The sequence below is a fragment of the Pokkaliibacter sp. CJK22405 genome (assembly GCF_046614695.1).
In the GTDB taxonomy this organism is placed as follows: domain Bacteria; phylum Pseudomonadota; class Gammaproteobacteria; order Pseudomonadales; family Balneatricaceae; genus Pokkaliibacter.
In genome coordinates this window covers 1-115,343 of sequence record NZ_JBKKHQ010000015.1, presented here as the reverse complement: position 1 = coordinate 115,343, position 115,343 = coordinate 1, and the positions used below count along the sequence as shown (strand labels likewise).

The window sequence follows — 115,343 nt, the reverse complement described above, 5'->3', positions numbered from 1 at the left end:
TTGAGACCTGCTTCCAAAACTTCAGTCTTAATGACCTTATTGCCTTCAATATTCAGAACACTGATGGCTGGACGTTCTTTGACCTGAACTAGCAGGACCTTGCCCTGACGGCTGACTTCAACATCCTGATAGTTACCTGAGGCAAACAGACGACGAATAGCCTGTGCGACATCACTGTCATCAATGGTATCGCCAACCTCCACGCCCATGGTGGAGAAAACAGTACCAGGGGACAGGCGTTGCAGGCCTTCCAGCTTGATATCAGACACTTTGAAAGTTGCTGCCTGAACGGAGGCAGCCAGCAAAGACATACTTAGACAGGCTGCAAAGGCCATCTTGTTAACTATACGCTTCATACTGTCCCTGGGATCTTTGCAAACTAAATGTGCGCCATATTACAAACGCATCAAATCATTGTACAGCGCAAGAATCATGAGCCCTCCAAGCAGGACCATGCCTATACGCAATGACATCATCTGAAGTGACTCAGAGACAGGTTTGCCTTTGACCATTTCGACGAGGAAAAACACCAAATGCCCACCATCAAGCATAGGCACTGGCAGGAGATTGAGCACGCCCAGGCTAATACTGAGATAGGCCAAAAAAGAAACAAAACTCTCAACACCTAACGAAGCAGATGTTCCAGCCACTTTGGCAATAGTAATTGGTCCGCCAAGACTCTCAACCGACATAAGTCCGGAAAGCAGCTTACCTACAGAGTCAACCATCAACCTAACCATGGAAGCAGTTTTATCCACAGCATGCTGAAGAGCATCGATAGGTCCGTACTGTATTTCCCGAACCATATCGGCTGGCCATGAAGGAGCCTTTGCCCCTGCCCCGATATAACCGATAACACCACCCTGGCCGTCATCATGACGATCAGGAGTCATCGTCAGCACTCGTTGCTGCCCTTCATTCTCAACAGCAACTTCCAGCGCCTTCTCAGGGTTGGCTCGGATAACCTCTACCCATTGACTCCAGCTAGACACAGCCTTACCGTCGACAGTCAGAACATTATCACCACTTTTCATGCCTGCACGCTCAGCTGCACCACCTGCCACAATCTTGCCAATAACAGGGTTCCACGCCGGCTGCCAAGGCTGCAGCCCAAGACCACCGATCAGATCGGGCTCACCCTTATCGCTCTGCCAACGTTTAACCGGTAGAGCGTATTGGTGAGTAGCACCATCACTTTTCACCGCAAGATCAATATTACCGGTTCGTCCGATCGCTGAAGCCAGACGGGTGTTTACATCTTCCCAGTTATGAACAGGATGCCCATCAACCTGCACAACCTCACCCCCCGGGGGAACATCAGCCATCGCAGCTGGCGACTGAGCTGAAATTTGACCGATAACGGGCGCGATGCCCTGAACACCCCAGACGAAAAGCCCCCAATAGGCAACAACAGCAAAAAGGATGTTGATAAGGGGCCCAGCAGCGACGATTGCAAAACGCTGAAGCACAGGTTTGCGGTTAAAAGCCTGCTCCAGCTCATAATCCTGAACCTCACCTTCGCGCTCATCCAACATTCGGACATAGCCACCCAGGGGAATAGCGGCTAAACAGAACTCAGTTCCGTGCTTATCATGCCAAGTGAAAAAGGGTTTACCGAAGCCAACAGAAAAGCGGAGCACTTTAACACCACAAAGTCGCGCCACATAAAAGTGACCGAACTCGTGTATCGTGACTAAAATGCCCAATGTCACAATCAGAGCAATCAGATTAACCATAGACTGCAACTTCTCGCTGGATTATGGATACAGAGGTAGCGAGGCAATTTCTCGACACTCGCTTAGCCTGCTTGCAGATAGCCGGTGATGATACGCCAAAAGCTAAAAATCAGACGGCAAAAGAAACCACTAGTAACGCAAAAAATGGCAGGGCAGCACAGAGACTATCAATACGATCCAACACACCACCATGTCCGGGCAATAGCTTACCGCTATCTTTGATACCGACGGTCCGCTTGCACATGCTCTCAAGCAAATCACCTTGTACAGAAACAACTGCGGTCAACATACTAATGACCCATAAACCCAGCCAGTTGACTTCTAACCAGCCAGAGAACACAGCCACAACACTGAGCAGAGTTACTACAACAAAAGCACCATAAACACCCTCTCGGGTTTTGCCAGGACTCACTTTTGGCGCCAGCTTCGTTTTACCAAAACGTTTTCCAGCAAAATAGGCGCCAGTGTCGCATCCCCAAACAACCAAAAGTAAGTAAATCAACCAGCTTGGGTAGCTCTCGACCAGAGATAACTGCAAAAGCGCCACCCAAAGCGGAACTATCGTCACCCACCCCATGGCAAGCATCCGCTTACCACCATACCAGGGTTTAAGTTCTGGAAACTGCGCTGTCCAGACAAAGCTCACCAGCCAAAATACAGCCGCCACAACCAGCACTAACATCTGAATGACTGAAGGCAAGAACCCGACAACAACACCACTAAAAACCAAAGTTGCAACGTAAGCAGTTCGCTTTCCAAGCCCCTTGAGTTCCGCGAACTGCCCCCACTCCCACGCAGCAGCTCCCAGGATAATCAGACAGAACGCCTCATAGGCAAATCCGGTCAACCCAAAGAGACCATAAATAACAACAGGGATAAGAATCAGTGCAGTCAGAATCCTGGTCTTAAGCACCCTTCATGGCCTCCACCTGCTCATTAGTATGACCAAAGCGGCGCTTACGGCGAGAAAACTCCTCAATCGCTGCCATCATGGATGCGTCCTGAAAATCAGGCCAGAGCTCATCAGAAAAAACAAACTCGGTATAAGCCATCTGCCATAGCAGGAAATTACTAATACGTTTTTCGCCGCCAGTACGAATACACAAATCCGGTGCAGGCAGATGCCCCAGTGATATATGGCTTTCGATCAGATCTTCAGAGATATCATCAACACTCAAATCACCTGCAGCAACCTGAGCAGCGATACTTCTCATTGCCTGAGCAATATCCCACTGACCACCGTAATTAGCCGCCACCGCCAATACCAGCCCGGTATTATCGGCAGTTAAAGCCTCTGCCTGGTCAATTAATTGATTAAGTTTGTCACCAAGACGGGAACGCTCGCCGATAATTTTCAGACGAACATTATTGTCATTTAGGCGCTTAACTTCGCGCTCAAGCACATAAACAAAAAGAGACATAAGCGCATTAACCTCATCAAGAGGTCTACGCCAATTTTCACTACTGAATGCAAAGAGAGTGAGGACCTCAACACCCTGACGAGCGCAGGTATCCACCACCTTGCGAACTGATTTAACGCCTGCCTTATGTCCTGCCACACCCGGCAAAAAGCGTTTTTTTGCCCACCGGTTATTACCATCCATGATGATTGCAACATGGCGTGGAACTTTATGAAGAGTGACTTCCTTAGACATACATCCGGTTTTCCAGTACCTGCAGCGAGCAGAAAAATTGAGGGCCGACAATGTCGGCCCTGGCAGTCCGCTTGATTTAGATTTCCATCAAGTCTTTTTCTTTATGTTCAAGATGCTTATCAACATCTGCGACATATTTATCCGTCAGTTTCTGAACCTGCTCTTCACCACGACGCTGATCATCTTCTGAAATCTCTTTATCTTTTAGAAGATCCTTGATCATCCCATTCGCATCACGACGAACATTACGAATCGCTACACGCGCATTTTCCGCCTCTTGGCGTGCCTGCTTGATGTAGGTTTTACGTGTTTCCTCGGTCAGGGGCGGCATCGGCAGACGAATAACATCACCTGCGGTATTGGGGTTTAAACCAAGATCAGACTTGAGAATAGCCTTCTCAATCTCCGGGGTCATTTTCTTTTCCCAGGGAGAGATTAACAGCGTTCGCGCATCTTCCACTACGATGTTAGCCACCTGACTAAGGGGAGATGGAACACCGTAGTAATCGACACGCACTGAATCAAGGATAGCAGGCGTAGCACGACCTGTTCGGATCTTGTTAAACTGGCTCTCGAGTGACTCGATAGCCTTCACCATCCGGTGATCAGCATCTTTTTTGATATCTTCAATCATTGGTAGTCTCCTGATCTCCCTCAAGACGCGATGATGAGCGTCCCCTCAGGACCGCCTGTAACAATGCTAGCCAAAGCACCAGGCTTGTTCATATTGAAAACTCGGACAGGCATAGAGTGATCGCGCGTCAGACAAATAGCTGTCAGATCCATCACTCCTAACTGACGCTCAAGCACTTCATCGTAGCTCAGAACATCATATTTTGTCGCACTGGGATCCTTAACTGGATCAGCAGTATAAACACCATCAACTTTGGTAGCCTTCAGCACAACGTCAGCTTCAATTTCAATGCCGCGCAGACAAGCAGCAGAGTCAGTGGTGAAGAAAGGATTACCGGTACCTGCAGCAAAAATGACTACATCACCCTGCTTTAACGCTCTAATAGCAGCGCGTCGATCATAATGATCAACCACACCGCTCATAGGGATCGCCGACATTACCCGCGTAGAGATATTGGAACGCTCAAGGGCATCACGCAGAGCCAGAGCATTCATGACAGTAGCCAGCATTCCCATGTGGTCACCAGTAACGCGATCCATCCCTGCCGCATCAAGAGCTGCGCCACGGAACAGATTACCACCACCAACCACAAGACCTACCTGGACACCGATTCCAATCAGCTGACCAATTTCCAAGGCCATCCGATTCAGCACCTTGGGATCAATACCAAAACTTTCATCACCCATCAGGGCTTCACCTGACAGCTTTAGCAAAACGCGTTTGTATTTGGCTTGATTCTTTTCGGTCGCCATCGATATGTGCTCCAGATAGTAATTGGAAACCTATTACCCACAGACAAAACCGCCGACCTTAAGTCGGCGGTTTGCATCACGAGTCGAGATTAGCCTTTCAGCTGTTCTGCAACTTCCTGAGCGAAGTCTTTCTTCTCAACTTCGATACCATCACCCACTTCAAAGCGGATAAAGGATACAACTTCAGCACCAGCCTGCTTAGCCATGTCACCCACAGTCACTTCAGGGTTTTTGACGAAAGGCTGGTTGATCAGGCTGCTTTCAGCCAGGAATTTCTGAATACGACCCTGAACCATCTTCTCGATAATTTCAGCAGGCTTACCGGATTCCTGAGCCTGAGCAGAGAAAATTTCTTTCTCTTTCTCAATCAGTTCCTGAGGCATGTCTGCAGGCTTAACAACCTGAGGGTTAGAAGCTGCAACGTGCATCGCAACATCTTTAGCAACTTCTGCATTTCCACCTTTCAGGGAAACCAGTACAGCAATACGGTTGTTGCTGTGAACGTATGCACCTACAACATCGCCTTCCAGAACGGCAGCGCGACGTACGGAAATGTTCTCACCGATTTTCTGAACCAGAGCAGAACGCTTGTTTTCCAGATCGCCATCCATCAGCGCAGCAATATCAGTTTGCTTGCCAGCGAAAACGGCATCCAGAACTTCGCCAGCGAATGCAGCGAAATTATCGTCACGAGCAACGAAGTCAGTTTCAGAGTTAACTTCAACAACGACTGCGTAGCTGTTGTCATCTGCCTGTTTAACAGCAACAACACCGTCAGCAGCAGTACGGCCGGACTTCTTGGCGGCTTTCAGAGCGCTGGACTTACGCAGGTTGTCGATAGCAACATCGATGTCACCATTAGCTTCAACCAGTGCGTTTTTGCACTCCATCATGCCCAGACCAGTGCGCTCACGCAGGTCCTTAACCATTGAAGCAGAAATAGCTGCCATGTCGGATATCCTCTTAAATTTGATCTCAATCGGGTACTGACTTTCAAAAAAGGGGAGCGTCGCTCCCCCTTTCGGTCTACCAGTAAAAGCTAAGCCTTACTGTGCAGCCGCTTCAGCGCCTTCGTTGACTTCAACGAACTCGCCTTTGTTGCCATCTGCATTCGCTTCAGCAGCTTCAACAATGCTATCAGCCATAGATTTCGCGTAGATTTCAATGGCACGCAGAGCATCGTCGTTACCCGGAATAACGTAATCGATACCGGCAGGGTTGCTGTTGGTATCTACAACACCGATAACAGGGATACCCAGTTTGTTGGCTTCCTGGATGGCATTGCGCTCGTGCTCAACGTCGATAACGAACAGTGCGTCAGGCAGACCACCCATGTCTTTGATACCGCCGATAGACAGTTCCAGCTTTTCCATTTCACGAGTGCGCATCAGCACTTCTTTCTTGGTCAGCTTGTCAAAGGTACCGTCCTGGCTCTGCTGTTCCAGTTCACGGAAACGGCGAATGGACTGACGGATAGTCTTATAGTTGGTGAGCATACCGCCCAACCAACGATGGTTTACATAAGGCATACCGGCGCGAGTAGCTTCCTGCTTAATAACTTCTGCAGCTGCACGCTTGGTACCAACAAAAAGAACCTTGTTCTTCTTGGAGGCCATTTTGCCAACAACATCCAGAGCTTCATTCAGCATCGGCAGAGTGTGCTCGAGGTTGATGATATGGATCTTGTTGCGAGCACCGTAGATGTACTGACCCATTTTTGGGTTCCAGTAACGAGTTTGGTGACCGAAGTGTACGCCTGCTTTAAGCAGGTCACGCATGGTAACTTTTGCCATGATATTTCCTTTTAGAAATAGGGTTAGGCCTCCATGTACCCCAGAATCCGACCTCCATTGAAGGCACCCTCGGACACTGTGTCGGCACATGTGTGTGCTTTAGGTTAAGTTTGCGCTCCCTCATTCTGACAAAAGCCCTGAGACTCAGCCAAAACTTGGGGCGGCAGTTTTATACCACATTTCTGCCTTCAGCAAAAGTTAAGAGGCAATTTTTCCGTTCGGTGGAATCCGTGTACAATGCGGCGCTGTCCATGAATTTGCGCTACCCGCCCATGCAAGGCAGGCAGACACGCCAGGAGCTAACATCCCGCCATGACCGTAATCATCAAGACACCCGAAGAAATTGAAAAAATGCGCATTGCCTGCCGCCTGGCAGCAGACGTTCTGGAAATGATTGAACCGCATGTACAACCGGGTGTGACTACGGATCAGCTGAATGAAATCTGCCACAACTATATTGTGAATGAGCAGAAGGCAGTTCCTGCGCCACTGAACTATCACGGTTTCCCCAAATCCATCTGCACCTCCGTGAATCACGTTGTTTGTCATGGCATTCCGAACGGAAAGGCACTAAAACAAGGCGACATCATCAATATCGACATCACCGTCATTAAAGATGGATACCACGGTGATACCAGCGCAATGTTCCATGTTGGAACCCCGCTGCCCCATGCCCAACGCCTGGTCGATGTCACACGCGAATGCATGTTCCAGGGGATTAATCTGGTTAAACCAGGCATTACTCTTGGTGATATCGGACATGTTATTCAGGTTCACGCAGAGCAGAATCACTACTCTGTGGTTCGTGAGTATTGCGGCCACGGTATTGGCGCCGAATTTCATGAAGAACCCCAGATTCTCCACTACGGAAAGCCTGGCACAGGCATAACCATTGAAGCAGGAATGATTTTCACAATCGAACCCATGATCAATGCAGGCAAGCGACACGTTAAAGTGCTTAAAAAAGATGGCTGGACGGTAGAAACAGTTGATCGTCGCCTCTCGGCCCAATGGGAGCACACGATTCTTGTGACTGAAACAGGCGTTGAAATTCTGACACTGCGCAGTAACGAAGTTCCTTTATAAGGGCGTTCCGCAATAACAGGCACCAAGATAAACTGAGACGACGCCCCTGAGGATTCTTTCATGGCCCTCCCTGTTGATAACTATGCTGCTGATGCGGAACTGTTCGACCCCGTCGCGTTTACCGAGCGACTGAATACGACAAAACCGATACCAGCATTTAAACAGGCGCTCGAACAGGCAAAATCCGTACTGGATGGCCGCTTTAAAGCCAAGAGCAACATTCGATCGTTGATTAATGGCCGAGCCTGGTTCATGGACCAGCTACTTCAGTGTGCATGGGCCTTCCATGGACTTCCTGAGGATGATGATCTGAGTCTACTGGCAGTCGGCGGCTATGGACGGGGAGAGCTTCACCCCTATTCCGATATTGACCTGCTTATCCTGTTCGATAATGACTTTGAGCTGAAAGCCCACGAAGACAAACTCAGTTGTTTCCTCACTTTTCTCTGGGATATCAAACTAGCCGTCGGCAGCAGTGTCCGTAGCATTAATGATTGCTACGCTCTGGCCAAAGATGATTTGACCATCGCCACCAATCTGCTCGAAGCCCGAACTATCATCGGCCCTGAACGTCTGAAAATTGACATGCAGGAGCTTGTCACGTCAGAAGATGCCTGGTCTTCACGCGCCTTTTTTAAAGCCAAACGCGCAGAGCAGCAGGCACGCTACGAGAAAACACAGCAGACTGGCTACAACCTCGAGCCAAATATCAAGAATTCACCAGGCGGCCTTCGCGACATCCAGACCATTGCCTGGGTAGTGAAGCGTCACTTTGGCGCAGAGTCTCTGAGTGAGCTTGTTACCCACGGTTTTCTTACGCCAAAAGAGCTGGAGGCCATTAACGAAGGCATGGAGTACCTCTGGACGGTCCGCTATGCCCTGCATATGTTTACCGGTCGTGAAGAAGATCGCCTGCTGTTTGATTATCAGCAGACCCTGGCCACTTTCTTTGGCTACGAGAATACGCAGGACGTCATCGCCATTGAGCAGTTCATGTGGAAGTACTATCGCATTGCTGGCTATATCGCTGAGCTGAACGACCTGCTGCTGCAGTATTTCGAAGAAGCCATTCTTGCCGAGAATGAGCCGGAGGAAATCATTGCGGTGAATAGCCGCTTCCAGATTCGCAACCGCCATCTGGAAGTCACCCATGACCTGGTCTTTGATTACTACCCCTTCGCAATGATGGAGCTGTTCGTTCTGCGTGCACAGCACCCTCAGGCAGATGGCGTGCGTGCCTCAACCATCCGCTTGCTGCGTCAGTTCCGACACCGCATCAATGACAAATTCCGTGCAGATATTCGCAACACCAGCCTTTTTATGGAGTTGCTGCGAAGCCCTGAGGGTGTATCAACAGAATTAAACCGGATGCGTCGCTACGATATTCTGGGACGCTACATTCCCGCGTTTAATGACATTATCGGACGCATGCAGCACGACCTTTTCCACGTTTACACCGTGGATGCTCATACCATGAAGGTCCTACTGATGATGCGCCAGTTTCGTCACGATGAAGTGGCTGAGCGCTTCCCTATTGTCTCAAGCCTGATTCATAAGCTGCCTAAGGCAGAACTGCTATACCTTGCCGGCTTGTTTCACGATATTGGTAAAGGCCGCGGCGGCGATCACTCTGAGCTTGGCGCACAGGATATGCTTTCCTTCTGTCGTCGCCACCAGCTACCCAAGTGGGATACCGCACTGGTTGTCTGGCTGGTGAAGAATCATCTGCTGATGTCCATGACCGCGCAGCGCAAAGACATTTCCGACCCGGAGGTTGTCAAAGCCTTTGCCCAAGAGGTTAAAAACCCGATCTATCTTGATTACCTCTTTGTGTTGACTGTGGCGGATATCAATGCCACCAACCCTTCGCTTTGGAACTCGTGGCGTGCGGCATTACTGCGCCAGTTGTATAGCGATACCAAGCAGATGCTGCGCCGCGGCCTGGAAGAGCCGATCAATATTTCAGAGCTGGTTGAAGACATCCAGAAAGATGCCCTGAATGGACTGCAAGGCGACGATTTACCTGAAAGAGATGTACAGCGACTCTGGCGACAGCTCCCCAACGATTACTTCATTCGCGAAAGCGTTCGGGACATCATCTGGCACACCGAAGGAATTCTGAGGAACCAGTCTCCCCATGAACCTTTAGTGCTGGTTCGCGAAACCACCAGCCGGGCTCATGAAGGCGGCACCCAGGTGTTTATCTACACCCTTGACCAGGATGACTTGTTCGCCGCCATGACGGCCGCTCTCTCCCAGCTCAACCTTAATATCCATGATGCGCGAATCATCACATCTTCCGACGGCTACAGTCTCGATACCTTTGTGGTACTCAATGAAGATAATCAGCCACTCGGCAATGACCCTGAGCGGACCGCGCAGATTCAGTCCACACTAAAGGAAGTCCTCTCTGCGCCGGATCAGTTCCCGGAAATAGTTCACCGCCGCGTTCCACGCCAGTATAAGCACTTCACACTACCGACCAAGGTACACATCAGTGATGACCTGAATAACGGACGCACGATTCTGGAAGTTATTTCTCCAGACAGACCAGGGCTGCTTGCAACGTTAGGGCGCATTTTTTACGACTTTGATGTGTTCGTACAAACCGCAAAAATCGCCAGTATGGGCGAACGAGTAGAAGACGTTTTCTTTATTACCACTCAGGAAGGCACACCTTTGGTCGACCCAACCCTGCGTGAAGGGCTTCGCGCTGCGATCTGTCAACAATTAGACGAACTGGCACACAACTGATGAATACCAACCCATTACTTCAAAAGCTCAATCCTTATCCCTTTGAGCGGTTGGCCGTTCTCAAGGCCGCAGTGCAAGCGCCTAACGATAAAGCGCCGATTGCTTTCTCCATCGGAGAACCCAAGCATCCTGCGCCCAAGATGGCAGAAGAAGCGATGGTAGAAGCCATGCATGGCTTGTCAATTTATCCAACGACCAAAGGTTCGGATGAACTGCGCACCGCGATTGCCCGCTGGCTGGATAACCGCTTTAAGCTTGCCTCCTCTCCTGTTAACCCGGCAACACAAGTGCTGCCTGTTAACGGCACGCGTGAAGCTATTTTTGCTTTTGTACAAATGGCTGTAGATGCCAGCAAGAAGAACCCTCTCGTTGTTAGCCCCAATCCTTTTTATCAAATCTATGAAGGCGCAGCCTATCTAGCCGGAGCTGCCCCACACTTCCTTAACTGCACAGCAGAAAATGGTTTCAAGCCAGACTACAAGTCGGTGCCAGCCGAAGTATGGAAAGACTGCCAGGTACTGTTCCTATGCACACCTGGCAATCCCACTGGCGCAGTAATGTCCCTTGAGGATTTCCGCGAAGTGCTTGAGCTTGCCGACCAGCATGACTTCATTGTTGCCTCTGATGAGTGCTACTCCGAACTCTATTTTGATGAGAGCACTCCACCCATGGGACTTCTTCAAGCAGCAGCCGAGCTTGGGCGAAGTAGCTATGAACGCTGCGTGGTATTTCACAGCCTTTCCAAACGCTCTAATTTGCCAGGGCTTCGCTCAGGCTTCATTGCAGGCGATGCCAACCTGATGAAGGACTTCCTGCGCTATCGCACCTATCACGGCTGCGCTATGTCAACACAGGTTCAGGCTGCCAGTATCGCGGTATGGAATGACGAGCAGCATGTGGTAGACAACCGTGCGCTGTACAGAGCCAAGTTTGATGCCGTGCTGGAAATTCTGAGCCCGGTCATGAGCGTCAGCCTACCAGAAGGTGGCTTCTATCTTTGGCCACAAGTGCCCGGTGGAGATGATGAGCGCTTTGCACAAGAGCTCTTTGCCAAGGAACACGTCACGGTTCTACCTGGTCGCTACCTTTCACGCGAAGTCGATGGAGTGCTTCCCGGCGCAGGCCATGTTCGCATGGCTGTGGTCGCCACACTGGAAGAGTGCATTGAAGGCGCACAACGCTTACGTCGATTCGTTGAGCAATACACCCCTTAAGAACGGTGACTGACATGACCACGCTCTACGGTATTAAAAACTGCGACACCGTAAAAAAAGCGCGCCAGTGGCTGGACTCTGAAAGCGTTACCTACCAGTTTCATGATTATCGCCAGGATGGCCTCAACGAAGAGCAGCTAAGCGCCTGGTGCGAGCAGCTGGGTTGGGAAACGTTACTGAACAAACGCAGTACGACTTGGCGACAAATTGATGATGCAGAAAAAGCAGATCTTGATGGCGATAAGGCCATTAAGCTCATGCTGGCAACACCCAGCCTGATCAAGCGCCCTCTGCTGATTTCAGGCGACAAAGCTCTGGTTGGCTTCAATGCCAATAGCTATCAGGATTTTTTTAATGAATGAGGCTTTGCCCTCACTCATCTGACGATTACGACACGCTAGCGATAAAAGCGATTACAGGAGAATGATTATGAGCACATCCCCCCTAGCCCTCGGCCTGGGCGTTGGCAGCCAATCTCAGGCAGGTAACTGGCTGGAGGTGTTCTACCCTTATCCCAAAGCCAATCCTTCTGCAGAGCTGATCAGCGCATTTCGCCAGTTTGCAGGATACGAAGGCGGCAATCAGGTCATTGAGTTGAATGTTGACCAGATCCCAGCGTTGGCCGCTGCGCTTAGCCAGCAGGGTGAAGAACAGATGGCTGAACTTCTGGCCATCAGTCAACATGGCTCAAGCCCGCTGCTGCTGACCATTCTTGAAAACGATGAAGCACCGGCTTCACTGGCGGAGGTTTACCTCAAGCTGCAATTGCTTTCTCATCGCCTTGCCAAGCCTCATAGCCTGAATCTGACCGGCATGTTCGGTCTGCTGCCTAACGTTGCCTGGACTAATGAAGGCCCGGTAGCACTGGATGAGCTGAATGACCGCCGCCTTAAAGCCCGCATCCGCGGAGACTGGCTAACTGTTATCTCCGTTGATAAATTCCCACGCATGGCCGACTACGTGGTCCCTGCCGGTGTTCGTATTGGCGATGCCGACCGTGTCCGTTTAGGTGCTCACCTGGGTGAAGGCACCACCGTCATGCACGAAGGCTTTGTTAACTTTAACGCAGGCACGCTCGGCACAAGCATGGTCGAAGGCCGCATCTCTGCTGGCGTTGTTGTAGGCTCAGGTTCCGATCTGGGTGGCGGCTGCTCTACCATGGGCACACTGTCCGGTGGCAACAATGTAGTCATCTCCGTGGGCGAAAACTGCCTGCTGGGAGCCAATGCAGGCCTTGGCATCCCGCTGGGTGACCGATGCACACTGGAAGCTGGTTTGTACCTGACCGGCGGTTCCAAAGTCTCTCTGCTTGATGACTCTGGTAATGAAGTAAAAGTTGTGAAGGCAGGAGAACTGGCTGGCCAGCCAGACTTGTTGTTCCGTCGCAACTCTCAGACCGGCCGTATCGAGTGCAAGACCAACAAGACGGCAATTGAGCTTAACGAAGCGCTGCACGCACATAACTGATCCAACTTAAGGATCGAACAAGGGCGGTCACAGACCGCCCTTTTTTGTTTACACTACGCCTCAACTATTCCACTCTTCAGCCTGATCGAGCACAACATCACATGACCGCCTTATCGCCGACACTCGAACTCGCCTGCGACCTGATCTCCCGTCCCTCGGTGACGCCTGAGGATAATGGCTGTCAGGAAGCCATGATTGCCCGGCTGGAACGCATTGGCTTTAGCATTGAACGCCTGCGCTTCGAGGACACCGATAACTTCTGGGCACGCCGTGGCGATAATGGTCCGGTTTTCTGCTTCGCCGGTCATACCGATGTCGTCCCCTCAGGCCCGCTAGAAAAGTGGGACTCTCCCCCCTTCGAGCCAACCTTCCGCGAAGGCAAGCTCTATGGTCGTGGCGCAGCCGATATGAAAGGCAGCCTGGCAGCCATGGTGACAGCATGCGAGCGCTTTGTAGAACATCATCCGGATCACCACGGATCCATTGCTTTCCTGATTACCAGCGATGAAGAAGGTCCATTTATTAACGGCACAACACGGGTGATTGACACTCTGGAAGCCCGTAATGAAAAAATCACCTGGTGCATCGTGGGCGAACCTTCAAGCACCACCCAGACCGGTGATGTGATCAAAAATGGCCGTCGCGGATCACTGAGTGGCCATTTGGTGGTTCAGGGCGTACAGGGCCATGTTGCCTACCCTCATCTGGTGAAAAACCCGATTCATTTGGCGGCTCCGGCACTGGCTGAGTTATCAGCAACTCAGTGGGATGAAGGGAATGACTTTTTCCCTCCAACCAGTTTTCAAATTTCCAATATTCATGCAGGCACTGGCGCCACCAACGTTGTTCCGGGCGATGTAGATATTCAGTTCAACTTCCGTTTCTCCACTGAATCGACTGATCAGAGCCTTAAAGAACGTGTTTTAGCCATTCTGGATAAACACGGTCTGGACTATGAGCTGAACTGGACATTGAGCGGCCATCCGTTTCTGACGGATAAAGGCGCGTTAGTTGAAGCTGCCGTTGAAAGCATCCGCGCCATCACTGGTATTGAAACCGAGCTATCGACTTCAGGCGGAACATCTGACGGTCGCTTTATTGCACCAACAGGCGCTCAGGTACTTGAGCTTGGTCCTGTGAACGCCACAATCCACAAGATCAACGAATGCGTGCGAGCAGAGGATCTGGATATTCTCTCATCACTGTACGAGAACATTCTGGCCCGACTACTGGTTGATGCGACGTAAATCTTTCGACTGGGTCCGCCGCTGGAGCTATTACACTCAGGCTTATGTCGGGGCTCTCCTCGGCGGTTCCATGCTTTTTTTTGCAGGTCTTGGCGGCAAGATCCTGCTTCACTGGTTTGTAATTCCTGATAACTGGCTTGGACCGGCGTCAGCAATCTGCTGGATAATGGCAGGCACAGGCGCGTTGGTGGCGCTGACAGGTTATCTTATGATTCTGCTTATTTGGCTCGTTCGCTTTTTGGATTCCTGACATGCTTCGACATCCCGATATTGAAATTTACGTAAGAAGTACCGCAGTGGAAGACATCGTCAGCTGGCTTGCCCAGGCAATGAATGTCACCACACCAGAGATTCGGAAGAAAGGTAGTAGCTGGCACTGCACCGTTGCAGATGTGCCTGTGATGCTGGTTGAGCAAGCCGCAGGCAAAAACTTCACCAGCGTCTGGCTAGACTCGGATCAGACACCATGGGCCACAGACCTGGAATGCGCTAAAGCTGCCTACGAAGGACTTCAACGTGAGATCCGCTGCATAAGAAGCGGCTGGAGTGAAGAGCAAGACCCGGATGAATGGTGGTCGGTAGGCAGAGACGGGATTCAAGAAATTTTGTGGACAGACTGATTATCCCCAAAAACCGTTGACAGCTTTGTGGATAAGTCTGAATTAAACTGACCAAAGGCCGCCTCATGCGGCCTCCAGCCCGTTGCTCAGGATTCAGACACCCTTATCAATCACCCGCTGGTAGCTGACCCAGCCACACATAACCGGCAAGAAATGCTCCTTTCTGAAAACGCTTGACCCCAAGGTCGGATTCATCCACGGGAAAACGCTCAAGGTGCTCTCGGATCTGAGCCTGACTGATCAAACCCACTTCCACACCTGAGATAAGCTGAATCGCCGCTTCCATTTTAAAGGTACTGCCTTCCCCGGCGTATTTACCTTTATGAGGACGGGAAATAATGGCAACCTGGTCCACCTTATAGTCCTCAAACAGTTTTGCCAGGGCAAACTGAAAGCGTCGGGTTTCTTCCGTCGATTGCACATCCTTGAGGGCAACACGATTAGCCCTGCATGGCAGCCAATGAAACAGCCCACGATCTCTTTCCAGCAAAGCGATGACCGCTTCATTGCCTTTTAACTCAATACCACAAACGCGCATACCAACCTCTTTGACAATTGCTGGCGACAGTCTAACTGACTTAAGGCTGCCTCACCTAAAAAAGACTGCACTCGGTAAGCACACAAACTACCTTGAGCAGGCCTAATCCGCTAGGCTAGTGCCTTTTCTCAATCAGGGCGAAAAGGTGCATTATCAACTAACTCTTCAGGTACGAGATTACGAGTGCGATATGCAGGGCATTGTAAATAATGCGGTTTATCAGAACTACATGGAGCATTGCCGCCATGAGTTCATAAAATCCATCGACCTCGACTTTGCCAGACTAACCCAGGAAGGTATTCACGTTGTCGTCACTCGTGCAGAACTGGATTACCTGATGCCTCTCAAGAGTGGCGATGAATGCACTATTGTTCTGCGTGTCTCGCGCATGGGACGTGTCCGGGTGATTTTTGAGCAGGAAATTCTCAATCCTGAAGGCCGAACCATGGTCAAAGGACGTTTTACCTGTGCCGCCATGACGGCCAATGGTCGCCCTTGCCGTGACATGAGCTTCCTGCAGCCTTTACTGGATCTTTGTGAAGAGCCTCAGAATCACTGAACCTCATAAATTACAGATATAAAAAAACCGCGCTTAGCGCGGTTTTTTTAGGGCGGCTAGAAGCTCATGGAATCATGTTCCATCCCAGCACTCCCACCTCTTCCCGGTGTCCACTTACGCCGTAACTCACGTGGACTCATGTCCATCCATGCACGAGTAAAGCGGCTGAGTCCATTCTGACTCTGGAAGCCCAGCTGGCTCGACACCTTGATGAGCGGGATATCAGGATTAGTGAAAAGCACACGTGCGCGGTGGCGACGGACATTTTCCAGTAAATCCTGAAATAACAGCTCTTCTTCAGAAAGTTTACGCTGCAATGAACGCGGGCTCATAAAAAGCTGAGCAGCAACATATTCCAAAGTGACCTTTTTTTGGCCCAAGCCTTTCGCAATGATCAGCTTAACTTTCTGCCCCAGAGAAACCGGAGAGGAGTCGGAAATAAATCGACGCAGCTCTTCCCCTTGCCCTTCAATGTAGGAATAAAGCGGCTTGTTAGCTTCGGCAGCATCAAAGCGCAAGGCAATTTTGTAGCCTTCAGAAACCATCGTGGCATCGAAGAAGGCCTCGTAACGTGACTTCATCGCTGTGTTGTAATGAACCAGTTCCACCGGCTTGATCGGAGATGCGGTGACAAAACGGCTCAATGTCAGCAGTGTCGAGAGATTCGCATCGACCAGTCCAATGGAAATATTCTCAAAGTCCTGATTCGGCACAAGGGACACTTCGACCTTGCCATTACGCTCCTCAATGACCACTTCACCCAGATTACAGATCCGGTGATAGTTATCACTGTAGGACTGAAGCGCCTTACGCAAACTGTTCTGCGCCAACACTTCCAGCGAGAGACTGTTAAAGCTCATTGGATGAAGATGGAGACCCACATTAAGGCCAAAGTCAGGATGAGTCTTCTCTACTTCCTTACACATCATACGGAGCTTTTCAGCATCCATGACGGCAGTAGGATGACTCAAATCCTCTTCCTTTAAGCCAAAACGCGCAAAGAGCTCACCGGCATTTAAACCCAAGCTCACCAGCGTTCGGTAAACGCAGGCGACCCAGGCGGAATTCACATATTCACGCATAGTCTATTTGCCCACCTGTATCTCTTGAACCAGAACCTGATACACCTTCCTGGGATTCTGTTCCAGAGTAACAAATTTAGCTGCTCATCCCTGAGTAAGCATCCTCACTAACCAAAACCATCACGCTCTAAGTAGCAGAGTTATTCTGATACTTATTTAATACCAGCAGGAGTGCGGTGATCCAAGCACTCGCCTTAAAAATCACCCTCTGGCTTTATAGACCTTAAATCGAGAGTTTTCACTGACAACATGCACCTTTCTGAAAGACTCCGCAAGCCAGCTTTCATAGGGCAGGAAGCCATTTGCGACCAAAGTCAGATCCCCATCGAAGTGTAAATGCTTTCTCGCAGCCTTAATCAACTCAGCCGCGGGTCGGAAATCCAGCTTTAACCCGGTATGAAAAGGCGGATTGCTTAGAATCACATCATACTTACCTTCTGCTTCACTCCAGGCATTGCTGGCAAAAACACGAGCCACAACACCATTTGCTTCGCAAGTAAGGCGACTACTCTCCAAAGCCAGCGCATTAACATCGAGCATTTCCACCGTAAGACCGGGCTTACGACTGGCAACAACGGCTCCAATGACACCGGCGCCACAACCAAAATCCAGACAACGACCAGACTCCGGCAGCGATACGATTTCAAGCAGCATTTTAGTGGCTTCATCAAGTTCAGCATGGCTGAACACCCCCGGATAACTCAGTACTTTGTAGCGCTCTTGCTGTACTTCGATATCCAGTGTTGATAGCCACTTCGCGGCATCAAAAGTCATAATCGCGTCAGCTGTCTCTATTCTGTATAGAGTACAGCGGCGGGCATTGTCCAGTTTAATCACCTTCTGGCCGCATAGTTCTTCTGCTATGGTCTGAGCACTTTTGACACCACCCTGATGCTCGCCTGCAATAAGAATAACCCCTTTAGGACCAAGGATACTGGCCACCGCTGCCAGCAGCATGCGCCCTAGCTCTTTCGACTTGGGCCAATACAGCAGCGCACTAGAAACGCCAGGCTCTGCTTTCGGGAAAGCAGCAAAATAGGAGTTCAGGCCGGCAGCTTCAAACAGCCCATGCACCCGAAAGTCCTGAGTGAAAAACGTGGCTGAAGTTTTATAGTCCTGCCAGCCCGCCAGCTCGGGAGGGTTAACAACCAGAAGTGGTTGGTCACCCAAAAGTGACTCATTTCTCCACAGCATCTGGTTGACCGGCATCCAGCTATTACTTGCCGACATGTAAACTCCTTAATGACTAAATTCTGATCTCAGACGAGACTTCGACACATCTGAATCTCAGCATCGTACTGAATGGCGATACATGAGCGCACTACCTTTTAGCTGAACCCGGGTAAACAGTAGAAAAATCAGTATTGTCGCCGTTTGCGCGACACCCGCCGAGAGCCTGTCTGTTTTTGGCGACACATCTGCAGGCCACGGAAAATCAGGAGATCTGTTTAAAGCCTTCACCCTCAGCAAACCACTCGTCGCAAATTTGCGACGCTTTTCAGTGATTTGCGGACATTAAACCTGATCAACCGACAAAGCAACAGAAGAATACGCGCAAAAAAAACATTCAAACCATTGTTTTATAAGGACTTTTAAAAAGCTGGCACGCACTTTGATATATCTACTGTGACGCAACCGCAAACGCGGCGCCAGACAGAAGGTTTCACCCCAAACCGACTGCCACAGCCACCCCGGAACCTTCCGTCTGGCAGCGTCCATTTGAAAAGGAATTTACCCTTAGGGGTCCCAGGGAATGTGAGTGCCTTGCGCCACACGGCAATCACTACGGGAATCAGAGATGAAAGTGAAAGAGATTATTTTAACTGCAGGTTTTCTGGTGACAGGAATGGTCGCCACTGAAAACGCATGGAGTGCAGCAGATATTCTCAGGGATCTTTTCACTCATCTTGATAGCAATCATGACCATTTGTTATCCCGGCAAGAGGCAAAAGCATTGCCAGCCGTTGAAAAAATGTTTGATGCGCTGGATCAGGATAGAAATAAGAAAATTTCCATGGAGGAATTTATCTCCCTGAACCATCTTGCAAATAAATGGCAAACCGAAGTCTGCAGGACGCAGCAGCGTGCAGCGCAAAGTGACTGCCAACAAAAACGGGAATGGATTACCGCCCGCAATAATTAAGCTCATGAGGCTTAAAGAATTGAGTTTGGGTGATTATGGATGATTGCCCTGTCTGTCCCCCCGGCAGACAACGACAGGATGTCAAAAGTGCGCGACAGGAGGCTCTTTCTCCCCGGAGGAGTCCTCCGCTCCAGCAGGTTGCGGGGGTTGGTGTATAGATGCAACCAGACAACGACAAGGAGTCACTGTCTGGCAAGGAAGACGCATGCGCCCAACCCTTCGCAACCTCGTTCTAACAAGGAAAGTAATCCTCAGGGACGAACTCAATGTGGATGAGTTCACTTTTTATTCAGGAACAGGTGGAATACACCACCTTGCCAGGGCGAGGGAGCATAAATGAGCCGATTAACCTTTGCATTACCATTGCTTCTAGTTTCAGGCAGCGTACTTGCCGGCGAAGCATTTTATCAGGTCGATGCCGACCAGAACGGTATCATCTCGGTTCAGGAAGCCCAGGTGAGCGAGTCACTTAGTCTCCAGTTCGCTCAGTTGGACACCGATAAAGACGGTGTACTCAGCTCGGAAGAATTCGCCAGCTTTCAGGGCTAGATCGTCACCCCTTGCCTTCTTGCACACAGCCCGCTTCAGGGCTGTTGTGTTTCCTGCCTCAGGCATTACCCTAGACAATCCTTTTTGATTCTCCGCGACCTCTCTGCATGGAACGCCTGAATGCCGCCTGATAACACTCAACCTCGCGATAACTGGCGTCCCCGAACGCTTCTCCAGATGGTTTTTCTGGGCTTCTTTGTGGTGATGGCGCCTTTGCTCTTCCTGATTTACCAAACCACGCTTGCTCTCGATCACGTATCAACACAGATGCAGGCATACAGCCAGAGCGCACTTCAGGTAACCCAACGCGGCCAACAACTGGTCTCTCTCTCTGTTGAGCTTGAAAGGACTGCGCGCCAGTATCAGGTGGTAAAAACGGATGAACTACTCAGCATTTTTACCCAGCAACGACAGCGCTTTATAAAACAGCTACAGATTCAGCGAGAATCTGTCCATGAGCTGGCACCACTGTTTGACCAGCTAATGATCAGCCTTGATCAGCTTCCCCCTTTACTGATGCTGGACACTCCTGCCACCACGCCCGAACTCAACGCCTTACTTGATCGTATCAATGATCAGGCCGAAGCCATGCGTGCAGGTGCAGACACGGCGATTAACCAGCAGCTGGATGCGCTGAATCACTTCAATGAAGATGAGCGAAATCGCCTCCTGATCAGTGCAACAGTGTTGATGGGGACAAGCTTGCTACTGATGGTTCTGGCGAGTTTAGTGATTACCCGCCCTGTTCGTCGCCTCGAAAAAATGATCACCCTCTTGGGACAGGGCAAACAACTGTCCTCCAAGCCTATCGGAGGCCCTGCCGAGTTATCGCGCCTGGCAGGCAAGCTCCATTGGCTGGACAGCCAGCTCAGCACGCTGGATCAACAGAAAAAGCAGTTTCTTCGTCATATGTCACATGAGCTGAAAACGCCGCTTGCTTCCATGCGCGAGGGAACCGATTTACTGGCAGAAGGCGTATTAGGCCCTCTCAATGATAATCAACAGGAGGTGGTTGGGCTGATGCAAAGTAACAGCCAGCAATTGCAACAGCTTATCGAGCAGCTGCTGGACTACAACATGCTTCACCAAAGCCTGCCAACCTCAATGTCTAGCGTGGCGATACCCAAACTTTTTGACGACTTACTGGCTCGCTACCAACTGACCATGAACCAAAAGGTCATTCATTGCGAGCAGGTTGCTGGCCCGGAAAGCTGGAACGCCGATGAGCACAAACTGCGCCGCTGTCTGGATAACCTGATCTCTAATGCCGTTCACTATGGCAAGGACGATGGCAAGCTTCTTATCGAATGGAGCGAGAAACGCAACCACCTGATAATCGATATCGCCAACACCGGGCAGCCCATTAGCGATACTGACAAAGCCCGTATCTTCGAGCCTTTCTATCAAGGACAGGCACGACGTCATGGGCCATTGAAAGGCTCTGGCATCGGCCTGAGTGTTGCCCGTGACTGCATTGAGGCCCAAGGGGGCAGCTTGACCCTGCAGACCAAAAACGGGTTTGATGTATGCTTTCGTGTAGAGCTTCCTCATACGAGCGACTCTGCGGCAGTTAGCGCCTATGTGGCGCACCAACAGGATGCCTGAGCTCCATGAACTCGCTTTTATACCGTCTGTCGTTTGTCACTCTCGCTCTCTCACTGGCTGGCTGTGGCGCCCTGCAAAGCAAGATGACCAAGCCCGGCACTGGCGCCAGCGCCGCCGTCTGTTCCGAACACAATCTGACTCCCGGCTCCGACGCCTGCGATGCTTACGAGCTTCAGAACATGGTGAAGCTTCAGCGCCAGGTTGATCCTATGAATTACGTTAAAAAAGAGCGTTGGATCAAACAGCAAGGCAAGTCAGGCTGGCCTGACCCGGTGCTGAAAGTATTGGCTTATACCTCAAGCGATGCCACGTTAGAGCAGCGTCGCCGGGTCAATGACCTAATGAAGCAACTACCCTCTGACTTGCGTGGCAATGACCGAGACTTACTGGTGATTCTGCAGGAGTCCAACCAGCAGCAACTCGGGCTGATAAAACTGATTCAGGACGCCCACTCCAGTACCAAAGATCAGGAAGCCAAGATCGCCGAGCTGCAAGGAAAAATTGATGCCCTGACCGCCATTGAGCAGCAATTGGCACCCGCAGAAGATATTGCCCCCGCAAAACCCTGAGAACCTTAGTAAGTTATGACTCAAAGCCGTACTGTTCTTCTGGTTGACGATGATCCCAGCTTGTTGACGCTGCTGACCATGCGCCTCACCGCTAATGGATATGAAGTGGTCTCCACAGAAAATCCCTCCAAGGCATTGGGGTTAATTAATCAGCACCAACCCCACGCTGTGATCTCTGACTTGCGCATGGACGAGATGGATGGCCTGACCCTGTTTGGCCACATCCAGTCCCAGCACCCTGCCCTGCCGGTGATTCTGCTCACCGCCCACGGTTCTATTCCTGAGGCAGTTGCCGCTACCCAGCAGGGTGTCTTCAGCTTTCTTACCAAACCCATCGACAAGGATGCCCTGTTGGCGACTTTGAAAGATGCCTGCAGCCATTACACAGGGGCACAGTCAGGTGAGAGCTGGCGAGAGGCGATCATTACTCAAAGCCCGTTAATGGAAGGCGTTCTGGATCAGGCGCGGCGAGTGGCAGAAGCTGAAGTCAGTGTTTTAATCAGTGGAGCCAGTGGAACAGGTAAGGAGCTGCTGGCACAGGCGCTTCACCTGGCCAGCCCGCGACGGGATAAACCCTTTATTGCCATTAACTGTGGCGCGCTCCCTGAACAACTCCTGGAATCTGAACTGTTCGGCCATGTCAAAGGGGCTTTTACTGGTGCGATTACCCAACATGAAGGCCTGTTCAAAGCGGCTCACGGGGGCACACTGTTTCTGGATGAAATTGGTGATATGCCTTACGCCCTGCAGGTCAAGCTGTTGCGAGCATTACAAGAGCGCCAGATTCGACCACTAGGCAGTACCAAGGCGATAGATATTGATGTTCGTATCGTTTCAGCGACTCATCGTGACCTGCAAGCGGCTATTGATGATAAAGAGTTCAGGGAAGATTTGTTCTATCGGCTGAACGTCGTCAACCTGCGCCTCCCTACTCTTAAAGAGCGCGCGGAAGATATTCCCTTACTGGCCAAGTTCTTACTGACTCGCGCCGCAACCGGCACCCGTAATTATGTTAAGGGCTTTTCCACACAGGCGATGGCGATGTTAAGTGCAGCCTCTTGGCCGGGAAATGTGCGCCAACTGGTGAACGTCGTCGAGCAATGTGTGGCGCTGACCAGCACTCCCATCATCACTGAAGGCTTGGTGGCTCAGGCACTCACCTCTCAGACAGAGGCTTTCCCCTCCTTTATAGAGGCTCGCTCTCAGTTTGAGCGAAACTATCTGATTAAAGTACTTAAGCTGACAGAGGGCTCTGCAAGTCAGGCAGCGAAGTTAGCCGGCCGTAACCGAACCGATTTCTACAAACTACTTTCCAAGCATGAGCTTGAACCTGCTGACTTCAAACCGGGCGGCAAAGAACATACCTCAGCAGACTGAACATGTTCAGGCAAGCAGCCTGCAAAAACGAAACGAGCCGCAAAAGCGGCTCGACGATCAGTCAGTTAAAGAGGACGCAACAGAGATCCAGTGTTAGAACCTCAGCTACCCTCATCTGAGGGATAGCGTGTCTCTTTCAGACTGTCTTTGATTTTCTTGAGATGACCATGGAAATCGGTGCCGCGACGCAAAATCACACCGGTAGAAAGCACATCCAGCATGGCCAGATGAACGATTCGCGAGCTCATCGGCATATAGATATCCGTATTTTCATCCGGTGAAACAGGCAAGGACAGCGTACATTCCTTCGCCAGCGGTGAGGAAGGTGTGGTGATACCCAATACAGTGGCACCGCTCTCACGGGCAATCTGAGCCACTTCTACCAGCTCACGGGTTCGGCCAGTATAAGAAATGATCACAATAGTGTCGCCGCGCTGCGCCGCCGAAGACACCATACGCATCATCAACACATCATCGTAGGCGGCAACAGGAATGTTAAAACGAAAGAACTTGTGCTGGGCATCAAAAGCCACCGGGCCAGAAGCCCCGAGGCCAAAGAAAATAATTTGCTTGGCCTGAATCAGAAAATCGACGGCACGGTTGATCAGTGTCGGATCAAGACGCTGACGGGTATGCTCAAGCGCCTGGGCGGTCGCCGCAAAGATTTTATGTACATATTCTTCAGGGCCATCTTCAGCTTCTACATTCTGCCCCACATAGGGGGTTCCGCTGGCCAGACTTTGCGCCAGCTGCAGCTTGAAGTCAGGAAAGCCGCGGGCACTAAAACTGCGGCAGAAGCGGTTAACTGTTGGCTCACTCACACCGGCACTTTGAGCCAGCGCTGCAATACTGGCGCGAGTCGCAGTCTGAGGATCTTTCAGGATCACCTCAGCCACTTTACGCTCGGAGCGATTCAGCGTATCCAATCGGGCACGGATTGCTTCGAGCAAATTGGAAAAACCGTTACTTTGCATGGTGTAAAAGTACCTGAGCCTTGAAGTCACACCACAAGGACGTTACGTGCCTCATGCGCGATCAAACTGTATAGAGATGCCCGATGCGTCGGACAGGAAGAAATACTACTGCAACCTGTCAAACAAGTGCGCAGATAAAAACATTTTTTTATGCCGACTTACCAACTCAGGCATAAAAAGTATCAGCATAATACTGGTTCAGTATCAGTATGACCACATGACTGGAGCCTAAGGTCTGGTTTTCCCTCATTAATTTAGTAAGATTACTAACTTATGGGACATGCTCAGGCTTGGGATACGATTAAAAGCCCAACATACGCTAAAAATTACTACTTGGTGCCTTATGTCAGTGAATAGTCAACACGCCTGTAACCTGGCGCTTTTTGGTGCGCTGGGGGATTTATCCCGTCGCAAATTGCTAAAAGCCCTCTACTTTCTTGATGATGCCGGACTGATTCATGATGACACCCGCATCATTGGTATCGCCCGACAGGAGATGGACGACGCTGGTTTTATCGACGTCGCCAAAGAAAACCTGGAACGCTTCATTAAAGCCAAAGAACTGAAAAAGAACGTTCTGGAGCGATTCCTCAAACGTCTGTCCTACGTCACGATCGACATGACGGAAATCAGCGGCTATGAAAAGCTGGCTGAAAAACTCAAGGGCGACGATAAACCCATGATCGCCTATATGGCGACCCCCCCCAGCGTGTTTGGGGATATCTGTTCCAACCTCGACAAAGTCGGACTGAACAAGTCGCCCAACCGCGTTGTTCTTGAAAAGCCTCTGGGTAAAGACCTTGCTTCCTCACAGGAAATCAATGATGTCGTTGCGGCCCACTTCGGAGAAGAACAGACCTACCGTATCGACCACTACCTTGGCAAAGAAACTGTTCAGAACCTGATAGCGCTTCGTTTTGCCAATAACCTTTTTGGCTCCCAATGGAATCAGAACCACATCGATCACGTGCAGATTACGGTTGCAGAAGAAGTCGGTGTTGAAGGTCGCTGGAGCTACTATGACAAGTCCGGCCAGATGCGAGACATGGTGCAAAACCACCTGCTACAGCTGCTCTGCCTGCTGGCGATGGACCCACCCTTTGATCTCTCTGCCGATGCGATTCGTGATGAGAAGCTGAAAGTCCTTCGCGCCCTGAAGCCTATCACCACCGAGACGATCAACACTCACGCCGTGCGCGGCCAATATGTTGCGGGTAATCACCAAGGCAAGCCGGTTCCGGGTTATCTGGAAGAGGACGGCGCTAACCTTGAGTCCCACACCGAAACCTTTGTGGCCATCAAAGCTGAAATCAGTAACTGGCGCTGGGCCGGTGTTCCCTTCTACCTGCGCACAGGCAAGCGCCTTCCAAGCAAGGTGTCAGAGATCATCGTGCAGTTCAAACAGCAGCCGCACTATATCTTCGCTCCTGACCAGCGCAATCTGGCAGCCAACAAGCTGGTTCTGCGCCTGCAGCCAGACGAAGGCATCAGTCTGCAAATTGCGACCAAGGATCAGGGTCTGGACAAAGGCATGCGTCTTCGCAGCGGACCACTGGATATCAACTTCTCTGAAGCCTTCAAACAAGACCGTACTCCGGATGCTTACGAGCGTTTGCTGCTTGAAGTCATGATGGGAAATCAGTCCCTGTTTGTACGTCGTGACGAGGTCGAGTACGCATGGCGCTGGGTCGATCAGATCATCGATGCCTGGGATCAGTCCAATGAACCACCCAAGAAATACCAGGCCGGTAGCTGGGGCCCTGTGTCCTCGATTGCCCTAATCAGCCGAGATGGAAGAAGCTGGAATGAAGATAGCTGAGCATTTTAACGGGCGCTTTAACGCCTTTGATAACGCCGACGCCCTGGCCAGTGCACTCAGCAGCCGCATTGCCACTGACTTGGGTAAAAGCGAAAAGCCCACGCTGGCAGTATCCGGCGGGCGCACCCCAACGCTGTTCTTCCAGAAGCTCTCTAACATTGAGCTGAACTGGAGCCAGACAAGCGTGACGCTGATTGATGAGCGCTGGGTACCTGAGTCTCATAAAGACAGTAATGGTGCACTGGTAAAGGCCAACCTTCTGCAAAGCAATGCCGCGGCGGCACGCTTTGTACCGATGTTCCGCGAAGGTGAGCAGAGCGAAGCACTGGCCGAGATTCGCGCCGATGTGGCTGCTTTTCCTGCGGCACTGGATGCGGGCGTACTGGGCATGGGTAACGATGGACATACCGCGTCCCTCTTCCCCGAAGCCAGCACGCTGCCAGAAGCGATGGATCTGAATCAGACCGAGCGCTGCCTGTTTGTGCAGCCGCCAGAGGCGCCTCATCTGCGCCTGACGCTGAGCCGTGCCTATATTCAAAGCGCCAACGCGCTGTACCTGCATATCCAGGGCGAGGACAAGCTCGCCACTCTGGAACGTGCACTTTCTGACAATGATGTAATGGCAATGCCAATTCGGGCATTCCTGGATCTTCCCCAGCTGGAAATCTTCTGGTGCCCCTAAGCGGCCATTATTGAAGTATCACTACAGGAACCAATGACTATGACGTCTTCCAGTATCAGCCAGAAAATTGACGCCCTGTGCGCCAGTAATCCCATTGTCCCGGTAATCGTGGTCAACAAGGCAGAGGAGATCCTGCCGCTGGCTCGCGCGCTGAAAGAAGGCGGCATCACTGTGCTGGAAATCACCCTGCGCTCTGATGCAGCCATTGAAGCTATCGCGCTGGCTCGTAAAGAGCTGGAAGGCGTTACCGTTGGTGCAGGCACCGTAATTAATGCACAGCAACTGGATGCCGTAATGGAAGCTGGCGCCGAGTTCGTCGTCACTCCTGGTGCTTCAGTGAAGCTGCTAAAAGACGCCAAGGCGCGCAATACCGTTTTGCTGCCCGGCATTGCCAGTGTCTCAGAGATTATTAACGGGTTGGATGAAGGCTACGATCGCTTCAAGTTCTTCCCTGCCGAAGCGGCGGGCGGACTGCCCTTTATAAAATCTCTGCAAGGGCCGTTCTCACAAGTTCGCTTCTGCCCTACCGGCGGAATCGGCCTTAAGAACTATCAGGAATACCTGAAACAACCCAACATTATGGCAGTGGGCGGCAGCTGGGTTGTACCAACTGATGCCGTTGAATCGGGTGACTGGGCACGCATTACTCAAATCACTCGTGAAACCATGCAGACATTGAAAGGCTGAAGACTTTTTCGTGCTTATGAAATACAAAAAGGTGGCCTATGCCACCTTTTTTGTTGTTACAGAGATACCCTGACCAAGGATAAAACATGTCCAGCAAAGTTTATTGCGTCGCTCAGTTCCAGCCAAAGGAAGGTAAGCAGGAAGAGCTTTTTGCCATTCTTCAGGCCCTTGAGCCCAACACACTGCGCGAAGATGGCTGCATTAGCTATCGCGTTACCCGACAGGTAGAAAGCCCCTTTGCCAACGGCGAAAGCTTTCCTATCGTTTTTCATGAAGTCTGGGCAAATACCGCCGCGTTTGAAGCACATTGCCAGCGCAAGGAAATTGTCAGCTTCTTTGAAAACCAGTGCGTGGCGGATGATGGTCTGGTTGCCAAGAATAACGTTTGCGTCTACTCCGATGAGCCAGCCAACTTTGATGCACCTATTTTGAAGTAAGATCCGGAAAGGCTATTGAAGCCGCCGGATGCGGCGCCAGACTGACTGTAGTCTGCGCCGCCTGACTGCATTCACAAAAGCACTTTCAACTCAGGCCGCGATAGCGATCCTTACGATGGTTCATCGCCAGAATCAGGTTAAGAATAACGGCGCCCACAATCGACAGGCCGACCTGAGTCAACGGCACGACAGTTAACGATGCCAGAACAATGCAGCAGTCAACGCCCATCTGAAACTTGCCGGCTCGCAAGCCGGTTTTATCCTGCAGATAGAGCGCAAGAATATTCACCCCTCCTAAGCTCGCACCATGGCGGAACAGCATCAGGAAGCCTGCTCCCATCACCGCACTCCCCACAATCGCTGAGTACAAAGGACTAAGCGCCTCGAAGTGAACCCATTGAGGCGTCACTGTCGAGAAAGCAGACACCAGCGCCACAGCCACAAAGGTTTTAAGCGTAAAGCGCCAACCCATGCGGCGAATGGCCAGATAGTAAAAAGGAAGATTCAGCACAAAGAACCAAAAGCCAAAGCCCATACCGACGCTGTAATGAAAGAGAAAACCCAGACCAGCCGTGCCACCTGTAAGCAGCTGACTGTGGCTATAAAAAGTCACTCCGAGAGCGACAAATAGGGTTCCCAGTACGATTGCCAGCACATCTTCGAGCACTGAATGCTGAAGAGAATTTGATTCAGACATAACCACCTCGAATTTCATTGCTCACAATTCTATTGCTGAACAATTTTATTGCAACATGGTCACCAATTTAAAAAACAGCTCTCAACCGCATCTGCACACAAGAAAGGACCTTTCTCTGAACAAGGAAATATTGAGTGATTATTCAAAGGAAGAGACGTGAGACGACTAATGCCGAAACCAAGAGCAGCCGGATAAAGCACCGGCTGCTCTTTTCAATAATTACTGTTCTTCTGCAGACGGCTCTGCATCCGCTGCCTGAATGGCCGCACGCAGTTGCTGCGTCAGCTCTACCGGGAAGTGAATATTACCCTCTTCCCACACAATACAGACCCCAACATCAGGATGAATCATCCCGAGCAGGTCGCCGCCAAATACCTTGATCGCAGAAAGCTGATTATTACCCGCAAAGACATCGCCCAGGCGATCCATCGAGTCACCCACTACCACCATCGGCTGATCATGCATTTCAATAATGTAGAACTGGAAATCCTCGGTCGTCACTTCCTGTTTTGCATCATCCATCTCGACCAGTACAAAAAACTCGTATCCCAAAAATGGCGCAAAAAGTGATTCTACCGTGCTTTGTCCGGCCTTAACTTGTGCAATCAGGGCTGAGAATGATTCCGACATGGAGCAATAACACCTTTTAATCCGGGCTCACTAAATCTTGCGAGCGGCTAATCGATAACACTGTATCGAAGCCTATCATGAGCAGGGACTGACTTCATGAGCCACTTTTTTCAACCTTTCACGACAGCTAGGGAAAAACCTTAAAAAACGGCGGTTTTGATGGAACGATTCAGCAACTTTCCCCACACACCCTCTATTGGTACCCCTGTGGCTTTTGTAATGACAATAGACCTCGCAACAGCAGTCTAATAGCGACTGCGACTATGGTCTGAATATTGCAATTGCCTGCAGCATTCCTCCTGCTTTTCAGCGATAATATGCCGGTTTTTTGCCCACCGCTTGGGCCTACTGGCTGATTCGATGCGCCTGATGGCGCCTGTGCGTCATGAAAGGCTCTGGGTTTACTGACGTGTTTGGTAAACCAACGCTGCACCGGGAAGAGCATTCAATTCGGCCAAGAGTAAGCCCAATGTCAAGTTATGACTCTGTAAAAAGCTTTTTAAATGGAATCGTTCATCGCGCTGATCACCACGCCCATGATGTGGAGCGCGCCGATGTTCCGCAGACTCAGACAGGCAGAATGCAGGATGACCGGGTTAATGTAACACCGGAAAATGGCGCCAACCTTCAGGCGTTGGGTCATGATGATGACATGCCCCACATCCCAGGCGAGTTTCCCCGTGCACCTCAGCAAGCCCATGTACGCATTCCGCGAGCGGGCGAACTGGCAGAACAGGGCTTTGAAGACATCCCACTGCATGACAGTCCCCAGCACAAAAACCCTGCAGGCGCGGTCCCTGGTGATGGCTATCGCGTATCGGGCGCCAATAGCCAGCGCAGCGGTGTCTCTGGCAACCAGCCCACCAATGAGTCTCAAGCGCTGGTAAAGAAGCAGCCCTTCTTTAAGCGTACTGACATTGCAGCCGCCGTAGGCCAGTTTCAAAGCCGTGAGTTTCTTGAAAACGAACGTCGTGCGGTTCACTTACCCGCATTCAGCAAGAGCGTGAAAGAGCTTCACGACAAGATTAACAATATTAAGACTGACGCCAACTTCCCTGCCAGCAAGAAGAAAGAGCTACTAAAGCTTACTGAAGCGCTGGAGAAAAAGATCCACCGTGTCCAAACCGACCGCACCGCCAGCTACAGAACAGCAGCGGCGATTGCCTTTGGTGTTGCCAACGTCGGCTTAGCACTGATAACCCTGCTGACGTCCGCTGAACATAAGAACAACCAGTATCTGTCGATGCTGATTGCTGGCTACTCAAAAACCATGTTCATGATGGCAGGCCTGGTCATGGGTCAGACGCCGGATATTCGCTCTTTCGGTGAGCAAATTCGCGAGCGTCACGTACCCTACCTGCCACCTAACCTCCCTTATACTGCCAGCGCCTATAACGAGAAGGTGAAGCAGTTTGAACATGATAAGGAGTGGGGTTTCCACGGTATCGCCGCAGCCTTCACGCTGGCAATCTTTGTGATGTCTTCTGCACCGCACCTTTTCACAGGGCCGATGCACAAGCTGAACAATAAGCTGACTGACTTTATGGCCAGCAAATCCACTGGCGATGACGAAGCACAGCTGGAAACCTGGACTGATCAAACCTCTGAAGATGTTCAGGCCATGCTCGATAACATCGATGGCCATCTGAATGACTTTGGTGATCGTCGTAATGACTTCACCAACAAGGGTAAGCAGGTCAGCGATGGCCTGAACGTTCAGCTGAACGAAATTGATGAGGCTGCTCACAACCTTGAGCACGCGGTCAAAACCCAGATCAATGGCGGCGAAGAAACCGCTATCGCCAAGCAGCCCAACAAGGATCTGGCCATCAAAATGGTCTTTACCTGTATAGCAGGCGCACTGTGTCTGGGCTCCGCGGCCACCTATTATGATGAACCTGCCGGTCTCATTGACCTTGGCATGGATGCAGGCCTGGTCATTTATGAAATGTCCAAAACCGCGCGCAACCCCAATGAGAACGCACAGCAGTCGGCAGCAAAATTTGCCAGTTACTCAGGCCTTTCCCCCTTCCTGTTGCCCCATGGCATCATCAACAAGATGACCCATTTCACCGACTCAAAAGTCGGCCTGGCACTGGGTATCGTGGCACTCACCGCCTGTAACCTGACCTTGCCACGCCCTGGCGGGGAGATGCTGGCGAATGGCATTCTGCGCTTATTGAATGTTTTGAAAGGCGCCAAGGCCGAGCCTGATCTGGAGAGTCTGGCCGGCAACAGCAGCACCTCCAGCCTGACAAGTAATGGCTCCTACGGCCCACTGGGTGCAGGCATCAACGCCGGCCCTGACATTCCTGATGATGAGCGGGTCGTCGAGCTGACGGATGAAGAAGCCTTTATGCTGGAGAATCATCCGGAGCTGGCCAACATGAACCCTGCGGATCGCTTCCAGGAAGTTACCGACGATGAAGAAGCGGCCCTTGTTGCTGAGAACAACCGCCGTCCAGGACAGATGGAGATGATCGAAGAGGAATCTGAGCCTGCTACCTCTGCCCCTCAGACGCCACTTTCTGAGACTGCTCCTCCTATCTCGAAAGAACTGCAAGATACCAAGTCGGTGGGTGATGATGCTTCCGTCACCACGATTGATGACACTCCGATGTCAGAGACCGCCAGCACCACCGGTGAAGATGAAATCGCCAGCACTGGCTCTGAGTATCATCTGGAAGATGTGCTGCGTAACTATCAAAATCTGCCAGAGGAACTCACGGGGCTTAACTCCGATGCGCCGCTCACGCCCTCACGCGAAGAAGCCGCCTCTTTTGCTGGCAACAGTCAGCCTTCCACGCCCGGCGAAGCTCCTAACCTTTCCGGCCGTGCAGCCGCTCACCTGAGCAACTTCCAGAATCTGGTGAACTTTAACCAGTCACAGCAGATTCGCAGCCAGCTGGAGATGATGGAAGACCAGGCGCCCGACCCTGTACATTTTGATGACAGCATCGAAACGATTCAGGTGAGCGGCAACGATGACAGCACCGCCAGCAATCAGCTGCGCGCGCCCAAGCATCCTGATAACCGTCATTTGATGCAGGGTCATCGACAACACCTGCATGCCGCTCAGGACCGCGAAGCCTACGACACCATGCGCAAGCTGCAGTCGGAAGGCACTCCGAGCGAGCAGGCACCCAGCGAATCCGAATACAGCCAGATCTCTGAAGAGGTGGCCAGTAATGTTTCTGAGTCCGTCTACGGTGATGACGTAACCGAGATTGATGGCCTGTCAGAAGATAACTACACCCCGGGTGTCGCTTACTCCTTACCTGACGATCACCGTTTTGATGACGACGAAACGATTCAGGATCTGAATAGCCGTTTTGAAGAGATGGGTGGACAACTGTTCAGAACAGACTCCAACGTGAGCCATGATCCAGCGGATGAAAACTTCGATCTGGAAAGTCTGATGGCCGAGTCCTTTGAAGGCGATAGCGTTGATGCCGACTTTAGCCACTTCTCACCGCAGAATACGCCGCGTGCGACACCCGCAAATTCTGTCGCGGGCACGCCTACCGATGAGCTCACCGCTTTCAATCTGACCACAGACCCTGCCGACCTGGGCACGTCAATTGATGATGTCTTTGAAGGCTTTGACAGCATCGGCTCCAACCTTGATCTGTCACTTGACCCATCCATCAGCGCTGGTGCCACCACCCGTCAGGCAGCTCCGGTGACAACGGTTCAGGCGTCCTCGAGCTCCTCGGCGACCCCACAGATTGCCCCGGTACAAGTCAGCACGACCAGTGATGATGACGATGATGTTCTAGCCCTGTGGCTAAATGCTGATACCGCACTTAACTCACAATCAGGCAATAACCGCGGACAAGGAGAAAACTCGTGAGCAAAGTGACACCCCGCGAGTTTGACGCGCTGATGAATGAACTCTGGACTCGTCTTGGCATTAAGTCCTTTGACAAGAAGTCAGCGTCTTACCGCCTCGAGTTTGATGATGAAGATCCAATTTATCTGGTCAGCCGTGATCAGGGTTGGGTCGATATGATTGCGGCTGCCGGCACTCTCAGCAAAGACAGCAAAGCTCTGAGCGTCATGGATCTGCTGGTGTTACAACGTCAGCAAGCCGCCGGCCTTCAGTTCGTCATCGGTTTTGAAAAGGACAATGAGAAGCTCTCAGTGCGAACCAGCTTCCGGCTGATGGACTTTAAAGCAGACGATGTCGTGGAGCTGATCCAAAAGCTGCGCGGTTTTGTGGTTAAAGTGAAGGAAGTCGCCGAGAAAGGGCCGCAAGCAACTCGCCCGGGAAACGGCATGCCGGGGCTTAACAGCTTCCGGGGATTGCAAAACCTCTGATTCGGCAGCAAGGTTAACAGCAGACATTTTCACAAGGCCTCTTTTCGAGGCCTTGTTAGTTTCAGGCTCTTTTTTGGAGACGTGTCACCATGCTTGAGTTACGCCCCGTGTGCGAGCATTGCGCCAAAACCTTGCCACCAGACAGCCTTGAAGCGCGTATCTGCTCCTTTGAATGCACTTTTTGCAGCCAATGCGCTGAGCATCTGCTGGCCAATGTCTGCCCCAACTGCGGCGGCGGCTTTACCCCTCGCCCCATCAGGCCGCAGGTTGATCGCGTTGGTGGCAATTCCCTTGATCAGTACCCGGCAACCACAGAAGTGAAGCATCGGCCTGTTAACCTGAGTGCACATCAGCAACGTGTTGCGAAACTTGGGAATATTCCACCCCACCGCCGCTAGCACGAGAGGATTCGTAACCGTGCAGAACGAAACAACGTGAGCGAATACAGGGCACTTTCAGACCCGCTTGTCCGGGAAACCCCACTCCCAGACACGTCAGTACTGAGCGCCTAAGCGGAAAGCAGTCACTAAACCAGGAATGACTAAAGATGGCACGAAAATCGCTTATCTTCGGATAAGAACCTGTGTTCTGAATAGCTACAAGCCAGTATTCTGTTGTTTCAACTCGACCGGATACTGGCTTTTTTTATTTCACAGCCAAGCCTTCGGTGATGGATTTATTGCCAGAGGCTGCCGCAGCAACTACACCTGAATAAAGGCGACCCAGGCAGCTACAAGCACTATTCAGTCCTTCAACTTGCTTTGCGCTTAACCAGATTCAGCTTCCAGCGACGCTATCGCCGATGACGAGGAGCCAGCCATGAAGTGGGTGACAATCGCACAATTCCTGTATCCCTATGAGGCCTACATCGCCAGGGCTCGACTGGAGGAAGCAGGCATTCCAACCTTTCTGGCCGATGAACACACCATCAGCACTCACTGGATCTACTCTCAGGCCATGGGTGGCATTCGCTTGCAAGTCTCGCCTGAACATGAAAACAGCGCGCGACAGCTCCTGGAAGATGCCGCTCCCGTCACCGCGCTGGATAACGTCTTTAGTCAGCATGCCTGCCCTCATTGCGGAAGTGGTGAATGTCACCCGGCATTCAGGCTGTCAGTGCTGGCTGAAATGAGTTATTTGCTAATTAGCTGGCCACAGCCCTCACCCATTAGCGGGCTCGAATGCGGTGACTGCGGATTTTTCTGGGAAGAGTCGGAAGCCGCTGAAAACAGCTAAGCGCCGCGGATCAGACATCCATCAAAAAGAGAGATTAACAGATAGCCTAAAGAGCGAAACCTAATGCGCCTTAAGGCTTGGCAGTGCAGGTATCAACATCTATTAGCGTCGAGCGGCCGGTTTCGCCGAGGTGAAAGCGCAACGTCCCGGATTCTTCTCCTGCCTCGACACTTTGAATGTCGCTTAAGTCTGGTGTACAGGGACGTTTAGAGTCAGGAACCACAATACACACGGGTCCCAGCCAACTGCCGGAGCTTTGCTTGTTGTACAGGAAGATCTCATAGCCACCAACATGCTTCTGAGTCGACTGAACATCAGGGGTACATACACGACCTGGAGAGGCGGATGAAGGCAAGCCATATCCCGAAGGCGCAGCAGCAAACACCTGACCACCCGAAACCATCAGCACAGAGGCAGCGGCGCTTATCATCACGCGCAGCAATGTTTGGCGGTAAGTTGGTTGGCGAGATGAAACGACAGAACGAGACTTCAACAACATTGGATTACCCTTTACTACGTCTTGCAGGACGTGCCCACGCGTCACATGCTCTGCCTGGTTATTGAGTCACCGAAAGCCGTATACGGTTCCGTCACTGGTACTCAGGCAATTTCATGCTGACGCTGGGTCTCCAGCTCTTCCTGAACCCAGTCGACAAACTGCTGAATCAGCTTGATACGTCGCTTACGTTCAGGGATCAGTAGATGGTAACCGAACTCACTGGTCGCCTTCTGCGCCGTGAGACGACAAAGAATCCCCGAATTAACCAATTCGTCGGTCAAATAGCGCCAACCGATAGCGACCCCCTGCCCGGCAATCGCTGCCTGGATCAGCAGAGTGTAATTATCAAAGCTGAGAGTGGCATCCTTCAGAGGCTGACGAACCCCCAGGCGCGGCAGCAGGGTTTGCCAGGTAAACCAGTCGGCATTAATCCCTGGCTGGAGGTGTAAAAGTGGCAACTGCCGAAGCTCCTCCGGTGTTCTTTGCACCCCTTCATTAAGAAATCTGGGGCTACTGACCGGATAGACTTCTTCTTTAAACAGGCAGGCTCCATCGGCGTTCTTGCTGCGACCATCGCCGAACACGATGGCAACATCCACATCCGGACGAATCGCCACGCGATTACGCTCCGACGTGATCAGGTTGACATCAGTCTCAGGATAGCGCTGCTGAAAGCGCATCATTCTTGGCATAAGCCAATAAGCGGCGAAGGCAAAGTCAGTGGCGATATTCAACACCTCATGCTGACCCATTCGCCGAACCGCCTCAAGCCCTTCAGCGAGATAGCCAAAACCCTGTGTCGTAGACTCAAAGAGCTGTCGCCCGGCTTCTGTCAGCAAAATCCCCCGGTACACCCGGTCAAAGAGCCGCACTTCCAGCTCCTGCTCAAGCCTTCGGATCTGCTGACTGACCGCTGGCTGGGTCATGCCCAACTCGGTCGCACAGCTGGTAAAGCTGCCCAGACGCGCTGAACTTTCAAAGACACGCAATAGCTCAACCGAGCTGATGGGTATCGAATTACCCCGCTGTTCGCTCATACCGGGAATCCCATGCTGCCAGACCTCATCCATAAGCTGTGCTTATCTTAGTTATAGATCTCAGCCAGTTTACGCGACCGGCCAGAAAGTGAAAGGATGAAAAAAGAGCGAACCATTCACTCCACAGGTACAGGAAGCAACACCTTATGGAAACACCGAATATTCTTTTCATCATGGCCGACCAGATGGCTGCGCCCATTCTCCCCCTGTACAGTGACTCTGTTGTAAAAACGCCCAATCTTTCAGCACTGGCTGAGCAAAGCGTGATTTTCGACTCCGCTTACTGCAACAGCCCACTCTGCGCACCATCGCGCTTTACCCTGATGTCAGGCCTGCTGCCTTCAAAAATTCGAGGCTTTGATAATGCCGCCGAGTTTCCGGCAGACACTCCAACCTTTGCACATTACCTGCGCTCCGCGGGCTATAAGACGGCCTTATCCGGCAAGATGCATTTCTGCGGACCTGATCAGCTTCACGGTTTTGAAGAACGTTTGACCAGTGATATTTACCCCGCCGACTTTGGCTGGGCGGTTGACTGGGATCACGCCGATGATCGCCCCACCTGGTATCACAATATGTCCTCCGTGACTCAGGCCGGTCCCTCCGTACGCACCAACCAGCTCGACTTTGATGAAGAAACCGTCTTCAAAGCGCGCCAATACCTGTACGACCATGCACGCAGTAATGACAAACGTCCGTTCTGCCTGACCGTATCCATGACCCATCCCCATGACCCCTATACCATCACCAAGGAGTTCTGGGATCTGTACGAAGATGTGGATATTCCACTGCCTGAGAATATTCCTGCACAGGACAGCCTGGACCCACAGTCCCAGCGCCTGCTGAAGGTCTATGACCTGTGGAATAACCCAATGAAGGAAGAAGATATCCGCCGTGCCCGGCGCGCCTACTTTGGCTCGATCAGCTATGTGGACAGCAAAATTGGCGAGCTTTTGAAAACCCTGAAAGACTGCGAGCTGGATGACAACACCATTATCGTCTTCTCCGGTGATCACGGTGACATGCTCGGCGAGAAAGGCATGTGGTACAAAATGAGCTGGTTCGAGATGTCCTCTCGCGTACCAATGCTGGTAAAAATGCCAGGCGCCAAGCCTGGCCGCGTCAGTAGCAGCGTTTCCACGATGGATTTACTGCCCACGTTCGCTGAAATGGCGGGGGTTCCATTGGCCCAGGGCCTGCCGATGGATGGTCGCAGCCTGATGCCGCATCTGAGCGGTGTGGGTGGGCACGATGAAGTCTTTGGCGAATACATGGGCGAAGGCACCACCAGTCCGATGATGATGATTCGCCGTGGCCCACTGAAATTTATCTACTCCGAGCAGGATCCCTGCATGCTGTTTGACCTGTCAGTGGATCCGAAAGAAAGCAACAACGTGGTGAATCATCCGGATTACCAACAAGCCGCGACCGAGCTGCTTGAGGAAGCCCGCAAGAAATGGGACATTCCTGCGATCACGGAAGATGTATTGCAGAGCCAGCGCCGCCGCCGTTTTGTGGCTGCCGCCAATGCCAAAGGCAAGATCACCTCCTGGGATCACCAACCCATGGTCGATGCCTCCGAGCAATACATGCGTAATCACATCGACCTGGATGATCTGGAGAAGCGTGCTCGCTTCCCGCAGGTCTGAGACAGGTTATAACGCTTTACCGAGCCGCCCTCGGGCGGTTCACCCAAGGAAAGGCACCGCCCGCAGGCAGTCGCCAAGACCAGAGAACTTGTGCAGGACGAACCATAAGGAAGCGTAGATGACTCTGAAACTCACCGCCCTTTCACGGGCTTTGATTCTCACCCAGGCAGTTGTGCTTGGCGGCCTAAGTCTCAATGCCCAGGCAGCGGACTGCGATAGCGTCAATCTCGCCGACCCTGGTTGGAGTGACAGCAACGTCACAACCACCACAACCAAACTACTGCTGGATTCTCTGGGCTACGACGCCAAGGTCACCATGCTGTCGGTACCGGTGAGCTACGAGAGTCTGGCCAATGGCCAGATGGATGCCTTCCTGGGTAACTGGATGCCTGCGCAGCAGAAATTCCACGACAAGTACGTTGCCAGCGGCAAAGTCGAAGAGCTGAGCAAAAACCTGCACGGCACCGAGTTCACTCTGGCCGTCCCCAAGTACGTTTACGATGGTGGCGTCAAAACCTTTGACGATCTGGCCAAGCACAAGGATGAGTTCGGCGAAAAGCTTTACGGCATTGAGCCGGGCGCGCCTGCCAACCAGTCGCTGCAAACCATGATCGACAATAACGAATACGGTCTGGGTGGCTGGTCACTGGTGGAGTCCGGTGAACAGGCCATGCTGTCTGAAGTGAAGCGTGCAGTGCAGCGCAAGAAAGCGATTGTGTTCCTGGGCTGGACTCCCCACCCGATGAACGTCAATTTTGACCTGGCCTACCTGAGCGGTGGTGATAAGTACTTCGGCTCAACCGGTGATGTTTTCACCCTGACCCGCAAAGGCCTGAAAGAAAGCTGCCCGAACGTCACCCAGCTGCTGAGCAACATGGCCTTTACCCTGAAAATGGAAAATACCGTGATGACTCAGGTGCTGGAGCAAAATGCTGACGTGAATGATGCAGTGAAAGCCTGGATCAAGGCGAACCCGGATTCACTGGATACCTGGCTGAAAGGCGTGACCACCAAAGATGGCGCAAGCGGCGAAGAGGCCGTGAAGAAAGCGTTGCTGTAACCCCTGCCTTCACTACAAGTTTTACAGTTCCACCCCACCCTGCGTGCTCCGGCCGCAGGGTTTTTCTTTATCAACCTCACGGATGATGAGTCAGACAGCAACACCATTCAGTGTCTGCACTATCCCCAAAAAGATTCCGGCGCCCACAGGAATCAACGCATCCGGGAAGTCGTAGTCGGGGTTGTGCAACTGCGGACAATGCTCGCCCGAGCCGAGGGCAAACATCGCACCGTCTTTGGCCCATTCAGTGAAGATGCCAAAGTCTTCTGACCAGCGAAAACCGACTTCGGGTTGCTCGACCTCAATCCCCTGAGACTCACAGGACTGCACCACCAATTCGGCACCTTTCTCTGAGTTAACACTGGCCCGGAAAACATCCTGCCATTCAATTTCGACGGCCAGTCCGTGCTGCTCAGCCTGAGCACCCGCCATGGCCATGGCTTCTGCCACCAGATAATCCATCGCTTCGTTGGTTTCGGTGCGAAGGGTTGCCATCACCACCGCCTCTCCGGGCGAGGTGCCAAAGGCGATTTCCCCCAGATTGGCATGAATCAACGTGACCAGATTAAAGCCGGACAAACTCTTGGGTAAGCCTTCCAGCCCCTGAATCAGGGAGGCCATCGCCTGCGCCGGGGAGCGTCCGTTTTCGGGGTGCGCCGCATGGGAGGTCTTGCCCTGCAGGCGGATGATCATGCCGCGTGAGGCGCAGTTAAAGCTGCCTGCTTTGACCTTCACTTTGCCAAGAGGCATCCCCGGCACGTTATGAAGCGCAAAGGCATAGTCCGGCTGGTAAGGATGCAAACGCGGGTCCTGCACCATAGCCACAGCGCCGGCACCGGTTTCCTCCGCGCTTTGAAAAACCAACACCACCCGCCCTTTGGCTGGCCGATGTTGTGAAAGATGGTTACCCAGCGCCATGACCATGGTCATATGGCCATCATGACCGCACAGGTGAGCAACGCCCGGAATCGTGGACGCATGAGGGTGCTGCGGCAGTTCAAGAATCGGCAAGGCATCCAGTTCACAACGAATCAGCGTGGTCGGACCGGCCTCTTTGCCGGCAAAGACCGCCAGCATGCTGGTGCCCTCCACCTCTCCTATACCGCCCAACCCCGTCAGGAACTCATCGGGCTGCCAGCGCTGAATCACACTTGCCAGCGCCTGCGCCGTACGATGCTCCTCACCTGAAAGCTCCGGAAACTGATGCAGTGTCTGACGAAAACATGCCCAGTAGGCATCATCAAGGGAATAAGGAGAGGCAGCGTTCTGAAGCAGGGAAACATCCGACATGACAGGTTCACCAGACAAATAACAGAGAATGCGGGAATGGACCCATGCTAGGAGCTTGAGGGTAGGATTGCCAGCCTCGTCAAACAGGTTCCAGCCCTGCGCGCCAGAGACAGAAAAGCCGGCATAGCTCGCAGGTAGAGTTAGCCGGCTTGTTAATGATGCCTCTGCTTATACGGTGATGGGGTGCAGATACACCAGGCTCAACACCAATGCCATCAGCATCGACAGCAACGTTGAGCCCATAATAATGGCCGCAACTTCATCCCTCGGGCCACCATACTGGCTGGCGAGAATATAGGTAATCACCGCCACCGGCATGGCAGATTGCAACACCAGCGTATGCGCCACCAGAGGGTCCAGCCCCAGCAGCTGCGCAACCAACAAGGCCACACCGGTTCCCAGCAGCACCCGGGCCAGCGACATACCGCCGATCAGTTTGAGATTAGCCATATTGCGAAGATCAATGGTCGCCAGTGAGCGACCCAGAAGCAGCAGCATGATGGGCAGCGTCATACCGGAAAGCAGATCCAGCGTGCGGGTGATCGCCACCGGGGTCGGGATTCCAAGAGCGATCCACAGGCCACCCAATACCAGCGCAATAATGGAGGGGTTGAGCAGAATTTTCTTCGGTGAGAACGCACCGGACATCACCCACACCCCTAGCGTGAAATGGCTGATCTGCACCACGGTTGAAATCACCACTGCATGGATCAGCGCCTTATCACCCAACAGCGCTACGACCAGCGGAATCCCCAGATTGCCGGTATTGGGGTTCACTAACAGGGAGAGATACCAACGAATCTCAATGCCCAGCAGTTTCATGACACCTGCCGCTACCGTGGCGCTGATGACCAGCACCAGCACAATCGCCGCGACGGTGTGGCTCATGGCCATGATGCCCGAGTCCATTTTCACCAGCGCATGGAGAATCAGACAAGGCAGGCCAATCCTGGTCACCAGTTCAGGCAAAGCGGGATTATTGAGCAGCGTTGTCTTGCGGGCGAGCCAGGCCCCCAACCCGGCGCAGATCAGCACCGGCACGATGGCCTGAATAAAGGGTAAAAGCATTTGCCGCTTCCTTGACCAACTGGACAGATTTTCGCCGACTGCCATAATGGCAGGCCGACACCTTATCTCACGACACCGCACGGGTATCTGCTTATGACACTAGTTGCCGTCGATTATCAGGCTGACGACGCACCGCAACGTTTTGTGGAGTCGCTTCGTGCGACCGGGTTTGGCGTGCTGCGCAACCACCCGCTGGATCAGTCTCGCGTTGAGTCTGTTTATCGCCACTGGCAGGCTTTTTTTGATAGCGCGGCCAAAGAAGACTGGCTCTATAACAAGGGCACTCAGGATGGCTTTTTCCCATCCCGCGTATCTGAAACCGCCAAGGGCTTCAGCCTTAAAGACATCAAGGAATACTTCCACTACTACCCTTGGGGCCAGTGTCCTGACGAGCTAAAAGCCGAGCTTCAGGCCTATTACGATGACGCCACGGCGCTCGCGGCAGAACTGCTCAGCTGGGTACAGGAGTATTCTCCTTCTGAAGTCAGTGCGCTCTATCGAGAACCTTTGAGCCACATGATTCAGGATAGCAACCAAACCCTGCTGCGCGTATTACATTACCCGCCGTTACAAGGTAATGAAGCCCCCGGCGCGATTCGTGCGGCAGCTCATGAAGACATCAACCTGCTGACCATTCTGCCTGCCGCCAACGAGCCGGGCCTTCAGGTCAAGGCCAAAACCGGCGAGTGGATGGATGTTCCCAGCGACTTCGGCAACCTGATCGTCAATATCGGCGACATGCTACAGGAAGCCTCCGGCGGATATTTCCCCTCCACCAGCCATCGTGTCATTAACCCTGAGGGGGCGGACATGAGCAAATCCCGCATCTCTCTGCCATTGTTTCTGCACCCTCGCCCGGATGTGGTGCTGTCGGATCGCCACACTGCGGGCAGCTATCTTCAGGAACGCCTGCGCGAGCTTGGCGTTATCTGAGCCCGGGTCGCTGAAAGTTGGGTCATCGTACTGGCTGCCGACATCCGGTAGTCAGTATTGATTGGCAAAGCGTTAATTTAAACGCGTGATTGAATACTTGTCAGCCCCCGCCTGAAAAAAGTCTCTCCCTGCACTTTCGCCAATCCTCCTGCGTGCGCATTGTTATACCGTGTCATGCAAATTCGCTCTGTATTCTTCGCCGCTCGTGTCAGTATTCCTGAAGATACTGGCTGCGCTACCTCTGCCTCACTCTGGTTTCACTATCGTGTTATCAGCAGGCACTCCGGGCCAATGAGCCATGGTAGCGCTACCACTCTGTACCCAACTTTTGCCTGCCACTTGAAGGATCAGATCAACAGGATGAATCACGCTCAACGGCGCCTTTCTCAGCTATCTGGCACTCTGCTCATCGCTTCACCGCGAATGACCTGGCGTACAGGCAGAATAAAACTCTCAGGCCTGACCTTGCTCGGCTTGCTGCTCGCAGGCTGTGCCGCCGGGCCGGATTTTAAAAAGCCGGATGCTCCCGACATCAGCAACCTCAGCCGCGCGCCTTACACGGACACGGTCAGTGCAGACCACGGCAAAGATGCGGTGGCGGCAAGCGCCGCGCAAAAGCTTGATCCGGCCACTTTCCTCTCCAGTACCTGGTGGACCTCTTTTGACTCCGCCGAGCTTGACCAGTTGGTGCGTGAAGCCCTGACCGCCAACCCGGATCTTGCGGCCACCCGCGCCACCCTGACCCAGGCCAGTGAGAATGTACTGGCCGCACGCGGCGCACTCTTTCCGATTGTGAGTGCTGGTCTCGATGCCCAGCGTCAACAAACCAGTGGCAGCGATGCCCGCATCTACAACACCGTCGGCGCCTCGGTGGATGTGAGCTACAACCTGGATATTGCCGGTGGCAACCGCCGTGCGCTGGAAGCTTTGCAGGCCAGTGCCGAAGCTCAGCGTTTTGAGCTGGAAGCGGCGTACCAGAGCCTCGCGGGCAATGTCGTTAACAGCGCGATTACCGCGGCGGCCTACCGAGAGCAAATCAAAGCCACCGAAGACATTCTTACTCTGCAGCAATCCTTGCTGGAAATTCTCGAAACCCAGTTTGAGTTTGGCAGCATCTCGCAGGCGGAAGTTGAATCCCAGCGTGCCTCCATTGCCGCGACACGAGCCAGCTTGCCGCCGATTCAGAAGTCACTAGCACTGACTCATAACCAACTGGCAATCTACCTCGGGCGCTTCCCCTCTGAGCTCAGTAACACCGGCTTTAGTCTGGATAACCTCAAGCTCCCGCAAGCGCTGCCTATCAGCGTTCCTGCAGATATCGTCCGCCAGCGTCCGGATATTCGCTCCGCCGAAGCAACGCTGCATCAGGCCGCCGCACAAGTGGGTGTCGCCGCCGCAGATGAGCTACCGCAACTGACGCTGACCGGCAGCTATGGTCGTGACGGCAACAGCTTTGCTGACCTTTTTAACCCCGGCACCGTGGTGTGGAATCTGGCTTCCAGCCTGACCCAGCGCATCTTCAGCGGCGGCATCTACCGCCACCAGACCAAAGCGGCTGAAGCAGCCTTCGAGGCAGCAGGTGCCAATTATCGAAGCGTGGTACTCAGTGCCTTTCAGGATGTCGCTGACACCCTGGACGCCCTCAACTTTGATGCCCAGACCCTCAAAGCCCGTGTAGCTGCGGAACAGGCTGCAGACCGCAGCGTGACGATTGCCGAGGAGCAGTACCGTGCCGGTGGCGCTTCTTATTCCACATTGCTGGAAGCACAAAAGACCCTGCTAAGTGCACGAGTTAACCGCGTCGAGGCACAGGCGGCACGCCTTGCTGATACCGTGGCGCTCTACCAGGCATTGGGCGGCGGTTGGTGGAACCGCGAAGGAGCGACGGAGGATCAGCCTTCGACGCCTGACGCAGATCAGCCAGCCGACACCGATACCACTCCAACACCCTGAACCAATAATCATCGGCGCCGGAGGCCTTGATGCCAGCGCCAGTGAATCGCCAGCCGAAGATAACGGCTGAGCCATCCTGACTGACCGTGATGATGAACTGAGACGATGAAAAAACTACTGCTATGGATTGTGATTCTGCTTGTCGGGCTGGGCCTTTATTACGGTTATCAGCAGCAGTCGAAGGCACCGGCCGGTGCGGCCAAAAAATCAGCGGCACCGGTCAGGGTTGGCGTGGTTTCCCGTCAGGACATGCCGCTGGAGTACTCAACCTTCAGCCATGTTCAGGCGTCACAGAGCGTCGATATTCTTCCCCGTGTTGATGGCCAGATCAGTGCAATCAACGTCAAGGACGGTCAGTCGGTCAGGAAAGACCAGGTACTGTTCGAGCTGGATGACCGCGCGCTCAAGGCCGAACTGGCACAGGCTAAAGCCTCTCTGGCGGGCAATCAGGCGTCACTTAAAGGCGCCCGTCTGACACTGGAACGGCAACAGGCCATGTATGCCCGCAAGGCATCCAGCCAGCAGAATCTGGAAGATGCGCGCACTGCGGTGCTGAGCTACGAAGCTGCGGTGGCGGCAGACCAGGCGGCGCTGTCACTGGCGCAGACGCAACTTTCCTACACTCAGGTCAAGGCGCCCTTCGATGGTGTGCTGGGTAATATCAGCGTGGATATCGGCAGTACCGTTCGTAGTTCTGCGACCACTGCGCTGGTCACCCTGAAAAGTATTACGCCGGTGCAGGTGATGTTTGCCCTGCCAGAGCGTTATTTCGCCACCCTGAGTGAATCCCTGAGCCAGGGCGAAGTGCCCGTTGGCCTGACCCTGAAGAACAGCACCGGCAGCCAGACCTTTTCCGGCAAGGTGCTGTATATCGATAACAGCATCGACAGTACCTCCGGCACCCTGCCGGTGTATGCAGAATTTGCCAATGATGATCGCCGCCTCTGGCCCGGCCAGTTCGCTGAAGTCACCTTGCAGCTGGCGATGCAAAAAAATGTGGTCACCGCACCGCAGGTTGCCCTGAAAGATGGCCCGGAATCCATGTACGCCTTTGTGCTGCAGGATGACAACACCGTGCGCCAGACCGATATCACGCTGGACCGTATTGCCGGAGACACTGCCATCGTCAGCAAGGGACTCAACCCCGGTGACAAGGTGATTACCCAGGGGCTGATCAGCCTTCGCAATGGCAGCAAGGTGCGGATTATTGAAGATAGCGATGCATCATCCGCCAGCAGCAATAAGACCAAGGCTAATGCCAGCACTGAGGCCACTGCACCATGAACCTGTCTGAGCTGTGTATCCGCCGACCGGTCATGACGGTCCTGCTCATGCTGAGCTTTGTGGTATTTGGTATTTTTGCCTACCGCAGCTTGCCGGTCTCGGCGCTGCCACAGGTGGAATACCCCACCATTAGCGTGAGCGCCAGCCTCTCCGGTGCCAGTCCTGAAACCATGGCTTCTTCCGTGGCAACGCCGCTGGAGAAAGAGTTTGCCACCATTGCGGGCATCACCAGTATTACGTCCTCCAGCACTCAGGGCTCGACCAGCATCGTGCTGGAGTTTGACCTCTCCCGCGATATCGACTCTGCGGCGATGGATGTGCAAACCGCCATCAGTCAGGCCCAGCGCAGTCTGCCGGATGAGATGACCTCCACCCCAAGCTATCGCAAAGCCAACCCCGCTGACCGCCCTGTTCTGCTGATCGCCCTGCGCTCGGATATTATTCCGCTGACCCAGCTGGATGATCTGGCCGAAGGCATGATCTCCGAGCGCCTTGCGACCCTGAATGGCATCTCGGAAGTCGATGTTTTCGGTAGCCGCAAATATGCAGTTCGTATCACCGCTGACCCGCAAAAACTCGCCGCGCTGGGCCTAAGTCTGGCGGATCTGAACAGTGCGGTATCAGCCGCTAACTCTAACTCCCCGTTGGGAACAGTTGAAGGAAATCAAACCAGCCTGACCCTGGAAGCCTCCGGCCAGCTCACCAATGCCGAAGCCTTCAAGAAGGTGATTATCGCGACGGTGAATGGTCACCCTGTGCGTCTGGCCGATGTGGCCAACGTCCGCGACAGTATCGAGAACGAGAAAGTCTCCAGCTCCTTTAACGGCAAAACCGCCATCGTTCTGGCGGTACGCAAGCAGTCGGACGCCAACACCCTGGCGGTTGTCGATGCCGTGCGCGCCGCCCTGCCCGGCCTGCAGGCCCAGCTACCCGCCGATGCCACACTGATTCCCTTTAACGATGGCTCCGTCTCCATTCGTGAGTCCGTACATGATGTCCAGCTGACCATGCTCGCCACCATCGTGCTGGTGGTGCTGGTGATCTTCCTGTTCCTGCGCAACCTCGCCATGACGGTGATTCCCGCCATCACCCTGCCGATTGCCCTGATCGGCACCTTTGCCGGAATGTGGCTGTTTGATTTCAGTCTGGACAACCTGTCCTTGCTGGCACTGACCCTCGCGGTTGGCTTTATCGTCGACGATGCCATCGTGGTGCTGGAAAACATCATGCGTCACGTAGAAAAAGGCGAGCATCCTTTTCGCGCGGCGATTCGTGGCGCCAAAGAGATCGGCTTCACCATTCTCTCCATGACCCTGTCGCTGATTGCGGTCTTTATTCCTGTACTCTTTATGGGCGGCATTATTGGCCGGCTCTTCCATGAGTTTGCCGTAGTCATGGCGTTATCGATTCTGATCTCAGGCTTTATCTCACTGACGCTGACGCCGATGATGTGCAGCCGGCTTAAGATCAAACACAACAGCCATTCTCAGGGACGCTTCTCCCGCAAAATTGAGAAAGGCTTCGATGCCGCGCTGAATTTCTATCGCCGCACCCTCCACGCGGTCATGAAGCGCCGTTTTCTGGTACTGCTCGCCACCCTTGGCAGCATCGTGATTTCCGGGCTGATGTTTGCCCATATCTCTAAAGGCTTTTTCCCCGAGGAAGATACCGGTCTGCTGTTTGCCACGACTGAAGCGCGCGAAGACATAGCCTTCCCGGCCATGGTCAAGCTGCAGGATCAGTTTCTGGATATCGTTCTGAAAGACCCGGCGCTGGCCACCGTTAACTCCAGCGTCGGCGCCAGCTCACGTAATACCTCCAACGAAGGGCGCATGTTTATCGCCCTCAAAAAAGACCGGGATGTCAGCTCGCGGGAGTTTATTCAGCGCGTACAGAAGCAGGCCGCGGATATCGCCGGTTTGCGGATCTTTATGCAACCCATCCAGAACCTGCGCATTGGCGGGCGCTCCTCCAAGAGCCAGTATCAGTACACCCTGCAAGGCTCTGATCTGAGCCAGCTCAATGCCTATGCACAGCAGCTGGAAAATACCCTGGCGCAAAATCCGCAAATGAGCGGCGTCACCAGTGACCTGAAAATTGCCAACCCACAGCTGCGTGTCGATATCGACCGCGATAAAGCCTCCAGCCTCGGTGTCAGCATTACCGATGTGCGAAGCCAGCTCTATTCGGCCTATGGCACGCGCCAGATAGGCACCATCTACACCGCCAGCGATGACTATCAGATCATCCTGGAGAGCCAGTACGATGCGCAGAACAGCCAGGCGTCACTGGATGGGCTGTATGTACCAAGTACCGCAGGCGGCTTGGTGCCACTTTCCGCGGTGGCCAGCCTGCACCGGGACACAGGACCACTGGAAGTGAACCATCAGGCCTCCATGGCGGCGGTGACGATTTCCTTTGATCTGGCGACAGGCTCTTCCCTCAGCGATGCGGTATCGATCATTGATCAGGCCAACCAGAACCTGAACATGCCTGCCTCTATCACTGGCAGCTTCGCGGGTACGGCGCAGGCTTTCCAGCAGTCCCAAAGCGACCAGCTGGTGCTGATCATCGCGGCACTGTTCGTGATTTACATCATTCTTGGCATTCTCTATGAGAGCTACTGGCACCCGATCACCATTCTCTCCGGCCTGCCCTCAGCGGCCATTGGTGCACTGGCGATTCTCTATGCCGCGCGGATGGATCTCACCGTTATCGCCATGATCGGCATCGTGATGCTGCTCGGAATCGTCAAGAAGAACGCCATCATGATGATCGACTTCGCCATTGAGCGGAGAAAAACACCGGGAGTGACTGCAGAAGAGGCGATTATCGAAGCCTGTCTACTGAGGTTCCGTCCCATTATGATGACGACGGTCGCGGCAATGATGGGCGCCCTGCCGATTGCCCTGGGTATCGGCGCCGGTGCTGAACTTCGACAGCCACTGGGTTTAACCGTGGTTGGCGGACTCTTTGTGTCCCAGTTGCTGACGCTCTATATCACCCCGGTGATTTACCTCTACCTCGACAAGATCGCCGAGCGCTTCAGCCACCAGAATCTCGACCCGGATCAACCAGGATTGCCCGAGGATACAAGCCAGGCAGGCCCGAGCGCCGGTCACTGAAGCCGCAGCAACCCTCCTGGGTGCGTCTGAACGCACTGAATCCAAAAAAAGCCTGTCCGACGACGGGCTTTTTTGCTTTCTTAGAAAGACGACGACTTACCCTTTGCCCGCAGCGCGACTACACGGCAATACTGCCGGCAACGTTGCGAGCACCATGCAAACCAAGGCGCCAGCCAGCACGCCACCGACTCACAGAGTGATCACGTTATGCAGATTATCCGCAGTAAGGAATTCACCGCCGAGCGCGCCTGGGGCGCACTTCCCATCGCCAACATGAACGGCATCACGACCCGACTGCACTGGACCGATCAGCCGTATAAATGGCACATCAACGATGGCGAAGAAGTGTTTGTGGTACTGGATGGTCAGGTGGCGATGTCTTACCGCCAGGACGGTGAAGAGCATACCGTCGAGCTGAATCCCGGAGATATTTTCTATGCCTCCGTCGGCACCGAGCACATTGCCAGTCCCATCGGTGCTGCCCGCATTCTGGTGATCGAAAAGGAAGGCAGTGTTTAAGCACTGCTGCCCAAGCCGTCTGACAAGGCAATCTCACTATCGCCTGTCGCTGGACGGGCTTTTATTGCCTGACGGGCTTTTTATTTCCTAACAGCCTGCTGAGTACGATCAGCTTGTTACAAACCCAGGGATCAGGGTAAAACGCCAGGGTTAGACCGACTCGGCCCCCTTTCCGCCAAGACTGCTGCCGATATGACCGCGTTATTCTTTAAATGTTTACTGGGCGCACTTGCCGTGCTGGTGATTGCGCTTCTCTCGAAAAGCAAAAGCTTCTTTATTTCCGGGCTGGTCCCGCTTTTTCCGACCTTTGCCCTGATCGCGCATTACATTGTTGGCACCGAGCGCTCAATGAATGACCTTCGCGTCACCGCCCTTTTCGGGCTGTACTCATTGATTCCCTACGCCGCCTATCTGCTGTCGGTTTACTTCTTCAGCTACAAATACAACCTCTTCTGGACGCTGACCCTCGCCACTCTCGTCTGGCTGATCTTTGCCCTGCTGCTTCTGCTGTCGTGGATAAAGTTTTATTCGGCCTGAATGCGAAAGAACGAGTCATAAAAAAAGCCTGTCACTGGACAGGCTTTTTTGTTTTCGCGATAAGACGGCGATCAGTAATCCATAACCACATCCGAGGTGGGTACGGAGCAGCAGGTGAGGATCATGCCGTCTTCCTCATCCTCATCGGTAATACCGCCGTTGTGGTTCATCTCCACATCACCCTGCAGCTTCTGCACCATACAGGTTCCGCAAATGCCCATACCGCAGGCCTTGGGAATATGCAGCCCCAGCTGGGCTGCGGCAGAGTGAACGGTTTCTCCGGGGGCAATACGCACGCTCTTGCCGGTTTTGGAGAACTCGACGGTGAAAAGTTCGCTGGCATCCAGCTCTTCCACCGCATCCTGTGCCTGTTTGGCCAGTTCGATTGCATCTTCTTTGGCATCCACCGGCGTCGCACCGAAGGACTCCTCATGATAGCGGCGCATGTCAAAGCCGTTGGCTTTGAGCATCGCTTTCACGGCTTTCATGTACGGCGTCGGGCCGCAGCAGAAGATCTCACGCTCCATGAAGTCCGGCGCCATCATGCGCATCTTGGCTTCATCGAGGAAACCACGGTAACCCGCCCAGCTGTCGCCGATGTTATAGCTTTCACAGATCAGGTTGATGGTGAAGTGACGCACGCGGGAGTCCATGTGGGTCAGTTCACGATGATAGATAATATCCTGCGGCGTACGGGCACTGTGGACGAAGATCACATCAGTGTTGGCGTTGGTATCAAACAGCCAGCGCGCCATGGACATGACCGGCGTAATCCCCACGCCGCCCGAGAGGAACAGTACCTTGTCCGCCGGGAAGTCGATGATGTTAAAGAGACCGACCGGGCCGTGCACCGGAATGGAGTCCCCTTCACGCAGATTATCGTGCAGCCAGTTGGACACCTTGCCGCCGGGCACTCGCTTCACAGTGATGGAGATACTGTAAGGCACAGACGGTGAACTGGAGATGGTGTAGGAACGCATCACGTTCACACCGTCAATTTCCAGCTCCAGAGTAATGAACTGGCCGGGCTTGAAGAAGAAGAACAGCGGCTGGTCTGCCATGAAGCAGAATGTCCGCACATCCCAGGTTTCCTGAATCACTTTGACGCAACGCAACAGATGGCGACCGTTGTTCCACATCTGGGTGTTCAGAGGAGAAATGAATTCATTGCTCATGGGGCATTCTCACATCAGCACCGGCTCATCGTGCGGCGCGCTGCATGGCATGTGATCATTACCTGCCTTGGTAATGACCGTCTATGGGCCGATTGTGATTTCTCCCTGCCCCAGCCATTTAGCTGATTGCGACATGGACGTATTCCCTGCCCCCAAAGCACGGTGATTGCTGGGCTGGGCTAGTCGCAAAAAAATCATTCCGGTGTCGCAATTAGCTAACTCAACCGTACCGCTGTGCAGCACAATCACTAACACAGACTGTGACCGCTGCCATAACAACACCTCCAGACGCCCTTCCCAGATCTGTCTTTCTCATTACGACACCCTGAACCGGCTTGAATGCCGCTACAGGCTGTGGGGAAAAGACGTCAGGAAGGTGGATATGGCCGGGGGGAGCGCACAGCGCTGGTACCGTGACGTTGCACCTATTGAGGTATGAGGAAACATTGATGAACCCGGAATTGACGTTGTTGGACGAAGATGCCCACCCTTCCAGCTCCCGCGATCGCCTCGCCTGCGATCTGCAGGAACGTGACCGCTTTTACTCCCTTCCCCAGAATTTTTACAACGACCCTCAATACCACCAGCACGATATGGAAGAGATCTTCTATAAAGAATGGCTGATGGTCGGCGTGGTCAGTGAGATCCCGAAAAAAGGCAACTACATCACGGTACAGGTGGGCGACAACCCTATTCTGGTCGTGCGTGGCGCAGGCGGTACCATTGAAGCGTTCTTCAACGTCTGTCGTCACCGTGGCTCACGCCTGTGTACCCAGCACCGCGGCAAAGTCGCCAAGCTGGTGTGCCCTTATCACAAGTGGGCTTATGAGCTGGACGGCAAACTGCTGTACGCAGGCAACGAAATGGGCGAAGACTTCGACAAGGAGAAATTCTCCCTGAAGAAAGTCCACGTGCGCACCGGCGGCGGCTTTATCTTCGTGTGTCTGGGCAAAGAGCCACCGGCGTTCGACAACTTCCTCAGCACGCTGGATGAGTACCTCGAACCTTACGATATGGAAAACACCAAAGTGGCGGTGGAAACCAATATCATCGAGAAAGCCAACTGGAAGCTGGTGCTGGAAAACAACCGCGAGTGCTATCACTGCGACGGTTCACACCCGGAATTGCTGCGCACCCTGCTGGAATGGGACGATACCAACGACCCTCGCGCGGATCAGGCATTTAAAGACCACGTAGCCGCCAAGGAGGCGGAATGGACGGCAGAAAGCATTCCCTTCAAGCATGCTTCAAGCGGCCTGCGTAACCGTATCGTGCGTATGCCTCTGGCCGAAGGCACCCTGTCCATGACGATGGACGGCAAGCAAGGCTCCCAGAAACTGATGGGGCGTATCAAAAACCCGGATCTTGGCTCCATGCGAATCCTGCACCTGCCCAACTCCTGGAACCACTGCATGGGTGATCACCTGATCACCTTCCGTGTGCTGCCACTTGGCCCACAGGAAACGCTGGTCACCACCAAATGGCTTGTGCACAAGGATGCCGTTGAAGGCGTGGATTACGACCCTGAAAACCTGCGTAAAGTCTGGGATGCCACCAACGATCAGGACCGTGTTCTGGCCGAGGAAAACCAGCAGGGCATCAACTCCATGGCTTATCAGCCCGGCCCCTACTCCAAAACCTACGAGTTCGGTGTTATCAACTTTATCGACTGGTACTGCGAGCGCATGTTGAACAACATGGGCAAGGAAGTCCCGGAAACTTACCGTCGCCTTAACAACGTGGATCTGGATCACTGATCCTTATCTTTCGGTATTAAAAAAGCGCCTTCGGGCGCTTTTTTTTATGGAGTCGGAATTGGCCTTTAAGCTGTCTCAATGAATACCGTTATTCAAAAGCCAAATACTCCTGATAGAAATATAACTCTCTGAAAAGAAACTTCGTTTTAGCACTCAGACTGGTATAGCGACTGGTGAAAGTTGGCGAAGACGCTACATTAAGGCCGATCTCTTTTGCCATCATTACCGCCCGCTTCATATGCAACGGATCACTAATGAGAATGGCTGAGTGAAGGTCATTGTTAACCAGTAACTGCCTGGCTTCCGTAAGGTTTTGCTGTGTCGTTGTCGAGACGGCTTCAGTCAGAATATCCGAACGCGGAACACCATGAGCCATAGCATATTGCTGGGCCACTGCAGACTCAGCATGGTCTTTACCGTTACCCACGCCGCCTGTGAACAGAATCTTCGCAATGATGCCCTGCTGATAGAGAGCAATTGCATGTTTAATGCGCTCCTCAAAGACCGGTGAAGGTTTATCTCCCCAGACGGCGGCTCCCAAAACGATACCGACCTCACTGCGAGGTGTCTCATTCACGTGGGAGAAAGTGACAATACTCAACGCCAGATAAGCTTCCAGCAGCACAAAAGCCACCGCCATAACAACGCCAAACTTTTTCATCGTCTTCCACATTGAAGTCGCAACATCCCTGCTGTCAGCTCTCACTTGAGCTATGTCTTATTCACTGTAATTAACGGCTATGCCCGAGGTACGCCCAGAAAGGCTTCGAAGCTCATTTAGCGTCTGGCCGATACTAACAGTCAGGTATGAAAATAGACGAGATGGGATTGTTCGATATTGAGGAGCGACCACCACGCAGGGTGATCGCTATACATCGGCAGGATAAGACTTAAACGCCGCCCAGACCGGGCACCAGAACCCGCTCAACGCCCTGGCAGACTTCAGGATGAAGAAGGTCACGCTTTGCCAGCAGAGCCTGGGCCAGCGCTTTCAGGCTGGTGCCACCGCTGCGGCGCTGCCATTCGAGAGCAGCATTGCAGTCTTCAATAACGCTGGCATTCTTGCCTAAAGGGATGCCGAGATCCTTTAACATGGCGTGGAAATCATCCTGGTCGATAAGATCGGCAATCATCATGGTGAAAGTCTCCTTAAGCGCAGTATTTCTCTTTGCACCAATCTAGATTTTCAGCCCCAAGGCATCAACACCTGAGAGGCGCGACGTCGCACAGACGCTGGCAGTGGTCGCATTTCTCAGGTGTTGGCGCATAACCTCAGAGCATAAAAAATATTGTCATCATCCTTTTATTTATTTGCCTCCCGCCATGCAAGACATTCCTCCAGATAAGCTCTTGCATCTGAAGAGAGTCTGGAAATTCCAGCAAGCCTTGCAAAATCAAGTACCGAATCATCGCTCTTATCCAAGGTATGCGCATTCATATCGTAGAGCCATGCAATCTCTGATCGAGAGATATCACGTAAATTTCGGTCCAGCTGATGAGCGTACTCTAGACGGGTTTTATAACTTCCCTTGCTCCAGGCAAAATCTACCCCCTCTTCTGAATGAATATCGACACTACCAAGAGCAAGGTTCACCTGTTCAGAAATTCGCCGCCCAGTACGTTGCCAACCATGCAGCCCGGATATTTTTCTACCGAGCGATGCCAGTGTAAGCGGCCCTTCAGCTCTCACCAGATGGTCGACAAGGCTCTCTAGCACTGGGATGTATGCAGCATCATAGAACTTATCAGGGTCTATTTCCGGCGGGGTTGTAGCAGGGACTCCATCAAATACGACACCGGCAATTAAAGGCGCACGGGAAGAGGCAACTTCCGGTTCATCAACCGCAACCTCGGTGTTGTACTGGAATTCTTCAGACTCAGACGCCTCCACAATATCATTCTGCCAAGGCTCGGTAATCTCGTTCTCCTCTGCTACTGTCGTATTACTAATCTCTTGCTCATAGTTGTCTTCGTTTGTTTGCTGGACAGCTTTTCGTTTTGCTCTGTCGCGCTCAAGCAACTCTTTCAAGCTTGAATCGAGCCGCTCAAGCAAAGCGGTGGAATTTTTAAACCAGTCAGTGGACCAAACTCGAAGAATATTCCAGCCCAATCCTTCCAGTACGGCCTGACGCACTTTATCCCTGTCTCTTGCCGTGGCGGAGCTGTGATAGGTTGCACCATCGCATTCAACCCCCGCGAGAAAAACACCCGCATGATCAGGATGCACAATACCTAAATCGATGCGGAATCCTGAGACACCTATTTGTGAACGCGCTTCCCACCCTCTCGCTTCCAGCGCCTCTTTTACTGATGCCTCAAAGGGACTTTCTACATCGCCTAAAGAACCTGAGTCCTGTGCTGCCAAGGCCACCGAACCACGCGCCGCAAAATCAAGGAAGTTCTTCAGGTGTTCAACACCCACCTTGTTAGTGCGTGTTAAATCAATTTCGTCGGCGTGAATAGACGCGAAAATATGCAGTTCCTGACGAGCACGCGTCACCGCGACATTAAGGCGTTTCTCTCCTCCGTCACCGTTAAGCGCACCAAAAGCCATTGAAAGCTTGCCCGCATGGTCATGCCCGAAAGTGATAGAAAACAGCATAACGTCACGCTCATCACCTTGAATGTTCTCAAGGTTTTTAACGATAACGGGTTCTTCGCGTGCATCTTCAAAGAACCATTCAAGCGCTGGATTTTTCCTACGTTCATCGTCCAGCAAATCGAGAATCAGCTCTTGCTGCTGGACGTTAAAGGTAATCACCCCAAGGGTTAAACGCTCTTTCTCAGGTAATTTGCTCCACTCTTGCAATTTGCCAACGATCATTTTGACAATCGCGTTCGCTTCGCTTTCGTTGGTTCTGCCTTTACCCCGACCATAAACACCATCAATTTGATGCAGCTGAACAGCACTTGGAGAGGTGGTAGGCCCTGGAAAGGTCACCAGACGCCCGCCGTAGTAATGCCAGTTCGAGAACGCAATCAGCGACTCATCACGGCTACGGTAGTGCCAATTCAGCTGTCGGGTAGGAATACCCGCGGCAACTACCTCATCCAGAATGGAGGCCAGATCTTTCTCGACTTCGGGAATGTCATCCTCACTGGTTTCCGCCCGACCAAAGAAGTTAGTCGGTGGCAGCTGTTTTGGATCTCCGACGATGATGGCTTGCTTACCTCGCGCAATAGCACCTATCGCATCCCAGGTGGTGATTTGAGAGGCTTCATCAAATATCACCACGTCAAAGGCGGCTCGGTTTGCAGGCAAATATTGCGCAACGGATAAAGGTGACATCAAGACGCAAGGAGCGAGCTTACTGAAAGTATCAGGCATTTCCGCAATCAGCGTTCGGATAGGCATGCTTGGACGCTGCAGCCCTGCCTGATGCCGTAAAGTCCCAAGCTCAGAGCGTCGGGAAACAGCATCCATTGATGGCAGACCATGCTTTAGACGTAGCATTACCTGATCAGCCGCCATCGACATCGCCTGATCATCCAGCTCACGGAATTTAGTAATCAGGTCTTCATGTTGCCAATGCGCAAATCCGCGCAATGCATCATCGGCATCCATTGCCAAAGGTAGCCACCAAGTCGCGTAAGCAGCGGCAAATGCCTGCGGTGTATCCGCAACACCATCATTCTCAAGCGCTTCCACCAGAGGCTCTAACCCTACAGCAATCGCGCGGTTGCTCACCTCTATCCAGCGTGTCCAATGCTCCAGCAGAGATCTATCCTTCGCAATGGAGTCCGACGTTTCTTCCAGTGACAATATCAGCTCTTGCAGAGACAACTGACTGGGGTCTGAGTTTGCGGTTTCCTCAAACGCTTTAGCGAGTGAATTCCACTGTTGATATACCGTAGAAAACCCTTCGATAGCATCAACTAGCTCACCATCACTGCCCGAGGCAATAAGCTGGCGAGTAGCGGCCCATTGGTTTTGATCGCCTACGTAGCCCGATAATTTATTCAGTAGCGAGCACACGGTATGTGCATGTTCGACCCAGGCCGAAATACGCGCCACATCACTTTCATAACCTTTGCAGGGTGGAATATTACGAAGTGAATGGGCCTCGATTTTTTCCTGCAGCTCTTTCGCCTCCGTCAGTGCCGTTATGTCAGTCTCTGGCGCTGCTTTTCCTGCTGTAGCATAGGTTTGCAGTAGCTTGCGTACCGAGGACTTGGCAAACACAGAGAACGGCCACATTTTTGTTTGTGCAATACGCCAATCAGCATCCATTCGCTCCAAAGGAATCGCCTGGAGTTTGTCCATTGCGTACTGGCCGCTAAGCTTGTCTCGATTACTTTGATACTTCTGAATCAAATCACACAGCTCAGTAACGTCATCCTTAAGCGTGTTGAGCGGCAAACTCAAAGCCGCAGAGACGTCGTCCCCTCTTAACGGAAGCTGAGCCAGTGCATTGAGTCTCTCCAGAAGCGCAGGAGAAATATCCTCATCGCCACTTAAGCCGCTTAACAGCACAAGTTGAGAAGCCGTTTTCTTCAGGGTTTCCGTTGATTTTTTTAATGGTTGTAGCTGCGCTCTTAGCTTTGCATCCCAATCAAACGACCACTCTGCCTTCTCAATCAGTGTGAGTTCAGGACTCTCTGATACTATCGAGAAGCATCGACCAAGCTCCTCTGCCAGCTGATTAAGCTTTTCATAGCTCACTTCATCGTGAGCATCCTTATTGGCAAAGGACAGTTGAAATGAAGGTGTATAACGAGTGAGCCCAATCGCCTCAAAAACACTGAAGCCTTGAGTACCTTTCTTATGAAGGGAGTCCACATAGCCGTTTAGCTGGGCACGAGTAACAGTCAAATTATCAGTGACTTTGATCCATTCATTTTGCGGAGAGTGCGATGCTCGCTTCCAGCTTCGCTCCAACTGTGCAATGACGGCTTTTCTATCTGACTTATTGGAATGCAGTTCAAGTACAGCGTCGCCTAATCCATGGGCGTTAAGCCGCCTCTGCACCACATCAAGTGCAGCGGACTTTTCTGCGACAAACAGGACGGTTTTCCCAATCGCCAAGCATTGAGAAATGATATTGGCGATGGTCTGGCTCTTACCCGTCCCAGGAGGACCGATAAGCACAAAGTTGTGACCTTCTTGCGCCGCAAGAACCGCCGCTAATTGCGAAGAGTCTGCAGGAAGTGGAGTAAAAAGATCTTTCGGTGCGATACGGCGATCAACATCAACAGCCTCCGGTAGCCCGCCAGCATCTGCCGATAAAAAGGGTTCAGAGGGTGAATCAACCAAATGACGAACTACAGCGCTTTCACGCAAGCTATCCGTTCTCTCGACAAGGTCCTTCCACATCAAGAACTTGGCAAACGAAAACGTCGACATTGCAAGCTCTTCAACGACCTCAAAACCCGCAACATCACGCACTTTTTTGCGCATGATGTCAAAAATTAAGGGGAGGTCATAACCGCTCTGATCTTTAGGGAGTTCCCCTTCCAGTTCAGGAATGTGCAATGCAAAGTCTCGTTTTAATAACTCCAATAATGTGGAGTTAAAGCGAATATCGTCTTCATGATTCATGATGACGTATTCAGACTGCGCCGACTTTCGATCCAACTTAACGGGAAGAAGAAGCAAAGGAGCCCGATACGTTCTTTTATCGCCCTCCGTCTTACGCCAGCGCAAAAAACCGGCAGCAAGAAAGAGGGTATTCGTTCCGCCTTCCTGCATATCACTTTTTGCTTTTCGATAAAGCTCAGTCAGGCGTCTGGTAGTTTCTTGCTTGGTTAACGGAACAGAAACTTGTCCACGGCTAAAGGCATCTCTGACAATACCTTCCACGATTTGGGGTTCTTTTTGCGCAAGTTGGTCGCGTTGACCTATTGGATCCTCACCCTTTAGAGCAAAGACTTTAAATTTCTTACCATTGGCGAGCTGATCTTCCAGCTCTGACACCATTGGACAGTCAAAAGGTAAGGTTTGCTTGGAGTCGCTAAAGTTCAACAACCGATTTCGCAAAGAAAGATCGAGCAGTTTTCTTTGCCAGCGAGAAACTCTGTCCTGAGGAGTACTAGCTTCCTCATCACCAGTATCAAGATCAGGTGCAAGCCAGTCCTCTGGAAACTCGGGAAGAGCAGATATAGTTGCTTCAGTTTGCGCCACCTCAACCGCTGTACTAATTTTTTCGGTGGACTGAGAGAGTGGCTTAATGCCTGCTGCTCGTGCGCGTGAAATATCGATAGCAGCTTCGAAAAGGTGTTCTTTCTGCTCACTTACGTGGGCTTTGCCTTCTTCTATTGCCATAGCAAAACTAATGGCAGGGCGTTTAGTGACGAGAGTTGTCTCAAGCAGAATAAGTTCACGTGCCACAACTGCCTTGCGAACAGTCATCACATCAGGCTCACGCAGAGCACCGAAGTCACGCTGTATGAGCCATAAGCCAACCCAGGCATGCCCTTTGGAAAAAAGGGCAACAGTGTTGAGACCTGCTGCCTCAAAACAAGCAGCCATTAAAAGTGTTGAATCAAGGCACGTGGCCAGACCTTCGCTATGAATACGCTGAGGATCTCTAATCTTTTGACCTTCACGTTCAAAACTGGCGGGCGGTACTGCATAAGTAAGATTAAGACTGGAAATGACACTCCAGATGGCCGCAGCTACCTTCCATACACGCTCAGGCTTTCTTGATTGGTACCCATCCAGAAAGCCATCGTGCCCATTTTCTTCGAGTAAGGTGGCTGCTTTTTTGAGAATAGCGGCCACAGCAGAATCATTAGGGGCAACATATGCCGCTAAGAGATGGTCCATGTCTCCCATACCGCCCCACTCATCTCGCGCCAAAAGATTAATAGGACGAACTTCACTATATAAAACCTGATCCTGCTGTTTGATTGTTAACGTTAGATCACCACGCTCAGCTTCATTCAATGATTTCAGTAGTGATGCATTTAGGTGAGTTTCGAGATCATAAAGCTCAAAGGATTCATCGGGCTTGATGCGATCAATAGTCCAACTTTTCTGGCTAATAATGTCGGGAAGGCAGGAGACTGTGACAGTAATATTTTCTATGGGCTCGGAGGAAATATTCTGTAGGGACAAATGCTTAACAATCGAGATCCCATTCTGGGATGATGCAAAGTTTACTTTGGCAGTAGTAACAAACTTAACGCTTACAGCACTTTCTGACTGGGCTAGTGTTTGATTATCCGTCACCTTAGCTTCCCCGCTATATAAGCCCAAAAATTAGCTTAGTTAGTATCCATTGATTTGGTTTGAAGAATAGTACTTCTCCTTGAAAGAGATAAGCACCCATCTGCTCTTAAAATAAAGTATCCAATCTCCGTTTCAACTAACGCGTTCGTATTAAAAGAAACACATTCTTTTTATAAGGTATGTTGTCTCATAAAAAACGGGCCAGAGAGGCCCGTTTTTAAGGTACACGAAACGCTTAAGGCGTCGATCAGGACATTTGCTGACCGTCCATCAAGCCTTCGTTATAGCCGTCCATGTAGTTGCTACCGGAGTGCATATCGCCAGAGCTCGCCGAAACGCCATAACCGCCGTTATCGTAGTCGATATTCGGAGTATCCAGCCCTGGGGAGTTTCTTCCCATATGGCTGATAGTGGCGTTGAGCTGGTTATTCATGAACTGTGCCTGCTGCATTCTCATCAGGTTGAGATAATGCATATTCATCATATCGGCATTGTTCACCTGCGCCGGTTGAGCCATTGGCTGCTGTGGCGCGGGCCGTCCGGCTGGAGCAGGCGGCGGTGTCATACCACCGACGCGGCCATTCGCAGCCAAATCCACCGGCGTATCAGCACGCTGCGTGATCGGATTCATGCGGCGCTGATTCATCAGGTCGCCCGCGGTCATACGGGTTGGCTGAGGAGTCGCTGGCGTCAAATGAGATGCATCACTCTGATAAAGCGCTTCCTCAGATTCATCGAACTCTGAAGACGGCGTGGCTGGACGTTGCATAGCCTGATCGGCTTCTGAGCGGAATTGCTGCAGATGACCAAAGAGCGCGGAAGCCATTTCCGCCGAACCACGACGTGGCTGTGCAGGACGGCCCTCCATTTGCTCAAGAAGCTTGGCGCGCTGCTGCTCAACCACATTCATCGCATTCTGTCGTGCCTGCTGAACAGGGTTATTCGACGTCATGCGCTCGGTTGGCGCTCCCTGCTGCATGGTTGGAGGCGGTGGAACCGGGCGAGAGGTTGCAGCACCACCGGCCTGACCGTTACGAATCTGATCCTGCATCTGCCTGATCTGATTCTGAGCATCCATTTTCGCTTGCTGGTAATCGCTGACAGGTGCCTGAGTCTGCGTCATTCCGGGATGAGGCGTCGCTACTGAGGGCTGAGTCTCAGCATTCATTCCCTGACGCATTTCATTCTGCAGGTTCTGGATATAACTGTTGCCTTCCTGACGCGCCCGCTGAAAATCACTCATGGGGGTCGTTTGAGGCTGATAGGTATTTTCCTGTGGCGCCGCCTGCATACGCTGGCTGGCCTGCTCATTCGCCATGCGCTGCTGGTTCATTAGATCCTGAACCACATTGTTAGCACTGTGCTGTTGAGCCTGAAAACCGGAAGCAAACTGCTGCGGCTGACCGAACTGCTGAGGGGGCGGTGTGGTCGATCCGGAATACTGGGGCTGGCGGACGCCGGCAGCAGCCTGAGAGTAGATCTCATTGAACTGCGCATTGGCCGCTTGTTTGTAGTTGGAACCACCACCGAAAAGATGGGTAGGCGCTTGCGTCGCCGGGAAGCCGGCTTGCTGTTGCAGCTGGTTATAGTCCAGCTTGGGCTTGGCATTACCCAGTAACTTGTCAGGCAACAGCCCTGCGCCGAGGTTCATGACATCACGCGGCAGTAAATGACGACGCGCCATTTTAATACCGGTCTGAACCAGCGGATTTTCAATACCCGAGCCGCCCTGAGTCGTCGCGGCATGAATATTTCGCAGCTCTTTAAAACTGTTCCAGTGACCAAATACCGTATTGCCTGCCAGACGACCTAGCTGACCGAGGGCATCACGTCCGCCCAGGTGCGCTTGTTCCATGGCATTGCCAAGCCCCTGAAGCGGGCTTCCCGAGCGGGCGCCAGGTGTAGCCTCAGGGGTTTGGGGCTTTTTTCCATTACCCTCAACATTTGGCTGAGGCGCAGAGAAAAATTGCGCACCGGATTCATGAGTTGGAGTACGGTCACCAATGTGGTTGCCCATGGAATACTGAGCCTGAGCATGCTGGCTGCCTGAAAAGCGGCCAAACAGCTCGGATTTTATCGCCTTGCCGACATCTTCAAGGGAACTTGTGCGATGAAGTTCCTGTCCACCGATTCTCATCATACGCGACTCCCGTGCTCACGCAGTTTCGCCATAGTCAAAGAAGATGACGAAAGCGGGTTAGTGTTCAGGGGCTTCTGATTTTCAGCAGGTCGGGAGGCCGCAGCGGTGGTTGTACGGGCTTTTTCCTGTGGCTGAGCCAGCAGTGCCTCGCGTACGTCCATCATCACCATCAGGTGACGTTCCAGATTCTCGACACGCATGTTTGCCAGTGAAAGAAGCAGGTTGAGGTTGTAGCGGTTGTTCACCGTGTCCAGCGCAATAACGGCACCACCGGTTAAGTCAAAACGGTGGTTCAGCGCCATCCAGTGACGCATGCGATTGGCATCGTTAAAGTCGCGCTCAATTTCCGAAGAAATCAGCAGCGCTTCGCTGTCTGATGAACATTCAATGTGCCAGACATGCCCCTGCATATCGATAAGCTCGGTCGCCCCTTGATCGAACTTCATTTCGATCCCCAGGCGGTCGCCCAGCTCCGACATTAATTGTTCAGCCTTATGCATCCCCTGTAACTCCTGCAACACTGGCGTGTGTAGCTTTGGTGGCCTCTCGATTGCGAGGGTTCCCTAAAAACTGGAAAACCTGAATTTTCGCACAGGTTTTCTAGTGTGTCCCTAAATGACAACTTATTCCTCGGTTTTTAGTGCATTTGGCGTGATTTTCCCCAAGCTTGGCTTGGTTGGCAGCGGCAGGGTTTGTTGCCTTATCGGGCTATGACTGGCACTCCCCCGTGAAGAGGTCGAATGGCGGGAAGAGATAGAAAGCAGCGAGGCTCTGCGATCTGGAAAGGTTGAGCTGACCGAGCCCTTGCGACCGTCAGCGATGCTGTCCTTCCTATTGGGGCCACGCTGCAGGTCAGTGCCGTCATCCTTTTCGTGATCGACAAAACGGGTGGTACTACCCAGTTTCCAGGTGGCCTTCAGTGTTAACTTGTAGCGTTCATAGAGCTTTTCCAGCTGCTGCACATTCTCGATGCGTTCCCACTTACCTTCCACACAGGCCGCCAGTGGGAAACTGGGATGAGCGGTGCCGGCGTTGAGCATCGCTCCGTGCTCCTCTGCCCCCATATGCGCAGGATAGTTGTACTGCGAGCCGTGCTGAAAGACGTGATGACTGTCTTTTGCGAACGCCCGGTCATCGTCGATCGCCGCTACAGAGACATTCAGCGCATTCACCGAAAAATCCTCATCCGGCGACTCACTGGAAATAATGTGTGGCCGGGGTTTGGTGCCGATCAGGTCATGCAGATCGTAATCCCCCGTGTAAACATAACGCTCCCAGTCATCCCCCAGGGCTTTGAGGGGCGCAAGACTGGACTGCAGATTATCCGGATCGACCCGCAATATGGGATAAGTCGTACCATGGGCGGTCGTATAGTCGTAAGTCTGAGCCCGAAGCTGGTGCAGGGCTTCTGATTCATCCGGCCGCACTTTCGGCAGACAGAGATAAATACCTTCAAGGGAGTCCTGCGACCAGCGCCCGACACAGCCTTCGATATCATGAAAGCGCATGGCGGCCAGGCGCAGTAGCCCGATCTGCTCGCCATAAGTGTCGGTCATCGAGGTGAATTTGATGGTTTTATCATCAATATCATGGCCCTTGGCAGCCGCGCCGCGAGCCAGCTTTGTCAGTGTCGGCTCTCCGGCCTGACGAACGGTGAGGATCATTTTCCCGGACTCACAGGCACTACTTATGGCCCGCAAGTGTGACTCCAGCACAAAGCTTTTAGTCAGATCCTTTTCCAGCGGCGTCAGCTCTCGCACCTTGGCCGAGGCAGAAAGATAGCCAATCAGCATCAGACGGGATTGCTGGTGGCTCGCCACACGATCAAGAATCTGCTCTCCCACGGCATACATTCTCGCCGCCGGGCGTGATGCCACCAGCCGGTTCGCCAGCGAGGATAAACGCTGCCTGGCCGGCGAGGTATCAATCAGCGCCTGACAGGTGTGGGATTTAACGATGCTTACCATTGCGTACTCTTGGATAGCCTTAATAAATTCAAAGCGCAGATAACGTCACCCGATGCCAACCACAACGCTCTGAGACTGCGTTTAGCTTCCATGAAAACAGCGAACTGCTCTCTTTGGGTGAAGAACAGAAAGGGTCAGGTTCCCGCGGGCATTCAGAGTGTTCGTCAAAAGACCCTTGCCTGACACATTCCGCCTGTCTAGCCTTGGCTTTTTGACAAGGAGCACACTATGTCGACGCTTCATTACCGCCCGATGACAATGGCCGATCACAGCCCGTTGATTGCCTTGTTTGAACGTACCCCGGGCATTAGCGTGAAAAATGCAGACTCTTTCGATAGCACTGAGCGCTACCTGCGTCGCAATCCTGGCCTGAGTTTTGTAGTACTGGATAACGACAAGATTATCGGCTGTTGTATGTCCGGCCATGATGGTAAACGCGGCTATTTACAGCACCTGGTGGTGGATACCCACTACCGCGGACAAGGCATTTCCCGCCATCTGGTGGATCTTTGCATTGCAGCGTTGGCTGAGCAGGACATTCTCAAGACGCATCTTTTCGTGCTAAAGAACAACCCGGAAGGTCGGGCCTTTTGGGAGCATCTTGGCTGGCAATGCCGTGCAGAGGAAGTCGCCATGTATTCCTGGATCGAAGGTGATGATCCACTGACCTGAACCCGAGCGCCAGACATACCAGCCGATACGGCTACTACTCATTCCTGAAACACCGGGCATCCCATGATCGAAATGAAGAACGTGACCGCCTTCCAGCGGGACAACAAGGTTTTTGAAGGGTTAAACATCACGATTAAGGCGGGTGAGAAAGTCGCTATTCTGGGCCCTAACGGTGCCGGCAAAAGCACTTTCCTTAAGCTCATCACTCGCGAGATCTATCCGGTAGTCAAGGATGACAGCCATGTCCGCCTGTTCGGCAAGGAGCGCTTTATGCTCACGGACCTTCGCAAGCGGCTGGGGATGGTGTCGCAGGATCTGCAGGAAGATTACACGCCTTACACCACCGCGCTGGAAGTCATCGCCAGTGGTTTTGTCGGCGCCATCGGCCATCATGATCATCTGAGCATCACCCCGGAGCAGATGGCTATTGCGCAGGAGCAGCTGGCCAATGTCGGTATGCAGGATTTTCGCGATACCATGTTTCAACGCCTGTCGACCGGCCAGAAGCGTCGCCTGCTGGTCGGTCGCGCACTGGTTCACGACCCTGAAATGCTGATTTTTGATGAGCCTTCCAACGGCCTGGATATCACCGCTGCCGCCGCGCTCTTGAACCTGATGCGCCGTTATGCGACGCCCACCCACACGCTGTTGCTCACGACCCATCATATTGATGAAGTGATCCCTGAAATTGAGCGCGTCATTCTGATCAAGAAAGGTCAGGTCATTGCGGACGGCCCGAAAGATGAGGTGTTGACCAGCGAGATTCTGAGCGAAATGTATCAGGTGCCGGTCAGCCTGCAGAGTCATAACGGCTGGTATCGCCTGTGGCTGGAAAATTAAACCCGATAAAAACCCGTTACCTGAAAATGCCACTAAGCTTGATGAAGTGATCCCATTAACCCACCGATAGCGTGCAGCGCCAGGCGCATCGGACAGACATCCCGGATGTCGGAGGCGCCATGAAGTTCGCAGTTCTCTCGGATATTCACAGCAACAGCTTTGCTTTGGAAGCGGTTATAGACGATGCCAGAAAGCGAGGCATCAACCGCTTTGTGAACCTTGGTGATACCCTCTATGGCCCGATTGAACCGGCCCGTACCTGGCAATTGCTGGAGGCGCTGGAAGATGTTCAGCACATCCGCGGCAATCAGGATCGGCAAATCTATGAAGCCCGGCCGGAAGAAATCACCGCTAACCCGACACTGGCTTTTATTCTTGATATCCTGCCTCAGGCAGCAATGGACTGGCTGCTTCGCCTGCCTTTTGATCTCAGGCTGGAGCAGGCGCTCTATCTCTGCCACGGCTCACCCAGTGACGATCTGATTTACCTGCTGGAAAATGTCGAGAATGGCAGCCCGCGCGTTCGCGGTGATCGTGAAATTCTGAGCCTACTGGATGGCCGGCAGGAAGCGATGATCCTCTGCGGACATACCCACATTCCAAGGATTGTCTACCTGAGCACCGGTCAGCGCATCATTAACCCGGGAAGTGTTGGCTTACCGGCCTACTCCGACGATGTCCCCCTCCCTCATGTGATGGAAAACTTTGCTCCACTTGCGCGTTATGCCGTGCTGGAAAAACGTCAGGATGCAGCCCCCGCCACCGAGTCATGGCAGGCGGAATTGATATCGGTGTCCTATGATGCCGAAAGCGCCGCTGCACTTGCTGAGCAGAATGGCCGTGAGGACTGGGCCCACGCGCTTCGCACCGGGCGGGTTCGCCAGCGGCGTTAATAAGATTGATAAAGCGGTAACAGTGCAGCGGAATTAACCACTAACGAAGCAGGCTGTCCTTACTGGCACGGCGATTCATGCCTGAGCTGTTTTGTGTCTTGTCCTCTGCGGCCTGACAATTGATGCACAGACGCACCCCCGGCACCGCTTGTCTTCGACCTTCCGGGATGGGTGCCTCGCACTCTTCACAGTGAGTCAGACTCTCGCCCTGAGGCAGACGACTGCGTGCCTTGCGCACGGCATCATCCACCGTGGATTCAATCTGCTCCTGAACCGCACCATCACTCGCCCAGCCACCTGCCATATCCCATTCCCCGCACAAAAGACGCTGTGTATAAACTCTGTGGCGGTGACGACCGGTAGTCTCAAGACTCAGCACGCGGCATGGTCAGAGGCACTATTCCACAGAAACGAAAAAGGCGAGCCAGATGCTCGCCTTTTCAACCTTAGCGCCAGTGAATTAGCCGCTGCAAGTGTGTTTGTCTGCCGGGACTATCCACAGGAACCTATCAGCTCACAGGAACATATCAGCCAACATCGCGGGATGCGGCTTACTCTTTCACATCCATGTAGTCCGCTGCCCACTGACGATACTCATCAGGCTGGGTGTACTTGCGGGAAAGCTCAGAAGCTGAAAGTTCACTGGCGGCAACGCCACGCTCTTCACGCAGGCAGTCATAGGTCGCCTTGATCGCCGCGAAGTACGCTGCATGGCCATTCACCACGATGCGAACACCCAGTGATGCCAGACGGGCTTTATCGTTCAGCGCCGGATTGCCGTAAGTGACCAACATCATCGGGATGCTGACGTTTTCAGCAATGGCTTCCAGATGTTCAAAATCCTTCACGCCGACCATGCAAATGCCATCGACACCGGCTTTTTGATAAGCCTTCGCGCGCGAGATCACTTCCTTGGTCGTCAGCACGCCAGCATTGGTACGAGCGATGATGGACATGTCGGAATCGGCGCGTGCTTCCAGGGCGCCGCGCAGTTTGCCCACGGCTTCATCCTGAGTGATGAGGTCAGTGGACTTATGGCCGTATTTAGCAGGCAGCAGAGTATCTTCAAGGGTCAGTGCTGCCAGGCCCGCACGCTCGATTTCAACCACAGTACGCATGGCATTGAGAGCGTTGCCGTAGCCATGATCAGCGTCTGCAAGTACAGGCAGGGTTGCGACACGACCGATGCGGGTTGCCTGTTCGGCAAACTCACTTAGGGTGATCAGGGCAAAGTCCGGCGCCGCCAGCACCTGTAAGGAAGCCACTGAGCCGCCAAGAATACCAACCTCAAAGTTGAGATCAGCGGCAATGCGGGCAGACATAGGATCAAAAACAGAAGCGGTGTAATAGCATTGATCGCTTGCCAGTAACTCACGAAATGTCTGGCGAAGCTGGTGATGAGTGGCGCGTTGCATAGAGGGTTCCAGTAGGTTCTCCGCCACCACAGCACACATTCAGGCTCGTGATGCGGGCAATTTTTAAGACTTAAGTAGCAGCATAGTAACAAAATTTCCTCGCTGCCCTAATCTTTTCCTGATTTTCCCTATAACAACAGAGTCTTGATAAAAAAAGCCCCGCCGAAGCGGGGCTCAAAGGTCTGCGCCAATTACGCAGACTGTGGCATTTCCCTGACGATGAGATTCGCCGTCAGACGCTCAAGCTTGCCGGCCATTTCCGCCAGCAGCTGACTCAGCGACAGCGAGGTTCCCGCGCGCGAGGCCGACTGCTGGGTCTGCGCTTCAATGAGGGCAACACTCTGCGCGACTTGCGTCATCGACTCGCTCTGCGTCTGAGTCGACTGGCTCACATCCTGAGACAGGTCATGAATCTGCTCGACAACATCCCGGATAGCCTGCAAGTGCTCATCAGTTTCCCGCGAGACATCCACACACTGACGAGCTGCCGCCACACTTCCCTGCATCACGCGCTTGGCATTGGCGGAGCGGTCACGCAGGTTGGTGACCACCTGCTCAATGCGCGTGGTCGCCGACTGAGTTTTGGTGGAAAGATTGCGCACCTCATCCGCTACAACCGCAAAGCCACGTCCACTTTCACCGGCACGGGCCGCTTCAATCGCCGCATTCAGCGCCAGCAGATTGGTCTGCTCAGCAATGGTCTGAATGGTATCGAGAATCTCGCTGATAGAGTTGGTGTCCTCAACCAGCGCATCAATCACATCACCGGCATGGTGAACATCTTCCGCCAGCTTATGGATTGACTGGGTCGACTGATTAGCCAGCTGACTGCCCGCTTCGGCTTTCTCCACCGCTTCTTCCGTATGCTGAACAGCCAGCAGCGCACTGCCGCTGATAGCCTCAACCGCCCCGGCAATCCGCTGCATGGCTTCAGAAATACTTTGGACGTTTTGGTATTGGTGCGCGGCATCGGAATTGAGCGCACTGGAGGAGCTGTCCAGCTCAGACGCGGCGTTGCTGATAGAGTTCACGCTGCCTTTGATTTCCTTCACCGTGTCATGGAAGGTGTCCATCAGCAGGTTAAAGAGATGAGCAATATCACCAGCCTCGGTACCAATCTCCACTTCAATACGGCGGGTCAGGTCGCCCTCACCCTTACCACTACGATGCGCCTCAATAATGTTGCGCATCGCTTCCATGGTTTCCAGCAAGCCCGACGTGGCGCCGTGCTCATGGATATTCAGGCCCATGTGCTCGGCATCGGCATCCACACGCAGGCGCTTGGTAAAGCGCATTACGCCGAACAAAAGCAAGCCGGTGAGGAAGCTCCAGAAGAAGACCGATATTACTCCAATCGCCTGCACACCCAGCTGATCCAGATTGTCTTTTAAAGGCAGGTTTTCTGCAGGCGCAACCACCGCCAGCATCAGGGTTCCCCAGGCACCGCCCACACCATGCACGGCGATAGCGGAGACAGGGTCATCAATGCGCAGCACTTTCAGAATGAAGTCTTCAGCGAAGTAAACAATCAGGCCGGAGGTCAGGCCGATAATAATGGCACCGCCAGTGTTCACCACCGCACAACCTGCGGTGATACCGACAAGGCCCGCCAGCGTGCCGTTCAGCACTTTCTCGATGGGGATATGACCACTGCGGCCGGTACTTGCCAGCAGCAGGCTGATCACACCGCCGGCCGCCGCGGCCAGCATGGTATTGGCGATAATTTTCGCCACTTCCATATCGGCTTTCAGCAGACTACCGCCATTAAAGCCAAACCAGCCGAACCATAGAATCATGACGCCAATTACCGCCAGTACCAGACTGTGGCCACTCATACGCGTCGGTTTGCCTTCGGGACAGAAACGGCCGATACGTGGCCCAAGCAGAATCGCGCCGGCAAGACCGACCCAGGCTCCAACGGAGTGAACAACGGTGGAACCGGCGAAATCGACCATACCCATGTCGGAAAGCCAGCCACCACTGCCCCATATCCAATGGCCGGAAATGGGATAGATCAGAGCAGACAGCACGATACTGATCACCGCATAGGAAAGAAAACGCATGCGCTCGGCTACCGCACCGGAAACGATAGTCGCCGCGGTACCGGCGAAGGTGGCCTGAAAGACGAAGGAAGCGTAATCCATGGGTTGATCCGCACCTTCAAGGCCAAACATGGAGTCGCCCCACAGGCCCATCACATCACTGCCGAACATCAACCCGTAACCCACCGCCCAGAACAGCAAAATCGCGAGCACAAAGTCGGTGATGTTTTTCATGGCGACGTTGATGGTGTTTTTAGCGCGGGTCAGGCCCGACTCCAGCGCGGTAAAACCGGCCTGCATAAACATGACCATCGCAGCGGCCACCATAATCCAGATAAGATCCAGATGGCTCTGAACCACTTCAGACGTCATTTTCTTTCTCCTGTCGGTCTAAAGCTGAGACGCGTTCACAACGCATGGAATGCACAATTTGCAATAACTCGTTATGTCACAAGTTGATTACAAATGTTCCCTGCCGCGAAGCACGTATGACGACACAAGAAAGAGTTTTATTTCCAACCTAGACTAATTTGATTCAGATCAAATTCCTGAAAGGCTTTTACGGGATTTCCTTAGAGCGGAAGTAAAACAAATCATTGAAATATCGGTAAAAATATTAATAAAACAAAGTCATTTTAGTCACAAGGAAGTTAATGCGTATTCATTGGCCGAAGGCGAATACTAAAACCGCTTTAACCTGAACGCGGCTGTTGGCAGAGTCGTTTGATCATCACAGGCCAGCTCACTGATCAGTTTTCCGGTAATGCCCGCCAGCGTCAGGCCAAGATGCTGATGCCCAACAGCTACAAGCACCCGGCCCTGCGGCCCAACACGGTCAATGATGGGCAGGGAGTCTGACAAGGTTGGCCGATGCCCCATCCAGAGCTGTCCTGAGCGGCCGGGCCGGGATGCCATCAACGGCGTAATCAGACTTTTGAGCATCGTCGCCCGCGCCATATCCGGCAACCGTTGCAAGCCGGCGAACTCCACCGTCCCTGCCAATCGCAGACCGTCTTGCATCGGTGTCAGTACAAAGCGTTTTTCGGCAAAGGTAACGGGGCGATGGAAGACATGGCCTTCGTCCGGCAGCATCAGGTGATAGCCCCGCTCGCTTTCCAGCGGAATACTCACGCCCGTCAGCTGTTTGATCCAGGGTTTGCTGTGCGCCCCGAGCGCAATAACCAGCTGATCCGCCTGAATTACACCGTTGATCATGACGCCAGCCTCTTCCACCGTGGCGGACTGTACTTCCTGCTGAATAAAGCGGCCACCCTCACGTGTGAAATGGCTAAATAGTGTCTGGCTTAAACGCAGAGGGTCGAGCGTAAAATGAGTTTCCGGATAATAAATCGCGTGTCGAATAGAAGCAGCCAGCCCAGGCTCACGCTCTTCAATCTCATTACGGCTCCAGCGTTGATAGGGAACATCATAGGTCGTGGCCTGCCAGGCGTGAAAAGCATCAGCCTGTTGATAGGCTTTGGCCGTCTCAAAAGCGAGCAGCGCCCCTTCGTGGCGAATAAGATGTTTGGCGTTTGTCCTTTCAAAGAGAGGTTGCCACGCCGCCATTGCCGCTTTGTTTAACAAATTTAACTGCCCGGCAATATGCCGCTGTGATGATGGCCGAACGTGACTCATAAAGCGGCATAGCCAGGGCAATGCTTTGGGGAAATATCCCGGCCGAATCGCAAGCGGCCCTTTGGGGTCAAGCAGCATCCGGGGAATTTCCGGGATCATGCTCAGGCTGGACAAAGGCATGACCAGCTGAGTCGCGAAGTGCCCTGCGTTACCCGATGAACAGCCTTGTCCGGGTTGCGCTTTGTCTATCAGCGTTACCTGCCGACCTTTGGCCTGCAGATATAAAGCCGAGGTCAGGCCAATCACACCCGCCCCAATAATGACCACGTGCTCGCCCATGTTTAGCTCCCTGACGCGAGTGAAGTACACCGAAAACCCGGAATAAAAGACCCTGACCCTCCCCATCAGTGACAAGATGAAGCGTTCAGTCTTTAGCCTTGCTTTTTTGCATACAATATACAAACATGCAAAGCAATGTACTCCTCTCTTCCACTGAGGTTCAACATGCGCGAAGGCACATTTTTCTGCATTGATGCTCACACCTGTGGTAATCCGGTGCGGCTGGTTGCGGGCGGCTACCCCGCTTTAAAAGGTAGTAGCATGAGCGAGAAACGTCAGGATTTTCTTGCCAACCATGACTGGATCAGAAAGGCCTTGATGTTTGAACCCCGTGGCCACGCGATGATGTCCGGCTCTATTGTTTACCCGCCCTGCTCCACCGACACTGATGCCTCCATTCTCTTTATCGAAACCAGCGGCTGTCTGCCTATGTGCGGCCACGGCACGATCGGCACCGTCACTTCTGCACTGGAGCATGGCCTGATCACACCTCGCACGCCGGGACAGCTTTTACTGGATGTTCCCGCCGGCAAGATTCGTATCGAGTATCAGCAGGAAGGCAGCAAGGTCACCCAGGTGCGCATCTTCAACGTACCCGCCTATCTTGCGCATACCGATGTGCAGATTGATTGTCCGGGGCTGGGCGAACTGGTGGTCGATGTCGCTTACGGGGGCAATTACTACGCGATTGTCGATCCGCAGAAGAATTTTAACGGGCTTGAAAACTTCAGCGCAGGTGAAGTACTTCGCTACAGTCCGGTGGTCCGCCGTCTGGTTCATGAAGCAGTAAGCTGCATTCATCCGGATGATCCGACGGTCTGTGGGGTCAGCCATGTTCTCTGGACAGGCAAACCCACTCAGCCCGGCGCCCATGCCCGCAATGCCGTGTTCTATGGCGAAGGAGCCATCGACCGCTCTCCCTGCGGCACGGGAACCAGCGCCCGTATGGCGCAATGGGTCGCACGTGGCAAGCTAAATGCAGGCGACAGCTTTGTACACGAAAGTATTATCGGCAGTCTTTTTGAAGGTCGCGTCGAAAGCCTGACTCAGGTCGGCGACTATGCCGCGATCAATCCCAGCATCGCCGGTTGGGCACGGGTGATCGGCCACAATACTCTGTGGGTCGACAGTGAAGATCCCTACGCTTACGGCTTTGAGGTGAAATAACATTCATGACAGCGATTACCATGAGCTTCTCAACAGGCCACCTGATTGCCGGACAATGGCAAACGGCAGAAGGCCTGACCTTTCAGGCGATGAACCCGAGTAATCAGACACCGCTGGCCGGTGAATTTTTGAATGCTGATACACCGCAGGTCAGTAGTGCGCTTTCCGCCGCCAACGAAGCCTTCCAGCACTATCGCCAGTGTTCTCGTCAAAAGCGTGCGCAGTTACTGGAAACCATTGCCGCCGGACTGGAAGCACACAAAGGCGCCATCATTGCCCGGGCGCATCTGGAAACAGCGCTGCCGATTCCTCGCCTCGAAGGAGAGTTAAGCCGTACCAGCAATCAGTTTCGGCTGTTTGCCGACTTGCTGAAAAGTGGTGAATGGCCAGCTTCAGTGCAGGATGACGCCGATGCTGATCGCAAACCGCCGCGTCCCTCACTGATGCGCGTGATGATTCCTCTTGGTCCGGTTGTTGTCTTCGGCGCCTCTAACTTCCCGCTGGCATTCTCGACACCGGGTGGCGATACCGCTTCAGCGCTGGCGGCTGGCTGCCCTGTCATTGTTAAAGGCCATCCTGCTCACCCTGGAACCTCTGCGCTTTGTGCGGAAGTGATCCGCCAGGCACTGGCTGACAATCAGTTGCCGGGGGCTTGTTTTAGCCTGCTGCAAGGGCAAAATCCGGGCCTTTCGGCGCTGCTGGTCGAACATCCGCTGACACGCGCTGTTGGCTTTACCGGGTCACAAAAAGTCGGACGTTTACTGTTTGATCTGGCGGTAAAACGCCGTGATCCGATTCCCTTTTATGGCGAGCTTGGTAGCAGCAACCCAGTGGTTCTTTTACCGGGAGCGATCAACAATCGCGGTGAACACATTGCCACGGAACTTTGTGCCTCTATTGGCCTGGGCGCCGGGCAGTTTTGCACCAACCCCGGTCTGGTGCTCGGTATTGACTCGCCTCAGTGGCAGGCTTTTTTATTGCAGGTGGGCAAAGCGGCCAAGGAGCAAAAGGCTCAGACGATGCTGACCGCAGCCATGGCGGAGCACTATACCGAGGCGCTTAAGGATCGACAGTCTCTAAATAACGTCAAGTTGCTGGCCAAGGGACTGTATCCATCTGCAGGTCAGGCCCAGATGCAGTTACTGCACACCAGCGCCTCGGAGTTACTGGATGAGCCAGCACTGGAAGAAGAGATTTTTGGCCCGACCTCCCTGTTCGTCAGTTGTGAGGATGAAGATGAATTACTGCAGGTCATTCAGCAACTCGATGGCCATCTGACTGCGACTATTCACATGGAAGACAGTGATGCACCGCTCGCATCACACCTGCTGCCAACACTGGCACATCAGGTGGGCCGACTGCTATTCAATGGTTATCCAACAGGCGTGGAAGTCTGTCAGAGCATGCAGCATGGCGGGCCATATCCCGCGTCAACGGATGTTCGTTCAACATCGGTAGGCAGTGCAGCCATCGAGCGCTTTGTCCGCCCGCTTTGCCTGCAGAATTATCCCTCGTCACTGGAACCTGAACTCATCACGGCCTAGCACAACAGCCCATGGCAAACGTCTGTGACAGGCGGTTTGCCATGCCCGACAAAATGGGTAAAACTTGCGCAATTTTTCTGCGCCAGTTCCGGCCCGTCGACAGCAGAAGTGAACAAGGACTCATGAGCAAAAGCATTCCCGTCCACAAAACCCGCACGCAGCTGGTAGCCGAAGTCATTCGTGACCGAATTCTGAGCGGCGAGATTCCTGCGGGCACGCCTCTTCGGCAGGATGCGCTGGCCAAAGAGCTGAATGTCTCCCGCATTCCGGTCCGGGAAGCATTACTGCTGCTGGAAGCCCAGGGGCTGGTCGAGTTTGAGCCCCATAAAGGCGCCACCGCCTCAGAAACCTCAGCTGATATGATTGCCGAGCTTTTCGGCCTGCGCGCGCTGGTTGAAAGCGACATTCTGGCCAAAGCCATTCCGCTAATGACTGAGGAGACCTTCAGTCAGGCAGAAAAAATTCTGGCTGAGTTCGACAATGCCTTGGATACCGGTACCCAAATTGAGAACTGGAGCTCACTCAATCAGGCGTTTCACGCTAAGCTTTACCAGTGCGCCAATCAACCGCTGACCATGGAAGTCATTGCCAGCCTGAACATGCGAAGCGATCGCTATATCCGTATGCAGCTAGTGCTAACCGAAGGCATCAAAAAAGCGGAGAAAGAACACCGTGAACTCTTAAGCCTCTGTCAGGCAGGCAAGGTGGAAGACGCTGTATCTCTGCTGCGTAACCACATCATTGAAGCGGGTGTCGCTATTGAGCAGTGGCTGAAGAAATAAGCGTCTTGATGGTTTCGCCAATAAAAAACGCAGGCTGCTACCTGCGTTTTTTATAGCCGTTCGGAATCTATCCGGCATCAGAAACCGGGCAGCTGCGGACGAGTCGCCAATGCCGTTTCAACCAGCGCTGTTACTCGTGCACGCTCTGCCCCCTGAAGCGGTAATCGTGGCGCACGCACCCACTCCGTTCCACGGCCGCACACCTGCTCCGCCAGCTTGATACACTGAACCAGCGTTGGAATAGTATCCAGACGAAGCAAAGGCAGGAACCAGCGATAAAGCGCCTTGGCTTCCTCATAGCGCCCGGCTTTGGCCAGTTTAAAGAGTGCAACCGACTCTGTCGGGAATGCATTCGTCAGGCCTGAAATCCAGCCGGTAGCTCCCAGCATAATGGACTCCAGGGCAATATCATCCACACCACAGTACACAATAAAGCGCTCATCAAAGCGGCTATACAGCTCCGTGATTCGGCGTGTATCTGTCGTGGACTCCTTGATCGCCACGATATTCTCAAATGTCGCCAGCTGCTCCATCATCTCTAGCTTCACATCGACGCCGTAAGAAACGGGATTGTTATAAATCATGAGCGGTACGTCCGGGTTGGCACTGGCCACCTGGCTGAAGTGATACACCGCCTCCTCATCCGTTGAACGGTACACCATGCCAGGCAGCACCATACAACCGGAGACTCCCAGCTCACTGACATCCCCTACATAACGGCAAGCCTCAGCAGTCGTCGCCTCTGCAGTTCCTGCAATGACCGGAACACGGCCATCCACGGCCTCAACCACCGCGCTGACCACCTGGCGCTTTTCCGCTGGGCTTAACGAGCAGTTTTCCCCCACAGTTCCCAGAGTGATGATGCCATCGACACCATCACGAATGAGACCATCAACAACCTGCTGAGTTCGTGCCAGGTTCAGGGATTCATCCTGTTCAAACTGTGTCGTTGCTGCGGGATAGACTCCCTGCCAGTTCACTTTCATCACCCTTTCCTCATGCTTGCCGTTAAGAGCCAAAGCGCTCTTTGGAATATTTTATTTTGTATATTGCATGCAATCTGTCAAGCCAGAATAACACCTTTGCCGGGTTTAAATTTTCTGAAAGCATTTGCAGGAATTAGCTAGAGGTTAAGTAGCAGATTGAGTTATCTTATCTGCCCCAACTTAAGGCATATTCACGAGAATGTGCTACTGCTTCACTCTGCATAGCAGAACCAACTTGCCGTTACTGAGGACGTTCATTATGGCGTGGCGAGCCGCCATCGGTCTTGCATTGTTATTAGCGTCACCGCTCTCTCTGGCAGAGGAAACCCTGTTTCAGCCAGATGACGGATTTGCGCGCTTTTATCGAGACTTGAGCCAGGCAATCGAAAAGCAGGATCGTAGTGCTGTCATGAAACTGGTAGCCGATGACTTTGCCTATGAGCGCGACCCCGACGGCATTTTCAATCGTAAGCAAAGCGGTAAGGACAACTTCTCCAGGGTCTTTTTACCTGCAGAAATTCCTGAAGAATTCAAAAAAAGCATCTGGGCGAATCTGCAAAAGACAGTCGACCCTCATTTGCTGTTTAAAACCTCATGGGGAGTTTGCCCGGCACCACTCCCCTCCCTTGAGGACATCAGCAAAAATACCAGCATGCACTACCTTGCCAGTATTCGGGATGAAAAAGTTCGCCTGCGCTCAGCGCCCAGCCTGAACTCCTCCATTCTGCATGAAGTCAGCAACGGTGATGTGATGGTGATTGGCAGCACTCGAGGCAGCAAAATAAAGATGTCTCCCAGAGCCAATATCCTCACCTCTGCACCGGATCTGTGGCTGAAGGTGGTCTACAAGGACTTCCCCGAAGCTTATGTGCACTCATCCTTAGTGACCTTCTGGGAGATTCCCCGCTTCTGCTTTGCCAAAGAAGGTGGTGAGTGGCGTTTAGCCAGTTTTGTGAACGGCGCCAAGCCTAAAGACAAGTAAAGCACCGAACCAGCGGCGTCTTATCCAGTACGACCAAATGAAACTCAGCAATAAAAAACGCCCCGAAGGGCGTTTTTTATTGCTCTGGTTCAGCGCAGCAATCAGGCGTTGAAATCAATGCCCAAGCGCTGACCAACAGCTTCGTAGGACTCAATCACGCTACCCAGCCCCTGACGAAAACGGTCTTTATCCAGCTTCTCGCGAGTCTCGGCATCCCACAGACGGCAGCCATCCGGGCTGAACTCATCACCCAGCACCACTTCGCCTTTGAATACACCAAACTCAAGCTTGTAATCGACCAGCAAAATACCTGCGTCCAAGAACAGCTTTTTCAGCACTTCGTTAACCTTGAAGGTCAGCTCTTTGGCTCGCGCCAGCTGCTCAGGGTCTGCCCATCCAAAAGTCGCGACGTACGACTCATTGATCATGGGGTCACCCATGGCATCATTCTTCAGGAAAAGTTCAAAGGTAGGAGGGTTCAGTTCCAGACCTTCTTCGATACCCAGACGACGTACCAGTGAGCCAGAAGAGAGATTGCGAACAACACACTCAACCGGGATCATGTCCAGGCGCTTAACCAAGCTGTCGGTATCGTTCAGGCGCTTAACGAAGTGACAGGGAATACCCGCAGCAACCAGTTTCTCCATGATGAAGGCGTTGAACTTGTTGTTCACCATGCCTTTACGATCCAGCTTCTCTACCTTTTTACCGTCAAAGGCAGATGTGTCATCACGAAAGTGCATGACCAGCAGGTCGTGGTCATCGGTTTCATACACGGACTTGGCTTTGCCGGCATAGAGCTGAGCACGCTTTTCCATGAGAGTCTCCAGGCAGTTATCCAGAATAGGAAAGCCGCTTGAGCGAACAAGCGGCTTGATATCAGTGAATTAAACAGGTCAGTTACTGACCGGCAATAGTGGTTTTCAGCTTCCAGAGCATCTCTTCAGCGACCTGCGGATTGGCAAGTTCACCTTTCTCGTCATACACAGAGATGAGCACGCCCTTGCGAGTACGGGTCATGTGCAGCTGGTAACGACCAGTATGCTTGTAGGTACCGGTTTTGTTATCCCAGAAGCCAACGTTGTCGCCATCTTTACGGAAGACATAAAGGACACGACCGCCAAGCCAGATCTTGTAACCATCCATCTTGGCCAGCGGATCGGCATCAGCAGAGGCTGAGTCGACATCCGTATTACCTTCAGAGGAGTAGCTGATTTTTTTCTCTTTTTCCTTATTGCCCAGACCCAGAGCATTGGAGATCAAATCAGAATCCAGCGTAATTGGCTCCTTGTCAGAGTGCAGCCACTCAAAGAAGCCCTTGCTCTTCTGTTCAAACTTCAGGGTCGTGGTATAAGTCAGATAAATCTTCGCTGTTTCTTTGTCGCGAGTGCCCACATCAAAGTGGTTATCATCCAAAGCCTTGTTCAATGAATTCCAGGCATTGGTCATGCTGGTCTGCAGCATCAGCACCGGGTTACCACGCTCATTCTGCCCCATCAGGGCCTCATGGTGTTGCTGAGCACGTTGCTGCTGAAGATAGCTGATTGCCGACTGGTCATCCTTGGCACTGCTCAGGAAGGATAACAGCTCATACATCACGCGGTTTTTGTAAGACAACGTGGTGTCATCACCCCAGTCAGCCTTAGCATCACCTTCTTCGTAGGTTTTGATGTTCACAGCAGCATGCTGAACACTGATTTGTGTACGACCATTCTCAACAGTGGTCAGTTTGACGCGCAGCTTGTCCGCTGTACGCTGATCACTGGTCAGGTAGATATACGACAGCATCTCATCGATGAAACCTGGCGCTTCATCGTTACGGACCAGCCAGTCAGTCTCGATGATGCCATCGTTAAAATCTTTCTTGTCCAGTTTGATGCCGTTATAGGAAAAATACTGAACGACACGAGGCCAGACCTTGTCTTTGCTTTCCTCAACGGAGATAAACTTTTCCCCGTCTTTACGATCCATCTGGACCTGATTGTTACCCACCTCTGCGTAGAAGAATACCGGGCGCGGAGCACGGCCATAACGCTCAGATACAGAGCCAGTCTCATCGGTTTTACTGACCGGATAAATGTCTTCAAGCTCACCAGTGGTCGACTGTAGATGTGATGGAATCTGCAGCTTAGGCATTGTTTTGGAAACCTGATACTTCACCAGTTTGTCCTGGAAGAAGCCGGCATCAGGATTCTGATCCTTGGTGTCATTACTGCTGCAACCGGCCAGAAGACTGACGGCCAAAGCAACACTCATGTATTTGATCGTACTGGATGTCACAGGGGACTCCTCAAATCAGACCGGCGTGGACCAGCGCTTCGCGCACCACGCTATGGTACTGGGGAGAAAGCTTGGTAAGAGGCAAACGGATATCGAAACCGATACGCCCCATTTCTGCCAGCGCCCATTTAACGGGAATCGGGTTAGCTTCAACAAATAGCTTGTTATGCAGTAGCATCAACGTCTCATTCAGAGCACGGGCTTCATCGGCCTTGCCCTGCAGTGCCAATGCACACATTTGAGCCATGGCTTTAGGCGCGACGTTGGCTGTCACAGAAATATCGCCATAGCCGCCCATGAGAATGAAATCCAACGCAGTACCATCGTCACCAGAGTAAAGCGCGAAGCCTGCAGGAGCATTTTCGATCAGCCAGCGACCACGCTCCAGATCACCTGTAGCATCCTTGATCCCAACAATATTGGGAACATCATTAGCTAAGCGCAGTGTTGTCTCACCTGACATGTCGCAGACAGTACGTCCGGGAACGTTATAGAGCACCTGAGGAATGTCGACGGCTTCGGCGATGGTACGAAAATGCTGATACAAACCCTCTTGAGTGGGCTTGTTGTAGTAAGGAACAACGGAGAGACAGCTGTCAGCACCGGCCTCTTTGGCTGCTTTGGAAAGCGCAATCGCTTCGGAAGTCGCGTTGGCGCCGGTACCCGCCATAATATGGATACGACCTTTAGCACGCTCCACAATGTAACGGATTACCTTGGCATGCTCAGCTGGGTCAAGGGTTGCAGACTCACCTGTCGTACCCACCGCGATGATCGCACTGGTGCCGGATTCGATATGCCACTCAACCAGCGCATCCAGGGCGGCCCAGTCAATTGCTCCACCAGCTGACATTGGTGTCACCAAGGCGACGAGGCTACCTTTGATCATAATCTCTCCGTTACGAAAATCAGTCGTTATCAGGCATAACCTGAAAATTGCCGCCTCATTCTAAAGCACGACTGCGCAAAGGCAAGTTACGCTTGTATTCCATTTGCTCGCCCCCAAATTTAGCCAACATCAAGGCCATAAGCGACGTCAGTGAGGACACTTCATGAGCACAGTTCAGGTAGGCGAAAAGATTCCGGAATTCAGCGCAGCAACCCATTTGGGTGATATCAACAGTAGCGAGTTCAGCGGTAAACAAGTCGTTATCTATTTTTACCCGAAAGACAATACGCCTGGCTGTACTACAGAAGGTCAGGATTTCCGTGATAGTTTCTCGGCGTTCGAAGCGGCGAATACCATGATTATCGGTGTATCCCGCGATAGCCTGCGTACCCATGAAAACTTTGCCAAGAAGCATGAGTTTCCGTTTGCGCTATTAAGCGATCCTGATGAAAAAATTTGCCGCCTTTTTGATGTTATCAAATTGAAAAAGCTCTATGGCAAGGAACATGAGGGTATTGAACGCAGCACCTTCCTGTTTGATAACAATGGCATCCTGCAAAAAGAATGGCGCAAGGTTAAAGTGAAAGGTCATGTTGAAGAAGTTCTGGAAGCAGCCAAGTCAATACAAAGCTGAGGTTATGATGGGTTAAGACCCATACAGTCAGAGCAAGAGCATTAAAAAGGGGCTTTATCAGCCCCTTCTCTTCCAGCATTACCCGGAATGATTAGTCGTAATAATTTCCTGCTCGCGAGGCCAGGCATGAAGCACTGCCTTACACAGCGTCGCCAGCGGAATGGCAAAGAACACTCCCCACAGCCCCCAGAACCCACCGAACACCAGTACTGCAATAATAATGGCTACCGGATGCAGGTTAACAGCCTCCGAGAACAACAAAGGGACCAGCACGTTGCCATCCAACGCCTGAATGATCCCATAAGCAACCATCAGATAAATAAAGCTATTACTCCACTCCCACTGAAAGTAGGCGATCAGTGCGACCGGAATGGTTACCACGGCAGCACCGATGTAAGGTATCACGACGGAAAGCCCAACCAATAAGGCCAGCAACGCCGCATAGTTGAGATCAAGCAAAGCAAAAGCCACGTAAGAGACTGCACCGACGATCAGAATCTCAATCACCTTGCCGCGCACATAGTTGGAAATTTGCGCATCCATTTCCACTGAGACCTGAGCAAGCAGCTTCCGTTTGCGTGGAAGAAAGTTCTTTGCCCACCAGCCAGTGATCAATTTGCCATCCTTCATGAAGAAGAACATGAGAATCGGCACCAAAATGCTGTAGACCAGAATCGTCATCACGTTGGCAATAGAAGATAACGAAAAGCTCACCAGAAACTGACCCAGTCGACCCACCTCGCCTGTTGCCTGCGAAATCCAGTTGCGTACTTGTTCGGCGGAGACTAGATCCGGATATCGTTCGGGTAATAGCATCAAAGATGTCTGCCCGTCATTGAGCATACGTGGCAGCTCTTTAAGCAGGTTATTTAGCTGTCCCCAGATAATGGGTAACAAGAAAACCACAAAGCCGAAAAAGACTCCGACAGCGATCACGAAGACACTGATCACCGCTAGTGTATGAGGAATGCCACGCCGCTCCACCCAGGCAACAATACCCTGCAGAAGAAAAGCCAGAATAACGCTGGCAAAAAGTGGTGCGAGGATATGCCCCATGAAAAGCACGACCAGCAGCGCCAACAGCAGCTGGAAAAATAACACCAGAGCCTCTTCATTAGAGAAGTGCCGGTCAATCCAGTCTTTTAATACGCTGAACATTTATGCGCTTTCTCCCTTGGTAATCCAGAAGTGATAAATCCCCTCTTCAACGGTGCTTCGCACCAACACATGAGGGCTCAGATTGACGAAGGCAGGAATATCACGCTCGGCGCCAGCATCGGTTGCCAGCACATGAAGAGTTTCACCCGACGACAAGGGTTTTAAAGCAAGTTTGGTTTTTAACAATGGCAACGGACAGGCGAGCCCTGTCGCATCCAGAATCGGGGTTTCCAAAAGCAACACTCACAAGGTTGGTAGCGGCAGGAAGCCACTGTATAGCAAAATTTTGTCACGGCTGCATCATTGCTGCCTTGGAACACCGGGGATAGACTGATTCAGCGGTTAGGGAGGATAGATGTGAAAAAAGCTTTTGTTCTGGCAACAACATTATTACTTGGCTCAAACCACTCTTTCGCTCTGGATCTTTCCCTGCCTGATCTGGGCGACTATTCTTCCTCTGCAGTTTCCATTAGTGATGAAAACCGCATCGGCGACTATATGCTTCGCCAGCTGCAGGGTTCCGGCCAAACCCTCAACGACCCCGCTCTTGACAACTACCTTTCAGAATTAATCTACGATCTCGCGCCTTATGCGCAGCTGCCCGATCCCAATGTACACGTGCTCGTCATGCGAAGCACACAGCTGAACGCTTTTGCTATTCCAGGCGGATTGATTGGCGTAAATGCCGGACTTCTCAAGTACGTGGATAATCAGGACCAGCTGGCTTCAGTTCTGGCGCACGAGTTAAGCCACCTGAGCCTTCGTCACTACGCGCAGCAAGTTACCCAACAAGAGAAAGAGCGCCCTTTCTGGATTGCCTCAATGGTCGCCAGTGCTGTGCTGGGGATTGCCGCAGGAGCACAAGCCGGAGGGGCTGCGATTTCCTCCAGTATGGCAGCGCAGGATGGTCATGCCCTCACATACAGCCGCATGCATGAAGAAGAAGCTGACCGAAGAGGCTTATCAGTGATGGCTGCGGCGGGCTTTGACCCGGAAGCCATGCCTGAAATGCTCAAGAAACTGGAGCATGACTTCAATAGCAACACGACGGTGCCAGAGTTTCTGCTCACCCATCCGCTTACCCAGAACCGTGTTGCCGATGCCGAAGCCAGAGCAGCGCAATACCCACAGAAATCAGACCCTGTCGATCCGCGTTTTCTAATGATGCAGGCTCGAGCTAACGTGCTCGCCAATAAAGCGAGCCAACAGATTCTTAATTATTACCGCTCGCGGGTCGCAAACCTGCCTGATAATGCCGGCGCACACTACGGTTATGCCCTGACGGAGCTGGAGCGAAAAGAAGGCAATAACGCTGCGTCTTCCATAAAATGGCTTGAGACGCATCAAAGTAATGATCTCTCAGTTCAAACCCTGCGCGCACGCTACCTTGAACAAACCGGTAAGCCAGAACAAGGCCTTGATGTTCTGAATACCTATTGGGGAATCTTTCCCGGAAATCTGATCATTGGGACTGAGCTTGCACGTATGCAGGAGGAACATGGTCATCTTGAAGATGCAAGAAAGACCCTGTTGCAGCTTAGCCAGTCTCATCCTGAAGTAGCTGATGTGTGGTACAACCTCTCCGAAGTTGAAGGCAGGCTACAGCATATTATCGCCGTGCATGAATCCAGAATTCAGTACTTTATGCATACCGCCTCTTGGGAGCTCGCCAAGAAGCAGATTCGGTATGCGCGAAATGCCCGCGGCCTGACAAAAGAGGACAATGATGTACTGGATGCCATGGACACCAAGGTTAAAAATTGGGAAGGCTGGGAAAAGTCGATGCGCTAATTCATCGACATCATATATAGCACTAACAAAAAAGCGCTCTCTGGAGCGCTTTTTTAATCTCGTCAATTAGCGACGAAGCGAAGCTGTGAAATCGAGCATTCGGTTCAAGGGGATCAGTGCTTTCTCGCGGAGCGCATCATCCACATGAATCTCCTGATCTTTATTACGCAGCACAGCAGCCAGGCGCTCAAGAGAGTTCATTGCCATCCACGGACACAGTGCACAGCTTCTGCAGGTAGCGCCATTACCACGAGTAGGAGCCTCGATTAACTGCTTTCCGGGAGCAGCCTGCTGCATCTTGTAAAAAATCCCTTTATCTGTCGCCACGATAAAGGTGTCGTTGGGCATAGTCTGAGCAGCCTTGATAAGCTGACTGGTACTTCCCACCACATCGGCCAGATCGACCATAGCCTCCGGCGACTCAGGATGGACTAAAATAGCAGCATCAGGATATACCGCTTTGAGGTCTGTCAGGCCTTTGGCCTTGAACTCTTCGTGAACAATACAAGAGCCGTTCCACATCAGCATATCGGCACCTGTTTCACGCTCAATGTAGCGGCCGAGATGCTTATCGGGGCCCCAGATAATTTTCTGCCCCTGGTCCATCAGATGCTCAACGATTTCCAATGCACAACTGGAAGTCACCACCCAGTCAGCCCGAGCTTTGACCGCTGCAGAAGTATTGGCATACACCACAACTTGTCGGTCGGGATGCTGATCACAAAAGGCGGAGAACTCTTGCTCAGGACAGCCAATATCCAGTGAACAGGTTGCTTCAAGTGTCGGCATCAGGATGGTTTTTTCAGGGCTAAGAATCTTCGATGTCTCTCCCATGAAACGGACACCGGCCACCACTAAAGTAGAGGCTTCGTGATGCTTGCCAAAGCGCGCCATTTCAAGAGAATCAGCAACACAACCGCCGGTCTCCTCTGCCAGAGCCTGAATAACGGGATCGGTATAGTAGTGAGCTACAAGACAGGCATCATTCGCTTTAAGCAGGCTTTTAATTTCTTCTTTATAAGCTTCAGTGTCCTGAACTGACATTTCTGATGTCAGGCTTATACGCGCAAGATGCTCTCGCACCATGACCTTATCGGCTATCTCTTTTTCAGTGAGCATATCGATTCGCTATTCCCTACTAACACAACAACCACTGGATCTGCAAGGCTCTGCGCAGACTCGCTGGGTGGGCGATTATACCTAAACCCCCAAGTCAGGAATACAAAAAAGGCACTGTGCAATACACAGTGCCTTCAGTGCGGCTCTCTTTATCCAATCAGCTTAATTCAGCGTCTTCAGATAATCCTGAGCCAGTTTCGCAGCAGATGAGTCAGCATAACCGCTAATCACCTGCTGCAGATAATTCTTGGCGTTGTCCTTATCACCTCGACGGGCAGACAACACTCCCAGCTTGTAAAGCGCATCAGGAACCTTCCGGTTTTCAGGGAACGCCGTCACCACCTTGGCAAAAGCTTCTCTGGATTGCGCCGTGTCTGGCGGAGACATCGCCAGGTAAATCTCACCCAACCAATACCAAGCATTGCCGGTCAGCTTACCGCTGGGATAGCGCTGAACGAATTGCTGATAGGCTGTGGCGGCCTGGTCGAATGCTCGGCTACGTACGAGCTGAAAGGCACTATCGTACTCTGCTTGCTCACTTGCACTGCTGCTAGCTGTTGTACCACCAGCATTACCAGAGCCAGAAGCAGCATCAGAGGGGCCAGAGGCTCCCTCCGAGGAGGAAGCAGGCAGGTCTGCCGCACCTGTTCCTGCTCCCATGTCACTGCTAGCGCTTGTCGAGCTAAGACGCGATATACGCCCATCAAGATCGAGGTATTGATCCTTCTGATCCTGCTGCAACTGTTTTACCTGATAGTTCAGCTGTTCAATCTGACCACGCAGGCTCTGCAACTCTCGCTGCAGACTCTGGATTTGCTCATACTGACCTCCGCTGAAACCGCCACCCTGACCAGAAGCAGAGTTACTACTGGAGTAACCACTGCTACTGGTTGAGTTATCAACCGAGTTCATTTCCAGGACTGGGACCGTATCGGCCCAAACCTGGGATACTGTCAGTACAGCTCCCAGACTTACAGATAACAATAAGGGCTTATTTCGCATCTAATTCAGATCACTGATACTTCAGCTCAACACGACGGTTTTCAGACCACGCATCCTTGTTGCTGGATGGGTTGGCTGGTTTTTCTTCGCCGTAGCTAACGGTTTCAATGCTGCTGGAGTTAACGCCCTGGTCCATCAGGAATGCAGCAACGGCTTTCGCACGACGCTCGCCCAGTGCCAGGTTGTACTCACGGGTACCCCATTCGTCAGTGTTACCTTCCAGACGTACATGAACAGAAGGATTAGAACGGATGTACTGCGCATGAGTAGCCAGCGCATCACGGTACTCAGGTTTGATCTCTGAGCTATCGAAGTCAAAGTAAAATACTGATGGGATGTTGGCAATAGCAGATGCATCCATCGCGCCATTGGCGTTACCAGAATCAGTACCATAGGTAGAACCGGAGGACATATCAGTGCCCTGACCAGCATCAGTAGTCTTCCCTGAAGTGCTACAACCAGCCAGGTACGCCAGTGACAGGCCCAGGGCAACGGCTTTGCTAACAGCAGACAGTTTCATTTTGGATCTCTCCAGTATCACAAAAAATTAAATGGCAGTTATGTTTGGCCCAGAAGGCCGGTTTGCCTGTCTTATCAGTTCAGATAAGGAGACCAGGCAGGTTCACGCACGTCACCTGTAGCATCAGGCAATACGTACTTGAAACGTCCATCCATGGAAACCACGGACAGTACACCTTTACCACCCTCTTTGGTGGCATAAATCACCATCGTGCCGTTAGGCGCGATACTTGGCGACTCATCAAGATTGGATTCCGTCAGCGGAGTCACACGGCCTGTTTGCAGATCATGTACAGCAACATGGAAGCTGGCCCCACGAGACTCACGATGAACAGTAACCAGGAAACGACCGTCCTGACTAAGCTCACCTTTTGCATTGTAATTACCGACAAAGGTGAGACGCTGCACATCACCACTGGCGAGGTTCATTTTATAAATCTGCGGCTGACCACCACGGTCAGAGGTAAAGATCAATCCACGCCCATCAGGAGTATAGCTGGGTTCTGTATCAATGGAGAATTGATGGGTCAGGCGCTTCAAATCAAGATTGCCAAGATTCAGCTGGTAAATTTCAGCATTGCCATCTTTGGAAAGCACCAAAGCCAGTTTGTTGCCATCTACAGACCATGCAGGAGCGCCGTTTAAGCCAGGGAAAGACTTAAGGCGCTGACGCTGTCCGGTTGACAGATTCTGAATATAGATTGCCGGACGCGTGGTTTCGAAAGAAACATAAGCCAGTTTCTTGCCATCATGTGACCAGGATGGAGAAAGAATGGGCTCATTCGACTCAAGAATAGTACGAGGGCGAGCGCCGTCAGCATCCGCTACGATCAACCGATATTTACCTTTGCCGCCAGCAAAGTGCTGTGCCGATACATAAGCAATACGGGTTGAGAAGGCACCACGGATACCTGTGAGCTTTTGATAGATCTGGTCGCTGATATAGTGTGCAATATCCCGCAAATTATTCTGACCACCATTAACCTGGCCGGAAAGAATACGCTGCTCATGAGCAACATCGTACAGTTCGAACTCAGCGTGATACTGGCTGCCTTGTTGGGTCAGACGGCCGATAACAAGATACTGCTGCTTCAGGATGGTCCAGTCCCGATAGAAGATCTGGTCTTGCTGATAAGGCCAGTTCAGCATGCGCCCACGCTCAAGTGGGGCAAACTGACCAGAACGTTTCAAATCATCAGAAACGATCTGGGAAATATCTTCACTAAGAGGTGACCCCTGCCATTGCATGGGAACAATTGCGATAGGTGTCGGGTTATCCGCACCTTTGGTAATCTCAATGGTCAGCTCGGCATGCGCAAGACTTACGCTCAGCATGCAGAGCAATCCCAGGCAGAGTTTTTTAAACATACACATACTCTCTATTAGAACCGCAGATCAGAAGGTTTGAACCTTAGAATGAAGTTACGGAAATTGGCATCAAAAACTTTCGGATCAAGTTTCTGAAGCTCATCAAACTGCACCACACGTTTGACGGCATTGACCGCACTACTATCAAAGGCATCATTACCACTTGAAGCCACCACCTGAACATCGACTACTTTGCCTGAACTGGTGAGGTTAATGCGTAACTGCACCACCATGTCATTTCGGGCAGAAGGCGGTCTGACCCAGGCTTCACTCACCAGTTTGTTGATATAACCTTTCGCATCATTAACGGACGTACTGTCATTCGAAGCAGCCGCATTCAAATCATTTTGAAGGGCTTTCTTCAAGGCTTCCTGACGCTGTTTCTCTTCAGCTTTCTTACGTGCTTCGTCCGCTTTTTTCTTTTCTTCCTGCGCTTTTTGCTTAGCGTCAGCAGCCGCTTTCTTGCGCGCATCCTCTATGGCTTTTTGACGCTTCGCTTCGTCTGCCTTAGCCTTCTCAGCAGCTTTCTTATCTGCTTCCGCTTTAGCTTTAGCATCGGCTTCTGCTTTCTGCTTAGCCTCTGCTTCAGCTTCGGCCTTCGCCTTCGCTTCTGCTACTTTCTTAGCTTCTTCAGCCGCTTTACGTTCAGATTCGGCTTTTGCTTTGGCCTGAGCATCAGCTTCGGCTTTTTGCGCTTCAGCACGCGCCTCTGCAGCTTTTTTAGCTTCATCAGCCGCTTTTTTCTGGGCTTCTTGCTGAGCTGCCTTTTGTTCTTCCAGCTCTTGCTTCGCTTGTTCTTCGGCCTGGCGTTTCTCTTCCTGAACACGTTGAGCTTCTTCAGCTTTACGCTTTTCTTCTTCAACCTGCTTGGCTTGCTCCGCCAGACGCTGCTTGTCGGGTTGAGTTTTTGCCTTGCCTTTGCTGAGCGCCTTTAGATCAATCATCTCGGCTTCAACATAATGCGGCATGGGTTGCGGCGGGCGAGATTCGTAAGCGAATGTCCAATTCACTACAAAAGCGCCGATAATCAGCACATGCAGCAGGATCGCCAGTACGGTAGGAGTAAAATACGAACGGCTGGAAAAAACGCTCACGACATCAAGGCTCAGTTACCAGTCCTACAGTTCCCGCACCTGCTTCCTGCAGGGCCACCATGAGTCCAACAACCAGGTTGTATTGAACCCGCTTGTCGCCTCGTACAAAGACTTTAGTCTTTGGGGCCTCAGCCAGAATTTTGGCAACCTGTTGCTGAATCAACGACAGCTCCACAGGCTCTGTGTCTTTGCCGCCATGGCTTAAAAAGTACAAGCCATCGGCATTAACCGTAACAATTACAGGTTCCTGATTCTGCTCTGACTGAATCGGATCCGCTGGCGCCTTGGGCAACTCAACAGAAACCCCTTGAGTCAGCATAGGAGCGGTAACCATAAAAATAACCAGCAACACCATCATGACGTCGATATAAGGCACGACGTTCATTTCGGCATTTAATCTACGTCCGCGACGAGCCATAACGCTTAGCCATCCATCGTGTGAAGTTTGCGATACAGGATGGCACTAAACTCATCCGCAAAGGTTTCATAATGGTTTAACAAGCGATCAACTTGCGCCGCAAAACGGTTGTAGGCGACGACAGCAGGGATAGCAGCAAAAAGACCAATCGCAGTAGCGATCAACGCCTCTGCAATACCGGGAGCAACTGTCGCCAGTGTAGCCTGCTGAACATTAGACAGACCGATGAATGCATTCATGATCCCCCAGACGGTACCAAACAAACCAATATAGGGGCTGACAGAACCTACGGTTGCCAGAAAAGGAAGATGCACCTCGAGCTTATCCTGCTCTTTGGACACAGCCACTTTTAGAGAGCGTTGCACGCCCTGCATAACAGTTTCAGGATCAACATTGGGCTGCTGACGCATACGTGAGAATTCTTTGATACCGGAGGCGAAGATATTCTCTACACCATTATCATCATCCTGATTGGCGGAGATTTCTCGATAAAGACGGCTGAGATCCATACCTGACCAGAAACGGTCTTCGAATTCTTCCAGCGCTTTTCTGGATGAGTTCATCACAGCTCGGCGTTGGAAAATGATGATCCAGGACAGCACAGAGGCCATAAAAAGGATCAGCATAACGATTTGCACCAGCACGCTCGCATTAGAGACGAGCCCCCAAACGGACATATGCTGTTCGGCCACTCAAAACACTCCAGGCAGAATAAAAAGGAAATGTAAGCCTAATGGATTTATTACTTAATGCCTACTGGCAGAGTTTTTGCGTGCGAGAATATTCTTTTCAAAATATTTCGGCTGATAGGATGCGTGACTCGTAGGAATTGCGCACAGGATAGGGAGTTCATCGAAAAAAGAGAAGAGGCGCTCATGCCGATATTTTTTTCATGTGATGATCACTTTTTTTTGTCATCACACTGACATTGATCGCAATAAACAGTTAAAGGATTTTCCCCTAGTCGCGCAGGTTCTATATCCTGGTGACAGATAATACAAATACCGTATTCCCCTTCCTCAATTGCAGCCAGCGCCTGTTCTATTTGCCCAAGTCGTACAAATTGGCAATGACAAAAATCTTTACTGGGGACCGGTAAAAAGGATGCTTCTGACTTCAGCTGCTGCAAATTTTGATATTGCGCCAGCAGAGATCGTTGCACTGCCAGCACATGGGATGTCGTCAAACCTGTCATCATGCACCTCAACTCCGGGGATCAGAGCCAAGCAGTGTATTCATGCCCTTAAAGATGAGCCTTGATGCAGGTCATGACAGATCAGATTTATCTCGATTGGACAGATTAGCGCCGCTCCAGCGCAAAGTGCTCGTAGGCTTTATCTGTCGCCATACGTCCGCGCGCCGTCCGGGTCAAAAATCCTTGCTGGATAAGAAAAGGCTCAAGCACATCCTCAATGGTATCGCGCTCCTCGCTAATCGCAGCGGCCAAACTGTCAATACCGACGGGACCACCATTGAAGTGCTCAATCAATGTTACCAGCAGGCGTCGGTCCATGTGATCAAAGCCTTCTTTATCCACATTCAGCATATCCAGCGCCTGACCGGCAATGCTTTCAGTGATAGTGCCATCACCCTTAACTTCCGAGAAATCACGAACCCGGCGCAACAGGCGATTAGCTATACGTGGTGTTCCCCGAGAGCGACGAGCAATCTCAAAGGCACCTTTGGACTCAATTCCCACACCCAGGAGTTGTGATGAACGCTCAACAATGTGAGTCAGATCTTTGACGTTATAAAACTCCAGACGCTGCACAATCCCGAAGCGGTCACGTAAAGGTGACGTTAAAAGACCTGCTCTTGTTGTTGCGCCGATAAGCGTAAAAGGAGGGAGATCAAGCTTTATAGAGCGAGCGGCGGGCCCCTCTCCAATCATGATATCCAGCTGGTAATCTTCCATCGCAGGATAAAGTACTTCCTCCACGGCAGGATTCAGCCGGTGAATCTCATCGATAAAGAGCACATCCATTGGCTCAAGATTGGTTAGCATGGCGGCAAGATCGCCCGCTTTCTCCAGTACAGGGCCAGATGTTGAGCGAATGCTTACCCCCATTTCATTGGCAATAATATTAGCCAGCGTCGTTTTGCCCAGACCCGGTGGTCCAAAGACCAGCGTATGATCCAGCGCTTCACCACGGTTCTTCGCAGCCTGAATAAAAATTTCCATCTGCTCGCGAACCGCGTGCTGACCAATGTATTCATCCAGACGTTTTGGACGAATCGCGCGATCCTGAGACTCTTCTCCACCCTTAAGTGTGGGACTAATAAAACGATCCGCTTCGATCATGCCAATGACCTGTGTTTATTCATGAATAGAGAAGTCGCTAAATGTATGAATGTAAAAGGATGGCTAACGAGCCGCCATCGACTTCAATGCCACTTTAAGCAGTGACTCTACAGTCAACGCTTGCCCTTCCAGCGTCTTTTCTGCCTGAATGAGCACCTTGCTGGCATCTGCAGGCTTATACCCCAAGGCAATCAGCGCCTGCTCTGCTTCCAAACGCACATCCTGTGCGGGAGATGAAGCCGACGCACTCAACACGCCACCATCCAGACTGAAGTCAGCGGCATCAACATTTAAATTCCAGGTTTCCAAACGGTCACGCAATTCGACCAGCAAGCGCTCTGCCGTTTTCTTTCCAACACCAGGCACTTTGACAAGGCGATTGATATCACCGTCATGCACGCTGCGAACCAGTTCTTTTACTTCCAGAGAGGACAGAATTGAAAGAGCCAGCTTCGGGCCTACACCGTTCGCCTTGATCAGGATTCGGAACACATCGCGTTCCTGCTTTTCTGAGAAGCCAAACAATAAGTGAGCATCCTCTCGAATCACCTGATGGGTATATAGAACCACCTTTTTACCACGTTCAGGCAAACGGAAATGAGTCTGCATGCTGGCTTCAATCTCATAACCAACACCGGCGACATCCAACAATAGCGCGGGCGGAGACTTTTCCAGCAACATCCCTTCAAGACGACCAATCATTTCACTACTTATCCTATATCTCTGAGTCTGAGTTCAGCGCGAGGTATCCGGGCTTCTGAGCCAGGCAGGAAGACGTAACTGCCAATAAATGGCAGCAATCCTGAGCACCAGAATCAATCCCATGGATGCCCAGGTAAATAAAAGTTTTGGGCCTTCAAGACTGACTAAAAAGGTGTAGAAGGCAGCCCCCAGAATACAAGGCGTGGCATAAAGCTCACGGTGAAAAATCAGCGGAACCTCTCCTGCCATCACATCCCTGATAATACCGCCGAGGCAGGCCGTCATTACGGCCATTACTATACTGATCAGTGCCGGGGCATTCATCGCGTTCGCCATTTCCGCACCAATGATGGTAAAAACCGCCAGACCAATGGCGTCGGCAAGCGCCAGTGCGGTATCAGGAATACGGCACCAGCGCGCAAGATAAAAGGTCAATGTTCCGGCACTGAGAGCGAGCGCCAGATATGAAGGGTCTCGAATCCAGCCGACGGGCAGCCCCAACAATAAGTCCCGGAGGGTTCCACCACCAACTGCCGTCACGACGGAGAAGACAAGCACCCCGAAAATATCCAGACGCTTGTCCATACCACGCAGCGCCCCAGCACTGGCAAATACCAGAGTACCGAAGATATCCAGCCAGTGAATCAACGTCAGGCTATTCACTGCGCTTTTGCTCCCAACTGCCGTTGAATACGTTCTTCCAGCGTCACGTTGGTTGATGTAACGACTGAGCGTTTGTGGGCGTGACAAATAGCAATAGCCAACGCATCGGCAGCATCAGCCTGTGGCAAACCCGGTAGTTTCAATAACGCCATCACCATGTGTTGCACCTGCTGCTTGGCCGCTGAACCTTTGCCCACAACAGCCAGTTTGACTTCACGTGCAGCATACTCCGCCACAGACAAGCCATGCTGCGCCAGGCTAACAATAGCCACTCCCCGCGCCTGCCCCAGTTTCAAGGCCGAGTCCGCATTTTTAGCAACGAAAACGCGTTCAATCGCAGACTCATCCGGTTTGTGCCAGGTGACAAGCTCTTCGATGGCATTCTGAATTTGCAGTAAACGTGCGGGCAACTCATCACCTGAAATACGAATACAGCCACTGGCAACATAGGTCAGCCGGTTGCGTTCGACGGAAATCACACCGTATCCGGTAATCCGGGAACCAGGATCGATTCCCATAATGACTGTCATGCTTTACTACCTAACACTTACTTTGCTTTATGGCCGCAAGATTACTGTATATCCATACAACAATCAAAGCACCCGGCCGAATAGAAAAAGACCCACATCAGTGGGTCATCATTTACGGCTCAACCTTAAACTCTAGCTGTAGCAGCTCTCAGGGATTATCGCATTGTGATAAACGTTCTGAGCATCATCCAGATCTTCCAGCACATCAATCAAGCGAACAATTTTTGCACCTGACTCCTCATCAAGCTCAACCTCTGTCGAAGCGACACGATCCAGCTCAGCATGACTTGACCGGTAGCCTTGTGAGGCCAGAGCATCCATCACAGCATGAAAATCTTCTGGCGCAGTTACGACTTCAATAACGCCATCATCATGGGCAACCACATCCTGAGCCCCAGCGTCGATAGCCGCTTCAAACAGCACCTCTTCCTCAGCCCCCTCAAACGTCATTACCCCCCTAGACTCAAAAAGATAGGCCACAGAACCATTGGTACCAAGATTACCGCCCGCTTTCGTAAACGCAGCTCGTACATTGGCAACGGTACGATTCACATTATCCGTCATGCACTCAATGAGAATAGCAACGCCATTCGGACCATAGCCCTCGTACACCAGCTCATCCAACTGCTCATCATTACCGCCTCCAGCACCACGGGCAATGGCCTTGTCGACAGTGTCACGCTTCATATTAGCGCCCAGTGCCTTGTCGATAGCGGTTCGCAAACGCGGATTTTCCGATGGATCGGCACTGCCGTTACGAGCGGCAACAGTCAGCTCACGGATTAGCTTGGTAAAGACCTTACCTTTCTTGGCATCCTGAGCGGCTTTTCGGTGTTTGATATTCGCCCATTTACTATGGCCTGCCATGCCTTCTCTCCTCTTTCACCACTGACATCAGCTTTAAGCCAGTCAGTGTTTCCTCAGGGACTAACTTTCTCAGAAACTAACAAAAAGAGGGCCATAAAGGCCCTCTTGTCTTACTCGGCCTGCAATCAGGCTTCGGATGCCTTAGTACGCACCCGAATATTCAGCTCACGCAGCTGCTTGGCACTGACTTCTCCAGGCGCATCGGTCAGCAGACAGGCAGCGCTCTGGGTTTTCGGGAAGGCAATCACTTCACGGATCGACTTCGCACCAGTCATCAGCATCACCAGACGGTCAAGGCCGAATGCCAGACCACCGTGGGGAGGAGCACCGTAACGCAGCGCATCCAGCAGGAAGCCAAATTTCTCTTCCTGCTCTTCCGGAGAGATATTCAGCAGATCAAAAATCGTCGCCTGCATATCCTGGCGGTGAATACGAATAGAACCACCGCCCAACTCGACACCGTTAAGCACCATGTCATACGCGCGAGATAGTGCCTGCGCCGGATTGGCGCGCAACTCTTCAACGGAGCAGCTTGGTGAAGTGAAGGGATGGTGAACAGCGTGCAGGCTGCCATCGTCTTCTTCCTCAAACATGGGGAAGTCAACAACCCACATTGGCGCCCATTCAGCGGTGTAAAGATTCATATCCTCACCCAGCTTGATACGCAGCGCGCCCAAGGCTTCGTTAACGATTTTCGCCTTGTCGGCACCGAAGAAAATCAGGTCACCATTCTGCGCACCAACACGCTCAACAATTTTGAACGCATTATCTTCACCCAGATGCTTAACGATAGGTGACTGCAAACCGGTTTCACGATTGCTGATATCGTTGACCTTGATGTAGGCCAGACCTTTGGCACCGTAAATGCCGACAAACTTGGTGTAATCATCAATCTGCTTACGGGACAGTTCATTACCGTTAGGCACTTTCAGCGCTGCAACACGACCTTTCGGGTCATTAGCCGGGCCAGAGAAGACTTTGAACTCAACACCAGCCACCAGATCAGCCACATCAACCAGCTCCAGCGGGATACGCAGGTCAGGCTTGTCAGAACCAAAACGGCTCATCGCCTCGCTGAAGGGCATACGTGGGAATTCACCAAACTCGATCCCCTTGAGATCCTTGAACAGGTTACGAATCATGCCCTCAGTAATGGCCATGATGTCTTCTTCGCTCAGGAAGGAGGTCTCGATATCAATCTGAGTGAACTCTGGCTGACGATCAGCTCGCAGGTCCTCGTCACGGAAGCAACGAGCAATCTGATAGTAGCGATCAAAGCCAGATACCATTAGCAGCTGCTTGAACAGCTGAGGAGACTGAGGCAGAGCAAAGAAGTTGCCTTCGTGAGTACGACTAGGCACCAGGTAGTCACGTGCGCCTTCAGGCGTTGCACGAGTCAGGATAGGTGTTTCGATATCCAGAAAGCCATGCTCTTCCAAATAGTTGCGAATCAAATGAGAGATACGCGATCGCAGACGCAGTTTATTCGCCATTTCGGGACGACGAAGATCGATATAACGATGCTTCAGACGAATGTCTTCGCCGATCTGCTGATAGTCATCCAGCATGAAAGGAGGCGTATCGGCCTTGTTCAGGATCTCCAGTTCGTAACCCAGAACTTCAATCTGACCAGTGCCCATATCGGCGTTTTCAGTGCCCGCCGGACGCGCGCGAACACGGCCGGTGACCTTAACAACATACTCGCTACGAACACTGTCAGCACGAGCGAAGCTTTCTGCGCGATCAGGATCGAATACGACCTGAGCAATGCCTTCACGATCGCGAAGATCGAGGAAGATGACTCCCCCGTGGTCGCGACGGCGATGAACCCATCCGCACAGGGTGATTTCTTGATCTATGTGTGTAGCACGAAGATCGCCGCAATAATGGCTGCGCATAGTTGCTTCCTATTAATTCCTCTTAACTCAGGTTGAACCCGCACCGCTGGATGAGGCAGCGCCCGAGTTGCCCTTGTCGGCAAGATTCTTTTTCTTACCAGTTTTGAAATCGGTTTCATACCAGCCGGTACCCGCGAGGCGGAAACCAGCTGCTGAAATCATCTTGACCAACTGAGGTGTCTGGCACGCTGGACAATCCGTGAGGGGATCATCGCTCATCTTCTGCAGAGCTTCCAGTTCATGGCCACAGCCACCACATTGATACTCATAAATTGGCATAAGGCATGTATCTCACAATACCGAGCCGGCGATAACCACCTGGCTCACCACAGGCCTGTCGACCCAATAAAGCTGCTAAGGGGCGACATTATACCTGTTTTGGCTTCTCTGCCTACTTGCCGGACAAGCCAAGTGCCACTTGCACCAACGCAATTCGTGCTTCTGCTTCTTCTTGCTCATACGCTTCAGCAGGGCCACCCCAAACAGGTTTAGGCCATTGCACATCAGCCGCATTTCTTGAGACATAGTGCAGGTGCAATTGAGGCACCATATTGCCGATAGCGGCAAAGTTCAGTTTCTCGGTCGGAAACATCCGCATCACTTCATTACTGACGAGATTATGCTCCTTCAGCCATAACTGCTGATCCGCAGCATCAAGCTCATGTATTTCACGAAGATCAGCCCGGCGAGGCACAAGAATCAGCCAGGGATAGTGGCGATTATTCATCAGCAACACCCGACTCAAAGGCAAATCCCCCACCACGAAAGTGTCTTTCGCCAGTTGTGGATGCAAGCTAAAACCCGCTTCCGACATCATTCAACTCCCTGCAACAACGTTAGTTAGGCTTTCCTATAGGTATTTAAGAGAAGCAAGCACTCGCTCAGACACCCGCTATTTAAGGCATCGTGCTTAAGTCTGATGCAGAATGGCCGACATCCTGAGTTAATGTCGATTCAAGCATGGTACTTGCATCCAAACCTGCTAAGCTGTCTGGCACCCTAGCAGAGTTGCCATATCAGGAAAACCACGGACCCGAGGGACAACCCGGATGATGATACGAATCCTGCCTAAACTGGAGAAAGCCGAGCATTGGCAGAGCTTTATTCAGCGTGAGCAGCGTTATTGTTTCATCACAGAACCCGAGACGCTGGTAGATCTTCAAGCCAACCATCTGCGCATTACCTGCCTTGATCAAGGCATCCGTAATGGCCGCCAGGCAGTGAAATACAGCATTGGCGCCAAAAACAGCTCCCGCCCTATCCAGCACTTTATTGCTCACTGCCGTTATAGCCTGAGCTACATGATGTACCTGCTTGGCCAACTCGACTTCAGCAAAAGCGTTCTGGATTTCCAGGATAATGAAAGTGGCGAGATCTTCAGCATTCGCAAGTATTTTGCCCGGGAGCGAGAGATTCTCTCACCCAGCCTCCTGACTGAGCTCTCTCCGCTTGGCCATTGGCCTGAGAAATGGACCCTCGGCAGTCTGCTATCACTACTGGCAAACCGTCAGTACCACTATTTGCATACTGGCCAGCAGCAGAAAAAGCTCGATGGCATGGCGCTGCTGCTTAATATTCTGGAAAGCCCCAGCCGGTATCGCGTTCGCGGCCATGAAGACAAGTTACTGATCAGTCGTGATGGCCAGCCTTTTGCGGAAACGGCACCGCGCTTGCCGGTCAGACTGACCGCTCCGGCGCTGCCTCATAAAAAGACAGCACCGGAAATCAGCCTCAGCCAACAGCGGCTGCCTGCTCAAGGCGATAGGGACTATCTGAATTAAGCAACGCCTTTCCTGCCTCCGTCGGAAACTCCACATCCAGATCAACCACATTACCATCACGACAGACGTTGATAATGGTGTCCATGGTTGAAGACATCAGTGAATACTTGTCATCCGGCGCAGCAATCATGGCCTGCAGCCCCAGGTCAGTCATAAAGCCAAGGGAAGTCTGGGTATTGGCAGAGTCAAGCTTGTTAAAGGCCTCATCGAACAAACTAAGGCTGAAGCCGCCCACAACCTGACCTTCATGGCCTTCGCGAAGGCGGTACGTCGCCGCCAGTGCCGCAGCAATGGCCACATAGAATGGCACCTGGTGCTCACCACCTGAACCCGTCTTAATACGCTGAGTCAGAGTGGTTTTGTGATTACCTTCCAGATCCATAACATTCAGTTCGAAGTTATAGAAGTTGCGGTAATCCTGCAGAAGATGCGCCTCACCTTCATCCTGTAGCACCTGATGAATCTTCTCCAGTGCCAGCTTGTGCGGTGAGTCCTCATCAATAGCACTGTCGAACAATGAGCCAACATTGGCCTGATCCTGTCGCGAGAAGGTCTCGACCAGTTCAAGCACATCTTTTAGCTCAGGATTAGGCTGCATGGAGAAGGCATACATTTCCCGGTGGAAAGGACGCTGCTTCAGATGCTGGTTAATCTCTTTTATCAGGCCTTTGATCTTGTCGATCTGATCATTCAGGTGAGCCACAAAGTCCGAACGGAATGCAGTCTCCGCTTCCTGGCGGGCTCGTTCCGCCTGTTTCTGATAAGTCGCCAGTTCAGACTCACGCAGCAAGGTGCTCTGCTGACCCACAAAGGCCATCAGCTCTTCATGACTTGCCTCGCCGTTCAGATGAGAAACCTGATCCGCAGTGATGGTATTCGCGTGATAGCGTGCTTTGTATTCTGCAACCAGATCACGAATGCCGTTACGCTTACGCTCAGAAGACTGCAGTTCAGACTGGGCCTTACGGGCAGATTCAAAAATGATTCGCTCCAATTCTCCGACACAGCTTTCATCCAGATAATCGCGTTTTTCCTGCGCAGACTGCGCATCAAAACCTTCACGTTCAGCACAGCGCTGGCGCGCTTGACCATGTTCCTGCAATTCGTTTTCCAGTACCTCCAGGCCCGCTTCGAGTTTGATACACTCGGTTTTCAGCGATTGAAGCTTGTCCATCGCCTTGCGCTGATCGGCCTGACGGGCCTGCTGCTCCTTAATCGCCTCTTCCAGACGCTGACGTGCCGGGCCATCCTCAAGGTTACGCAACTCTTCGATACTGGTACGTAAGCCGTCCATATCAGACTCAAGCTGCAGGCGCTCATTACACAGTGCAAAAGCAGTCTCGTTATCGGCAGTCAGGCGCGTTGCCAGCTTGATGATGGATTCGCGCAGGCCTTCCAACTGCTGATGCGATTGCTCAAGGGTCTGGTATTCCGTGACCATGGTCTCGAACGCCTTACCCTGATTATCCAGTCGGCTTTCTCGCTGACCGCCACCCAGCATTGGGCTTTCTTCACGAATCGAGGTTGTAGAACCTTCGCTTTGCAACATGCAGTCCGGGGTAATCGCACGCTCCTGCTTAAGCAGCTCGGCTTCGGTTTCTACTGCAATCACACCGCCCAAAGCCCGGTTGATATATGCCTGAGCATCATCACTGCGACAGCTGACAAACTGCAATAGCGAGCGGTCATCACCACGGGACAGCCACTTACTGGTCTGGCGGGTATTCACAATTCGACAGTTCTTGAGGTGGCGACCTTTACGACGATAAAGCGTTACCGCGTCCTGCACCTTGTCGGCATCCACCATCAGCGCCTCACGGCGGCCACCCAGGAAGCTTTCAATAGCCAGACGCCATTTCTCATCCGTCACATCGACCAGCTCACACAGCGGAGTGGAGTCAATCCCATACTCGGCAAGCAAGGCGATCAGCTCCTGAGTGTTACGTTTCAGAGGCGCCTTGCCCTGCTTCATCTGATCAATCGCATCACGAGACTCCTGCAAGTCCTGCTTCATGCGATTCAGCTGAATCACGGTTTCCTGCGCTTGCGCCGCGACTTGTTGACGCACACCATCCACCTGCTTACGCAGAGCGCCGATAACTTTATCGACTTCCACCGGATGCTGCGGCCACTCAGCGGCAGCCAGACCTTCACCTTCCCGCCACAAGCCAACAGCTGTTTTCACGGTTTCCAGAAAGTTAGCAGGCAGCAGTGTTTCATATTTGGCAAAGGCGACCGTTGCACGCAGTACGTCATATTGGCTGGTCAGCTTGGCTTTCACCGAATTCATCGCGTGCTGGCGACTTTCTAGATTGGACTCCAGCGCACGAATCTTATGAATGCTGTCGGTGTTGTTGAGGCTGGCACGGTGCTCAGCCACCTGCTCCATCACCTTTTCAACCGCCGCAGACATTGCCTCAAGGCCTGCCTGCATTTCGCCTTCCTGCTCACGCAAAAGATCAAGCTTCTCAGCCGTTTCTTCTTTTTTCAGATCAGCCTGCTCAAAGCGAGCCTCATGCACCACCCACTCATACTCGCCACCATTTTTAGCATGACGTGTGCAAGCGGCATCCTGATCCTGAATCTTGTCCAGCTCTTCCAGGCGCTTGGCCACCTCACGGGTTTTCGCTTCCATCGCCCGATACTCTTCCAGCGACTTACGGAAAGCGCCGACGTGAACGATGTTCTGATCAAGAACGTATTCCCGGATGAAACGCGTTGGGCTATCAATAGGAGAAAACTTGATGGCGTTTTTGAAGTTCTTAACAAACTTGTCTTCATCATTCGGGAAGTTAGGATCATGGCTCAGATGCACCATAACCTGCTTGAGGAAATGACGAGCACGCTTCTCAATAACCATGCCTTCACAGCGATTACGCAATGACTCGCGCACTTCATCCCAGCTGCGCGGAATGCGCCCGCCGTCCTGACGAACCGTAAAGTCATCCAGGCAAATGGAGAAGTTCGGCAGAATAAAACGCCCCAGAATGTCTTCGTCGGGATTCGACAGCGAGGTAGTCAGAGCCATACCCATCGCGGTCTCTTCACCGGTCTGCTGATCCTTGAAGCTCAGCGCCAGATAAGTGATGGCATCTTCACGATGATGCTTACGACCTGAAGCGTCAGTTTCATCCAGATAACCCAGGCAGTAGGTGCGCAGGCTACGTTCACTGCGTTCACCGGCACTGGCGTTAAAGCTGAGCCACTGTTTATTACCACCCATCAGCACCGTTTGCACAGCATCCAGAATGGAGGACTTCCCCGAGCCGTTAGGTCCAACGATTGCAACATTACCACGCACCGGGATTTCAACGGCGCCCAGCATGTACCAGTTAACCAGAACAATGCGATTAAGCTGTTTCATCGTCTTCCCCGTTTTCGTCGTCACTGAGCTCATCGCTGGTAGCGGACTGAGCAACAGCTTCGGCCTTAACCTTGGTGGTATTGTCTTCGTCAGAATCACTCTCAGCGTCATCAGAAGCGGAAGCCTCATCAGTTTTAACCGTTTTAGAAACGCCATCCTCATCACTGATCAACTGCTCCAGCTGACCAAGATAATCCTCAACCACTACCTGTCGAATCACAGGCTGGATCACTAAGGTGAAGTTTTTCGGGTCAGTCTCGTGAGGCTTACCCCGCTCAATAATGCCGTGGCGGGCAAACAGCGCGAGAATGTCCTTCATTCGCGTTTCGTTGGGCAATTCTTTGCTGGTCAGGTGCTCAAAGCTTTGCAACAGTTTATCGAGATCCACATAAGCCCTGCCTGACTCGACCTCAAAGCTTTCCAGTTTCTCTTCATACAGTTGACGCATCACCAGCAAGAAGAGTGACTCATCGAGTTTAAGGCGCAATGTACGCTCATCTTCACCAGGCAGAATACCGACAAACGCCTCATCCGCCTGATACACCAGATTCCAGCCAATAGCCTCGAACAGGTTGCGGAAATACTCCAGATGCTCTGTCACCAGAAAATAGTGGCTGCGCTGGCTGGTTTTCTCGGCATAGAGAAACTGATTCGCAATCAGTTGTTTTGCCGCCAGGATGAAGTCATCGGCTTCATGGTTTTCGGCCTTGCGGGCCGCTTTGACGAGATCACCCAGCATCAATTGATCCTTTCAATAACAAAGTCGCGGCACTCTACCATCCCGCCAACGCAGGTGTAGGTTTCCTTGAACTGAATTCGATAAAGCTGACTTAGCTGCTTGCCCTGTTTACCCATGGACATCATGTGACGGACATAACTAAAGCAGACGTAATCCTCAATACTGTCTATCGCAAAGTCCTTGGCATCTATCCGTGCCTTGCTGGCCAGCTGCGTTTCAAGATAAGCACCTACTTTTTCTGCGGACACTTCTCGACGCGCTTTAAAGGATTTGAAACGTTCGCGCAGAGCCAGAACTTCGGGGTCAATCGCTTGCTGGCGAATAACCCGGGGAGGCGGTACAGGACGACGGCGCGGCGGAACCCGAACCGAGCGGGGCGAGATAAAGGCCGGCTGATTAAGCGTCCCGATAGCGGGAATCGTTTCTTCGTCATGCTCACTGACCGCCGTAATCAGGCGCTGCAGATAAGCTGACAGTCCCGGTGTGGTTTTATCCATGTAGCGCACGGTATCGGCTACACGTTTTTCCAGACGGAAGCGGAAATCATCAATGATCGATAGCCGTTCATCCACCGAGTCAAAAATACGGATCACACGGGTAATATGCTTGTGAACCAGATTCTGGGACTCGACATAACTCAGGCCGAGCTGCTCCTGATAGTGGCGAGCAAGCGCGGCCAGTTTGGGAGGATCAAACTGCAAATCACGCAGTTGTGCCAAAATCTGACGGCGGAAGCGGAAAGGGTTGTTCTGGGTCTTCAGGGTCTTATAGTCGGCAACCAGAATGCGCTCAACAAACTCCTCAAAGAAACCCTTCAGAATACGTTTGGGATCGTTGGTCGCGGCAATACTGCGACGAAGTTCACGAAGCCCAAGCAGCATATCGGTCAAATGCGCACTGAATTGAGCGGCGGTGGCCGCTGCCTCCTGAAGCGCCAATCCACGATGCTCAGGATCATTAATGGCAAATTCGACGGAACTCAGCACATTGAGAATGGTACCGCCGTAACTGCGTTTGGCCTGACGAGCAACGCTCACCAGAGCTCTCAGAGTGAAACTCACCGCCGGAGCCATTAGTACAAAGGTGCGGTAAAGCTTGGTCTCTTCTTCCAGCCAGCCGGTTTGAATCAGGCGACGATAGATGCGCCCGGCGGTTTCCGGCACGGAACGAACACTGTCGCCCTCGCCTTCCTGCTCCGGCACCCAGTGGCGAAAACCATGGCGCACGATGGCCTCTTCAATACTGGAGCGCACCAGATCACGCGGAATAAAGGGATCAACCGAATCCTCGTCAAAAAAGACATCAGCCAACTCCAGCAACACGGTCTGGTATATGGCTTTGTTGCTCCCGGAAAGGGGAGCAAAGAGTTCATCCGGCAGGTGATTGAACAGCATTGCAGGCTCTCAGTTTGGGGGAGTCATTCTCGCTCCCGCACGCGACAGAGGGATGAATGTGCATCCTGGCGATTTACCGCCTGAAGACCAGGTCAGCTAAACGGCTAACGATAACGGATTCAGGGGCAATTGGCTACGTCTTGAGGCAGACGACAGCTCCGATGAAATCGCCTTAGAATTCAGCCAGATACCTCATAGGCGCCAGCGGTGGCACGAGAGCTTCGACGCCGTCTGGGCGCGCTGTTTTCATCGGAAGAGGCCTTGCCAGTGCGCCGTGGTGAGCGTGGTTTTGACGGCTCTGACGCACCTGCCACATCACTCCCCGCTTTCTTTCGACTAGCGCCTTTTCGCCAGGACGCCTTTTTCCCTTTAGCACCATAAGCGGGCTTGGTGGATTGGCTCAATACCGGCACTGGCTGCTGCTGAATCTGGCTGATCAATCGGGAGATCCAGCGCCCCTGGTGCTGCAAAAACTCATCCAGTGGCAATGCGCCCTCCTCCACCATTGAGAGGCCACGTTCCCACCGCGCAGTCAGGATAGGGCTGGTCAATGCTGGTAATAACCAGTCCACGATCTGGCGACCAAAGTCACTGCTACGCAGCTGTTTCCCCTGACGATAGAGGTAACCACGATCAATGAGCAGTTCAATAATGGAGGCGCGCGAACTTTCCTCTCCAATACCTTTCGCTTCTTTCAGGCGCTCGCGTAATTCAGGATCATCCACTTGCTTGGCGATTTGCGTCATTGCCGCGATAAGGGTGCCATCGGTGTAATAGTCAGGTGGTTCTGTTTCGTGGCTGCGAACCTCGGCCTGTGTGCAACTTCCCTGATCTCCGGCCTGAAGCTGCTGCCAGCCGGGTATCCAGTCATCAGACAGCGCAGGTTTTTCAAGCGCTCGCCACCCCATCTGCTCAACCTGTCTCCCCTTGGACAAAAAGGAGTGGCCTGCCACCTCGGTGACCAGCTCCCAGCGCCGAACTTCCAGTGCCGGACAGAACTGCATTAGCCAGCGCGCTGCACATGCCAAATAAAGTGTGAGCTCCATATTGCTGAGTTTTTCCAGTGAAGGGCGAACACCGGTGGGAACAATCGCTGTGTGTTCGCCAACTTTACTGTCGTTATAGGCGCGAGGTTTCAGTGACGCATTCACCATCGACCAATGCTCTGAAAAGTCAGAAATGCCCGAAATCGCCTGCATTTGCCGCGGGACATCCGCAAGCTGGGCTGAACTCAAGTATTCACAGTCCGTTCTTGGGTAAGTGAGTAGCTTGTGCTTTTCATAGAGAGACTGCAGTGCATCCAGCGTCGACTTCGCAGAAAACCCAAAACGCTTGGAGGCCAGCGCCTGCAATTTGGAGAGAGAAAAAGGTAACGGCGGTGGCGTTCTTTTGACGGGTGAGTCACTTTGCTTAAGGATGGCAGACTGACCAACAATAGCGGCACGTGGCGCCTCTGTTAGCCTGACATCCAACAGATGCCCCTGCTCATCCAGCAGCGCTTCCGGAGCCTGCCATTGTCCCCAGTAACGGACTCCCTTAATCAGAAACTCGGCCTCAAGTGAGTAGTGTTCAACCTTAGTAAAAGACTCGATCAGGCGATCACGGGTAACGACCAGCGCCAGTGTAGGCGACTGCACACGCCCAACACTGACGAGCGAGCCTTTGCCACTGCCCGTGCTTGGCGCTGTTTTTCTGGCCATGACGGTATAGGCACGTGAGAAGTTCATACCGACAAGCCAGTCGGAAAACTGCCTTGCTTTGGCAGCGGCAAGCAAGGGGTCAAAATCGCTACCGGGCCTCAGGTTCGCCAGCGCTTTCTTTAGAACGGGTAACTCCAGGCTGTGATGCCAGAGACGAAATAAAGGGCCACGCCAGTTCATTTCCTCCAACAACTCACGAATAAGCAGCTCCCCCTCTCGCCCGGTATCGCCAGCATTGACGACCTCACACGCCTGTTTGAGGCAGCGTCGAATCACTGTCAGCTGTTTACTGACACCTTTTCGGGGCTGACGCTGCCAATCGGTGGGCAGCATGGGAAGCGTATCCAATTTCCAGTGTTTCCATTCACTGAAATAGTTTTCCGGGGAAGCAAGCTCGTACATGTGACCAAAAAGCCAGCTGACAACCCAACCGTTTCCTTCGATCAGACCATCACCCGTTTTTCCACCACCGAGTGCTTTAGCCACTTCCCGGCCCAGGGAGGGTTTTTCACATAAGTACAGGCGCATACCCACCTCTTTTATTGGATGGATATACAGTACTTAGATTCAAAGAATGACTCAAGCGTCGTTCGCGGGCAACGCTGTCAAAGGCTTGCAGAATCGCTCTTTCGCTTTCTGCACTTTGGATCGGAGCTGCAATACTTGCTGGTGCCGCTCAAACCCTTCCAGATGAGAGCCGGCGGTAAAGAATCCGGGGAATTCTGCCTGACCTTCGAGCATCGCAATGCATTGATCCACCAGCGCCTGACCAAATACTCGTATCAGAATTCCGCGGTAGGACTCCAGAGAACGATGCAAATCACGATCAAGTTGCCAAAGAATATTCAGGCAGCGATAGCGGCGAATGCGACTCGTCGGCAGCGGCAAACTCAGGATCACTTTAAGATCATCCTCCAGCTGCTCACGCTCGCCCAAACTAAGGTTGATCAGTAGACGCAACTCGGCATAAGAAAGCTGATCCCAGGATGAATCGGTATCAGCAAGAACCCCTATCACCCCGGCCATTAGTGAACCAGGAGATAATTCCAGATCCTCAAGCTGATCGAGTAACTCACGCCTTTCACTGGCACTAAGATCAGGCAGGCTGAGTAGCGCCGGCCGAAGAACATAGCCCCGATTGTCATTACGTTGCATCAGGCGCGATACCGGATGAACTTCACTCATGCCAGGCACGATAATCCGGCAGGCAGGCACTCCCATGAAATCGTAGTCAGCGATGTAAATGTCCATATCAACGCGATGGATCAAATCACACAGATGCTCAAATTGCAGCGTGGAGCTTCCCGGAATATCCCAGTCAACAAAGTGGTAGTCATGCTTCTCACTGAACAGATCCCAGCTGACGCAGCCGGTAAAACGACTAAAATGCGCATCCAGGTTGGCTTGCTCTGCCACACGATTAAGGTCAAAAGTCGGCTCTGGAAGATTATTAAGACTCTCCAGAGTCCGGCCCTGTAGCTGCTCAGTAAAAGCCCGCTCAAGTGCTGTCTGGAAACGAGGGTGTGCGCCAAAACAAGAGAAGCACCCGCCCGTCACCGGATGCAGAAGGTTAACGTTAATCAGCGGAAAACGGCCATTCAGCGAAGCATCTTTAACCTCGACGATCCAGCCTTTGCTTTCCAGTTCGGATTTCATTTCCAGAATATGTGGATAGCGAGCCAGCACAGGCTTCGGCACCGGTGGCAGGCTAATCCCATCCGTGATGATGGTGGTTTTGATGTGGCGCTCAAAAATCTCTGATAATGCCTGTACACGGGCAGCATCCCGATCGTTACCCACCGCCATCCCATTGCCGACATAGAGATTGCTGATGATATTAACGGGGATCCAGACTCGCTGTTGCTGTCGCTGGCGCGTAAAAGGCAAGGCACAAAGGCCGCGTTTTCGATTACCGCTACCATTGTCCACCAGCTCTTCCGGAGTCATATGATGGCTGAGGTTGTAATGGGCCAGCATGGCCTCATCCAGCAAACCGCTGGGCCAGGCGCCGTCCTCGAAAGGAAACCATTTCTCATGCGGGTTGTAGACAAACTCTTCATCACAGGCCGATGCAGATAAATACAGGCCATTGAAGAAATAATTACAGCTCAAACGCTCCAGCATCTCCCCCATGGCAGAAACCAAAGCTGCTGTCTGGCTAATACCTTTGCCGTTCGCCACCAGCTGAGGGCATTCACTAATACCGACGCGTACTGACCACACATTCGCAATCGGATGGTTCCATCCAGAGACAACAAGACTGAAACCGCGCTCAGCAAGCACCGTTTCCATGAACTTTCTGACCTCTTCCAGATCAGTCATCGCAGCCAGTTGTGATGTAACCACCATAAGTCAAAACTCTTGTCAGCACGCCAAACCATACTACCCCAGTCGAATCAGTGCGCCTATGACCAAGAAGCAGACAAAAGCAGTACTTTTGTGTGAGATCAGTATGTTTTAGCCATGTTCAGATCGGCACAATGACTTCGAAGTTTCATACCGGTGTCACGTTACTCTGTCAGGCTCCATTCCATAATTCAAAGGCCATGTCAGGCGGGCTTTTTTGTTACGCCTCTTGCGTGGGTTTAAATCCGCCCTCAAGAGGCATAATTCGTCAAAAATTGCTGTGACTCACGCTGTTGCGATTCCGGCATTTTTAGGCACTGTCCTGGAATCAGGCTCAATACCAGAATGCTCTGTTGTGGGGAGTGATGAAGATCACTGACAGGGTGCGCTTCGGTGTTAGCAGATTGTCGTTTCCTACGGTTTAGCTGCGTTGGGCGTTAGCTTGCTTATTCGCCAGTAAGCACCTTAGGGCAATGCCATCACTAACAATGACAAAAAGGAGTGGCCTACCATGTCGACTAACACCTCCGATTCCTCCTCCAAGCTGAAAAAAATCGCGGTTCTCGCCTTGGGTTACCAACAGTATGAAGTTCACGGCTGTTATCCCAAGGGAAGTCGCCAACCCAGCCATTACCGGATCTGCGAAGCTGGGCAGCTAAAGCATGACTGGCGCGATGTAGATACCTTCCCAAGCCACCGGACCTTGCGTCGACTCTTTGATTAATCTGATCGACGAGACAGACAATCCTTAAAACGCTTTAAATAATAATCATACGTTTGATATTTGAAACAGGCTTGAGGGTAGTGGTAGAATGCTGCCCATCTTGCTGCCTGATGGCATACACCGGTAGCGAGTGTCTTCACAGGTTTGGAGGGTAGGAAGCACCTACCCTTATTTTTTGCCTGTTCTTTACTGCTTTTTCCTGCCTCTCCCCAATCTTCCTCAGGCGTAACAGCCATCTTTTTTATAGATATTGTTCAGAATCAAGCTGTTACCTTTCTTAGCAGATCTCACGCATTTACTTACTTGCCAGTCTCATCGGCTTATGCTTTTCTAAAGCTACAAACACATCACAAAGGAGTTACCACTTAGTTAAAACTTTCAGGATGATCTGAGTTTCAGATCCTTGTTCAAGCGTACAGGAGGCACATGATGCAAGTCCGCATTAGCAATCTTAACGATGCCAAACTCTCCACCGCCGTGCGTGAACGTCTCATGCAAAAACTGATTCAGCATACTGGCTTGGAAGATCATATTCTCGATCTCCACGTGACCCTGACTCAGGATGGTCGAATGACCTGCATTGAGGCCAAGCTGCAATCTGACCAAGGTCGTTACTTCGCCAAAGCAAGCGGCGAAAATCTTTATCAGGCCATCGACCATCTGGGAGAGAAAGTACGTAAGCAAGCCGAGAAAAAACGCCGTCTGGTTGAACCCAAACGCGCCTGTGGCATGAAACGCGTCCCCGTACCGGACATGACCCCCGCTATTTCGGCAGTCGCAATTAACTAAGTCATCACACTTATTACATCGCTGACATTACAATCTGCGATCATTGATTCTGAAAGCCTCGCCTAATAAGCGGGGCTTTTTCATTTGTGAGCTTACCCTCGTCTGTACCCATCCAGACACTTAGAACCAAATTCTTTTACCCCCTTTGTCTTCCATTCTTTTTCAGGGCATAAAAAAAACCGCCATACGAGATGGCGGTTTTTTAGGTCAGCGAATCGATCAGGTGTGATCGACCACCAACTGCTGGTTATTCAGCATATGGCTGATGATCTCGGCATCCGAGCTACCGGCAGAGCTGATGTCCACATTCTTCAGCGTAATGACCTGATCTGCATCAGAGTGATCAGAAGTAGTGAACTTACCTTCTGTACTGACGTAAACCACCGTATCGGTATCGGACTTCTCGAAGTGCAGATACTGAGTCAGATCCTGACCTTGGGTATCCGGCAGCAAGTCAGACAGATCCAGAACATCGTGGTTCTCAGCGGTAGCAGAAGCGGTGAGGTTAAAGTCAGCAACAACATCCACAGATGCATTGCCTACTGTTCCCTGATCACCCTGCTGCCAAACGAAGGTATCGCTACCCTGGCCGCCATGCAGAATGTCATCACCTTTACCACCGATCAGAGTGTCATCACCACCCTGTCCGTAAATGATGTCGTTACCATCACCACCGGAAAGAATGTCATTTCCGCCATTGGTCTGACTATCATCATTCAGGCTATCAGCATTGTTCATGATGTAGTTTCTGAGCTCATCATCAGTCGGTGCTGTACCGCCCTTGAGTTCAGTCAGATAATCCACCAGACCATCATAGCCCATGCCATCGTGAGTACCGGCCGCATGACCAGTCCAGCTCAGATGATCTGAGTTCACACTGTCACCGAAGATAATGTCATCACCATCACCACCGCTGATGGTGTCAGAGCCCATATCCTTAGCGATCGTGACGGTCAATGCTCCCTGAAGAACTGCAGTCAGATCCGTTGCATCATGAGAGTCCGCCACATAATCCGGCGTACCATCACTATCAAACTGAGTCAGCACTGCGCCCGCCGTTGATCCGGAGGCGATGCCCATGCCCACCGCATTCACGGTAACACCGCTGGATACCAGGTTGTTATACGCCTGATGTCCTTCCAGGTAAGCCTCGTAATCGTTGTAGCTTACACCACCAGTCGTGTTGGTGTAGGCCTTAGGCTCGCCATCCGTCAGGAAGAACGCGGTATTACTGTAGTCAGCGGAGGCGGTGTAACCCTCTGCTGTCTGCGAAGCAAACCAGTTGTTAGAGACGGTAAAGGCCGCTTCATAGTTCGTTGTGTTGCCAGTGACCAGAGCCGTTACCGCAGCCTGGGCTGCCGCCAGATCTGTCGTATCAAAGCCATCAATCTGCAGTACCTGATGAGCAACACCAGCAAAGGCGGTGATCTGGATGTTTACCGCACCTTCATAGTTTGCCAGCTGGCTCAGCAGAGAGTTCACGGCAGTCTTCATGTTAGTCAGGCGATCACCTTTCATGCTGCCTGATACATCAAGAATCAGGGAGATGTTGTAGTTCGCATAACCACTGGTGGTGGTAGTCACACCGCCGGTATCACCGACGATAACATCCGAGCCCAGAGAGCCTGTGATATTGGCATCGACGTTGGCATCAACCGTCAGCCCACCTTTGGCGACTGTGACGCCGAGGTTCAGGTTCGCTGATGAGGTATCACCATCGTTATCCGTCAGCGTGAAGGAGACAGACTCGCTGTACTTCCCTTCGGCCAGACCGGGCGTTGGCGTGTAGTCGTAGCTACCTGTTTCCATATTCACAGTCAGCGTGCCGTACTGACCTTCGATGCTCAGCTCACTGCAGGAATCATCAAAGTCAGCCGTACTACCATCACTGGTGGAGATCGTCTTGGTATCGGCATCGTAGGTGTAGGTCACGCCGTCCATCGTCAATGACAAGACGTTACCACCATCCGCACCGAACCCGCCTTCTGCCAGGTTGCCAGTACCTTCTTTGACAGTGATGGTGCTAACCACAAAGTTCAGCAGGTCACCGATTGAACCCAAACCCACGGACAGCATGTTGCTGGCTGTAACGCCATCAAAGGCAATGCTATCCATGTAGCTGTTGGACACACCCAGCGCGTAAGCAGTGATGCTGTTCTGGATCAGGAAGTTCTGCCAGTCAGATACTTCCTGACCAATCAGCCCCAGCGTGCCGGTGTTGTTATCTTCGTTGGGTTCACCATCGGAGATGAAGTACAGCACGTTCTGCGCATCCGTCAGCATCTTGTCGGCGTTAGCACCGGTATAGAGCGCTTCAATAGAGGCTACTGCGGAGTCATAGTCCGTACCACCATTCGCCTGCAGTTGAGCAATGATGGATTTGGCGGTTACAAGATCCACCCAGGCATCGCCATCAATCTGACTATCAGAGGCAAAGGCCACGATAGAGATGCGGACGTTGCCGGCTTCCTCACCGTACTGATCAATCAGCTTGCTAATGACCTGCTGCGCAGCATCCAGACGCGAGTTGTAGCCATCGACGTCGTTGGAGTTCATCGAGCCAGAGATATCAATTGCCAGCGTGATGTTGATATTTGCAGGCGTAGAGTACGCCATGGCGGACTGATCCACTGCCACAGGAGAGTCATCCTCCACCGATAGAGCAATGGAGCCCTGAGACACAACACCAGTCGTTGATGTTGCGGTGACACCGATATTCAGTGCCAGAGCATCTTCAGTGGTGGTATCCGCATGATCCAGTGCACCTTTAAGCTCAACATGATACTGACCATCATTATTAAGCGTGACAGTCGCAATGGTTTCACTGCCGGCTTTACCCACCAGAGTGTGGCCATCACTGGAGACATACCAGGTGACAGGCACACCATTGGAGGTATAGGCCGTTGTTGGGGCACTGAGTGACAAGGTAATGTCACTGGTCAGAGCATCGCCACCATTCATGGTCAACTGGCCAGAGGCCTCGGTCGCATTGGTGGTATCCGGAGAGCCGGTGTTATCGGCATTACCAGTATGCAGTCCTTCCTCAGACAGGCTGATCGTACCCAGTGTATCCAGCTTGAAGCTGTCAACGATGGTGCCTTTAGCGCTGGCATCGTTCAGATCCATACCGTTAGTGGCCGCATCAGTGACCGATACAGTGAACTTCTCAAGACCTTCGTAGTTGCCATCATCAGCCGCAACCAGTGTCAGCTCTGCGGAGGTGACGCCTGCAGGGAATGTAACGTTGCCAGTATAAGCATTGGCAGAGGCATCCCAGGTCAACGTCGTCGACTTGCCATCGACCATGACGGTGATGCTGGAAGCATCATTGCCATCAATACCCGCTGTCGTTCCGCGTGGAGCAACGCTCACCACCATGGTGGTGTCATACGCACTTGGATTACTCATGGAGATGGCGAACACCGCATTTTGCTGTGTACCTGAACCGTCTTCCTCGACAGCACGTGCCTGGACCGCCGTCACAGAGATAACACTGATGTCATCATCAATAATGGTGGCCGTAGCGGTGTCATGATCACCCGCACGAATATCTTCAAAGCCACCACCCGTCACACTGGTGATAGAGACGTTAACAATCTCGTCGCCTTCGACCAGATTGTCATCGATCGCATAGAGATCGAAGGTCGCTGTCTGCTGTCCAGCAGCGATGGTCACGGTATGAGTGGAAGTGAAGTCAGTGCCATCGATAGCAACGCCGCTGTAGGTCAGCTGCACGGTGACATCTTCGGTGGGCACCTGATCCAGAGTTACGGTAAAGGTACCGGTATCGCCTTCACGAATTTGCGATGCATCATAAGTGAAGCGATCGATCTCCATGTTGACGTCGTTAAAGTCGAAGTCTCCACCACCAATCAGATCTTCCCAGTTGGAGTTACCCAGCTCGGCAAGCGCATCCATGACGTAGTTCACGCCAGCGGCATTCAGGTCAGAATTAGAGAAGAGCACGGCGCCAGACAATGCCACACCGCCTGCAAAGGCGACCCAGTTACCATCGCTGTCCTTACTGAAAGTCAGCTCGGCATCAGCACTCAGGCTGGCATTCAGGTTAAAGCCGTTGGGGATGATGAAGTAGCCAACTTTGTCAGCATCAACACCGGTGATCTCTTTGGTCACACCAATATCCGCCTTAACGTTGGCGAACAGGATCTCACCCGTCTGTGGCGTGCCGTCATCGGACATCACGTAGTAGCCAAAGGTGTTACTGAAGGCCGCAGTCACATCACCCATATTGGTGACAGTAATACCTTCCGACTCACCAGGACCGTAGATATTAACCAGTGCGGTCTGGTCATCAGGAGTCACCGGCGTGGTTTCATCGACAATCGCAGTGGTGACAGAACCCTCTGCACCAGCACGAACATCCTCGAAGCCACCGCCGCTGATGTTACCAACAGAGATGACTACATTTTCGGAGCCTTCCGCGTAATTGTCATCGATGGTGGCCAGGTTGAAATCAACACTGGTAGTACCCGCAGCGATAACGACAGAAGTCACGGCCGTGTAGTCAGAACCATCCGTTGCTGTACCGCTGTAGGTCAGCTGCACAGTGACGTCGGTGGTTGGGGTCTGGCTAAGAGACACAGTGAAGGTACCGCTTTCACCTTCAGTGATCTGGTCAGGTCCGGCGATGCTGACAAGCGCAGTCTGGTCATCCGGATCTGTCGGAACCGACTCATCCAGAATCTTGGTGGTCACGCTGTCATCAGCGCCTGCAGAAATCGCAGTGATGGAGCCAGCACTAATGTTGCCCAGCGTCACCGTGAAGTTCTCGCAATTTTCGGCGATGTTGTCATCGATCGTTGCGATATCGAAATCGACACTGGTACTGCCAGCGGCAATGGTGACACTGGCCACGGACGTGTAATCCGTGCCATCAGTCGCAGTACCGGTATACACCAGCTGCACGACCACATCGTTGGCCACCGGATTGGTCAGAGAAATGGTATAGACACCACTGTCTCCTTCTGTGATTTCATCAGGTCCAGAGATGGAAACCACAGCTGCATCATTATCGACGATGGTTGCTGTCGCAGAGTTATTCGCCCCCGCTTCCACCGCTTCGAAGCCACCACCTGAGATCGTACCGATAGAGACAGTGACGATTTCATCACCCTCTACCAGATTGTCATCGATGGCATAAAGATCAAACGTCGCCGTTTGCTGTCCGGCAGCAATCGTCACCGTATGAGTCGCGGTGAAGTCAGTACCGTCTTCAGCAACGCCGGAGTAAACCAGCTCAACAGTCACATCTTCCGTTGGCGTCTGATCCAGCGTCACAGTGAAGGTGCCACTTCGGCCCTCAGGAATAGAGTCTGCCTGGTAGGTCGAACGGTCGATCTGCATGTTAACGTCATTAAAGTCGTTATCACCGCCCCCTGGAGTGTCTTCCCAGTTGGAGTTGCCCGTGGCGCTGCTGTCCTTAACGTAGGACTGACCGTTTGCATTCAGAGAAGATTCAGAGAACAGCACCTGTCCGGAGAGCGCAACACCATCAGCGTAGGCAGTCCAGGTTCCATCACTGTTTTTCGTAAAGGTCAGCTCGGCGCCATCGGCCAGGCTTGAGTTCAGCGCAGCACCGTTGGAGATGATGAAGTAACCGACTTTGTCAGCATCAACACCTTCAATGTCCTTAGTGACGCCAACTTCCTGACGAACACTGGAGAACAGCACTTCGCCGGATACGGGATTACCGTCGTCATCCATCACGAAGTAACCGAAGGTGTTGTTATAGCCCGCGTTGGAATGGCCCATGTTGGTGACATGCAGCGTATCCAGTTCGCCAGGACCATAGATATTGACGTGCGCTGGGTTAGTCGGAACCGTCTCATCGACGATATTAGTCGTTACAGCATTGTCAGAGCCGGCGCCAATCTGTTCAAAACCACCACCAGTAATCGAGCCCAGAGTAATCGTCAGGTCTTCGCTGCCTTCGGCCAGGTTGTCATCGATGGTGGAGAGATCGAAGTCCACGCTGGTGCTGCCGGCGGG

The 115,343-nt window shown here is 52.4% G+C and carries 100 protein-coding genes (1 of these 100 running past the window's edge); 43 read left to right on the top strand and 57 right to left on the bottom strand.

The window, feature by feature from the left end; genetic code table 11:
* The 8 genes from bamA to rpsB form a co-directional block, all read right to left on the bottom strand.
* Window positions 1–356, bottom strand: partial view of an outer membrane protein assembly factor BamA gene (gene bamA / locus ACKC9G_RS11830; protein ID WP_411405567.1) — the 5' end (the start) only. The gene continues 2,014 nt to the left of window position 1, outside the view; 356 of the gene's 2,370 nt are visible here — the first part of the coding sequence; its start codon is at window positions 354–356; its stop codon lies off the left edge, out of view.
* 39 nt (window positions 357–395) lie between these two features.
* The gene (gene rseP / locus ACKC9G_RS11825; protein ID WP_411405565.1) at window positions 396–1,736 is read right to left on the bottom strand and encodes an RIP metalloprotease RseP; all 1,341 of its coding nucleotides are present in this window, start codon (window positions 1,734–1,736) and stop codon (window positions 396–398) included.
* Between the two features lie 109 nt (window positions 1,737–1,845).
* On the bottom strand, window positions 1,846–2,649 hold the full coding sequence (locus ACKC9G_RS11820) for a phosphatidate cytidylyltransferase (RefSeq protein WP_411405563.1): 804 nt from the start codon (window positions 2,647–2,649) through the stop codon (window positions 1,846–1,848).
* The gene (locus ACKC9G_RS11815) at window positions 2,642–3,391 is read right to left on the bottom strand and encodes an isoprenyl transferase (protein WP_411405613.1); all 750 of its coding nucleotides are present in this window, start codon (window positions 3,389–3,391) and stop codon (window positions 2,642–2,644) included. Before ACKC9G_RS11815 ends, ACKC9G_RS11820 begins: the two co-directional genes overlap by 8 nt.
* Window positions 3,392–3,467: 76 nt before the next feature.
* Window positions 3,468–4,025, bottom strand: coding sequence for a ribosome recycling factor (gene frr, locus ACKC9G_RS11810; RefSeq protein ID WP_411405561.1), 558 nt, complete (start codon window positions 4,023–4,025; stop codon window positions 3,468–3,470).
* Window positions 4,026–4,045: 20 nt separating this feature from the next.
* On the bottom strand, window positions 4,046–4,777 hold the full coding sequence (gene pyrH / locus ACKC9G_RS11805; RefSeq protein WP_411405559.1) for a UMP kinase: 732 nt from the start codon (window positions 4,775–4,777) through the stop codon (window positions 4,046–4,048).
* Between the two features lie 89 nt (window positions 4,778–4,866).
* Window positions 4,867–5,727: a translation elongation factor Ts gene (gene tsf, locus ACKC9G_RS11800; RefSeq protein ID WP_411405557.1), complete on the bottom strand. Its 861-nt coding sequence runs from the start codon at window positions 5,725–5,727 to the stop codon at window positions 4,867–4,869.
* 96 nt (window positions 5,728–5,823) lie between these two features.
* Complete coding sequence (rpsB, locus tag ACKC9G_RS11795; protein WP_411405555.1) at window positions 5,824–6,570, bottom strand: 30S ribosomal protein S2; 747 nt, start codon at window positions 6,568–6,570, stop codon at window positions 5,824–5,826.
* A gap of 312 nt (window positions 6,571–6,882) precedes the next feature.
* On the opposite strand from rpsB, the gene map reads away from it, so the two are divergent.
* From map to ACKC9G_RS11755, 8 genes are all read left to right on the top strand, one after another.
* Window positions 6,883–7,656, top strand: coding sequence for a type I methionyl aminopeptidase (gene map, locus ACKC9G_RS11790; protein WP_411405553.1), 774 nt, complete (start codon window positions 6,883–6,885; stop codon window positions 7,654–7,656).
* Between the two features lie 60 nt (window positions 7,657–7,716).
* On the top strand, window positions 7,717–10,410 hold the full coding sequence (locus ACKC9G_RS11785) for a [protein-PII] uridylyltransferase (RefSeq protein WP_411405551.1): 2,694 nt from the start codon (window positions 7,717–7,719) through the stop codon (window positions 10,408–10,410).
* On the top strand, window positions 10,410–11,624 hold the full coding sequence (dapC, locus tag ACKC9G_RS11780) for a succinyldiaminopimelate transaminase (protein WP_411405549.1): 1,215 nt from the start codon (window positions 10,410–10,412) through the stop codon (window positions 11,622–11,624). The genes ACKC9G_RS11785 and dapC overlap by 1 nt, the downstream gene beginning before the upstream one ends.
* Window positions 11,625–11,638: 14 nt before the next feature.
* Window positions 11,639–11,986, top strand: a complete 348-nt coding sequence (locus ACKC9G_RS11775; protein ID WP_411405547.1) for an ArsC family reductase — start codon at window positions 11,639–11,641, stop codon at window positions 11,984–11,986.
* Window positions 11,987–12,053: 67 nt separating this feature from the next.
* The gene (dapD, locus tag ACKC9G_RS11770) at window positions 12,054–13,091 is read left to right on the top strand and encodes a 2,3,4,5-tetrahydropyridine-2,6-dicarboxylate N-succinyltransferase (RefSeq protein ID WP_411405545.1); all 1,038 of its coding nucleotides are present in this window, start codon (window positions 12,054–12,056) and stop codon (window positions 13,089–13,091) included.
* A gap of 101 nt (window positions 13,092–13,192) precedes the next feature.
* Window positions 13,193–14,338, top strand: coding sequence for a succinyl-diaminopimelate desuccinylase (dapE, locus tag ACKC9G_RS11765; RefSeq protein ID WP_411405543.1), 1,146 nt, complete (start codon window positions 13,193–13,195; stop codon window positions 14,336–14,338).
* The gene (locus tag ACKC9G_RS11760) at window positions 14,328–14,588 is read left to right on the top strand and encodes a hypothetical protein (protein WP_411405541.1); all 261 of its coding nucleotides are present in this window, start codon (window positions 14,328–14,330) and stop codon (window positions 14,586–14,588) included. Before dapE ends, ACKC9G_RS11760 begins: the two co-directional genes overlap by 11 nt.
* 1 nt (window position 14,589) lies before the next feature.
* The gene (locus tag ACKC9G_RS11755; RefSeq protein WP_411405539.1) at window positions 14,590–14,958 is read left to right on the top strand and encodes a hypothetical protein; all 369 of its coding nucleotides are present in this window, start codon (window positions 14,590–14,592) and stop codon (window positions 14,956–14,958) included.
* A gap of 106 nt (window positions 14,959–15,064) precedes the next feature.
* Here ACKC9G_RS11755 and ACKC9G_RS11750 read toward each other — a convergent pair whose 3' ends face one another.
* Complete coding sequence (locus tag ACKC9G_RS11750) at window positions 15,065–15,496, bottom strand: DUF3010 family protein (RefSeq protein WP_411405537.1); 432 nt, start codon at window positions 15,494–15,496, stop codon at window positions 15,065–15,067.
* A gap of 190 nt (window positions 15,497–15,686) precedes the next feature.
* Between ACKC9G_RS11750 and ACKC9G_RS11745 the strand changes: the two genes are divergently transcribed.
* Complete coding sequence (locus tag ACKC9G_RS11745; protein WP_411405535.1) at window positions 15,687–16,055, top strand: acyl-CoA thioesterase; 369 nt, start codon at window positions 15,687–15,689, stop codon at window positions 16,053–16,055.
* Between the two features lie 56 nt (window positions 16,056–16,111).
* Here ACKC9G_RS11745 and ACKC9G_RS11740 read toward each other — a convergent pair whose 3' ends face one another.
* Entirely contained in the window at window positions 16,112–17,137 is a 1,026-nt protein-coding gene (locus tag ACKC9G_RS11740; protein WP_411405533.1) for an AraC family transcriptional regulator ligand-binding domain-containing protein, read from the bottom strand.
* A gap of 201 nt (window positions 17,138–17,338) precedes the next feature.
* Window positions 17,339–18,367 carry a methyltransferase gene (locus tag ACKC9G_RS11735; RefSeq protein WP_411405531.1) on the bottom strand — a complete coding sequence of 343 codons (1,029 nt, stop codon included), beginning with the start codon at window positions 18,365–18,367 and terminating at the stop codon, window positions 17,339–17,341.
* Window positions 18,368–18,935: 568 nt separating this feature from the next.
* On the opposite strand from ACKC9G_RS11735, the gene ACKC9G_RS11730 reads away from it, so the two are divergent.
* The 5 genes from ACKC9G_RS11730 (at window position 18,936) to ACKC9G_RS11710 (ending at window position 23,380) form a co-directional block, all read left to right on the top strand.
* On the top strand, window positions 18,936–19,280 hold the full coding sequence (locus ACKC9G_RS11730) for a hypothetical protein (RefSeq protein WP_411405529.1): 345 nt from the start codon (window positions 18,936–18,938) through the stop codon (window positions 19,278–19,280).
* A gap of 336 nt (window positions 19,281–19,616) precedes the next feature.
* The gene (locus ACKC9G_RS11725) at window positions 19,617–19,829 is read left to right on the top strand and encodes a hypothetical protein (RefSeq protein ID WP_411405527.1); all 213 of its coding nucleotides are present in this window, start codon (window positions 19,617–19,619) and stop codon (window positions 19,827–19,829) included.
* Between the two features lie 120 nt (window positions 19,830–19,949).
* Complete coding sequence (locus tag ACKC9G_RS11720; RefSeq protein WP_411405525.1) at window positions 19,950–21,434, top strand: ATP-binding protein; 1,485 nt, start codon at window positions 19,950–19,952, stop codon at window positions 21,432–21,434.
* Window positions 21,435–21,439: 5 nt separating this feature from the next.
* On the top strand, window positions 21,440–22,003 hold the full coding sequence (locus ACKC9G_RS11715) for a hypothetical protein (RefSeq protein WP_411405523.1): 564 nt from the start codon (window positions 21,440–21,442) through the stop codon (window positions 22,001–22,003).
* A gap of 15 nt (window positions 22,004–22,018) precedes the next feature.
* On the top strand, window positions 22,019–23,380 hold the full coding sequence (locus ACKC9G_RS11710; RefSeq protein WP_411405521.1) for a sigma 54-interacting transcriptional regulator: 1,362 nt from the start codon (window positions 22,019–22,021) through the stop codon (window positions 23,378–23,380).
* 101 nt (window positions 23,381–23,481) lie between these two features.
* On the opposite strand, the gene ACKC9G_RS11705 is transcribed toward ACKC9G_RS11710, so the two are convergent.
* On the bottom strand, window positions 23,482–24,354 hold the full coding sequence (locus ACKC9G_RS11705) for a MurR/RpiR family transcriptional regulator (protein WP_411405519.1): 873 nt from the start codon (window positions 24,352–24,354) through the stop codon (window positions 23,482–23,484).
* 343 nt (window positions 24,355–24,697) lie between these two features.
* Between ACKC9G_RS11705 and zwf the strand changes: the two genes are divergently transcribed.
* The 4 genes from zwf to ACKC9G_RS11685 all read left to right on the top strand — a co-directional run bounded on the left by zwf (window position 24,698) and on the right by ACKC9G_RS11685 (window position 27,979).
* On the top strand, window positions 24,698–26,173 hold the full coding sequence (zwf, locus tag ACKC9G_RS11700) for a glucose-6-phosphate dehydrogenase (protein ID WP_411405517.1): 1,476 nt from the start codon (window positions 24,698–24,700) through the stop codon (window positions 26,171–26,173).
* On the top strand, window positions 26,160–26,855 hold the full coding sequence (gene pgl, locus ACKC9G_RS11695; protein WP_411405515.1) for a 6-phosphogluconolactonase: 696 nt from the start codon (window positions 26,160–26,162) through the stop codon (window positions 26,853–26,855). The genes zwf and pgl overlap by 14 nt, the downstream gene beginning before the upstream one ends.
* A gap of 39 nt (window positions 26,856–26,894) precedes the next feature.
* Window positions 26,895–27,542, top strand: a complete 648-nt coding sequence (locus ACKC9G_RS11690; RefSeq protein ID WP_411405513.1) for a bifunctional 4-hydroxy-2-oxoglutarate aldolase/2-dehydro-3-deoxy-phosphogluconate aldolase — start codon at window positions 26,895–26,897, stop codon at window positions 27,540–27,542.
* An 86-nt stretch (window positions 27,543–27,628) separates the two neighbouring features.
* Window positions 27,629–27,979: a putative quinol monooxygenase gene (locus ACKC9G_RS11685; protein WP_411405511.1), complete on the top strand. Its 351-nt coding sequence runs from the start codon at window positions 27,629–27,631 to the stop codon at window positions 27,977–27,979.
* Between the two features lie 85 nt (window positions 27,980–28,064).
* On the opposite strand, the gene ACKC9G_RS11680 is transcribed toward ACKC9G_RS11685, so the two are convergent.
* Both ACKC9G_RS11680 and ACKC9G_RS11675 read right to left on the bottom strand, forming a co-directional pair.
* The gene (locus ACKC9G_RS11680; RefSeq protein WP_411405509.1) at window positions 28,065–28,676 is read right to left on the bottom strand and encodes a YitT family protein; all 612 of its coding nucleotides are present in this window, start codon (window positions 28,674–28,676) and stop codon (window positions 28,065–28,067) included.
* A 219-nt stretch (window positions 28,677–28,895) separates the two neighbouring features.
* Complete coding sequence (locus tag ACKC9G_RS11675) at window positions 28,896–29,306, bottom strand: hypothetical protein (protein WP_411405507.1); 411 nt, start codon at window positions 29,304–29,306, stop codon at window positions 28,896–28,898.
* Between the two features lie 469 nt (window positions 29,307–29,775).
* Here ACKC9G_RS11675 and ACKC9G_RS11670 point away from each other — a divergent pair, with 469 nt between their 5' ends.
* The 4 genes from ACKC9G_RS11670 to ACKC9G_RS11655 all read left to right on the top strand — a co-directional run bounded on the left by ACKC9G_RS11670 (window position 29,776) and on the right by ACKC9G_RS11655 (window position 34,862).
* Window positions 29,776–33,159, top strand: a complete 3,384-nt coding sequence (locus ACKC9G_RS11670; protein WP_411405505.1) for a hypothetical protein — start codon at window positions 29,776–29,778, stop codon at window positions 33,157–33,159.
* The gene (locus ACKC9G_RS11665) at window positions 33,156–33,626 is read left to right on the top strand and encodes a hypothetical protein (RefSeq protein WP_411405503.1); all 471 of its coding nucleotides are present in this window, start codon (window positions 33,156–33,158) and stop codon (window positions 33,624–33,626) included. The genes ACKC9G_RS11670 and ACKC9G_RS11665 overlap by 4 nt, the downstream gene beginning before the upstream one ends.
* Window positions 33,627–33,715: 89 nt before the next feature.
* Window positions 33,716–34,024, top strand: a complete 309-nt coding sequence (locus tag ACKC9G_RS11660; RefSeq protein WP_411405501.1) for a DUF1272 domain-containing protein — start codon at window positions 33,716–33,718, stop codon at window positions 34,022–34,024.
* A gap of 421 nt (window positions 34,025–34,445) precedes the next feature.
* Window positions 34,446–34,862, top strand: a complete 417-nt coding sequence (locus tag ACKC9G_RS11655; protein WP_411405499.1) for a DUF2007 domain-containing protein — start codon at window positions 34,446–34,448, stop codon at window positions 34,860–34,862.
* Window positions 34,863–34,932: 70 nt separating this feature from the next.
* Here ACKC9G_RS11655 and ACKC9G_RS11650 read toward each other — a convergent pair whose 3' ends face one another.
* Together ACKC9G_RS11650 and ACKC9G_RS11645 are read right to left on the bottom strand one after the other, a co-directional pair.
* Window positions 34,933–35,361 carry a hypothetical protein gene (locus ACKC9G_RS11650; RefSeq protein WP_411405497.1) on the bottom strand — a complete coding sequence of 143 codons (429 nt, stop codon included), beginning with the start codon at window positions 35,359–35,361 and terminating at the stop codon, window positions 34,933–34,935.
* Window positions 35,362–35,462: 101 nt separating this feature from the next.
* Window positions 35,463–36,431 carry a choline sulfate utilization transcriptional regulator gene (locus ACKC9G_RS11645; protein WP_411405495.1) on the bottom strand — a complete coding sequence of 323 codons (969 nt, stop codon included), beginning with the start codon at window positions 36,429–36,431 and terminating at the stop codon, window positions 35,463–35,465.
* A 113-nt stretch (window positions 36,432–36,544) separates the two neighbouring features.
* On the opposite strand from ACKC9G_RS11645, the gene betC reads away from it, so the two are divergent.
* Both betC and choX read left to right on the top strand, forming a co-directional pair.
* A complete protein-coding gene (gene betC, locus ACKC9G_RS11640) occupies window positions 36,545–38,047 on the top strand; it encodes a choline-sulfatase (protein ID WP_411405493.1) in 1,503 nt (500 codons plus the stop codon).
* Between the two features lie 118 nt (window positions 38,048–38,165).
* Window positions 38,166–39,107, top strand: coding sequence for a choline ABC transporter substrate-binding protein (gene choX, locus ACKC9G_RS11635; RefSeq protein ID WP_411405491.1), 942 nt, complete (start codon window positions 38,166–38,168; stop codon window positions 39,105–39,107).
* Between the two features lie 90 nt (window positions 39,108–39,197).
* Here choX and ACKC9G_RS11630 read toward each other — a convergent pair whose 3' ends face one another.
* Together ACKC9G_RS11630 and ACKC9G_RS11625 are read right to left on the bottom strand one after the other, a co-directional pair.
* Window positions 39,198–40,397: an amidohydrolase gene (locus ACKC9G_RS11630; protein ID WP_411405489.1), complete on the bottom strand. Its 1,200-nt coding sequence runs from the start codon at window positions 40,395–40,397 to the stop codon at window positions 39,198–39,200.
* 168 nt (window positions 40,398–40,565) lie between these two features.
* Window positions 40,566–41,465 (bottom strand): AEC family transporter, encoded by a 900-nt coding sequence (locus ACKC9G_RS11625; RefSeq protein ID WP_411405487.1) that lies wholly within the window; start codon window positions 41,463–41,465, stop codon window positions 40,566–40,568.
* A gap of 93 nt (window positions 41,466–41,558) precedes the next feature.
* On the opposite strand from ACKC9G_RS11625, the gene ACKC9G_RS11620 reads away from it, so the two are divergent.
* From ACKC9G_RS11620 to ACKC9G_RS11595, 6 genes are all read left to right on the top strand, one after another.
* Window positions 41,559–42,398 (top strand): isopenicillin N synthase family dioxygenase, encoded by an 840-nt coding sequence (locus ACKC9G_RS11620; protein ID WP_411405485.1) that lies wholly within the window; start codon window positions 41,559–41,561, stop codon window positions 42,396–42,398.
* Between the two features lie 360 nt (window positions 42,399–42,758).
* Window positions 42,759–44,351: an efflux transporter outer membrane subunit gene (locus ACKC9G_RS11615; RefSeq protein ID WP_411405483.1), complete on the top strand. Its 1,593-nt coding sequence runs from the start codon at window positions 42,759–42,761 to the stop codon at window positions 44,349–44,351.
* Window positions 44,352–44,456: 105 nt separating this feature from the next.
* Window positions 44,457–45,635, top strand: a complete 1,179-nt coding sequence (locus ACKC9G_RS11610) for an efflux RND transporter periplasmic adaptor subunit (RefSeq protein ID WP_411405481.1) — start codon at window positions 44,457–44,459, stop codon at window positions 45,633–45,635.
* On the top strand, window positions 45,632–48,760 hold the full coding sequence (locus tag ACKC9G_RS11605; protein ID WP_411405479.1) for an efflux RND transporter permease subunit: 3,129 nt from the start codon (window positions 45,632–45,634) through the stop codon (window positions 48,758–48,760). The genes ACKC9G_RS11610 and ACKC9G_RS11605 overlap by 4 nt, the downstream gene beginning before the upstream one ends.
* A 207-nt stretch (window positions 48,761–48,967) precedes the next feature.
* The gene (locus ACKC9G_RS11600) at window positions 48,968–49,279 is read left to right on the top strand and encodes a cupin domain-containing protein (protein ID WP_411405477.1); all 312 of its coding nucleotides are present in this window, start codon (window positions 48,968–48,970) and stop codon (window positions 49,277–49,279) included.
* A 192-nt stretch (window positions 49,280–49,471) separates the two neighbouring features.
* The gene (locus tag ACKC9G_RS11595) at window positions 49,472–49,816 is read left to right on the top strand and encodes a GlpM family protein (protein ID WP_411405475.1); all 345 of its coding nucleotides are present in this window, start codon (window positions 49,472–49,474) and stop codon (window positions 49,814–49,816) included.
* Window positions 49,817–49,887: 71 nt separating this feature from the next.
* On the opposite strand, the gene ACKC9G_RS11590 is transcribed toward ACKC9G_RS11595, so the two are convergent.
* Window positions 49,888–50,991, bottom strand: coding sequence for an FAD-binding oxidoreductase (locus ACKC9G_RS11590; RefSeq protein WP_411405473.1), 1,104 nt, complete (start codon window positions 50,989–50,991; stop codon window positions 49,888–49,890).
* 449 nt (window positions 50,992–51,440) lie between these two features.
* On the opposite strand from ACKC9G_RS11590, the gene ACKC9G_RS11585 reads away from it, so the two are divergent.
* The gene (locus ACKC9G_RS11585) at window positions 51,441–52,748 is read left to right on the top strand and encodes an aromatic ring-hydroxylating oxygenase subunit alpha (RefSeq protein ID WP_411405471.1); all 1,308 of its coding nucleotides are present in this window, start codon (window positions 51,441–51,443) and stop codon (window positions 52,746–52,748) included.
* Between the two features lie 88 nt (window positions 52,749–52,836).
* Here the strand turns inward: ACKC9G_RS11585 and ACKC9G_RS11580 are convergent, their stop codons facing one another.
* The 6 genes from ACKC9G_RS11580 to ACKC9G_RS11555 all read right to left on the bottom strand — a co-directional run bounded on the left by ACKC9G_RS11580 (window position 52,837) and on the right by ACKC9G_RS11555 (window position 64,026).
* Window positions 52,837–53,409, bottom strand: a complete 573-nt coding sequence (locus tag ACKC9G_RS11580) for a YdcF family protein (RefSeq protein ID WP_411405469.1) — start codon at window positions 53,407–53,409, stop codon at window positions 52,837–52,839.
* 229 nt (window positions 53,410–53,638) lie between these two features.
* Window positions 53,639–53,884, bottom strand: a complete 246-nt coding sequence (locus tag ACKC9G_RS11575; protein ID WP_411405467.1) for a hypothetical protein — start codon at window positions 53,882–53,884, stop codon at window positions 53,639–53,641.
* Window positions 53,885–54,051: 167 nt separating this feature from the next.
* Complete coding sequence (locus ACKC9G_RS11570) at window positions 54,052–59,919, bottom strand: DUF3320 domain-containing protein (RefSeq protein WP_411405465.1); 5,868 nt, start codon at window positions 59,917–59,919, stop codon at window positions 54,052–54,054.
* Window positions 59,920–60,166: 247 nt separating this feature from the next.
* Window positions 60,167–62,059: a hypothetical protein gene (locus ACKC9G_RS11565; RefSeq protein ID WP_411405463.1), complete on the bottom strand. Its 1,893-nt coding sequence runs from the start codon at window positions 62,057–62,059 to the stop codon at window positions 60,167–60,169.
* Complete coding sequence (locus tag ACKC9G_RS11560; RefSeq protein ID WP_411405461.1) at window positions 62,056–62,559, bottom strand: CesT family type III secretion system chaperone; 504 nt, start codon at window positions 62,557–62,559, stop codon at window positions 62,056–62,058. Before ACKC9G_RS11560 ends, ACKC9G_RS11565 begins: the two co-directional genes overlap by 4 nt.
* 123 nt (window positions 62,560–62,682) lie before the next feature.
* Entirely contained in the window at window positions 62,683–64,026 is a 1,344-nt protein-coding gene (locus tag ACKC9G_RS11555) for a hypothetical protein (RefSeq protein WP_411405459.1), read from the bottom strand.
* Between the two features lie 228 nt (window positions 64,027–64,254).
* Here ACKC9G_RS11555 and ACKC9G_RS11550 point away from each other — a divergent pair, with 228 nt between their 5' ends.
* From ACKC9G_RS11550 to ACKC9G_RS11540, 3 genes are all read left to right on the top strand, one after another.
* Window positions 64,255–64,698, top strand: coding sequence for a GNAT family N-acetyltransferase (locus ACKC9G_RS11550; protein ID WP_411405457.1), 444 nt, complete (start codon window positions 64,255–64,257; stop codon window positions 64,696–64,698).
* 72 nt (window positions 64,699–64,770) lie between these two features.
* A complete protein-coding gene (locus ACKC9G_RS11545) occupies window positions 64,771–65,538 on the top strand; it encodes an ABC transporter ATP-binding protein (RefSeq protein WP_411405455.1) in 768 nt (255 codons plus the stop codon).
* Between the two features lie 119 nt (window positions 65,539–65,657).
* Window positions 65,658–66,431 (top strand): metallophosphoesterase family protein, encoded by a 774-nt coding sequence (locus ACKC9G_RS11540; protein WP_411405453.1) that lies wholly within the window; start codon window positions 65,658–65,660, stop codon window positions 66,429–66,431.
* Between the two features lie 40 nt (window positions 66,432–66,471).
* On the opposite strand, the gene ACKC9G_RS11535 is transcribed toward ACKC9G_RS11540, so the two are convergent.
* The 4 genes from ACKC9G_RS11535 to ACKC9G_RS11520 form a co-directional block, all read right to left on the bottom strand.
* On the bottom strand, window positions 66,472–66,735 hold the full coding sequence (locus ACKC9G_RS11535) for a DksA/TraR family C4-type zinc finger protein (RefSeq protein WP_411405451.1): 264 nt from the start codon (window positions 66,733–66,735) through the stop codon (window positions 66,472–66,474).
* A gap of 247 nt (window positions 66,736–66,982) precedes the next feature.
* Window positions 66,983–67,846, bottom strand: coding sequence for an oxaloacetate decarboxylase (locus tag ACKC9G_RS11530; RefSeq protein WP_411405449.1), 864 nt, complete (start codon window positions 67,844–67,846; stop codon window positions 66,983–66,985).
* Window positions 67,847–68,037: 191 nt separating this feature from the next.
* A complete protein-coding gene (gene amt / locus ACKC9G_RS11525; protein WP_411405447.1) occupies window positions 68,038–70,260 on the bottom strand; it encodes an ammonium transporter in 2,223 nt (740 codons plus the stop codon).
* A 309-nt stretch (window positions 70,261–70,569) separates the two neighbouring features.
* Window positions 70,570–71,802, bottom strand: a complete 1,233-nt coding sequence (locus ACKC9G_RS11520) for an NAD(P)/FAD-dependent oxidoreductase (protein WP_411405445.1) — start codon at window positions 71,800–71,802, stop codon at window positions 70,570–70,572.
* Between the two features lie 135 nt (window positions 71,803–71,937).
* On the opposite strand from ACKC9G_RS11520, the gene ACKC9G_RS11515 reads away from it, so the two are divergent.
* From ACKC9G_RS11515 to ACKC9G_RS11505, 3 genes are all read left to right on the top strand, one after another.
* Window positions 71,938–72,969: a 4-hydroxyproline epimerase gene (locus ACKC9G_RS11515; RefSeq protein ID WP_411405443.1), complete on the top strand. Its 1,032-nt coding sequence runs from the start codon at window positions 71,938–71,940 to the stop codon at window positions 72,967–72,969.
* 5 nt (window positions 72,970–72,974) lie between these two features.
* A complete protein-coding gene (locus ACKC9G_RS11510; RefSeq protein ID WP_411405441.1) occupies window positions 72,975–74,513 on the top strand; it encodes an aldehyde dehydrogenase (NADP(+)) in 1,539 nt (512 codons plus the stop codon).
* A gap of 122 nt (window positions 74,514–74,635) precedes the next feature.
* Window positions 74,636–75,295, top strand: coding sequence for a GntR family transcriptional regulator (locus ACKC9G_RS11505; protein ID WP_411405439.1), 660 nt, complete (start codon window positions 74,636–74,638; stop codon window positions 75,293–75,295).
* Between the two features lie 77 nt (window positions 75,296–75,372).
* On the opposite strand, the gene ACKC9G_RS11500 is transcribed toward ACKC9G_RS11505, so the two are convergent.
* Entirely contained in the window at window positions 75,373–76,281 is a 909-nt protein-coding gene (locus ACKC9G_RS11500) for a dihydrodipicolinate synthase family protein (protein ID WP_411405437.1), read from the bottom strand.
* Window positions 76,282–76,540: 259 nt separating this feature from the next.
* Between ACKC9G_RS11500 and ACKC9G_RS11495 the strand changes: the two genes are divergently transcribed.
* Complete coding sequence (locus ACKC9G_RS11495; protein WP_411405435.1) at window positions 76,541–77,263, top strand: SH3 domain-containing protein; 723 nt, start codon at window positions 76,541–76,543, stop codon at window positions 77,261–77,263.
* A 101-nt stretch (window positions 77,264–77,364) separates the two neighbouring features.
* Here the strand turns inward: ACKC9G_RS11495 and purC are convergent, their stop codons facing one another.
* The 3 genes from purC to dapA form a co-directional block, all read right to left on the bottom strand.
* Window positions 77,365–78,081 carry a phosphoribosylaminoimidazolesuccinocarboxamide synthase gene (gene purC, locus ACKC9G_RS11490; protein ID WP_411405433.1) on the bottom strand — a complete coding sequence of 239 codons (717 nt, stop codon included), beginning with the start codon at window positions 78,079–78,081 and terminating at the stop codon, window positions 77,365–77,367.
* 82 nt (window positions 78,082–78,163) lie between these two features.
* A complete protein-coding gene (gene bamC, locus ACKC9G_RS11485; protein ID WP_411405431.1) occupies window positions 78,164–79,543 on the bottom strand; it encodes an outer membrane protein assembly factor BamC in 1,380 nt (459 codons plus the stop codon).
* A gap of 10 nt (window positions 79,544–79,553) precedes the next feature.
* Complete coding sequence (gene dapA / locus ACKC9G_RS11480; RefSeq protein WP_411405429.1) at window positions 79,554–80,432, bottom strand: 4-hydroxy-tetrahydrodipicolinate synthase; 879 nt, start codon at window positions 80,430–80,432, stop codon at window positions 79,554–79,556.
* A gap of 163 nt (window positions 80,433–80,595) precedes the next feature.
* On the opposite strand from dapA, the gene ACKC9G_RS11475 reads away from it, so the two are divergent.
* On the top strand, window positions 80,596–81,066 hold the full coding sequence (locus tag ACKC9G_RS11475) for a peroxiredoxin (protein WP_411405427.1): 471 nt from the start codon (window positions 80,596–80,598) through the stop codon (window positions 81,064–81,066).
* Between the two features lie 78 nt (window positions 81,067–81,144).
* Here the strand turns inward: ACKC9G_RS11475 and ACKC9G_RS11470 are convergent, their stop codons facing one another.
* Complete coding sequence (locus tag ACKC9G_RS11470) at window positions 81,145–82,224, bottom strand: AI-2E family transporter (protein WP_411405425.1); 1,080 nt, start codon at window positions 82,222–82,224, stop codon at window positions 81,145–81,147.
* On the bottom strand, window positions 82,225–82,464 hold the full coding sequence (locus ACKC9G_RS11465; protein WP_411405611.1) for a sulfurtransferase TusA family protein: 240 nt from the start codon (window positions 82,462–82,464) through the stop codon (window positions 82,225–82,227). It lies immediately after the preceding gene.
* Between the two features lie 117 nt (window positions 82,465–82,581).
* On the opposite strand from ACKC9G_RS11465, the gene ACKC9G_RS11460 reads away from it, so the two are divergent.
* Window positions 82,582–84,015, top strand: a complete 1,434-nt coding sequence (locus tag ACKC9G_RS11460; RefSeq protein WP_411405423.1) for a M48 family metalloprotease — start codon at window positions 82,582–82,584, stop codon at window positions 84,013–84,015.
* Window positions 84,016–84,081: 66 nt separating this feature from the next.
* On the opposite strand, the gene nadA is transcribed toward ACKC9G_RS11460, so the two are convergent.
* The 16 genes from nadA to ACKC9G_RS11380 form a co-directional block, all read right to left on the bottom strand.
* Window positions 84,082–85,134, bottom strand: a complete 1,053-nt coding sequence (gene nadA / locus ACKC9G_RS11455; protein ID WP_411405421.1) for a quinolinate synthase NadA — start codon at window positions 85,132–85,134, stop codon at window positions 84,082–84,084.
* 162 nt (window positions 85,135–85,296) lie between these two features.
* Window positions 85,297–86,046: a tol-pal system protein YbgF gene (gene ybgF / locus ACKC9G_RS11450; RefSeq protein WP_411405419.1), complete on the bottom strand. Its 750-nt coding sequence runs from the start codon at window positions 86,044–86,046 to the stop codon at window positions 85,297–85,299.
* Window positions 86,047–86,146: 100 nt separating this feature from the next.
* Window positions 86,147–86,656 carry a peptidoglycan-associated lipoprotein Pal gene (pal, locus tag ACKC9G_RS11445; protein ID WP_411405417.1) on the bottom strand — a complete coding sequence of 170 codons (510 nt, stop codon included), beginning with the start codon at window positions 86,654–86,656 and terminating at the stop codon, window positions 86,147–86,149.
* A 74-nt stretch (window positions 86,657–86,730) separates the two neighbouring features.
* Window positions 86,731–87,990 (bottom strand): Tol-Pal system beta propeller repeat protein TolB, encoded by a 1,260-nt coding sequence (gene tolB / locus ACKC9G_RS11440; RefSeq protein WP_411405415.1) that lies wholly within the window; start codon window positions 87,988–87,990, stop codon window positions 86,731–86,733.
* A gap of 47 nt (window positions 87,991–88,037) precedes the next feature.
* A complete protein-coding gene (gene tolA, locus ACKC9G_RS11435) occupies window positions 88,038–89,117 on the bottom strand; it encodes a cell envelope integrity protein TolA (RefSeq protein WP_411405413.1) in 1,080 nt (359 codons plus the stop codon).
* Between the two features lie 4 nt (window positions 89,118–89,121).
* Entirely contained in the window at window positions 89,122–89,535 is a 414-nt protein-coding gene (gene tolR / locus ACKC9G_RS11430) for a protein TolR (protein ID WP_411405411.1), read from the bottom strand.
* 5 nt (window positions 89,536–89,540) lie between these two features.
* Window positions 89,541–90,212, bottom strand: a complete 672-nt coding sequence (gene tolQ, locus ACKC9G_RS11425) for a protein TolQ (RefSeq protein ID WP_411405609.1) — start codon at window positions 90,210–90,212, stop codon at window positions 89,541–89,543.
* Between the two features lie 224 nt (window positions 90,213–90,436).
* Window positions 90,437–90,733, bottom strand: a complete 297-nt coding sequence (locus ACKC9G_RS11420) for a TraR/DksA family transcriptional regulator (protein ID WP_411405409.1) — start codon at window positions 90,731–90,733, stop codon at window positions 90,437–90,439.
* Between the two features lie 102 nt (window positions 90,734–90,835).
* A complete protein-coding gene (gene ruvB, locus ACKC9G_RS11415) occupies window positions 90,836–91,837 on the bottom strand; it encodes a Holliday junction branch migration DNA helicase RuvB (protein ID WP_411405407.1) in 1,002 nt (333 codons plus the stop codon).
* Window positions 91,838–91,900: 63 nt separating this feature from the next.
* Window positions 91,901–92,539 (bottom strand): Holliday junction branch migration protein RuvA, encoded by a 639-nt coding sequence (gene ruvA / locus ACKC9G_RS11410; RefSeq protein WP_411405405.1) that lies wholly within the window; start codon window positions 92,537–92,539, stop codon window positions 91,901–91,903.
* A gap of 33 nt (window positions 92,540–92,572) precedes the next feature.
* A complete protein-coding gene (locus ACKC9G_RS11405; protein ID WP_411405403.1) occupies window positions 92,573–93,202 on the bottom strand; it encodes a trimeric intracellular cation channel family protein in 630 nt (209 codons plus the stop codon).
* Complete coding sequence (ruvC, locus tag ACKC9G_RS11400) at window positions 93,199–93,732, bottom strand: crossover junction endodeoxyribonuclease RuvC (RefSeq protein ID WP_411405401.1); 534 nt, start codon at window positions 93,730–93,732, stop codon at window positions 93,199–93,201. Before ruvC ends, ACKC9G_RS11405 begins: the two co-directional genes overlap by 4 nt.
* 132 nt (window positions 93,733–93,864) lie before the next feature.
* Window positions 93,865–94,599: a YebC/PmpR family DNA-binding transcriptional regulator gene (locus tag ACKC9G_RS11395; RefSeq protein WP_411405399.1), complete on the bottom strand. Its 735-nt coding sequence runs from the start codon at window positions 94,597–94,599 to the stop codon at window positions 93,865–93,867.
* 125 nt (window positions 94,600–94,724) lie between these two features.
* Window positions 94,725–96,497: an aspartate--tRNA ligase gene (gene aspS / locus ACKC9G_RS11390; protein WP_411405397.1), complete on the bottom strand. Its 1,773-nt coding sequence runs from the start codon at window positions 96,495–96,497 to the stop codon at window positions 94,725–94,727.
* Window positions 96,498–96,524: 27 nt separating this feature from the next.
* Window positions 96,525–96,776 carry an FmdB family zinc ribbon protein gene (locus tag ACKC9G_RS11385; RefSeq protein ID WP_411405395.1) on the bottom strand — a complete coding sequence of 84 codons (252 nt, stop codon included), beginning with the start codon at window positions 96,774–96,776 and terminating at the stop codon, window positions 96,525–96,527.
* Between the two features lie 112 nt (window positions 96,777–96,888).
* Entirely contained in the window at window positions 96,889–97,314 is a 426-nt protein-coding gene (locus ACKC9G_RS11380) for an HIT domain-containing protein (protein WP_411405393.1), read from the bottom strand.
* Window positions 97,315–97,546: 232 nt separating this feature from the next.
* Between ACKC9G_RS11380 and ACKC9G_RS11375 the strand changes: the two genes are divergently transcribed.
* Window positions 97,547–98,278, top strand: a complete 732-nt coding sequence (locus ACKC9G_RS11375) for a hypothetical protein (protein ID WP_411405391.1) — start codon at window positions 97,547–97,549, stop codon at window positions 98,276–98,278.
* Here the strand turns inward: ACKC9G_RS11375 and ACKC9G_RS11370 are convergent.
* From ACKC9G_RS11370 to ACKC9G_RS11350, 5 genes are all read right to left on the bottom strand, one after another.
* Window positions 98,229–101,642, bottom strand: a complete 3,414-nt coding sequence (locus ACKC9G_RS11370; protein ID WP_411405389.1) for an SbcC/MukB-like Walker B domain-containing protein — start codon at window positions 101,640–101,642, stop codon at window positions 98,229–98,231. The genes ACKC9G_RS11375 and ACKC9G_RS11370 overlap by 50 nt on opposite strands.
* Entirely contained in the window at window positions 101,629–102,381 is a 753-nt protein-coding gene (locus ACKC9G_RS11365; protein ID WP_411405387.1) for a DUF4194 domain-containing protein, read from the bottom strand. Before ACKC9G_RS11365 ends, ACKC9G_RS11370 begins: the two co-directional genes overlap by 14 nt.
* Window positions 102,381–103,775, bottom strand: coding sequence for a Wadjet anti-phage system protein JetA family protein (locus tag ACKC9G_RS11360; protein WP_411405385.1), 1,395 nt, complete (start codon window positions 103,773–103,775; stop codon window positions 102,381–102,383). Before ACKC9G_RS11360 ends, ACKC9G_RS11365 begins: the two co-directional genes overlap by 1 nt.
* 179 nt (window positions 103,776–103,954) lie before the next feature.
* Window positions 103,955–106,003 (bottom strand): DNA topoisomerase 3, encoded by a 2,049-nt coding sequence (locus ACKC9G_RS11355; protein ID WP_411405383.1) that lies wholly within the window; start codon window positions 106,001–106,003, stop codon window positions 103,955–103,957.
* Window positions 106,004–106,054: 51 nt separating this feature from the next.
* Window positions 106,055–107,824: a YcaO-like family protein gene (locus ACKC9G_RS11350; protein WP_411405381.1), complete on the bottom strand. Its 1,770-nt coding sequence runs from the start codon at window positions 107,822–107,824 to the stop codon at window positions 106,055–106,057.
* A 508-nt stretch (window positions 107,825–108,332) separates the two neighbouring features.
* Between ACKC9G_RS11350 and ACKC9G_RS11345 the strand changes: the two genes are divergently transcribed.
* Entirely contained in the window at window positions 108,333–108,545 is a 213-nt protein-coding gene (locus ACKC9G_RS11345) for a hypothetical protein (RefSeq protein ID WP_411405379.1), read from the top strand.
* Between the two features lie 426 nt (window positions 108,546–108,971).
* Window positions 108,972–109,334 carry an HPF/RaiA family ribosome-associated protein gene (locus tag ACKC9G_RS11340; protein WP_411405377.1) on the top strand — a complete coding sequence of 121 codons (363 nt, stop codon included), beginning with the start codon at window positions 108,972–108,974 and terminating at the stop codon, window positions 109,332–109,334.
* A 219-nt stretch (window positions 109,335–109,553) separates the two neighbouring features.
* On the opposite strand, the gene ACKC9G_RS11335 is transcribed toward ACKC9G_RS11340, so the two are convergent.
* Window positions 109,554–115,325, bottom strand: coding sequence for an immunoglobulin-like domain-containing protein (locus ACKC9G_RS11335; RefSeq protein ID WP_411405375.1), 5,772 nt, complete (start codon window positions 115,323–115,325; stop codon window positions 109,554–109,556).
* Window positions 115,326–115,343: the final 18 nt, after the last annotated feature.

Coding starts and splice junctions, on each gene's coding strand:
- ACKC9G_RS11515 (WP_411405443.1), top strand. CDS start 71,938: ATGTACTCCTCTCTTCCACTGAGGTTCAACATGCGCGAAGGCACATTT.
- ruvA (WP_411405405.1), bottom strand. CDS start 92,539: ATGATTGGTCGTCTTGAAGGGATGTTGCTGGAAAAGTCTCCGCCCGCG.
- ACKC9G_RS11655 (WP_411405499.1), top strand. CDS start 34,446: ATGAAGTGGGTGACAATCGCACAATTCCTGTATCCCTATGAGGCCTAC.
- ACKC9G_RS11745 (WP_411405535.1), top strand. CDS start 15,687: ATGCAGGGCATTGTAAATAATGCGGTTTATCAGAACTACATGGAGCAT.
- ruvB (WP_411405407.1), bottom strand. CDS start 91,837: ATGATCGAAGCGGATCGTTTTATTAGTCCCACACTTAAGGGTGGAGAA.
- ACKC9G_RS11660 (WP_411405501.1), top strand. CDS start 33,716: ATGCTTGAGTTACGCCCCGTGTGCGAGCATTGCGCCAAAACCTTGCCA.
- dapC (WP_411405549.1), top strand. CDS start 10,410: ATGAATACCAACCCATTACTTCAAAAGCTCAATCCTTATCCCTTTGAG.
- ACKC9G_RS11555 (WP_411405459.1), bottom strand. CDS start 64,026: ATGGTAAGCATCGTTAAATCCCACACCTGTCAGGCGCTGATTGATACC.
- ACKC9G_RS11370 (WP_411405389.1), bottom strand. CDS start 101,642: ATGAAACAGCTTAATCGCATTGTTCTGGTTAACTGGTACATGCTGGGC.
- choX (WP_411405491.1), top strand. CDS start 38,166: ATGACTCTGAAACTCACCGCCCTTTCACGGGCTTTGATTCTCACCCAG.
- ACKC9G_RS11600 (WP_411405477.1), top strand. CDS start 48,968: ATGCAGATTATCCGCAGTAAGGAATTCACCGCCGAGCGCGCCTGGGGC.
- ACKC9G_RS11710 (WP_411405521.1), top strand. CDS start 22,019: ATGACTCAAAGCCGTACTGTTCTTCTGGTTGACGATGATCCCAGCTTG.
- tolR (WP_411405411.1), bottom strand. CDS start 89,535: ATGGCTCGTCGCGGACGTAGATTAAATGCCGAAATGAACGTCGTGCCT.
- ACKC9G_RS11605 (WP_411405479.1), top strand. CDS start 45,632: ATGAACCTGTCTGAGCTGTGTATCCGCCGACCGGTCATGACGGTCCTG.
- ACKC9G_RS11595 (WP_411405475.1), top strand. CDS start 49,472: ATGACCGCGTTATTCTTTAAATGTTTACTGGGCGCACTTGCCGTGCTG.
- ACKC9G_RS11625 (WP_411405487.1), bottom strand. CDS start 41,465: ATGCTTTTACCCTTTATTCAGGCCATCGTGCCGGTGCTGATCTGCGCC.
- ACKC9G_RS11630 (WP_411405489.1), bottom strand. CDS start 40,397: ATGTCGGATGTTTCCCTGCTTCAGAACGCTGCCTCTCCTTATTCCCTT.
- ACKC9G_RS11395 (WP_411405399.1), bottom strand. CDS start 94,599: ATGGCAGGCCATAGTAAATGGGCGAATATCAAACACCGAAAAGCCGCT.
- ACKC9G_RS11685 (WP_411405511.1), top strand. CDS start 27,629: ATGTCCAGCAAAGTTTATTGCGTCGCTCAGTTCCAGCCAAAGGAAGGT.
- ACKC9G_RS11540 (WP_411405453.1), top strand. CDS start 65,658: ATGAAGTTCGCAGTTCTCTCGGATATTCACAGCAACAGCTTTGCTTTG.
- ACKC9G_RS11380 (WP_411405393.1), bottom strand. CDS start 97,314: ATGATGTCGGAAGCGGGTTTTAGCTTGCATCCACAACTGGCGAAAGAC.
- tolB (WP_411405415.1), bottom strand. CDS start 87,990: ATGCTGAGCGTAAGTCTTGCGCATGCCGAGCTGACCATTGAGATTACC.
- ACKC9G_RS11750 (WP_411405537.1), bottom strand. CDS start 15,496: ATGCGCGTTTGTGGTATTGAGTTAAAAGGCAATGAAGCGGTCATCGCT.
- ACKC9G_RS11350 (WP_411405381.1), bottom strand. CDS start 107,824: ATGGTGGTTACATCACAACTGGCTGCGATGACTGATCTGGAAGAGGTC.
- dapE (WP_411405543.1), top strand. CDS start 13,193: ATGACCGCCTTATCGCCGACACTCGAACTCGCCTGCGACCTGATCTCC.
- ACKC9G_RS11680 (WP_411405509.1), bottom strand. CDS start 28,676: ATGTCTGAATCAAATTCTCTTCAGCATTCAGTGCTCGAAGATGTGCTG.
- ACKC9G_RS11645 (WP_411405495.1), bottom strand. CDS start 36,431: ATGGATGAGGTCTGGCAGCATGGGATTCCCGGTATGAGCGAACAGCGG.
- ACKC9G_RS11755 (WP_411405539.1), top strand. CDS start 14,590: ATGCTTCGACATCCCGATATTGAAATTTACGTAAGAAGTACCGCAGTG.
- ACKC9G_RS11475 (WP_411405427.1), top strand. CDS start 80,596: ATGAGCACAGTTCAGGTAGGCGAAAAGATTCCGGAATTCAGCGCAGCA.
- ACKC9G_RS11760 (WP_411405541.1), top strand. CDS start 14,328: ATGCGACGTAAATCTTTCGACTGGGTCCGCCGCTGGAGCTATTACACT.
- ACKC9G_RS11535 (WP_411405451.1), bottom strand. CDS start 66,735: ATGGCAGGTGGCTGGGCGAGTGATGGTGCGGTTCAGGAGCAGATTGAA.
- ACKC9G_RS11670 (WP_411405505.1), top strand. CDS start 29,776: ATGTCAAGTTATGACTCTGTAAAAAGCTTTTTAAATGGAATCGTTCAT.
- pyrH (WP_411405559.1), bottom strand. CDS start 4,777: ATGGCGACCGAAAAGAATCAAGCCAAATACAAACGCGTTTTGCTAAAG.
- ACKC9G_RS11500 (WP_411405437.1), bottom strand. CDS start 76,281: ATGAAAGTGAACTGGCAGGGAGTCTATCCCGCAGCAACGACACAGTTT.
- ACKC9G_RS11565 (WP_411405463.1), bottom strand. CDS start 62,059: ATGATGAGAATCGGTGGACAGGAACTTCATCGCACAAGTTCCCTTGAA.
- ACKC9G_RS11690 (WP_411405513.1), top strand. CDS start 26,895: ATGACGTCTTCCAGTATCAGCCAGAAAATTGACGCCCTGTGCGCCAGT.
- ACKC9G_RS11340 (WP_411405377.1), top strand. CDS start 108,972: ATGATGCAAGTCCGCATTAGCAATCTTAACGATGCCAAACTCTCCACC.
- ACKC9G_RS11675 (WP_411405507.1), bottom strand. CDS start 29,306: ATGTCGGAATCATTCTCAGCCCTGATTGCACAAGTTAAGGCCGGACAA.
- ruvC (WP_411405401.1), bottom strand. CDS start 93,732: ATGACAGTCATTATGGGAATCGATCCTGGTTCCCGGATTACCGGATAC.
- dapD (WP_411405545.1), top strand. CDS start 12,054: ATGAGCACATCCCCCCTAGCCCTCGGCCTGGGCGTTGGCAGCCAATCT.
- ACKC9G_RS11590 (WP_411405473.1), bottom strand. CDS start 50,991: ATGAGCAATGAATTCATTTCTCCTCTGAACACCCAGATGTGGAACAAC.
- nadA (WP_411405421.1), bottom strand. CDS start 85,134: ATGCTCACTGAAAAAGAGATAGCCGATAAGGTCATGGTGCGAGAGCAT.
- ACKC9G_RS11610 (WP_411405481.1), top strand. CDS start 44,457: ATGAAAAAACTACTGCTATGGATTGTGATTCTGCTTGTCGGGCTGGGC.
- ACKC9G_RS11520 (WP_411405445.1), bottom strand. CDS start 71,802: ATGGGCGAGCACGTGGTCATTATTGGGGCGGGTGTGATTGGCCTGACC.
- ACKC9G_RS11530 (WP_411405449.1), bottom strand. CDS start 67,846: ATGCAACGCGCCACTCATCACCAGCTTCGCCAGACATTTCGTGAGTTA.
- ACKC9G_RS11715 (WP_411405523.1), top strand. CDS start 21,440: ATGAACTCGCTTTTATACCGTCTGTCGTTTGTCACTCTCGCTCTCTCA.
- ACKC9G_RS11575 (WP_411405467.1), bottom strand. CDS start 53,884: ATGATGATTGCCGATCTTATCGACCAGGATGATTTCCACGCCATGTTA.
- ACKC9G_RS11735 (WP_411405531.1), bottom strand. CDS start 18,367: ATGTCGGCAAGTAATAGCTGGATGCCGGTCAACCAGATGCTGTGGAGA.
- ACKC9G_RS11785 (WP_411405551.1), top strand. CDS start 7,717: ATGGCCCTCCCTGTTGATAACTATGCTGCTGATGCGGAACTGTTCGAC.
- ACKC9G_RS11730 (WP_411405529.1), top strand. CDS start 18,936: ATGAAAGTGAAAGAGATTATTTTAACTGCAGGTTTTCTGGTGACAGGA.
- ACKC9G_RS11620 (WP_411405485.1), top strand. CDS start 41,559: ATGACACTAGTTGCCGTCGATTATCAGGCTGACGACGCACCGCAACGT.
- zwf (WP_411405517.1), top strand. CDS start 24,698: ATGTCAGTGAATAGTCAACACGCCTGTAACCTGGCGCTTTTTGGTGCG.
- amt (WP_411405447.1), bottom strand. CDS start 70,260: ATGACGTCTGAAGTGGTTCAGAGCCATCTGGATCTTATCTGGATTATG.
- ACKC9G_RS11725 (WP_411405527.1), top strand. CDS start 19,617: ATGAGCCGATTAACCTTTGCATTACCATTGCTTCTAGTTTCAGGCAGC.
- pal (WP_411405417.1), bottom strand. CDS start 86,656: ATGAAACTGTCTGCTGTTAGCAAAGCCGTTGCCCTGGGCCTGTCACTG.
- aspS (WP_411405397.1), bottom strand. CDS start 96,497: ATGCGCAGCCATTATTGCGGCGATCTTCGTGCTACACACATAGATCAA.
- map (WP_411405553.1), top strand. CDS start 6,883: ATGACCGTAATCATCAAGACACCCGAAGAAATTGAAAAAATGCGCATT.
- ACKC9G_RS11420 (WP_411405409.1), bottom strand. CDS start 90,733: ATGATGACAGGTTTGACGACATCCCATGTGCTGGCAGTGCAACGATCT.
- ACKC9G_RS11740 (WP_411405533.1), bottom strand. CDS start 17,137: ATGCGTGAATATGTGAATTCCGCCTGGGTCGCCTGCGTTTACCGAACG.
- ACKC9G_RS11560 (WP_411405461.1), bottom strand. CDS start 62,559: ATGCATAAGGCTGAACAATTAATGTCGGAGCTGGGCGACCGCCTGGGG.
- ACKC9G_RS11365 (WP_411405387.1), bottom strand. CDS start 102,381: ATGCTGGGTGATCTCGTCAAAGCGGCCCGCAAGGCCGAAAACCATGAA.
- ACKC9G_RS11345 (WP_411405379.1), top strand. CDS start 108,333: ATGTCGACTAACACCTCCGATTCCTCCTCCAAGCTGAAAAAAATCGCG.
- ACKC9G_RS11550 (WP_411405457.1), top strand. CDS start 64,255: ATGTCGACGCTTCATTACCGCCCGATGACAATGGCCGATCACAGCCCG.
- ACKC9G_RS11385 (WP_411405395.1), bottom strand. CDS start 96,776: ATGCCAATTTATGAGTATCAATGTGGTGGCTGTGGCCATGAACTGGAA.
- ACKC9G_RS11650 (WP_411405497.1), bottom strand. CDS start 35,361: ATGTTGTTGAAGTCTCGTTCTGTCGTTTCATCTCGCCAACCAACTTAC.
- ACKC9G_RS11360 (WP_411405385.1), bottom strand. CDS start 103,775: ATGCTGTTCAATCACCTGCCGGATGAACTCTTTGCTCCCCTTTCCGGG.
- ACKC9G_RS11470 (WP_411405425.1), bottom strand. CDS start 82,224: ATGTTCAGCGTATTAAAAGACTGGATTGACCGGCACTTCTCTAATGAA.
- dapA (WP_411405429.1), bottom strand. CDS start 80,432: ATGATCAAAGGTAGCCTCGTCGCCTTGGTGACACCAATGTCAGCTGGT.
- ACKC9G_RS11775 (WP_411405547.1), top strand. CDS start 11,639: ATGACCACGCTCTACGGTATTAAAAACTGCGACACCGTAAAAAAAGCG.
- tolQ (WP_411405609.1), bottom strand. CDS start 90,212: ATGTCCGTTTGGGGGCTCGTCTCTAATGCGAGCGTGCTGGTGCAAATC.
- frr (WP_411405561.1), bottom strand. CDS start 4,025: ATGATTGAAGATATCAAAAAAGATGCTGATCACCGGATGGTGAAGGCT.
- ACKC9G_RS11545 (WP_411405455.1), top strand. CDS start 64,771: ATGAAGAACGTGACCGCCTTCCAGCGGGACAACAAGGTTTTTGAAGGG.
- ACKC9G_RS11705 (WP_411405519.1), bottom strand. CDS start 24,354: ATGCAAAGTAACGGTTTTTCCAATTTGCTCGAAGCAATCCGTGCCCGA.
- tsf (WP_411405557.1), bottom strand. CDS start 5,727: ATGGCAGCTATTTCTGCTTCAATGGTTAAGGACCTGCGTGAGCGCACT.
- ACKC9G_RS11720 (WP_411405525.1), top strand. CDS start 19,950: ATGCCGCCTGATAACACTCAACCTCGCGATAACTGGCGTCCCCGAACG.
- ACKC9G_RS11495 (WP_411405435.1), top strand. CDS start 76,541: ATGGCGTGGCGAGCCGCCATCGGTCTTGCATTGTTATTAGCGTCACCG.
- rseP (WP_411405565.1), bottom strand. CDS start 1,736: ATGGTTAATCTGATTGCTCTGATTGTGACATTGGGCATTTTAGTCACG.
- purC (WP_411405433.1), bottom strand. CDS start 78,081: ATGGAAAAGCGTGCTCAGCTCTATGCCGGCAAAGCCAAGTCCGTGTAT.
- ACKC9G_RS11355 (WP_411405383.1), bottom strand. CDS start 106,003: ATGCGCCTGTACTTATGTGAAAAACCCTCCCTGGGCCGGGAAGTGGCT.
- rpsB (WP_411405555.1), bottom strand. CDS start 6,570: ATGGCAAAAGTTACCATGCGTGACCTGCTTAAAGCAGGCGTACACTTC.
- ACKC9G_RS11815 (WP_411405613.1), bottom strand. CDS start 3,391: ATGTCTAAGGAAGTCACTCTTCATAAAGTTCCACGCCATGTTGCAATC.
- betC (WP_411405493.1), top strand. CDS start 36,545: ATGGAAACACCGAATATTCTTTTCATCATGGCCGACCAGATGGCTGCG.
- ACKC9G_RS11585 (WP_411405471.1), top strand. CDS start 51,441: ATGAACCCGGAATTGACGTTGTTGGACGAAGATGCCCACCCTTCCAGC.
- pgl (WP_411405515.1), top strand. CDS start 26,160: ATGAAGATAGCTGAGCATTTTAACGGGCGCTTTAACGCCTTTGATAAC.
- ACKC9G_RS11375 (WP_411405391.1), top strand. CDS start 97,547: ATGATGATACGAATCCTGCCTAAACTGGAGAAAGCCGAGCATTGGCAG.
- ACKC9G_RS11510 (WP_411405441.1), top strand. CDS start 72,975: ATGACAGCGATTACCATGAGCTTCTCAACAGGCCACCTGATTGCCGGA.
- ACKC9G_RS11615 (WP_411405483.1), top strand. CDS start 42,759: ATGAATCACGCTCAACGGCGCCTTTCTCAGCTATCTGGCACTCTGCTC.
- ACKC9G_RS11580 (WP_411405469.1), bottom strand. CDS start 53,409: ATGAAAAAGTTTGGCGTTGTTATGGCGGTGGCTTTTGTGCTGCTGGAA.
- ybgF (WP_411405419.1), bottom strand. CDS start 86,046: ATGAACTCGGTTGATAACTCAACCAGTAGCAGTGGTTACTCCAGTAGT.
- ACKC9G_RS11505 (WP_411405439.1), top strand. CDS start 74,636: ATGAGCAAAAGCATTCCCGTCCACAAAACCCGCACGCAGCTGGTAGCC.